Source organism: Seongchinamella unica (genome assembly GCF_004354085.1).
Lineage (GTDB): Bacteria > Pseudomonadota > Gammaproteobacteria > Pseudomonadales > Halieaceae > Halioglobus > Halioglobus unicus.
Window position 1 is genome coordinate 162,678 of the sequence record NZ_SMSE01000001.1, and the last position, 115,343, is coordinate 278,020.

At 60.4% G+C, this 115,343-nt stretch carries 105 protein-coding genes (2 of these 105 cut by a window edge); 44 read left to right on the forward strand and 61 right to left on the reverse strand.

Going from position 1 to position 115,343, the window contains the following annotated elements; translation table 11 throughout:
* The 3 genes in view from E2F43_RS00740 to E2F43_RS00750 are tightly spaced (each overlapping or abutting the next) and all read left to right on the forward strand, a layout consistent with a single transcriptional unit that may run on beyond the window.
* Positions 1-135, forward strand: the 3' portion of a protein-coding gene (locus E2F43_RS00740; RefSeq protein WP_133208969.1) for an ABC transporter ATP-binding protein. The gene continues 636 nt to the left of window position 1, outside the view; only the last 135 of its 771 coding nucleotides appear in the window; its start codon lies off the left edge, out of view; it ends in the stop codon at positions 133-135.
* Positions 132-1,097 (forward strand): MlaD family protein, encoded by a 966-nt coding sequence (locus E2F43_RS00745; protein WP_133208970.1) that lies wholly within the window; start codon positions 132-134, stop codon positions 1,095-1,097. Before E2F43_RS00740 ends, E2F43_RS00745 begins: the two co-directional genes overlap by 4 nt.
* Complete coding sequence (locus tag E2F43_RS00750; RefSeq protein WP_133208971.1) at positions 1,094-1,714, forward strand: PqiC family protein; 621 nt, start codon at positions 1,094-1,096, stop codon at positions 1,712-1,714. Before E2F43_RS00745 ends, E2F43_RS00750 begins: the two co-directional genes overlap by 4 nt.
* Positions 1,715-1,737: 23 nt before the next feature.
* Here E2F43_RS00750 and E2F43_RS00755 read toward each other — a convergent pair whose 3' ends face one another.
* Positions 1,738-2,502 carry an SDR family oxidoreductase gene (locus E2F43_RS00755; RefSeq protein WP_133208972.1) on the reverse strand — a complete coding sequence of 255 codons (765 nt, stop codon included), beginning with the start codon at positions 2,500-2,502 and terminating at the stop codon, positions 1,738-1,740.
* Positions 2,503-2,837: 335 nt separating this feature from the next.
* Here E2F43_RS00755 and E2F43_RS00760 point away from each other — a divergent pair, with 335 nt between their 5' ends.
* On the forward strand, positions 2,838-5,351 hold the full coding sequence (locus tag E2F43_RS00760) for a TonB-dependent receptor (protein ID WP_133208973.1): 2,514 nt from the start codon (positions 2,838-2,840) through the stop codon (positions 5,349-5,351).
* On the opposite strand, the gene E2F43_RS00765 is transcribed toward E2F43_RS00760, so the two are convergent.
* Positions 5,348-6,028 (reverse strand): SOS response-associated peptidase, encoded by a 681-nt coding sequence (locus E2F43_RS00765; RefSeq protein WP_133208974.1) that lies wholly within the window; start codon positions 6,026-6,028, stop codon positions 5,348-5,350. The two genes, E2F43_RS00760 and E2F43_RS00765, sit on opposite strands and share 4 nt — an antisense overlap.
* 139 nt (positions 6,029-6,167) lie before the next feature.
* Between E2F43_RS00765 and E2F43_RS00770 the strand changes: the two genes are divergently transcribed.
* Together E2F43_RS00770 and E2F43_RS00775 are read left to right on the forward strand one after the other, a co-directional pair.
* Complete coding sequence (locus tag E2F43_RS00770) at positions 6,168-6,602, forward strand: Zn-ribbon domain-containing OB-fold protein (RefSeq protein WP_133208975.1); 435 nt, start codon at positions 6,168-6,170, stop codon at positions 6,600-6,602.
* A gap of 30 nt (positions 6,603-6,632) precedes the next feature.
* Entirely contained in the window at positions 6,633-7,820 is a 1,188-nt protein-coding gene (locus E2F43_RS00775) for a lipid-transfer protein (protein ID WP_133208976.1), read from the forward strand.
* 22 nt (positions 7,821-7,842) lie between these two features.
* On the opposite strand, the gene E2F43_RS00780 is transcribed toward E2F43_RS00775, so the two are convergent.
* The 3 genes from E2F43_RS00780 to E2F43_RS00790 are packed head-to-tail and all read right to left on the reverse strand — an operon-like array spanning position 7,843 to position 10,249.
* Positions 7,843-8,259 carry a c-type cytochrome gene (locus E2F43_RS00780; protein ID WP_133208977.1) on the reverse strand — a complete coding sequence of 139 codons (417 nt, stop codon included), beginning with the start codon at positions 8,257-8,259 and terminating at the stop codon, positions 7,843-7,845.
* A complete protein-coding gene (locus E2F43_RS00785; protein ID WP_133208978.1) occupies positions 8,259-9,782 on the reverse strand; it encodes an FAD-dependent oxidoreductase in 1,524 nt (507 codons plus the stop codon). Before E2F43_RS00785 ends, E2F43_RS00780 begins: the two co-directional genes overlap by 1 nt.
* A gap of 11 nt (positions 9,783-9,793) precedes the next feature.
* Positions 9,794-10,249: a MaoC family dehydratase gene (locus E2F43_RS00790; RefSeq protein ID WP_133208979.1), complete on the reverse strand. Its 456-nt coding sequence runs from the start codon at positions 10,247-10,249 to the stop codon at positions 9,794-9,796.
* 162 nt (positions 10,250-10,411) lie between these two features.
* Between E2F43_RS00790 and E2F43_RS00795 the strand changes: the two genes are divergently transcribed.
* The 3 genes from E2F43_RS00795 to E2F43_RS00805 all read left to right on the forward strand — a co-directional run bounded on the left by E2F43_RS00795 (position 10,412) and on the right by E2F43_RS00805 (position 15,768).
* The gene (locus E2F43_RS00795; RefSeq protein WP_133208980.1) at positions 10,412-11,218 is read left to right on the forward strand and encodes a mechanosensitive ion channel family protein; all 807 of its coding nucleotides are present in this window, start codon (positions 10,412-10,414) and stop codon (positions 11,216-11,218) included.
* 147 nt (positions 11,219-11,365) lie between these two features.
* Entirely contained in the window at positions 11,366-12,628 is a 1,263-nt protein-coding gene (locus tag E2F43_RS00800; RefSeq protein ID WP_165954137.1) for an efflux RND transporter periplasmic adaptor subunit, read from the forward strand.
* Positions 12,625-15,768 carry an efflux RND transporter permease subunit gene (locus E2F43_RS00805; protein ID WP_133208982.1) on the forward strand — a complete coding sequence of 1,048 codons (3,144 nt, stop codon included), beginning with the start codon at positions 12,625-12,627 and terminating at the stop codon, positions 15,766-15,768. Before E2F43_RS00800 ends, E2F43_RS00805 begins: the two co-directional genes overlap by 4 nt.
* On the opposite strand, the gene sppA is transcribed toward E2F43_RS00805, so the two are convergent.
* The 4 genes from sppA to arsC are packed head-to-tail and all read right to left on the reverse strand — an operon-like array spanning position 15,765 to position 18,939.
* Positions 15,765-17,615, reverse strand: coding sequence for a signal peptide peptidase SppA (gene sppA / locus E2F43_RS00810; protein WP_133208983.1), 1,851 nt, complete (start codon positions 17,613-17,615; stop codon positions 15,765-15,767). The genes E2F43_RS00805 and sppA overlap by 4 nt on opposite strands.
* Before the next feature lie 6 nt (positions 17,616-17,621).
* Complete coding sequence (locus E2F43_RS00815) at positions 17,622-17,993, reverse strand: DUF2069 domain-containing protein (RefSeq protein ID WP_133208984.1); 372 nt, start codon at positions 17,991-17,993, stop codon at positions 17,622-17,624.
* Positions 17,990-18,589 carry an NAD(P)H:quinone oxidoreductase gene (gene wrbA / locus E2F43_RS00820; protein ID WP_133208985.1) on the reverse strand — a complete coding sequence of 200 codons (600 nt, stop codon included), beginning with the start codon at positions 18,587-18,589 and terminating at the stop codon, positions 17,990-17,992. Before wrbA ends, E2F43_RS00815 begins: the two co-directional genes overlap by 4 nt.
* Positions 18,589-18,939: an arsenate reductase (glutaredoxin) gene (arsC, locus tag E2F43_RS00825; RefSeq protein ID WP_133208986.1), complete on the reverse strand. Its 351-nt coding sequence runs from the start codon at positions 18,937-18,939 to the stop codon at positions 18,589-18,591. The genes wrbA and arsC overlap by 1 nt, the downstream gene beginning before the upstream one ends.
* An 84-nt stretch (positions 18,940-19,023) precedes the next feature.
* Here arsC and E2F43_RS00830 point away from each other — a divergent pair, with 84 nt between their 5' ends.
* The 3 genes from E2F43_RS00830 (at position 19,024) to cysK (ending at position 22,014) form a co-directional block, all read left to right on the forward strand.
* Positions 19,024-20,253, forward strand: coding sequence for a YihY family inner membrane protein (locus E2F43_RS00830; RefSeq protein WP_133208987.1), 1,230 nt, complete (start codon positions 19,024-19,026; stop codon positions 20,251-20,253).
* Positions 20,250-20,759 (forward strand): TlpA family protein disulfide reductase, encoded by a 510-nt coding sequence (locus E2F43_RS00835; protein ID WP_238946677.1) that lies wholly within the window; start codon positions 20,250-20,252, stop codon positions 20,757-20,759. Before E2F43_RS00830 ends, E2F43_RS00835 begins: the two co-directional genes overlap by 4 nt.
* A gap of 274 nt (positions 20,760-21,033) precedes the next feature.
* Entirely contained in the window at positions 21,034-22,014 is a 981-nt protein-coding gene (gene cysK / locus E2F43_RS00840; protein ID WP_133208989.1) for a cysteine synthase A, read from the forward strand.
* Positions 22,015-22,026: 12 nt separating this feature from the next.
* Here cysK and E2F43_RS00845 read toward each other — a convergent pair whose 3' ends face one another.
* The 5 genes from E2F43_RS00845 to E2F43_RS00865 all read right to left on the reverse strand — a co-directional run bounded on the left by E2F43_RS00845 (position 22,027) and on the right by E2F43_RS00865 (position 29,055).
* Complete coding sequence (locus tag E2F43_RS00845) at positions 22,027-22,605, reverse strand: GNAT family N-acetyltransferase (protein ID WP_133210994.1); 579 nt, start codon at positions 22,603-22,605, stop codon at positions 22,027-22,029.
* Positions 22,606-22,610: 5 nt separating this feature from the next.
* Entirely contained in the window at positions 22,611-23,588 is a 978-nt protein-coding gene (locus tag E2F43_RS00850) for a quinone oxidoreductase family protein (protein ID WP_133208990.1), read from the reverse strand.
* The gene (locus E2F43_RS00855; protein WP_133208991.1) at positions 23,585-24,925 is read right to left on the reverse strand and encodes an NTP/NDP exchange transporter; all 1,341 of its coding nucleotides are present in this window, start codon (positions 24,923-24,925) and stop codon (positions 23,585-23,587) included. The genes E2F43_RS00850 and E2F43_RS00855 overlap by 4 nt, the downstream gene beginning before the upstream one ends.
* Positions 24,926-24,949: 24 nt before the next feature.
* Positions 24,950-26,836, reverse strand: coding sequence for a metallophosphoesterase (locus E2F43_RS00860; protein ID WP_133208992.1), 1,887 nt, complete (start codon positions 26,834-26,836; stop codon positions 24,950-24,952).
* 77 nt (positions 26,837-26,913) lie between these two features.
* Entirely contained in the window at positions 26,914-29,055 is a 2,142-nt protein-coding gene (locus tag E2F43_RS00865; protein ID WP_133208993.1) for a cation:dicarboxylate symporter family transporter, read from the reverse strand.
* 70 nt (positions 29,056-29,125) lie between these two features.
* On the opposite strand from E2F43_RS00865, the gene E2F43_RS00870 reads away from it, so the two are divergent.
* The 3 genes from E2F43_RS00870 to prlC are packed head-to-tail and all read left to right on the forward strand — an operon-like array spanning position 29,126 to position 33,072.
* Entirely contained in the window at positions 29,126-30,448 is a 1,323-nt protein-coding gene (locus E2F43_RS00870; protein ID WP_133208994.1) for a DEAD/DEAH box helicase, read from the forward strand.
* The gene (gene thpR / locus E2F43_RS00875) at positions 30,448-30,987 is read left to right on the forward strand and encodes an RNA 2',3'-cyclic phosphodiesterase (protein ID WP_133208995.1); all 540 of its coding nucleotides are present in this window, start codon (positions 30,448-30,450) and stop codon (positions 30,985-30,987) included. The genes E2F43_RS00870 and thpR overlap by 1 nt, the downstream gene beginning before the upstream one ends.
* Before the next feature lie 51 nt (positions 30,988-31,038).
* A complete protein-coding gene (prlC, locus tag E2F43_RS00880; RefSeq protein ID WP_133208996.1) occupies positions 31,039-33,072 on the forward strand; it encodes an oligopeptidase A in 2,034 nt (677 codons plus the stop codon).
* Between the two features lie 137 nt (positions 33,073-33,209).
* Here the strand turns inward: prlC and E2F43_RS00885 are convergent, their stop codons facing one another.
* On the reverse strand, positions 33,210-33,692 hold the full coding sequence (locus E2F43_RS00885) for a 6-pyruvoyl trahydropterin synthase family protein (RefSeq protein ID WP_133208997.1): 483 nt from the start codon (positions 33,690-33,692) through the stop codon (positions 33,210-33,212).
* 127 nt (positions 33,693-33,819) lie between these two features.
* Here E2F43_RS00885 and E2F43_RS00890 point away from each other — a divergent pair, with 127 nt between their 5' ends.
* The gene (locus tag E2F43_RS00890; RefSeq protein WP_133208998.1) at positions 33,820-34,521 is read left to right on the forward strand and encodes an SDR family oxidoreductase; all 702 of its coding nucleotides are present in this window, start codon (positions 33,820-33,822) and stop codon (positions 34,519-34,521) included.
* Positions 34,522-35,310, forward strand: coding sequence for a queuosine precursor transporter (locus tag E2F43_RS00895; RefSeq protein WP_133208999.1), 789 nt, complete (start codon positions 34,522-34,524; stop codon positions 35,308-35,310).
* On the opposite strand, the gene E2F43_RS00900 is transcribed toward E2F43_RS00895, so the two are convergent.
* Complete coding sequence (locus tag E2F43_RS00900; RefSeq protein WP_133209000.1) at positions 35,307-36,362, reverse strand: Glu/Leu/Phe/Val family dehydrogenase; 1,056 nt, start codon at positions 36,360-36,362, stop codon at positions 35,307-35,309. The two genes, E2F43_RS00895 and E2F43_RS00900, sit on opposite strands and share 4 nt — an antisense overlap.
* 28 nt (positions 36,363-36,390) lie before the next feature.
* The gene (locus E2F43_RS00905) at positions 36,391-39,891 is read right to left on the reverse strand and encodes an indolepyruvate ferredoxin oxidoreductase family protein (RefSeq protein WP_133209001.1); all 3,501 of its coding nucleotides are present in this window, start codon (positions 39,889-39,891) and stop codon (positions 36,391-36,393) included.
* Positions 39,892-40,028: 137 nt separating this feature from the next.
* Here E2F43_RS00905 and E2F43_RS00910 point away from each other — a divergent pair, with 137 nt between their 5' ends.
* The 4 genes from E2F43_RS00910 (at position 40,029) to E2F43_RS00925 (ending at position 43,361) form a co-directional block, all read left to right on the forward strand.
* Complete coding sequence (locus E2F43_RS00910) at positions 40,029-40,505, forward strand: Lrp/AsnC family transcriptional regulator (protein WP_238946678.1); 477 nt, start codon at positions 40,029-40,031, stop codon at positions 40,503-40,505.
* Positions 40,502-41,653, forward strand: coding sequence for a methionine aminotransferase (locus tag E2F43_RS00915; protein WP_420820733.1), 1,152 nt, complete (start codon positions 40,502-40,504; stop codon positions 41,651-41,653). The genes E2F43_RS00910 and E2F43_RS00915 overlap by 4 nt, the downstream gene beginning before the upstream one ends.
* The gene (locus E2F43_RS00920) at positions 41,641-42,414 is read left to right on the forward strand and encodes an amidohydrolase (protein ID WP_133209002.1); all 774 of its coding nucleotides are present in this window, start codon (positions 41,641-41,643) and stop codon (positions 42,412-42,414) included. The genes E2F43_RS00915 and E2F43_RS00920 overlap by 13 nt, the downstream gene beginning before the upstream one ends.
* 80 nt (positions 42,415-42,494) lie before the next feature.
* Positions 42,495-43,361, forward strand: a complete 867-nt coding sequence (locus E2F43_RS00925; RefSeq protein WP_133209003.1) for a DUF3014 domain-containing protein — start codon at positions 42,495-42,497, stop codon at positions 43,359-43,361.
* A 34-nt stretch (positions 43,362-43,395) separates the two neighbouring features.
* Here E2F43_RS00925 and E2F43_RS00930 read toward each other — a convergent pair whose 3' ends face one another.
* The 6 genes from E2F43_RS00930 to E2F43_RS00955 form a co-directional block, all read right to left on the reverse strand.
* On the reverse strand, positions 43,396-44,586 hold the full coding sequence (locus tag E2F43_RS00930) for a serine hydrolase domain-containing protein (protein ID WP_133209004.1): 1,191 nt from the start codon (positions 44,584-44,586) through the stop codon (positions 43,396-43,398).
* A gap of 155 nt (positions 44,587-44,741) precedes the next feature.
* Positions 44,742-46,166, reverse strand: a complete 1,425-nt coding sequence (locus E2F43_RS00935) for an aldehyde dehydrogenase family protein (protein WP_133209005.1) — start codon at positions 46,164-46,166, stop codon at positions 44,742-44,744.
* 163 nt (positions 46,167-46,329) lie between these two features.
* Entirely contained in the window at positions 46,330-47,457 is a 1,128-nt protein-coding gene (locus tag E2F43_RS00940; RefSeq protein ID WP_238946679.1) for an acyl-CoA dehydrogenase family protein, read from the reverse strand.
* Between the two features lie 13 nt (positions 47,458-47,470).
* Complete coding sequence (locus E2F43_RS00945; protein WP_133209007.1) at positions 47,471-48,685, reverse strand: acyl-CoA dehydrogenase family protein; 1,215 nt, start codon at positions 48,683-48,685, stop codon at positions 47,471-47,473.
* A 215-nt stretch (positions 48,686-48,900) separates the two neighbouring features.
* Entirely contained in the window at positions 48,901-50,502 is a 1,602-nt protein-coding gene (locus E2F43_RS00950; RefSeq protein WP_133209008.1) for an AMP-binding protein, read from the reverse strand.
* A gap of 7 nt (positions 50,503-50,509) precedes the next feature.
* Complete coding sequence (locus E2F43_RS00955) at positions 50,510-51,523, reverse strand: LLM class F420-dependent oxidoreductase (RefSeq protein WP_133209009.1); 1,014 nt, start codon at positions 51,521-51,523, stop codon at positions 50,510-50,512.
* A 99-nt stretch (positions 51,524-51,622) separates the two neighbouring features.
* On the opposite strand from E2F43_RS00955, the gene E2F43_RS00960 reads away from it, so the two are divergent.
* A complete protein-coding gene (locus tag E2F43_RS00960) occupies positions 51,623-53,185 on the forward strand; it encodes an acetyl-CoA acetyltransferase (protein WP_133209010.1) in 1,563 nt (520 codons plus the stop codon).
* A gap of 21 nt (positions 53,186-53,206) precedes the next feature.
* Here the strand turns inward: E2F43_RS00960 and E2F43_RS00965 are convergent, their stop codons facing one another.
* Positions 53,207-53,716 carry a nuclear transport factor 2 family protein gene (locus E2F43_RS00965; RefSeq protein WP_133209011.1) on the reverse strand — a complete coding sequence of 170 codons (510 nt, stop codon included), beginning with the start codon at positions 53,714-53,716 and terminating at the stop codon, positions 53,207-53,209.
* A 266-nt stretch (positions 53,717-53,982) separates the two neighbouring features.
* On the opposite strand from E2F43_RS00965, the gene E2F43_RS00970 reads away from it, so the two are divergent.
* Complete coding sequence (locus E2F43_RS00970) at positions 53,983-54,486, forward strand: pyridoxamine 5'-phosphate oxidase family protein (RefSeq protein ID WP_133209012.1); 504 nt, start codon at positions 53,983-53,985, stop codon at positions 54,484-54,486.
* A gap of 111 nt (positions 54,487-54,597) precedes the next feature.
* Here E2F43_RS00970 and E2F43_RS00975 read toward each other — a convergent pair whose 3' ends face one another.
* From E2F43_RS00975 to E2F43_RS01010, 8 genes are all read right to left on the reverse strand, one after another.
* Positions 54,598-56,877, reverse strand: coding sequence for a TonB-dependent receptor (locus E2F43_RS00975; RefSeq protein ID WP_133209013.1), 2,280 nt, complete (start codon positions 56,875-56,877; stop codon positions 54,598-54,600).
* Positions 56,878-57,124: 247 nt separating this feature from the next.
* Positions 57,125-57,628 carry a pyridoxamine 5'-phosphate oxidase family protein gene (locus tag E2F43_RS00980; RefSeq protein ID WP_238946680.1) on the reverse strand — a complete coding sequence of 168 codons (504 nt, stop codon included), beginning with the start codon at positions 57,626-57,628 and terminating at the stop codon, positions 57,125-57,127.
* Positions 57,629-57,670: 42 nt separating this feature from the next.
* The gene (locus E2F43_RS00985) at positions 57,671-58,426 is read right to left on the reverse strand and encodes an SDR family NAD(P)-dependent oxidoreductase (protein ID WP_133209014.1); all 756 of its coding nucleotides are present in this window, start codon (positions 58,424-58,426) and stop codon (positions 57,671-57,673) included.
* A gap of 43 nt (positions 58,427-58,469) precedes the next feature.
* A complete protein-coding gene (locus E2F43_RS00990; RefSeq protein ID WP_133209015.1) occupies positions 58,470-59,246 on the reverse strand; it encodes an SDR family NAD(P)-dependent oxidoreductase in 777 nt (258 codons plus the stop codon).
* Positions 59,247-59,254: 8 nt separating this feature from the next.
* The gene (locus tag E2F43_RS00995) at positions 59,255-60,640 is read right to left on the reverse strand and encodes an aromatic ring-hydroxylating dioxygenase subunit alpha (protein WP_133209016.1); all 1,386 of its coding nucleotides are present in this window, start codon (positions 60,638-60,640) and stop codon (positions 59,255-59,257) included.
* Positions 60,641-60,650: 10 nt separating this feature from the next.
* Positions 60,651-61,793, reverse strand: coding sequence for a thiolase family protein (locus tag E2F43_RS01000; protein ID WP_133209017.1), 1,143 nt, complete (start codon positions 61,791-61,793; stop codon positions 60,651-60,653).
* Between the two features lie 21 nt (positions 61,794-61,814).
* Positions 61,815-62,237, reverse strand: a complete 423-nt coding sequence (locus tag E2F43_RS01005) for a Zn-ribbon domain-containing OB-fold protein (protein ID WP_133209018.1) — start codon at positions 62,235-62,237, stop codon at positions 61,815-61,817.
* 19 nt (positions 62,238-62,256) lie between these two features.
* Positions 62,257-63,663 carry a carotenoid oxygenase family protein gene (locus E2F43_RS01010; RefSeq protein WP_133209019.1) on the reverse strand — a complete coding sequence of 469 codons (1,407 nt, stop codon included), beginning with the start codon at positions 63,661-63,663 and terminating at the stop codon, positions 62,257-62,259.
* Between the two features lie 152 nt (positions 63,664-63,815).
* On the opposite strand from E2F43_RS01010, the gene E2F43_RS01015 reads away from it, so the two are divergent.
* Positions 63,816-64,244, forward strand: coding sequence for a nuclear transport factor 2 family protein (locus E2F43_RS01015; protein WP_133209020.1), 429 nt, complete (start codon positions 63,816-63,818; stop codon positions 64,242-64,244).
* A gap of 5 nt (positions 64,245-64,249) precedes the next feature.
* Here E2F43_RS01015 and E2F43_RS01020 read toward each other — a convergent pair whose 3' ends face one another.
* Complete coding sequence (locus E2F43_RS01020; protein ID WP_133209021.1) at positions 64,250-65,266, reverse strand: NADP-dependent oxidoreductase; 1,017 nt, start codon at positions 65,264-65,266, stop codon at positions 64,250-64,252.
* A gap of 151 nt (positions 65,267-65,417) precedes the next feature.
* Between E2F43_RS01020 and E2F43_RS01025 the strand changes: the two genes are divergently transcribed.
* From E2F43_RS01025 to E2F43_RS01035, 3 genes are all read left to right on the forward strand, one after another.
* Complete coding sequence (locus E2F43_RS01025; protein ID WP_133209022.1) at positions 65,418-65,762, forward strand: putative quinol monooxygenase; 345 nt, start codon at positions 65,418-65,420, stop codon at positions 65,760-65,762.
* Positions 65,763-65,777: 15 nt separating this feature from the next.
* Complete coding sequence (locus E2F43_RS01030) at positions 65,778-67,943, forward strand: molybdopterin-containing oxidoreductase family protein (RefSeq protein ID WP_133209023.1); 2,166 nt, start codon at positions 65,778-65,780, stop codon at positions 67,941-67,943.
* Positions 67,944-68,065: 122 nt separating this feature from the next.
* The gene (locus tag E2F43_RS01035) at positions 68,066-68,740 is read left to right on the forward strand and encodes a TetR/AcrR family transcriptional regulator (RefSeq protein ID WP_133209024.1); all 675 of its coding nucleotides are present in this window, start codon (positions 68,066-68,068) and stop codon (positions 68,738-68,740) included.
* 4 nt (positions 68,741-68,744) lie between these two features.
* Here the strand turns inward: E2F43_RS01035 and E2F43_RS01040 are convergent, their stop codons facing one another.
* Positions 68,745-69,866: an acyl-CoA dehydrogenase family protein gene (locus tag E2F43_RS01040; protein WP_133209025.1), complete on the reverse strand. Its 1,122-nt coding sequence runs from the start codon at positions 69,864-69,866 to the stop codon at positions 68,745-68,747.
* Between the two features lie 125 nt (positions 69,867-69,991).
* On the opposite strand from E2F43_RS01040, the gene E2F43_RS01045 reads away from it, so the two are divergent.
* The 4 genes from E2F43_RS01045 to E2F43_RS01060 are packed head-to-tail and all read left to right on the forward strand — an operon-like array spanning position 69,992 to position 72,142.
* Positions 69,992-70,648, forward strand: a complete 657-nt coding sequence (locus tag E2F43_RS01045; RefSeq protein WP_133209026.1) for a nitroreductase family protein — start codon at positions 69,992-69,994, stop codon at positions 70,646-70,648.
* Between the two features lie 44 nt (positions 70,649-70,692).
* Positions 70,693-71,244: a hypothetical protein gene (locus E2F43_RS01050; protein ID WP_133209027.1), complete on the forward strand. Its 552-nt coding sequence runs from the start codon at positions 70,693-70,695 to the stop codon at positions 71,242-71,244.
* On the forward strand, positions 71,241-71,678 hold the full coding sequence (locus tag E2F43_RS01055; protein ID WP_133209028.1) for a MaoC family dehydratase: 438 nt from the start codon (positions 71,241-71,243) through the stop codon (positions 71,676-71,678). Before E2F43_RS01050 ends, E2F43_RS01055 begins: the two co-directional genes overlap by 4 nt.
* 20 nt (positions 71,679-71,698) lie before the next feature.
* Entirely contained in the window at positions 71,699-72,142 is a 444-nt protein-coding gene (locus E2F43_RS01060) for a GFA family protein (protein WP_133209029.1), read from the forward strand.
* A gap of 86 nt (positions 72,143-72,228) precedes the next feature.
* Here E2F43_RS01060 and E2F43_RS01065 read toward each other — a convergent pair whose 3' ends face one another.
* Positions 72,229-73,659, reverse strand: a complete 1,431-nt coding sequence (locus E2F43_RS01065) for a carotenoid oxygenase family protein (protein WP_133209030.1) — start codon at positions 73,657-73,659, stop codon at positions 72,229-72,231.
* A gap of 140 nt (positions 73,660-73,799) precedes the next feature.
* On the opposite strand from E2F43_RS01065, the gene E2F43_RS01070 reads away from it, so the two are divergent.
* The 4 genes from E2F43_RS01070 (at position 73,800) to E2F43_RS01085 (ending at position 78,176) form a co-directional block, all read left to right on the forward strand.
* Positions 73,800-76,211 (forward strand): TonB-dependent receptor, encoded by a 2,412-nt coding sequence (locus tag E2F43_RS01070; RefSeq protein ID WP_133209031.1) that lies wholly within the window; start codon positions 73,800-73,802, stop codon positions 76,209-76,211.
* A 64-nt stretch (positions 76,212-76,275) separates the two neighbouring features.
* On the forward strand, positions 76,276-77,082 hold the full coding sequence (locus E2F43_RS01075; RefSeq protein WP_133209032.1) for a hypothetical protein: 807 nt from the start codon (positions 76,276-76,278) through the stop codon (positions 77,080-77,082).
* Positions 77,082-77,291, forward strand: coding sequence for a hypothetical protein (locus E2F43_RS01080; RefSeq protein ID WP_133209033.1), 210 nt, complete (start codon positions 77,082-77,084; stop codon positions 77,289-77,291). The genes E2F43_RS01075 and E2F43_RS01080 overlap by 1 nt, the downstream gene beginning before the upstream one ends.
* A 12-nt stretch (positions 77,292-77,303) precedes the next feature.
* Complete coding sequence (locus tag E2F43_RS01085; protein WP_133209034.1) at positions 77,304-78,176, forward strand: SDR family oxidoreductase; 873 nt, start codon at positions 77,304-77,306, stop codon at positions 78,174-78,176.
* Between the two features lie 78 nt (positions 78,177-78,254).
* Here the strand turns inward: E2F43_RS01085 and E2F43_RS01090 are convergent, their stop codons facing one another.
* The 3 genes from E2F43_RS01090 to E2F43_RS01100 are packed head-to-tail and all read right to left on the reverse strand — an operon-like array spanning position 78,255 to position 81,842.
* Complete coding sequence (locus E2F43_RS01090; RefSeq protein WP_133209035.1) at positions 78,255-79,289, reverse strand: zinc-binding dehydrogenase; 1,035 nt, start codon at positions 79,287-79,289, stop codon at positions 78,255-78,257.
* Positions 79,286-80,560: a cytochrome P450 gene (locus E2F43_RS01095; RefSeq protein WP_238946681.1), complete on the reverse strand. Its 1,275-nt coding sequence runs from the start codon at positions 80,558-80,560 to the stop codon at positions 79,286-79,288. The genes E2F43_RS01090 and E2F43_RS01095 overlap by 4 nt, the downstream gene beginning before the upstream one ends.
* A 4-nt stretch (positions 80,561-80,564) precedes the next feature.
* The gene (locus tag E2F43_RS01100) at positions 80,565-81,842 is read right to left on the reverse strand and encodes a cytochrome P450 (RefSeq protein ID WP_238946682.1); all 1,278 of its coding nucleotides are present in this window, start codon (positions 81,840-81,842) and stop codon (positions 80,565-80,567) included.
* Between the two features lie 248 nt (positions 81,843-82,090).
* Here E2F43_RS01100 and E2F43_RS01105 point away from each other — a divergent pair, with 248 nt between their 5' ends.
* Genes E2F43_RS01105 through E2F43_RS01115 form a run of 3 tightly spaced genes read left to right on the forward strand, consistent with a single transcriptional unit; the run spans position 82,091 to position 85,246 of the window.
* Positions 82,091-82,852, forward strand: a complete 762-nt coding sequence (locus E2F43_RS01105) for an SDR family NAD(P)-dependent oxidoreductase (protein ID WP_133209037.1) — start codon at positions 82,091-82,093, stop codon at positions 82,850-82,852.
* Positions 82,853-82,874: 22 nt separating this feature from the next.
* A complete protein-coding gene (locus E2F43_RS01110; protein ID WP_133209038.1) occupies positions 82,875-84,062 on the forward strand; it encodes an acyl-CoA dehydrogenase family protein in 1,188 nt (395 codons plus the stop codon).
* 29 nt (positions 84,063-84,091) lie between these two features.
* On the forward strand, positions 84,092-85,246 hold the full coding sequence (locus E2F43_RS01115; protein WP_133209039.1) for an aromatic ring-hydroxylating oxygenase subunit alpha: 1,155 nt from the start codon (positions 84,092-84,094) through the stop codon (positions 85,244-85,246).
* Between the two features lie 69 nt (positions 85,247-85,315).
* Here the strand turns inward: E2F43_RS01115 and E2F43_RS01120 are convergent, their stop codons facing one another.
* Both E2F43_RS01120 and E2F43_RS01125 read right to left on the reverse strand, forming a co-directional pair.
* Entirely contained in the window at positions 85,316-85,636 is a 321-nt protein-coding gene (locus E2F43_RS01120; RefSeq protein ID WP_133209040.1) for a Rieske (2Fe-2S) protein, read from the reverse strand.
* Entirely contained in the window at positions 85,629-87,023 is a 1,395-nt protein-coding gene (locus tag E2F43_RS01125) for an aromatic ring-hydroxylating oxygenase subunit alpha (RefSeq protein WP_133209041.1), read from the reverse strand. Before E2F43_RS01125 ends, E2F43_RS01120 begins: the two co-directional genes overlap by 8 nt.
* Before the next feature lie 131 nt (positions 87,024-87,154).
* Here E2F43_RS01125 and E2F43_RS01130 point away from each other — a divergent pair, with 131 nt between their 5' ends.
* Both E2F43_RS01130 and E2F43_RS01135 read left to right on the forward strand, forming a co-directional pair.
* Positions 87,155-87,691 carry a nuclear transport factor 2 family protein gene (locus E2F43_RS01130; protein WP_133209042.1) on the forward strand — a complete coding sequence of 179 codons (537 nt, stop codon included), beginning with the start codon at positions 87,155-87,157 and terminating at the stop codon, positions 87,689-87,691.
* A complete protein-coding gene (locus E2F43_RS01135; protein WP_133209043.1) occupies positions 87,688-88,200 on the forward strand; it encodes a nuclear transport factor 2 family protein in 513 nt (170 codons plus the stop codon). Before E2F43_RS01130 ends, E2F43_RS01135 begins: the two co-directional genes overlap by 4 nt.
* Positions 88,201-88,207: 7 nt before the next feature.
* Here the strand turns inward: E2F43_RS01135 and E2F43_RS01140 are convergent, their stop codons facing one another.
* On the reverse strand, positions 88,208-89,035 hold the full coding sequence (locus E2F43_RS01140; RefSeq protein WP_238946683.1) for an SDR family oxidoreductase: 828 nt from the start codon (positions 89,033-89,035) through the stop codon (positions 88,208-88,210).
* Positions 89,036-89,133: 98 nt separating this feature from the next.
* Between E2F43_RS01140 and E2F43_RS01145 the strand changes: the two genes are divergently transcribed.
* Positions 89,134-90,597 (forward strand): NAD-dependent succinate-semialdehyde dehydrogenase, encoded by a 1,464-nt coding sequence (locus E2F43_RS01145; protein WP_133209044.1) that lies wholly within the window; start codon positions 89,134-89,136, stop codon positions 90,595-90,597.
* Between the two features lie 212 nt (positions 90,598-90,809).
* On the opposite strand, the gene E2F43_RS01150 is transcribed toward E2F43_RS01145, so the two are convergent.
* Positions 90,810-92,405 (reverse strand): isocitrate lyase, encoded by a 1,596-nt coding sequence (locus E2F43_RS01150; RefSeq protein WP_133209045.1) that lies wholly within the window; start codon positions 92,403-92,405, stop codon positions 90,810-90,812.
* Between the two features lie 388 nt (positions 92,406-92,793).
* On the opposite strand from E2F43_RS01150, the gene E2F43_RS01155 reads away from it, so the two are divergent.
* Positions 92,794-95,160 carry a TonB-dependent receptor gene (locus E2F43_RS01155; protein ID WP_133209046.1) on the forward strand — a complete coding sequence of 789 codons (2,367 nt, stop codon included), beginning with the start codon at positions 92,794-92,796 and terminating at the stop codon, positions 95,158-95,160.
* Positions 95,161-95,218: 58 nt separating this feature from the next.
* On the opposite strand, the gene E2F43_RS01160 is transcribed toward E2F43_RS01155, so the two are convergent.
* Both E2F43_RS01160 and E2F43_RS01165 read right to left on the reverse strand, forming a co-directional pair.
* Complete coding sequence (locus tag E2F43_RS01160; RefSeq protein ID WP_133209047.1) at positions 95,219-96,361, reverse strand: acyl-CoA dehydrogenase family protein; 1,143 nt, start codon at positions 96,359-96,361, stop codon at positions 95,219-95,221.
* A 57-nt stretch (positions 96,362-96,418) separates the two neighbouring features.
* Entirely contained in the window at positions 96,419-98,113 is a 1,695-nt protein-coding gene (locus E2F43_RS01165; RefSeq protein WP_133209048.1) for a class I adenylate-forming enzyme family protein, read from the reverse strand.
* 163 nt (positions 98,114-98,276) lie between these two features.
* Here E2F43_RS01165 and E2F43_RS01170 point away from each other — a divergent pair, with 163 nt between their 5' ends.
* Together E2F43_RS01170 and E2F43_RS01175 are read left to right on the forward strand one after the other, a co-directional pair.
* Complete coding sequence (locus E2F43_RS01170) at positions 98,277-99,347, forward strand: helix-turn-helix domain-containing protein (protein ID WP_133209049.1); 1,071 nt, start codon at positions 98,277-98,279, stop codon at positions 99,345-99,347.
* A 99-nt stretch (positions 99,348-99,446) separates the two neighbouring features.
* Positions 99,447-101,432, forward strand: a complete 1,986-nt coding sequence (locus E2F43_RS01175) for an SDR family oxidoreductase (protein WP_133209050.1) — start codon at positions 99,447-99,449, stop codon at positions 101,430-101,432.
* Here E2F43_RS01175 and E2F43_RS01180 read toward each other — a convergent pair.
* From E2F43_RS01180 to ndk, 17 genes are all read right to left on the reverse strand, one after another.
* Positions 101,429-102,673, reverse strand: coding sequence for an Nramp family divalent metal transporter (locus E2F43_RS01180; protein ID WP_238946684.1), 1,245 nt, complete (start codon positions 102,671-102,673; stop codon positions 101,429-101,431). The two genes, E2F43_RS01175 and E2F43_RS01180, sit on opposite strands and share 4 nt — an antisense overlap.
* The gene (locus E2F43_RS01185) at positions 102,663-103,724 is read right to left on the reverse strand and encodes a hypothetical protein (RefSeq protein WP_133209051.1); all 1,062 of its coding nucleotides are present in this window, start codon (positions 103,722-103,724) and stop codon (positions 102,663-102,665) included. Before E2F43_RS01185 ends, E2F43_RS01180 begins: the two co-directional genes overlap by 11 nt.
* Positions 103,721-104,578 carry an ABC transporter ATP-binding protein gene (locus E2F43_RS01190; RefSeq protein ID WP_133209052.1) on the reverse strand — a complete coding sequence of 286 codons (858 nt, stop codon included), beginning with the start codon at positions 104,576-104,578 and terminating at the stop codon, positions 103,721-103,723. Before E2F43_RS01190 ends, E2F43_RS01185 begins: the two co-directional genes overlap by 4 nt.
* On the reverse strand, positions 104,578-104,949 hold the full coding sequence (locus tag E2F43_RS01195) for a GntR family transcriptional regulator (RefSeq protein ID WP_133209053.1): 372 nt from the start codon (positions 104,947-104,949) through the stop codon (positions 104,578-104,580). Before E2F43_RS01195 ends, E2F43_RS01190 begins: the two co-directional genes overlap by 1 nt.
* 15 nt (positions 104,950-104,964) lie before the next feature.
* Complete coding sequence (locus tag E2F43_RS01200) at positions 104,965-105,777, reverse strand: GIN domain-containing protein (protein ID WP_133209054.1); 813 nt, start codon at positions 105,775-105,777, stop codon at positions 104,965-104,967.
* A gap of 1 nt (position 105,778) precedes the next feature.
* On the reverse strand, positions 105,779-106,093 hold the full coding sequence (locus E2F43_RS01205) for a hypothetical protein (RefSeq protein WP_133209055.1): 315 nt from the start codon (positions 106,091-106,093) through the stop codon (positions 105,779-105,781).
* 11 nt (positions 106,094-106,104) lie between these two features.
* Positions 106,105-106,302 (reverse strand): hypothetical protein, encoded by a 198-nt coding sequence (locus tag E2F43_RS01210; RefSeq protein WP_133209056.1) that lies wholly within the window; start codon positions 106,300-106,302, stop codon positions 106,105-106,107.
* Between the two features lie 115 nt (positions 106,303-106,417).
* Positions 106,418-106,810, reverse strand: coding sequence for a group III truncated hemoglobin (locus E2F43_RS01215; protein ID WP_133209057.1), 393 nt, complete (start codon positions 106,808-106,810; stop codon positions 106,418-106,420).
* 23 nt (positions 106,811-106,833) lie between these two features.
* The gene (gene der / locus E2F43_RS01220; RefSeq protein WP_133209058.1) at positions 106,834-108,243 is read right to left on the reverse strand and encodes a ribosome biogenesis GTPase Der; all 1,410 of its coding nucleotides are present in this window, start codon (positions 108,241-108,243) and stop codon (positions 106,834-106,836) included.
* The gene (gene bamB, locus E2F43_RS01225; RefSeq protein ID WP_133209059.1) at positions 108,243-109,409 is read right to left on the reverse strand and encodes an outer membrane protein assembly factor BamB; all 1,167 of its coding nucleotides are present in this window, start codon (positions 109,407-109,409) and stop codon (positions 108,243-108,245) included. The genes der and bamB overlap by 1 nt, the downstream gene beginning before the upstream one ends.
* A 3-nt stretch (positions 109,410-109,412) precedes the next feature.
* The gene (locus tag E2F43_RS01230; protein WP_133209060.1) at positions 109,413-110,138 is read right to left on the reverse strand and encodes a YfgM family protein; all 726 of its coding nucleotides are present in this window, start codon (positions 110,136-110,138) and stop codon (positions 109,413-109,415) included.
* Between the two features lie 22 nt (positions 110,139-110,160).
* Entirely contained in the window at positions 110,161-111,447 is a 1,287-nt protein-coding gene (gene hisS, locus E2F43_RS01235) for a histidine--tRNA ligase (protein WP_133209061.1), read from the reverse strand.
* Positions 111,448-111,517: 70 nt separating this feature from the next.
* The gene (gene ispG, locus E2F43_RS01240) at positions 111,518-112,648 is read right to left on the reverse strand and encodes a flavodoxin-dependent (E)-4-hydroxy-3-methylbut-2-enyl-diphosphate synthase (protein WP_133209062.1); all 1,131 of its coding nucleotides are present in this window, start codon (positions 112,646-112,648) and stop codon (positions 111,518-111,520) included.
* Positions 112,645-113,121, reverse strand: coding sequence for a helix-turn-helix domain-containing protein (locus tag E2F43_RS01245; RefSeq protein WP_165954140.1), 477 nt, complete (start codon positions 113,119-113,121; stop codon positions 112,645-112,647). Before E2F43_RS01245 ends, ispG begins: the two co-directional genes overlap by 4 nt.
* Position 113,122: 1 nt before the next feature.
* Complete coding sequence (gene pilW, locus E2F43_RS01250; protein ID WP_133209064.1) at positions 113,123-113,887, reverse strand: type IV pilus biogenesis/stability protein PilW; 765 nt, start codon at positions 113,885-113,887, stop codon at positions 113,123-113,125.
* An 8-nt stretch (positions 113,888-113,895) separates the two neighbouring features.
* Positions 113,896-115,068, reverse strand: coding sequence for a dual-specificity RNA methyltransferase RlmN (rlmN, locus tag E2F43_RS01255; protein ID WP_133209065.1), 1,173 nt, complete (start codon positions 115,066-115,068; stop codon positions 113,896-113,898).
* Between the two features lie 9 nt (positions 115,069-115,077).
* A protein-coding gene (gene ndk / locus E2F43_RS01260; RefSeq protein WP_133209066.1) for a nucleoside-diphosphate kinase crosses the window boundary here: on the reverse strand, positions 115,078-115,343 show its 3' portion. It continues 160 nt past the right edge of the window; only the last 266 of its 426 coding nucleotides appear in the window; the start codon falls outside the window, past its right edge; the stop codon is at positions 115,078-115,080.

The window sequence follows — 115,343 nt, forward strand, 5'->3', positions numbered from 1 at the left end:
GTGTATCTGGATGCGAGCAGCAAGACCATGATTGCCTACGGCGACCCAAAACAACTCAGAGACCACAGTGACCAGCCAGTTGTGAGACAATTCCTGGCGCGCGAGTCAGGCTCGCTGCAGGAGGAGCAAGTATGAGTGAAAAACCCCAAACGGTCGCCATTGGCGCGTTTGTCTTCGGTGGTCTGCTGATCGCCATCAGCGCCGTTATCTTTGCCCTCGGCACCGGCTTTGGCAAGGAACGCTCCACCGTGGTGATGGTGTTCGAAGGTTCGGTAAAGGGCCTGGCGATCGGCGCTCCGGTAGCCCTGCGCGGCGTGCAAATCGGACAGGTCACCGATATCGAGCTGATCCTGGACTCGGACACAGCAGAGCTCATCATGCTGGTGGAGGCGGAACTGCGCGGTGAAAATATCCGCCGCACCGGCACCAATACCGAGGGCCTGACCGAGGAGCTGATCTCCCGTGGTCTGCGCGCACAGCTCAACACCCAGAGCATGCTCACCGGGCTGCTCTACGTGCAGCTGGACTTCCACCCTGACAGCGAACTCATCCTGGCGACTATCGAGTCTCCGCACCTGCAGATCCCAGCCATTCCCACGGACCTGGAACGTTTTGCCCGCAAGCTGGAATCCATCGATTTCGCCAAGGTAGCCGCCGACCTGGAAGAAATCGCAGCGGGAGTCAACAGCTTCATCACCGCTGAGGCCTTCCAGGCACTACCCGGCCAACTGCAGGACACCCTGGCTTCGGTGAGCGGCCTGACTGAGCAATTACAGGGGCAACTCGCCAGCACCGGACCAAAGCTGGACGCGGTGCTAGATGGCGCCGCAGTCACCGTGGACACCGCCAATGTCGAGCTGCCGCGACTGGCGGAACTGGTGGCAGGCAACCTGGAAGTCCTTGAACGGGCCATCGCCTCTTTTGAATCCGGGATGCGCAGTATCGACGAATTGGTGGACTACGATTCGGCCACCGTCCACGAGCTCAACCGCGCTCTGCGCGATCTGTCACAGGCGGGCCGGGCGTTGCAACAGCTGGGCCAGGCCCTTGAAGAACAACCGGAGTCGCTGATTCGCGGCAGGAGTGATGACCAGTGATAACTAGCGGACCGATCAAACTGTGGCTCGCACTGGGCCTGTTGCTGACGCTTGTTGCCTGTGGCAGCACGCCTCCGGCCCGGCACTACAAACTCAGCGCCCAGGGATCACTACCGGCGGCTTCCACCGGGCCCGCGCTGGGTGTGGGGCCGGTGAGTATTCCCCAGTACCTGGACCGGGACGGTATCATCCGCAGTGATGGCGCCAACGGCCTGCGGATTGCCAGCACTGAACGCTGGGCGGAACCCCTGGACCAGGGCATCACCCGGGTGCTGAGCCTCAACCTGGCGGGGTTGATGGAGACGCAGAACATCCAGCCATTTCCCTGGCACCCCAGACGCCAGCCGGACTTCGGGGTTAAAATACGCGTGCTGGCCATGGATGCCGACTCGACCCAGGCAACCCTGCTCACCGAGTGGCTGCTTTACCGGGTAAGCGACGGACAGGCCCTGCAGCAACGGCTGGAGGCCTACAGCAGGACGTTCAGGGTGGCAGATCCTGACGCCGGTGAAATTGCCGCCGCCTACAGCGAATTGCTCTATCAGCTGAGCGGAGACATCGCCGACGCACTGTCGCCACTTGCAACCGCGGTCAACAGGCCGGACAGCGCCGAATAATTGCCGCCCCGGCAGGCGCCCGGTTAGAAATCGTCGCTGCGTAACATGGCGTCAGAGCCGCCATCGACAAACACTACCGAACCGCAGACAAAGTTTGCGTCCTCGCTGAGCAGAAAGCGCATGACATTGGCAATCTGCTCCGGCTGGGCAGTCCCTCCCCAGGGCACACTCTTGCCGAAGGCCTGCATGGCCGGCCCCAATTCATCATCGGACATTACCTGCTCCGACAGTGGTGTCCGGGTGATTCCGGGAGCAACCGCATTCATCCGCACCCCCGCCCGGGCATAGGAGACAATATTGCGTCGCATCCAGGTGGTGACGGCGCGCTTGGAACCCGCGTAGGCAGTGTGACCGTCACGGATTTCAATGTGGGCACAGGCGGCCAGTTCGTCACCCGCGAGGCAGGCATCCACAAACGGGTCATCACGGGGAATCATGGGAGCGGAGTTGGAAGCGACGATCAGCACGCTGCCGCGCTTCATCGCAACCAGGTCTTTCAGCCCCTCTACCGTCGCCACCACCGCGAAATAGTTGACCTGTGCGATCAGCGACAGCGGCCTGGCAACCGGCGGCAGGCCGGCGCAGGGAATGAAGCCGTCCAGTCCGTCGGGGGCGCGTTCGCGAATCCCGGCAATGGCGGCCTCCCGTCCCTCTGCGGTGGAGAGGTCGGCGATCACGTCCCCGGCTTTGATGTCGACAGAAACAAGCTCATGGCCCGCCGCAAGTAACTGGCTCTTTAATGCAGCGCCAATACCGGTGGCTGCACCCGTGATGGCATAAATACCCATGTCAACATTCCCGCTCAATCAATGAACCGGCATTCTCTACCATCGGCACGGGTGTGCCCATGACCCCCGTAAATGCTTTTCAGCCTGGTTTAAGATTTCGTATGAAAAATGGCGGGAAAGTACAAAAACCAATCAACGACAGCATAAAATGGCACAGCCGTCCCGCTTCTGGGTTAAAATGCCCCGTGTCCATTAACCAATAAGAAACAAGAAATCAGTAGAAATAACAACAGCCTGACAGGTTCCAGAGCCGACCACTGGCGAGCCCTCAATCGCCGTGGACTGATCAGGACCGGAAAACGGCGCATCACACTAACAAATGCGAGACCTGAAAAATGACCAACCAACCCCCTTTCCGCCGGGCGGCCCCCGCGTTGCCTTCGCCACTTTTCCGAGCCGTGAAATCTGCCACACTGATACTGGGCGCCTCCACATTCGCCGTCACCGCGCTGGCCCAGGAAGAAGCCAGTCAGGGTCGTTACAACCTGCAGCTGGAGGAGATCATCGTCACCGCCCAGAAGCGGGAAGAAAGTTTTATGACCGTACCCGGAGCGGTGAACGCTTTCACCGCCCAGGACATGGTTAACACCGGCGCCGCCACCATCCAGGACATCGACGCCTTCATGCCCGGTGTGGAGATCGGCGACGCGGTAGGCGGTTCCACCCAGCTGGGTATTACCGTGCGCGGTGTCAGCAGCCCCAACATCAGCTCTGGCCAGGACCCTTCGGTCGCGACCTTTTACGACGGCTCCTATATGCCGAGGGCCGTGACCTCGATTCCCTTTACCGACATTGCCCGGACGGAGGTTCTGAAAGGCCCCCAGGGCACCCTGTTCGGCCGCAACTCCACTGCCGGGGTCATCAATATCGTACCGAACAGACCCCATGAGGAGTTCGAGGGGTTTGCCAAGGCGCGCCTGGGTACCAATGATCTGGTACGCGTCGAAGGCATGGTCAACACGCCGCTGACCGAAAAACTGTTCCTGCGGGCTAATGTTTTCAGCAATCAGCGCAGTGGTAACACCGAGACCGCGACCAACGGCGGCGATTTTCGTGACGAGGGTTACTGGGCGGCTCGCGGCGTCTTGCTGTGGCAACTCAGTGAAGACACCGATATTCAGCTCGCGGCGGACTACGAAGATCGCGACGAAATGCCCCGCCCGGCGATCGGCGTGAGCAAATATGCTTATCAGGGCAGCAATGACCCCTTCCGCAGCAAGGACAAGCACGATATCGCCGGCGCGGGTAAAAGTTACAACGCCGAGCGTAACAATGAGGAAGAGACACGCGAGATGTACGGCGTGTCGCTACAGATTAACCACGCGATCAATGACGCCTGGGACATGTTCGGCATCGTCAGCTATCGCGACTGGGACACCACCAACCTGCAGGAAGAGGACGGCACGCCCGCAGCCCGTCGCTACCTGGACACCAACAATATTGAAGATTCGGACATTTTCTACTCGGAAGTCCGCTTCAATTATGTCGATGACAGAATCAACCTGATCACCGGGGCCAACTACAGTCAGGAGGAGGTGTTCCAGCGTACCGACATCGGCCTGCTTACCGATTCCTACATGCAATTCCTCAGCGCTGAATTACTGCCGGGCGCCCAGGAACTGGGTTTGATACCCCCGGATGTGGAGCTGGGCCCTGACGATCATATCTGGGATTACTTCGGCCAGGAGCCGGATGCCACCTACCTGTTCTTCTCGGGCTTCGCCTCCGAGCAGACCGGGGTACCGACTGCGGTGTTACCCCCCAGCTTCTCCGGACGGTACTTCACCGAGACCATGGATAACACCGGTGACTTCGTCAACTGGGGTATCTTCGTCGACCTGTCCTACCAGCTGACCGATACCATTCGTCTCGCCGGCGGCCTCCGTTACAGCTACGACGAGAAGGACTATTCCTGGCAAACCCACGATAACAGCTTTGACGACTGGCCCTTCCTGCCCTTCCGGGTCAACTACATTCCGGCCCAGACTGGCGCCCCCCAGGACGCCTGGTACAACAAGTTCAGCACCAAGGACGACTGGAACAAAACCACCGGCCGATTCGTCGCTGACTGGCAGTTTACGGATTATGCAATGACCTACATCTCTGTCGCCACCGGCTACAAATCGGGCGGTTTTGACGGCCAGAGCTTTAACGCCTTCGTCACCGGTGCCTTTGATCCGGAAGAGATGACCAGCTATGAAATCGGCATCAAGGGTGATTTCTTCGATGACAGCCTGCGCGCGGAAGTGGCTTTGTTCCATCACGAACTGGATGGTCGCCAGCGCTCCACCGACATCAAGGAAGGCCCGGACGACCCAACCGCAGCACCCGGGGTGGTGAGCAGCGATGACGAGGCCGACGGCATCGAATTGGTGCTGACCTGGAACGTGACCGAGTCCCTGCGCCTCTCCGGATTGACCACCTACCGTGAGACCGAGAGCGTCTCAGAAGAGTATTACAATGCGGCGGGTGAACTCTCCGGGGGAGAAAAAACCACCGGGGAAACCAATACCGAATACACCCTGAAGCTGGACTGGACACCGCAGATCGCCTACGGCTATATGCTCCTGCATATGAACTACCAGTTCCGCGAAGATCCCGGTCCCAACGACAATACCGCGTTGTTCACCACCGGGCCCTGGTACTTCCAGGACAGGAAATACCTGAACGCGCGCCTGGCCTGGTCCAATGAGGAGGACAGCATTGAGGTTGCCCTTTGGGGTAACAACCTGCTGGATGAAGAGTACGCCGGCAACCCGGGCGGTTTGGCCGCGGACGCCCTGGGCGCCTACCACACCTCTCCGGAAGACACCCTGACCTGGGGTGTGGACCTGCGCTATTCGTTCTAGGTCGGGGCAAGCACAAGCACTTCCGCGATTTCCCGCAGCAGGTCCCCGGACTTGTTGCGGGCGTTATTCACCTCTCTCGACAAGGGTGCCAGCCGCCACTCCTGCTTCAGTTCACTGCGAAACAGGGGATCATCGGCCGCTATCGGCCGCGCATTGTCCAGCCAGCGCGCCTGCTCGCCGGCGTCCAGCACCACCGGCATACGCTGGTGCCAGGGCGCAAACGCCGGCGCTGCCGCGGTGGTTACCAGGGTACAGCTGAGCAGCTCGGAGCCATCCCCATTCCACACATCCCAGAGTGCGGCCGCGGCAAAAGCGCCACAGGCGTTACTGATCAACCAGGGTTGCTTCACCCCGCCCTCACTGCGCCACTCGATAAAGCTGCTCATGGGCACAATGCCACGCTGGCGCTTGAACGGGGTCTTGAAGGCCCGACTTGTGCCCAGGGTCTCGCTGCGGGCGTTGAACATGCTGTACTTCTGGTCCACCGCCGGTGCCCAGGCAGGGGTCAGCCACCAGCGGGCGGCGTCCAGTTGATTTCCCGATTCCAGCGTCCGCACCAGGCCTACCGCCTCGGTGGGGGCGATGTTGGCCCGGCTCGGCAGGCTGAGGTCTATGCCCAGATCCTGCAGCAGCCTCTGCAATCCGGGGCTGTCGATAACATTGAACCGTCCGCACATGGACCAACTCTGCCCAATTAAGCGCCCGCCGGCAAGGCAGGTCTGTATTGATATACCCGGCAGCCACTTGTCTGCCGCGCCCTTGCCTGCGTTACGGCCGGCGGTTTACCCTGAGCCGCGCTTTCCCCGGGAGACACCAATGAGCAACAAACCACTGGCACCTGCCATTGACGGCTGGCACACCATGGCGGTCAAACCTCACCTGATCGGCACCCGGTGCCAGGCCTGCGGCACTTATTTCTTCCCCAGGAACCACGACTACTGCCGCAACCCGGCCTGCGACAGCACCGACTTCGACGAAGTGGAGCTCAGCCGTACCGGACACATCTGGAGCTACACCAACGCCTGCTACAAACCGCCGGAACCCTATGTCGCCGCCGATCCATTCGAGCCCTACGCCATTGCCGCGGTGCAACTGGAGCAGGAACAAATGGTGGTGCTGGGGCAGGTGATCGAAGGCGTGTCCTGCGAGGATCTCAAGGTGGGGATGCCGGTAGAACTGGTGCTGGAACAGCTGCACGAGACCGACGATGACATCAAGATGACCTGGAAATGGAAGCCCGTCGCTCGATAACGGCACGGCACACGCGGAGCAGTACAGACTATGTCCAATGAAATCGCAATTCTCGGCGCCGGCATGCACCCCTGGGGGAAATGGGGCCATAACTTCGTCCAGTACGGTGTCGCCGCCGCCAGGGAAGCTCTCAAGGACGCCGGCGTCCCCTGGCAGGACATCAGTTTTGTCTCCGGCGGCGCCACCGTGCGCTGCGGCTACCCGGGCTACGTGGCCGGCGCAACGTTTGCCCAGGCCCTGGGCTGGCAGGGTGCCGAGGTCAATACCTCCTATGCCGCCTGTGCTTCCGGTTCCCAGGCCCTGGCTGCGGCCCGCAACAAGATTCTCGCCGGAGAATGTGACGTCGCGCTGGTGGTGGGTGCCGACACCACCCCCAAGGGATTCCTGGCTCCCGCTGGTGGCTATCGTCCGGAAGACCCGGACTGGGTGCGCTTCTACCTCGGCATTACCAACCCGACCTACTTTGCCTTGTACGCCCGCCGGCGCATGGACCTGTACGGCGATACGCTCGAGGACTTTGCCGCGGTCAAGGTCAAGAACTCCGCCATCGGCAGCAAGAACCCCCGGGCCCGCTATCGCAAATGCTTCACCGCCGAGGACGTGGCGGCTTCCGCCATGGTCGCTGACCCACTGCGGCTGATGGACATTTGTGCCACCTCTGACGGCGGCGCCGCACTGATCGTATCCAGCCTCGATTACGCAAAAAAACTGGGTAAAGGCGATGCCCCCCGGGTAGCGGCGATTTCAACCACCACCCCCACGTTCGCCAGCAGTGTGGTTGAAATGCCTGACATCGCCACCGACTCCGCCGCCGCCGCGGGGGTGGAGGCACACGCTTTCCGCTCCACCCTGCCCCTCAAGGCCTATGAGGAAGCGGGTCTGGGGCCGGAAGATGTCGACCTGGCAGAGGTCTATGACCTGTCCACCGCCTTGGAACTGGACTGGATAGAAGACCTGCAACTGGCACCGAGGGGCGAGGCGGCGACACTGCTGCGCGCCGGTGATACCGCGATCGGCGGCAGGATACCGGTGAACGTCTCCGGTGGCCTGGCCTGTTTCGGTGAAGCGGTGCCCGCCCAGGCGCTGGCCCAGGTCTGCGAGTTGACCTGGCAGTTACGTGGCGAGGCGGGAGACCGCCAGGTCGCGGGCGCAAAGGTGGGCATTACCGCCAACCAGGGCCTGTTCGGTCACGGCAGCTCCGTCATCGTCAAGCGCTAGGGCCACGCCCCGGCCATCGGCATCAGTCGAGCTGGTCAGCCTGCCGCAGGGTGGCCTGTTTCAGGTAGGCGATCAGGTCGGCCCGGTCCTGCGGGTCAGGCACCCCACGGCTCATCATCACTGAATCCGGGAACATGGCCATGGGATCTTCCAGCCAGGTGAACATCAGCTGGGGCGTCCACACAAATTCCGCCTCCCGAAACCGCTTGGAGTAGTAGTCGAAACCGGGCTGTTTGCCCGCCACTTTGCCAAAAATACCGCTCAGGTTGGGTCCGTTATTATGCCCCATGAAAGCGTCTGGATAGTGACACGTACGACAGGGGCCGAACACCAGCCGCCCCCGATCCGCATCTGCCAGTGCCAGCCGGCTCTGCAATTCGTCGGCGGCCAGGGATGGCGAGCAGACCATCGCCAACAGTGTTATCACCAGGGGACGCATCAGGCGGCTCTCGCCGCGGCAATGCCGGCACGGCGCCCGAAGAACGTGGCATCACCCACAGACAGGCCGCTGGCCAGGTAGGGGGCCGTGGGTATCCCCGCGGTATTGCGCCCCGCGGCGAAGAGCCCCGGGATGGGGTCTCCAAAACTGTTGATCACCGCACCGTCGATGCTGGTGGCAAGGCCACCAAAGGTGTGGGCGGGAAAGAATGCCCGGTCGACGGAAATGTCCCAGGCCTTGTAGGGAGGCCCCTGCAATGGCCTGACATAGCCCCTGGCCTTGTTGAACAGCGGATCCAGACCTTTACCCGCGTAACGATTGTAGTACGCCACGCTGTTTTGCAGGGCACCGGCCGGTAACTTCAGTTGGCCGGCAATGCCACCGATGCTGCTGCTTTGGGCCACCAGCGGGAAATTGTCCTGGGGGTGGGAGTAGCTGCTGGACTGGTCGGTGATCAGGTAGGCACGCCCCTGCTGCTGATAGGCAATACTGTGACCGATCACCGCGTGATAGGCATCTTCGGCAACAAAGCGCTGTCCGGCTGCGTTTACCAGGATACCGGCGATTGCCTCCTCCGGGGGATAAATGGGCGCGATGGCAAAGCCCTCGTGCATGCGCACAGCCGCCGCGCCGACGCCGATGCCCATGTTAATGCCCTGGCCGAGATCACCGGCGCCCCCCCAGGGCACCGAACAGCGGGCAAGTTGCGGCGCATATTGCTCCAGCATCGCGGTGTTGTGGATAAACCCGCCACAGGCCAGCACCAGACCCCGTCGTGCTCGCAGGTACTTGCGCTGCCCGTCCTGCGTGACCACGGCGCCAGCCACCCGGCCATCTGCCTCGACGATCAGGCGATCCACTTCCACGCCGGTTTGCGGCTCTACCCCGAGCTTGCGCAACTGGCCGAGCAGAACCTGCATCATGCTGCGGCCGCCATTCATACCGGGAACACCCGGCACGTGACCCCGCGGCGCGGGGGCGGCATGCTCCCGGGCCGGCCAGGCCAGCTCACTCCCCGAGTAGTAAAGTGACTCATCGCCCAGGGGCAGTCCCTTGGCGGTGGTCATCTTCTCGGAATAGCGCACACCCTGGGCGACAAGCCAGTCGAAGTGTTCCGGGCTCTGCTCACAATACAGCTGGATTTTTTCCCTGGGCGCTGGCGCCGAACCGGTCCGCAGCAGGTAGTTGAACATGGCCTCCGGCGAATCTTCCACCTTGAGTGCCCGCTGCAGGGAAGTACCCCCGCCGGCATAGACCACGCCACCGGACAGGCTTGAGCTGCCACCGGGAACTGCCAACGATTCCAGCAGACGCACGCTGGCGCCAGCCCGGCGTGCTTCTATAGCGGCGCAGGTCCCTGCGGCCCCGGATCCAGCGACCAGCACATCCACCTGTTCATCCCAGCCGGGCACACTGCTGCGGGGTAATGCCATCGCCGGACCCGCCACCATTGCCGCAGTGCCGGCGGCGGCCGCGGTCAGCAACTGGCGGCGATTGAGGGATTGGTACCGGGAGTCATCCATCGTCGTTGCTGTCAGGGAAAAAAGCGGCTGATCGTATCGATAATACAGGCGGGGCGCTCACTCCCCTCGATCTCGATGGTCATGCGCACAACCACCTGCACGCCGCCTTTCACTTCCTCGGCGCTGATCACCTCGCCACCGCCGCGCACCCGCGAGCCCACAGGAACCGCGGCAGGAAACCGCACCTTCTCGCAGCCGTAATTGACGCCCATGGACGTATTCCTGACCTCCATAATCTGCGGCAGGAACAGGTTGGCGAGGGAAAGTGTCAGGTAACCGTGGGCAATGGTTTTACCGAAAGGACCTGCTGCGGCCTTTTCCGGGTCAACGTGAATCCACTGGTGATCGCCGGTGGCATCGGCAAACAGGTTGATCCGCTGCTGGTCGATTTCCAGCCAATCGCTGAACCCCAGGTGCTTGCCAACGGCCTGCAACAAATCCGTCGGCTGCTCAAATATTGTACTCATAGCATCTCTCCCGTTGCTGTCGCCGCGACTATATCACCGGCGCCTACCGCCCACGGTTCAACTGTTCCCACCGCCTGCCGCAAAATCACCGTCTTGAATTGTGCTCAGGCTGGGCTATATATTCATGAGACCACAACCTTTTCAATAAATCAGGAAAAATCTATGGATACCAGTAAACTTCTGGACACTGTCGTTGTGCCCTGGGGCATTAAAATTGCGCTTGCCCTGGTCATCTTCTACATCGGCCGTCTTGTCGTCGCGGCCCTGGTAAGAGTTGCGAGAAAGTTCATGTCCTCCCGCGGCATGGATGAAATCCTCATCAATTTCCTCTGTTCCATCCTGCGCTGGGTGCTGCTGCTGTTTGTGGTGATCGCCGCACTGAGCCAGCTGGGCATAGACACCACATCCCTGGTTGCCCTGCTCGGTGCCGCCGGTCTGGCCATAGGCCTGTCGCTGCAGGGCTCCCTGGCCAACTTCGCTTCCGGGGTCATGTTGATTGTCTTCCGTCCCTTCACCAAGGGTAATTTCGTGGAAGTGGCCGGCACCTCGGGTTCGGTGGACAAGATCAGCATTTTTACCACCACCCTGACCACACCGGACAACAAGGAAGTCATCGTCCCCAACGGTGCGGTGATCGGCAACAACATCATCAACTACTCCGCCAGGGATACCCGTCGGGTTGATATGGTGTTCGGCATCAGCTACGACGATGACATCAAGAAAGCCAAGGAAATACTGGAGCAGATCGTGACCAGCGATGAGCGGGTCCTCAAGGATCCGGCTCCGGTGGTGGCGCTTGGGGCGCTGGCAGACTCCAGCATGAATTTCCTGGTCAGGCCCTGGGTGAATTCGGCGGATTACTGGGCCGTAATGTGGGATACCACCGAAGCGGTCAAGCTCAAGTTCGACGAGGCGGGAATCAGCATCCCCTACCCGCAAATGGACGTCCACGTCGACAAGGGCGAGTAAGCTTCCCCCACGGGGGCTTGCTGCCCCCGTTCTGCTTTCTGATCCACTGCCGCCGGCAAGCCGTAAACCCGTGATATTACAAGTTTTTCACAGTGCGCCAGAGTCCCCTGTGATATAACGGCCGTCTACGCTACAACGGAATGTCCCGTGACCCCGATCAAGAAACAGATACTGCTGTCAACCCTGCTCATCGGCCTGGCGGCCGCTGTGACGACACTGCTTTACCTGAACCGGCCACCCGCCCAGATTGCCGAGCCGGTTTACAAACCCCTGTCCGTGGATGTTGCCGTCGCGACCAAAGAGACTGTGCGGGTCGAGGTGCAGGCACAGGGGACGGTCAACGCGCTGCGTGAAACCAGCATCATGTCCGAGGTGTCGGGCCGCATCATTGCAACGGCGGATAACTTCCTCGTCGGGGGTTTTGTCGCCGAGGGCGACGTGCTGCTGCGAATCGATCCCCGCGACTACCAGACCGAGCTATTGCGCGCCCAGGCCTCCGTCGAGTCCGCGGAGAGCAACCTGGCCCAGGAGCGCGGCCGTGCCGAGGTCGCCCAGCGGGAATGGGAAAGGCTGCCCAGCGGCAGCCAGCGCAGCGCAGAAGCCAGGGATCTGTACCTGCGCAAACCCCAGTTGGAGCTGGCCGAGGCACAGCTGTTGGCGGCCATGGCCGATCTCAACACCGCCAGGGATCGGCTCGAACGCACTATCATCAAGGCTCCCTACAACGCGGTTATCCGCGCCAAGCACAGCGAACTGGGGCAGTTCGTGACTGCCGGGGCAAAGCTGGCCGAGGTGTTTGCTGTCGACCAGGCCGAGGTACGCCTGCCTATTCCGCAGAGCAAGCTCGAATACCTGGAGCTGCCGGATATCGATGGGGCCACAGGAGAGCAGCCCATTGACCTCTACACCGACATCGCCGGCGAGGTAAAACACTGGCCGGCAACACTGCACCGCACCGAGGGCGTATTCGACGAGCGCTCCCGTGTGCTCTACGCCGTGGCGCGAATAGATGATCCCTACGCACTCAAGCACCCGCAACAGGAACCGCTGCGCCTGGGAACTTTCGTCAATGCCAATATTCTGGGACGCGAATACGAGGAAATCGTGGTTCTGCCGCGGCACATCCTTCGTGCGGGCAACAGCCTCTGGGTGGTTGACGAAAACAATATTCTACGCAACCGGCAGGTGAACATTCTGCGCACCGGCGATGACGAAATTTTCGTCACCGCAGGACTGGACGAGGGGGAGCGCGTTTGCCTGACCTCAGTGGACACCTCCCTCAACGGCGCGGAAGTCCGGATAAACACAAGCACCCCCAGCGACCAGCTGCGCAGGGAGCCGGCCACCGAGTTGCCCGCAGAACCGGCGCTGGACAGTAACGCCAACGCCACGGCGGCGGTCTCCCCATGAACGAGCCAGGCCAGCGTCACACGGGCATCATCGCCTGGTTCGCCCGCAACCCGGTTGCCGCCAACCTGCTGATGCTGATCATCATCGCAGTAGGCACCGGCAGCGCGTTCACCATCCAGCGGGCCATGTTCCCGGCCCTGGACATCGAACTGATTTTCGTCAGCGTGGCCTACCCGGGTGCCGCCCCGGAAGAGGTGGAACAGGGTGTGGTCATGAAAGTTGAGGAGGCCATCAACGACCTCGACGGCATCAAGCGGGTTGAATCCGATTCCTGGGAGTCCCTGGGTCGAATAATGATCGAGCCGGAAGATGGCGTGTCGGTGGACCAGCTGTTCAACGACATCCAGAACCGGATAGACGGCATTTCAACCTTCCCGGAAGAGGCGGAAGAGCCTGTTATCTTCCTGCCGGAGGTTCTGTTCCCCGCGTTGACGATACAGATATCCGGCCCCCTGGACGAGCACAGCATGAAGGGCCTCGCGGATGAAATGCGCCGGGAGTTACTGACCCAGCCAAACGTCTCTGCCGCCGATGTCGTGGGCGCCCGCGAGTATGAAATCGCGATAGAGATTTCCGAGCAGTTGCTGCGCGAATATCACCTGACCCTGCAGGATGTCGCCAACACCATTGCCGCATCCTCTCTGGACCTGCCCTCTGGCTCGGTACAAACCCGCAATGGCGACATCATGTTGCGCACCCTGGGGCAGGCCTATGTGCAACAGGACTTCGAGAAAATCGTCCTGAAAACCTGGCCTGACGGTACGCGGCTACTGCTGGGGGACATTGCCAACGTCGAAGATGGCTTTGAGGATGCCAAAGGCTTCGCCCTCTTCAATGGGCATTACTCATTGGGAATCAACGTTTTCGCGATGGGCAAGCAGGACATTATTGAAACCGCTGACTCCGCCAAGGCCTACGTCGAGGACAAGCGGCAACGCCTGCCGCAGGGAGTTTCCCTGGATATCTGGTCAGACGCGACCTACTACCTGAAAGAACGCCTCGGCATGATGCTCAAAAACCTGGCCATCGGTGCGTTGCTGGTATTCATCACCCTGGCCCTGTTTCTGGAAATCAAACTCGCTTTCTGGGTCATGCTGGGCATACCAATTTCTTTCCTCGGCGCCATGGCCGTTATCAATACGCCCTATATCGATTCCAGCCTCAATATGATCAGCATCTTCGGCTTTATATTGGTGCTGGGAATCGTGGTGGACGACGCGATCATCATGGGTGAAAGTGCCTACGCCGAAACCGAACGCTACGGCCATAGCCTGGACAATGTGATCCGCGGGGTCTATCGGGTTTCCACGCCCGCCACATTCGGCGTACTGACCACGATTGTCGCTTTCGCTCCCACCCTGTTCGTGCAGGGCATTTTCGCGCCCTTCACTGCCGCCTGCGGCTGGGTGGTTATGCTCTGCCTGCTGTTTTCCCTGATCGAGTCGAAGTGGATACTGCCGGCGCACCTCGCCCACAGCAAACCGACCCGCAACGCGCTGCTGCTCAAGGTTGACCACCTGCAGGAGGGTATCAACGAACGCCTGCGCAGGCTGGTGGACGGCCCCTATCGCCGGCTGGTGTCGCGCTGTGTGGCCAATCGCTATGTCACCCTGGCTGTATTCCTGTCGCTGCTCATCATGGCCGCCGGACTGATTGCCGGCGGCGTGGTGAGGACAGTATTGTCGCCCCATACCACGGGAGAGTTTTTCACCGCCGAGTTGCGCATGTCCGACGGTACCCCCGAGGACCGCACCATTGAAGCCGTTAGCCAGATCATTGAAGCCCTGCATCAGGTCGACGCCGACTATCGCCAGCAGAAAAACAGCAAGAACGGCCTGGTTGCGCACGTGGCAGCCTACGGCTTCGATCGTATCAATGGCCGTATCGATATTGAACTGACCAAGCAGGATACGCGATCGCTGTCCAATGACGAGGTTCTGGCCCGTTGGCGGGAGGAAGTCGGCATTATCCACGGCGCGGAAGTTCTCAGTTTCCAGGCAGCTGACGGGCCCAACTTTGGCCCCAATGTGGCCTTCGACCTGAAGCACAACAATTTTGACACCCTGCGCATGGCCGCGGAAGAACTGGAAGAAAAACTGCGCCACTTTGAAGGCCTCAGCGATATCCGCAACGGCGCCAGCGACACTCGCGAGGAGTTCCATATCGACCTGCTGCCGGAAGGGGAAGCGCTGGGGCTGTCACGCTACGACCTTGGCAGCCAGGTGCGCCACGCGTTCTTCGGCGCCGAGGCCCAGAGGATCCAGCGCGGCATAGACGAGATAAAGGTCATGGTCCGCTACCCGAAAGCAGACCGGGAAAACGTGGCCAGCCTGAACAATATGTACATCCGCACGCCTCAGGGAGACGAGGTGCCCTTTGAGACGGTGGCCCGGCTGAATGTGGAACAGGGGCTGATGAAGTCGACCCGGATCGACTTCCAGCGTGCGGCAGAGGTCACCGCGGAGGCCGATGTCGCTATGGTGGAACCGTCCAAGGTGGTCGAGGAGGTGAAGGCAAACATCATGCCGGCGCTGATGACCAAGTACCCGGGGCTAAGCTGGGACATCTCCGGTATGGCGGAAGAGGAAACCAAGCTGGCGGTCAGTATGGGTATTGGCTTCGCGCTTGCGCTGTTTGGCATTTACGCCTTGCTGGCAGTGCCCACCCACTCCTACCTGCAGCCGCTGATTATCATGGGGGTCATTCCATTCGGCGTTATCGGCGGAATCATCGGCCACTGGTTGATGGGATACGACATGAGCATGATGTCGGTCATGGGGCTGATCGCCCTCAGTGGCGTGGTAGTGAACGACAGTCTTATCCTGGTGGACTATGTCAACAAGACGACCGCCGATGGCACCCTGGACAAGAACCAGGCCATCCTCGATGCCGGTTGCCGCCGCTTCCGGGCCATCATGCTGACCTCGATGACGACGTTCCTCGGTCTTGCGCCCATGCTGCTGGAACAGAGCGCACAGGCGCAATTCATGATTCCCATGGCCATTTCCCTGGCCTTCGGGATTGTCTTCGCCACAATCATCACGCTGCTGCTGGTTCCGAGTCTCTATATGATTCTCGATGACCTGGCCCGACTGACAAGGCGCACCCCGCACACCGGCGTAAACCCCGCGGTGGGCTAGAACGAGGCCCCGGCGCAGGTCAGGCAGCGCATGAAGATATGACGCGGGTCCTGCAGACCGGACAACAGGTCCGCGGCGTCCAGCAGTGGCCCGGCCAGCCCTGCCAGGACTGCCACCGTGTCCGCCTGCGGCACGATTCCCAGGCTCCCCATGCGCTCGGCGAATTGCTGCAAAATCAGTTCACCGGGGCTGAGGGGCTGCTCTGCATACTCAATGTCATAGTGATCAAGCCCGGCCCTGCCGGCGGCAGCCTCGATCGCGCTGTCCAGGCCACCCAACTGGTCCACCAGGCCGATTTCCAGGGCGTCAGTCGCACTCCAGACCCGACCCTCGGCCGCCGCTGCCACTACATCCAGCGCCAGATTCCGCCCGTCGGCGACAACCTGAAGAAATAACTGGTAAGCGTGCATCACACCGGCATCCAGCGAGGCGGCCAGTTGCGGATTGAGCGGGCGATCCAGCCGCAGCGAGCCCGCCATGGAGGTGGTGCCAACGCCGTCAGTGTAGATCCCGCCCCGTTGCAGCAGGTTTTCCAGTGTCGGGAAAGCGGCAAACACGCCGATGGAGCCGGTAATGGTATTGGCAGTGGCAAAAATCTCGTCCGCCGCGGCGGCAATGTAATAGCCACCAGACGCTGCTACCGCGCCCATGGAGACAACGACCGGCGTGCCATCGGCCCGGACCTCCAGGATTTGCTGGCGGATAATCTCCGAGGCGAACATGCTGCCCCCCGGTGTGTTGATACGCAACACGATCGCCTCCACACCGGGTTTGGCGGCAGTGGTTCTGAGCAATCGACTCAGACTGTCAGCACCTATGGTGCCCGGTGGCTGCTCTCCCGGCAGCATATTGCCCTGGGCGGTAATGACTGCCACCCGGGGCTGGTTGTCGAGCGGCAACTGCAGCGGCCGCTTGCGGGACAGATACCGTTCAAACGGAATCGCTTCATAGACACCGTCTTCGTTGCGCGCCCCAACCATGTCGGCCAGGTAATCGTTGGCCTGGCTACGCGTCATCAACTGGTCCACCAGTCCGGCCTCAAGAGCAACTTTGGCCGAGTCACCATCACCCGACGTCATTGCTGCGGCAAAGCCGTTGACGTAGGCATTCACCGCCCCACTGTCGAGTTGCCTGTTCCGCTCGACGGTGTCTGTGTAGTTCCCCCACAGATCGTCCAGCCACTCAAGGGCCACGTCTTTCTCACCCCGGGACATGTCTTTGCGGATTAGCGGCTCGACCGCGGACTTGTGCTGTCCGGCCCGGAATACATGCATACTGACCGACAGCTTGTCGAGCGCCTCGGCGTAATAGTTGTGATAAACGCTGAAGCCCTCCAGCGCAACCCCCCCCATGGGATGGGAAATCAGTTCATCCGCATAACTGGCCAGCAGGTACTGGTCCTGGGTGAAAAAATCACCCACCGCAACAATCGGCTTGCCGCTGGCGCGGAACGACTCCAGGGCTGCGACGATCTCCTGGCTGCGGCTGATACCCGCGTACATTAGATAATCCAGTTCCATCACCAGGGAATTGATACTGTCGTCCTCCCCGGCAATCTCGATGGCTTCGATCACATCGCGCAGCAGCACTTCATGTTCTGCCGGCGACGCTTCTCCCAATAACGCCTGCAGCGGATCCACCGGACTCTTCTGGTCGACGATTGATCCCATGGGATTGAGCAGCAGCGCCGCTTTCTCCGGCAGGGGCTCCGGCGAGCCGCCGAAATAAACGAAATAAATCACCGCCAGCATCAACAGGAACAGGAGATTGGCCAGAGCCATTCTGATGCGGGTGATGGTGTTCCAGATACCACTGAGAATACGACGTAACAGGGAAGGTTTACTCATCTACAATCAATCTCCGTGACCGCCGGCAGCCGCTGCCGCCTGACGCAATTCCCGCGCCCGCCAGCGCACATACATCATGCCACTGCAGAACAACAGCACCACCGCGACCATACCAATGATGGCGAGCACGTTGGCAGGGTTTTCAAACAGGCTCACTACCAGGCGCATGAAATAGAGCAGGCAGACAAAACACAGCCAGATAAAGCTGCGCAGATTGTCCTGCAACATGCCCGGCAGAAAGACCAACAGCGGCAATAGCACCGCCAGCCATATAATCCATGGCGCCTGCCCCAGCCAGACCTCGGCCACCTGTTGCAGCAGCAGCACGCCGTAACTGAGCCAGCACACCACGCGGGTTCTCGCCGCCAGGGAGTTCATGATTTATCACCAAGCGCAAGCCGTGCCATCCGCTTGCCCAGTGCCAGGCACAGGGAGGCCTCGTTATTATCTATGGGCCGGTTGTTGTCGGGGCCTGCCCAGTGGGAGGCGCCGTAAGGGGTGCCGCCCGATTGTGCGCTGGCCAGTCCGGATTCGCTGTAGGGCAGCCCGGCCACCAGCATCCCGTGGTGCAACAGTGGCAACATCATGCTCAGCAGGGTCGTCTCCTGGCCACCGTGCAGACTGGAGGTGGACGTGAACACCGCTGCAGGCTTGTCGATCAGGGCGCCGCTGAGCCAGAGACTGGAGGTCTGGTCGATAAAGTATTTCAGTGGTGCTGCCATATTGCCAAAACGCGTCGGGCTACCCAGCACCAGGCCAGCACAGTCTCGCAGGTCGTCGAGGTCACAGTACAGCGGCCCCTGCGCCGGAATGTCATCCTCGGTCTGCTCACTGTTGGCCGAAATGGCGGGGACGGTTCGCAGCCGGGCTTCAATACCACCGTGCTGTTGCACCCCCCGGGCCACCAACTGTGCCATCTGGGCGGTGGCCCCGCTGCGGGAGTAATACAGCACCAAGACATAGGGCGTGGACATCAGTCAATCAATCCCAACACGTTTTCAGGTGGCCGGCCAAGAACCGCGCGCTCGCCACAGACCACAACAGGCCGTTCGATCAGTTTCGGATGTGCTGCCATCGCGGCAATCAGTTCATCTTCAGTGGAGCTTTTATCCAGCCCGGCGGTTTTGTAAGCCTCCTCGCCGCGGCGTACCAGTTGCTCGGCACTCATACCCAGTTTGTCCAGCAGCGAGCTAATTTCAGCCGCGTCGGGACTGGTCTCCAGGTACAGGACTATGGTTGGCTGTATCCCCCGCTCTTGCAGCAACGCCAGGGTGGCGCGCGACTTTGAACAGCGCGGATTGTGATAAATGGTGAACTCGCTCATGAGCAACTCCGGTACAGATTATTAACGGGCGAGTATAGCAAAGGGACTTAGCCCCGGTGCGAACATTCATGCCATAATGCCGCCATGGAGGACACAAAAACACTGCTCAAAGGGGTCTGGCGCCGGATAACTTATCTGTTCTCCCGTTTTTCGGCTGATCGTTGTTCCGCCAATGCGGCCGCCCTCACCTACATGAGCCTGTTTGCCATGGTGCCGCTGCTGACCGTGCTGTACACCATGGCCTCGGCAATACCCACTTTTCAGGGCCTGGAAGACCAGGTCCAGAGTTTTTTGTTCCAGCACCTGATGCCTGAAACCAGCTCTGAGGTGGAAAGTTACATCAATGACTTTTCCCGGCAGGCGAAAAACCTGACCGGCCCCGGTATTGTGTTCCTGGTGGTGACCGCGGTGCTCATGCTGCGCAACATCGAGAAAGCCTTCAACATGATCTGGCGAGCGCGGGAAAACCGCAGCCCGGTGTCGAGCTTCCTGCTGTATTGGGCGGTCCTGAGCCTTGCCCCGGTGGCACTGGGCCTCGCCCTGGGAATCAGCACCTACCTGTCCTCATTCGCCAATACGCTGGATGGCTACGATCTTTTTGGCGTCAACACCCTGCTGCTCAAACTGGCACCGCTGCTGCTGTCCACCGCTGCCTTCACTTTACTGTATATCGCAGTCCCCAATTGCCGGGTACCGTTCAAGCATTCCCTTATCGGTGGCTTTGTCGCCGCGGTGGCGTTCCACACCGCACGGGCCGCTTTTACCGACCTGGTCGTCGGCTCCAGCTACACGTTTATCTACGGCGCTTTCGCCGCTGTTCCCCTGTTCCTGCTGTGGATATACCTGTCCTGGAACATCGTATTGATGGGGGGCATCCTGGTCCACAGTCTTTCCGGCTACCAGGACGAGGAGCAGGCCAGCCGACCCGCCGTACTCAAGGCCCTGGATGTACTCTATGTCTTCTGGGAACGACAGCAGAAGGGCAAAGTCGTCAGGGAGATCGAGATACTCAATAACCGCCATCCCGCCATCCGTGGACTGGACAGCGAAACCTGGCGCTACCTGCGCGACATCTTCATGGAGAAAAACATCATCGTCCAGAATGACCGGGGCCACTATCTGCTCAGCCGCGATCTGCACAGCATTACTTTCTGGCAACTGAAGGAGTGGGTCAACAGCGAACAGCCCCTGGTGTCCTCGGATATCAACGCCCACCTGGAATGGCAGGAAACCGCCTACAGCCTGCTGCGCAAACAGCGCCAGGAACAGCGGGAGTTGCTGCAAATGAATCTGGTGGAGCTGTACCAGGGATGAAACATATTATCGCGGCCCTCACGGCGCTACTACTGACCGCCTGCACTGACCCGGGGCAGACTCTGCCCGACAACCTGTTGCCATCCCTGGACAAGAACAGCTACAAGGGCCAGTGGGTAGTGGTCAACTACTGGGCCAAGTGGTGCAAGCCCTGCATCAAGGAAATTCCGGAGCTCAATGCGCTGGACCGCAAATACGATCAGGTGGCGGTACTGGGTGTCAATTTCGATGCGGCCCGGGGCGATGAATTGCAGGCGCAGATCAGTCAGCTCGGGATTGAGTTTCCGATTATTCTCGAGGAACCCTCCTCGGTCCTGGGGACGCAGATGCCCAGGGTATTACCCACCACCCTCATCCTGGATCCCGACGGCAACCTGGTGGCGACACTGGTCGGCCCCCAGGACCTGGAATCCCTGGCACTGGCCACCGGCCAGGTGGGCATGCCCGCTGCGGGCACCACGTCAGAGGATATCCTGCCGGCGGAGGCAGGCGAACGCAGTCGGTAAATCACAGGCAAAAAAAACCGGCCCCATCGGGGGCCGGAACACACTAGCATCTCTCACAGAGGGATATGAAACCTGGATGAATCCAGACGGTTAGAGTGCGGGAGTCTCATGCCACACGGGCCTTTGCGCTCTAACCGATAAATATGACCGGGCAGTTTCGCGGAAGTTCCGGCCGATCAAATATTTTTTTTACACTAGACAGAATATGGACATAATCCCCATCATTTACTAGGCTTTTCCCTGCTTTCCCGGCGCCCCAACAAGGACAACTCTCATGAGCAAGATATTCGATGACAATGCTGAAACCATCGGTGGCACGCCCTTGGTCAAAATCAACCGCATCTGCAGCGGAAATGTCTACGCCAAACTGGAGAACCGCAATCCTGCCATGTCGGTCAAATGCCGGATTGGCTCCAGCATGGTGATGGCGGCGGAGAAGGATGGCAGCCTCAAACCGGGGATGACCATCGTCGAACCCACCAGCGGCAATACCGGTATTGCCCTGGCCTTTGTCGCCGCCGCCAGGGGCTATGGCTGTATTCTCACCATGCCAAATACCTTCAGCCTGGAGCGGCGGATGCTGATGAAGGCCCTGGGAGCCGAGATTCGCCTCACTGATGGCGCCAAGGGCATTGCCGCGGCGATTCAGGCCGCCGAAGACATTATTGCCTCTGATCCGGATAAGTACTGGGGCCCTCACCAGTTTGAGAATCCGGCCAACCCGGCAATCCACGAGGCCACCACTGGCCCGGAAATCTGGGAGGATACCGATGGCGCCATCGATATTCTGGTTTCCGGGGTGGGCACCGGCGGCACGCTGACCGGTATCTCCCGCTACATCAAAAACACCAAGGGCAAAGCGATTACCACAGTCGCAGTGGAACCGGATACCACCACCATGATTACCGCCACTCTCGCGGGCGAAGAGCCAACCCACTCGCCCCATAAGATCCAGGGCATTGGCGCCGGTTTCGTGCCCAAGAACCTGGACCTGGACATGGTGGACGCCGTGGAGCAGGTGACCAGTGAAGAGGCCATGACCTATGCCCACCGCCTGATGCAGGAAGAGGGTATTCTCGCGGGGGTATCCTGTGGCGCCGCCATGGCGGTAGCCGACCGGCTGTCACAAAGGGAGGAGAACAAGGACAAGGTCATTGTCGCCATCCTGCCGGACTCCGGCGAACGCTATCTCAGCTCCCCCCTGTTTGAGGGGCGTTTCTCGGACAACGAAACGGTTCAGGCCACCGTCAGCTGACGGCTCCGGGAATCAGCGGCTGGCCGCACCCTGCAGCCGCTGTTTTACTGCCGGCCACTCTTCGTCAGTCACACTGAAGTACACTGAATCCCGATGATAGCCGCGCTGCACGATCATGTGCTTGCGCAACACGCCCTCCCGCACCGCCCCTATCCGCTCCAGGGCCCGCTGGCTGCGCTCATTGCGCAAATCGGTCTTGAATTCCACCCGGATACAGCCCAGTTTCTCGAACGCGTGCATCATCAGCAACAGCTTGGCTTCGGTGTTGACGGCCGTGCGCTGGAAATCCTGACCCAGCCAGGTCCAGCCAATTTCCAGCGAACGATGCTCCGGCCTGATGTTGAGATAACTGGTACTGCCCGCCACCCTGCCCTTGGCCTTCTCGACGATGGCAAAGGGAACCCTTCCCTCCTGCGCTGTGGCCTCGTCAATCCAGTGGCGGACATCGGCAGCGTCGACAAAACAGGCCCGGGGCATATAAACCCAGTCGGGTTCGTGCCGGCCACGGCCGTAAAGTCCCTGGGCATGATCCTGGCTGAGGGGTTCCAGGCGCACCTGCTCGCCCTCCAGCAATACCGGCCTGACCTCCATCTCGATCACGGTATCAAAACCGTCGAGCCCGTGGTTTTGCGACTTTCGAGGTCCCGATGAGCCTGCTGTACCTCCGCCAGCGGATAGCGCTGGTTGATTTCTACCCGAATATCCCCGGACAGGATACGGGAAAAAAGGTCCTCACTGGACTGGCGCAGCTCTTCCTCAGTGGCGGTGTAGCTCAGCATCGTCGGCCGGGTAATGTAGAGGGATCCGTTGACCGCCAACCGCTGCAGGTCCAGTGGTGCAGGGGCTCCGGAGGCATTGCCAAAGCTGACCATCAGTCCCCGCAGACGCAGGCAGCTCAGTGACAGGTCGAAGGTGTCGGCGCCGACGCCGTCGTAGACCACCGGCAACTTTTCACCGCCGGTGATTTCCAGCAGCCGCTGCAGTACATCTTCCTCCCGATAGTTGATGACGTGGGCATAACCGTGCTCCCTGGCGAGAACCGCTTTTTGCTCGGAACCCACTGTACCGATCGCGATCGCTCCAATGCTTTGAGCCCACTGCCCGAACAACAGGCCAACCCCCCCCGCTGCTGCGTGAAACAGGCAGGTTTCACCCGACTGCAGAGGATAGGTGCGCTGGATGAGGTACTCCGCGGTCTGCCCCTTGAGCAGGCAGGCAGCGGCCTGGTCGTAGTCCATACCCTCGGGAATCGGCACCAGCCGGCTGGCCGGGAGATTAAGTCCTTCCGCATAGGCACCAAAACCCGCTGAGCAGTAGGCGACCCGGTCACCCACCTTCAGGCTCACGCCTTCGCCTACGGCTTCAACCTCTCCGGCACCTTCCAGCCCGATACCGGTTGGCAGGGGCAGGGGGTAAAGGCCGCTGCGATGATAGGTGTCGATGTAGTTGAGCCCTATCGCGTGATTGCGCACGGTGACCATTCCCGGGCCGGGAGGTTCCAGGACAACGTCTTGCAGCATCATCACTTCCGGTCCACCGGTTTCGGCGATCCTGATGGCCTTCACTGTTCTCATTGCGTGTTCTCCTTCTGTTCTGCGGACGCCAGCAAACGTGATCGTTCACGGACGATAAGTATTGCCAGGGTCAGTGTACCGGCGGCCAGCAGCGCCGCCAGCGGAATAAAATCGTTCGACACCCACTCCAGCAGGCGCAGCCCGACAAATATCAGGCCCGCCTGAAGCAGGTCACCCAGGCGCTGGCCAAAGGGGTCTATTACCGCCCGCGCCTCGTACTTCTCCTGCCGACTGAGCGGGAGGTAAAGCATTTGTCTGGCGGTGTTCTGCAGCGAATAGTCCAGGCTGTTCTCCGCCACCTTGAAATAGCGGAACCAGCCGATAACCGGCAGCAGGGCCAGGGAAGCGTAGCCGAGAAAAATAACCAGCGGCGTCAGCAGGAATGCAATACTGAAGCCCGCCAGGCGAATCAGGCGCGAGACCAGGAAAAACTGGATCAATACACCAAGCAGGTTTACCACGAAGTAAAAACCACCGTAGAAGCGACCTACATAGGTCCCCTTGTCCACCGCGATAGTGCCGGCGGCAGTCCCCTCTGCGTACATGGTCTCAAGAATCGCCGACAGCAGATACTCCCCTGTAGTATTGACCAGGTTGAGCATAATCACAAAGCCCGCCATCAACAGCAGGTAGCGGCGACTGAGCACCAGCTGGAAACCGGCAAAAATCGAGGGTTGTGTCGGCGACTCTGCGGCCTGGCTATCACCTCGGGATCCCTGCGGGACCGATTTGTTTGCCACCCCGGCTGGCAGGCTGGCGAGCGCGAGGGTCACCGCCCCGGCGATCATCAGGCCATAGGCGTCCAGGTAATTGACCAGCTCGCGCGAGGCGGCCGAGCCTACCCAGGCGCCCAGTGACGCGCCCAGGGCAACAATCACGAACAGGCGCTCGCCCGCCTCCCTGCTGTAAAGCTCGGAGGCATAGGCCCAGAACTGGGCGATGATGAGCACACTGTAGGCACCCAGCCAGACAAAATAGGGAACCGAGACGGCCATCCCTGACTTTCCCGCGGCGGCAAACCCGACCAGCGTTGTGACACACACGGCGGTCACGATCTGCATATAGCGGAAGCTGTCGAATCCCCGGGAAAATTTACCGTACAGGGGAATAAAGAACAGCAGCAATAGTGCCTGCAGTGCCACTGCGTAGCTGCGGATCTCGGCCGTCCCCTCGGTCAGAATGAGCATTTCCCGCGCGGGCTTGAGCAGGTAGGCGGTGAACAGGATGAGAAACAGGCTGGCAAACATGGCCAGGACCCCGGCGGTTTCCCCGGGGCGCAGTTCCACGCCGAGAAACAGGGTGCGTTTGAACCACGCACCGGCGTTTGATTCAGTCAACGGTTCTGGCCTCGTTTGCCGGGATTACTTCCCGGTGCCTCTGGCCTCTTTGAGGATGAGGTCCCTGCGCGCAAGTATCGCCTCGATCTGTCTTGGGTGCAGATAGGGAGCCAGCTCGGCCTCCAGGTCTTTCTCGCTCAGGCTCTGCAATCGCTTGCGCAACAGGTCGGACACATCCAGGTCGACCTTGCGGTACTGACTGGGCCGCCTCTCGGTACTGCGGAAGGCGAGGCTATGATCGATAAACTTCATCATGAAATCATCCTTGGTCCACAGGATATTGGTGAGGTTGCGGTCCTCATTGTATATCAGGATGTCGAACACGAAGCGCAGCCGGTACTGTTCCCATTGCTTGCAGTGGCCCTGGAACGGCAGGTCGGCTTCCAGCCGGTCGCGTTCGTTGATGGAGTTTTCCACCCAGTCAGATAAAGCGCCCTCGACACCCTCGACCCGGGCAATAACCGCGGCGGGCACCATTTGCAGGCCCAGCAGGCGATCCAGCTTGTAGGCGGCCACGTCGTACTGGTAGCGATCACTTTCGTTGTAGCGCCGGGTGACGTACTTGGGTTTGTCCTGCAGCTGCGGATGGGTGTCCTCGTACTTGAAGGCGGCATCGTTGATCACCCCGTCCCGCTCCTGGGTCACCCGTTTGGGGTTGGTGATTCCGGTGCCGATATCCTCCACCCGGGTTACCGGCGCAGTGCGCATGAAATCTTCCAGCTCCGCATCACTCATGCCGGAGAGTTTTTGCGAAAGACTGGTCACTTCCGGGGTCGGCAAGGCCCGCTGGTCCTGGCCAAGGTAGTGCACGTAGTCGGGGCCGTCATTGGAAATCAAGGCCGATGCCCGCCCTTTGTACACGGCACGCAACATGCCTGTATCCAGCCGAATGGCCAGACCGTCCATACGAGAATGCACCTCGCCACGGGTCTGGGTGTGTCCCATTACCAGTTGCTTGCCACCCACGCGTTTGAGAAAGCGCTCGGTATTAAAGGATTCGGATAAGGGGTGACACCACGCGGTACCGCGGTACCAGTTGGGGCTGTCGGGACTGAATACGAAGGCCTCCTGGGCCTCAAATACCTGCTGCACCTGGGGAAACCAGTCCGCTTTGGTCCCGGGGTTGGCCGCCACGTATTCCTCTACCCGCGCATTGAGAAAGGCCAGGCGGTCGTAATAATTCACATGCCAGGGCATGACGCCCGCCTCGCGCAGGGTATCCATACTGGAGAGGAACGTGCGCAGTTCTTCGGTGAGTTGCAGATTGAGCTGTTTGATGGACTTGTCAGTGGCGGCAGCGGCGATACCGCCGTGCATATAGACCTTGTCATTGACCTTGATCACAAAGGGTTGGCGGATCAACCAGCTACCGAGTTCGCCCTTAAGGGAAAAAGCTGCGCGCAGGGCGAAAAATCCCTTCGGAAATTGCTCGTCAAACGTGGCCCGAACCGTGGCTTCCTCGCCACCCGGATTGAAGCGACGGTACTCTGCGTAGGCCGCATCCCTTTGCGCCTGGGTCTCATCCCCGGCGAAGGCGGCAAATTCAGCGGCGGAGACGTAGCGCAGGTCACCGGTCATCACCATCACCTCGTGGTTGCCGAGGGTCATGTGGACCGCGCCACCGGCCTGCTCCGCCTGGGCGTCGAGCTTCATCAGCAACTGCACCACCTTGCGGGAGCCGGGGCCACGATCTACCAGATCGCCCAACGACACCAGATGGGTATCACCGCCGCTCCAGTTCAGCTGCTCGTCCACCACACCCACTTCCTTGAGCAGGGCCACCCAGTCGTCGTAGGCGCCGTGGACGTCGGCGAAAGCCACCACCCGCGCCGAGGTGCTGACCTCATAGGCAAAGGCAGTCGGGGGAAGGCAGAACAGTAGGGTTAACAGTAAGCTGATCAGCAGGCGCATGGGTAGTTTCCGGGAACGACTCTCTCTGGCAAGAGTGTAGATGCAAAAAACCGCTTCCGCACCCCGGATGGGGGAATTCAATCCACCCAACCGAGCACATCGCGGATGACTGACCAGCGCGGAGTCTTGTCCGCTGTCGCTCCGCCGCGCATCCAGTAGTGATACAGGCGTTCGATGGTACCCTCGCTGCGCTTGAGCTGTATCCAGTTGCTGACAAATTCGACCATCTCCAGATCCCCCTTGGGTACCGGGTAAGCGGCGGGCATTCCCACCCGTTTTGCAGTGGTCACCACGCCGTAATGCGGGTAGCGATAGGCATAGGCTGCACCTTCTTCTTCAGTCAGCAACAGTGCATGGGCGCCCTGGTCTCTGCCAGTAAAAAAGTCCTCGGCGGCCTCCAGGTAAACAAAGCGCACATCGGGCAATAGTCGTCGCAGGCGGGCTTCGTAATAGCTACTACTGACCAGCGCAATGGTCAATCCATCCCATGCTTTCAGCGTCTGGATGTCGCTGAACACTTCCCGCTGGTGGTCCCGGGTGACAAATGCCATGGCCAGGTCCAGGTAGGGTCGGGAGAAGCTGGCGTCAGCGTAACGATCGGGCAGGCTGGCGACGCAGGACATGGCAATGTCAATCTGGCCGGACGCCAGCATGCGCCTGAGACCGTCGAACTCAAAGGGTACGAATTCCAGCTTGACCTCGAGATCCTGGGCCAGCATGTGGGCCATTTCCACATCGAAGCCGACCAGGTCACCTTTGGGGGTAATGTAGCTACAGGGCAGATTGTTGGGACGGTATCCCACCTGCAGTGCGCCGGTAGAGAGAATGTGGTCCAGCCGGGTGCCCGCCAGTTGGGTGACGCTCGCTTCCGGCACGTCGGTCACAATGCGCGCCGGTACCCGCTGGACCAACAGCTCGATATTCGACAGGACCTCATCACGAGGTGGCGGCGGCGGCACAAAGGCACGAAAGTACATTTGCAGGACCAGGACCATCGCGAACAGGGCAGCCGCGGACACCAGCAGGTATCGCCCCAGGTCCATCCAGCGCAGACGCAGGCGACCTGCCACGGCAAGCGGCCCGATAACCGCCAGCACCACGATATGGAGCGCGGCGAGCATGGCCCCGAAGCGACCCACCACAATGCCCGTAACCAGGAACAGCTGGAACATATCAGAGGGAATCTGCAGAGAATTCAGCATATAGGGTACGGCCACGTTAATACTGCCGAACAGGCTGAACAAACCGCCGAAAGCCAGCGCCAGCCGGTCGAGAAAAGCGACCTGGGTGTCAGTAAACCAGGCGGCAAACAGCACGAACAGCAGTACCAGCAACTTGCCCAGAGAGGGAAAGTTGAAAGACACGGGCACAATAATGTCCACCGCAGATTCGGTATCCCGCCCCGCCGCATGGTGCCTTGCCAGTAGCTGTTTCGCGTTTTCAGCGATCTGAGGCAGCACCACAAACTGGTTGCCGGTGGCAAATGCAGTTACCAGGGCATCGCGAAAGGAACTCAGCACCTCGCGGTAGGGAATACCGCTGAGGGTGGCGACCAGACCGGGAAATATCCAGAAGGTAACCAGTAATGCGAGGCTGATATAGGTGACAAGGTATACCTGCACCCGACTCAGCTCCTCGATCGTCATGGTGCCCGCGGCAGCCGCGGCAATGGCAAAAATGCCATAGGGAGTGAGCTTCACCATGGCGGTATTTATCCGCGCCATGGCCTCGGCAAGACCATCAAAAACCGGCAATATTCTGCTTTTGTCCTCCAGCTGGATGAGTGCTACACCCACCAGGATGGAAAACAACACCACCGCCGGCACCAGGTTATTGGACAGGGAGTAAAAAATGTTGGCCGGCAGGTAAAGTTCCAGCAGATCCGGCTGGTCCGCCTCGACTCGGGAGGGGGCGGAGAAAAACGATGCGGTTTCGATATCCGGGAATGCCATCGCGGCAACAAAAATGAGGCTGAGCGCCAGCCCCCAGATCACCAGCAGCACGGCAGTCCCGCGCAGCGCCAGCTGCCTGGCCTGCTGCATCTGCATGCGGCCAAAACCGGCAATCAGGGAGACGATAATGTAAGGCAGTACGGTGATTTGCAGCAGCTTGACAAAGATGTCACCGACCAGTTTGAGATCAGCCACCAGTTCACCAAAGAAAAGCCCGGTGACCACCCCGACCAGAAGGCCGACCAATATTCTCCCCGACAAGCTCATGGACAGGCTGTTGTTCCCTCGGTAATTAGCCTAGGATGATAGCAGAAGACATTGGGAGTGAGACCAACACGTGCTGGAGCAAATTGAACTGGACCGGGGCCTGCGCCTGGGGCTGGATGAACTGGGGTTCGACACCCCCACCGACGTCCAGCTACAGGTGATACCTGCCGCACTGGAGGGACATGACCTGCGGGTCAGCGCCGAAACCGGCAGCGGCAAGACCCTGGCCTACCTGCTGCCGGGAGCCCAGCGAATTCTCGCTCAGCCCATCGACCCCCAGGCCGGGGCGTTGATGGTGATACTGGTTCCTACCCGCGAGCTCGCACGACAGGTGTTGAAAAACTGTCGCGACCTGATCCAGAAAACGCCCCTGTCGGCCCAGGCCATCACAGGTGGCGCCGACTTCAAATACCAGAAGGCGCTACTGCGCAAAAACCCCGAAATCATTATCGCCACACCGGGACGCCTGCTGGAGCACTGTGAGAAAGGCAGCGCCGATCTTTCTGCGCTGAGAACCCTGGTACTGGACGAGGCGGATCGTATGCTGGATCTGGGCTTTCGTGACGAGGTGCTCAAGGTCGCCGGTTTCTGCGGTGAGCAACGCCAGGTAATCCTGCTTTCGGCAACCCTCAAGCACAAGGGACTGGGCGGCGTCGCCCGGGAAATAATGGACAACCCGCGCTCCATCGCGGTCGGCGAAGTGCGGCAGCCCCACAGCAGCATACACCACCAGCGCATACTGGCTGATTCCCAGGAACACAAGGACAAACTACTGGTTGCCCTGATGGAGCAGGGAGGATTTACCCGGGCCCTGGTCTTCGCCAACAAGCGCATCAATGCCCAGCGCCTGGCGGGACTGCTAAAACACCACGGCCTGCGCTGCGGATGCCTGCATGGCGAATTGACGACCGAGGAGCGCAAGCATGTACTGGCACAACTGCGCGACAGCAAGATTGATATCCTCTGCGCATCGGACGTGGCTGCCCGCGGGCTGGACGTTAAGGATATCGACCTGGTGGTCAACTACGATGTCCCCCACAAGGGAGACGACTATCTGCACCGCACCGGTCGCACCGGCCGGGCCGGGGCCAGCGGGCTGGCAATCTCGCTGGTCAGCGCCAGCGAGTGGAACCTGATGGTCAGTATCCAGCGCTACCTGAACCTGGAATTCGAGCAACGCGCCCTGCCAGGCCTCAAGGCGCGCTACAGCGGGCCCAAGAAAACCAAGGGGTCCGGCAAGGCCGCCGGCAGCAAGAAAAAGCGCAGCAAATCACCCGCCGATAAAGCAAAATCGCGGGCCCGCAACCAGAAGAGCAAGGGAAAACGCGGCGCCAGCAAGTCGGTTTCCAGTGACGGTTTCGCACCCCTGATGAAGAAAAAGCCGAAAACCTGATGCGGCTGTTTTTCGCCCTGGAGCTACCGGGAAATCTGGCACTGAAAATTGCCGACTGGCGCCAGCGCCAGCTCCCTGTGCTGGGCAGGCCGGTGCCGCCAGCCAACTTCCACATCACCCTGGCGTTCCTGGGAGAAATGCGCGAACCGCAGCTGGAGCAACTCTGCGCCCAGACGGACGAATTACTGGAACGGCGCACGTTTACCAGCGCCGAAATCCACCTCGACCAGGTCGGCTACTGGCCCAGACCCGGTATTTACTGGCTGGGCCCACAGCGGTGGCCGGAAACACTCGACGAGCTTGCCGGAGCGCTGTCCACCCGCGGCAATGCGGTGGGCGCGAGACGCAAGCGCGGTGATTTTCGCCCCCACCTCACCCTGTTCCGGGGATGCGAGGAAGCGCCGCCGGCTCCCACCGCTGGCTGCAGTTTCGGCCTGCCCTACCGGGGGTTCTCATTGATGGAGTCACGGAATGGTCGCCAGGGAGTCAGCTACAATAGCATTGCCCGCTGGAATTTTTCCTCGCTCAATGGATGTTAGCCCCGTCACGGTGAGTTAAAATCCACGCCGAATCTGAAGCGGACTCCCAACATGACCAACTCCCTGTTCAACAATGCCGAGCTACCCAGTTTTTCCACCCTCGAGATCGCGGACATTGAACCCGCCATCAGCCAGCTGATCGAACGAAACAAGGCCGCTATCGAGGCGCTGCTGGCGGCCAATGACCGCTACACCGCCGACAACCTGCTCAAGCCCATCGAAGAGCTGGACGATGAACTGTCGCGGGTATTTTCCCCGGTGTCCCATCTCAACAGTGTGCGCAACAGCGATGAATTGCGCGAAGCCTATAACGCCTGCCTGCCATTGCTGTCTGCCTATGGCACCTGGATGGGACAGCACCAGGCCCTCTACCAGGGCTACCTGCAGATTGCCGAAAGCGAGGAATTTTCCGACCTGGAGCCAGGCCGGCAGAAAGCGGTGGAAAACGCCCTGCGTGACTTCCGCCTGGCCGGAGTAGCACTGGCCGACGAACAGAAACAGCGCTACGGCGAGTTGAAAAAGCGGCTGTCTGAACTGGGCAGCAAGTTTGGCGAGAACGTGCTGGACGCAACCAACGCCTGGTCGAAACAGGTCAGCGAGGAACAACTTGCAGGTTTGCCCGAGTCCGCCCTTGCCAGTGCCAGGCAGGCGGCGCAACAGGCAGGCAAGGAAGGCTACTTGATCACCCTTGAATTCCCCTCCTATTACCCGGTGCTGACCTATTGCGACAACGCTGAACTGCGCGAGGAAGTGTATCTCGCCAACTCGACCCGGGCTTCCGAGCAGGGGCCACACGCCGGGCAATGGGACAACTCGGCGGTCATGTCCGAAATCCTCGACCTGCGCCTGGAACTGGCCCGCCTGCTCGGGTTTACAAACTACGCAGAACTGTCGCTGGCGACCAAAATGGCTGAGACACCGGCCCAGGTCCTGGAGTTTCTCGAGCAGCTGGCGGCCAGGTCCTACGACCAGGCGCGGAAGGAGTGGGACGCGCTCAGCACATTCGCCCGGGAAAACTACGGCGTGCAGGAGCTGCAGGCCTGGGATGGCCCCTATTACAGTGAAAAACTCAGGCAGCAGCGGTACCAGATATCCCAGGAAGACATCCGTCCCTACCTGCCGGCGGACAGGGTACTCCCGGGCCTGTTTGAAGTAGTCAACCGCCTGTACGGCGTCAACGTTGAAGAAGTCACCGATTTCGACAGCTACCACCGGGACGTCAAGCTGTTCAATGTGCTCAGGGACGGCGCAGTGATCGCCCGCTTTTACCTGGATCTCTACGCGCGCCCCAAAAAACAGGGTGGCGCCTGGATGGACGACTGTCGGGTTCGGCGCCAACGGGACGATGCCCTGCAGCTGCCGGTCGCCTACCTTAACTGTAATTTCACCCCGCCAGTGGGTGACAAGCCGGCACTGCTCACCCACGATGAACTCACCACCCTGTTCCACGAATTTGGTCACGGACTGCACCACATGCTGACCCAGCAGACCGTTGCCGCCATCTCCGGCATCAACGGCGTGGCCTGGGACGCTGTAGAGCTGCCCAGCCAGTTTCTGGAAAACTGGTGTTGGGAGCCCGAGGCACTGGCGTTTATCTCCGGTCACTACGAGACCGGCAAGCCCCTGCCCGGTGAGATGCTGGACAACATGCTGGCCGCCCGTAATTTCAACTCCGCCATGCAAATGGTCAGGCAACTGGAGTTCGCGCTGTTCGATTTCCAGCTGCACCTTAACTGGGACGGCGGCGATGCCCGCGATGTACAGAAGATACTGAATGAGGTGCGCGAGAAAGTCTGCGTCGTGCCGACTCCCGCTTACAACCGTTTCCAGCACGGTTTCAGTCATATATTCGCCGGCGGTTACGCCGCCGGCTACTACAGCTACAAGTGGGCGGAAGTGCTCTCGGCGGACGCCTACTCGCGCTTTGAGGAGGAAGGTATATTCAATGCGGAAACCGGCGCCGATTTCCAGCGGGAAGTGCTTGCTGTCGGTGGTGCCCGCGAGGCCATGGAGGCCTTTGTGGCCTTCCGCGGGCGCGAGCCGGATATCGCGCCGCTACTGCGTCACTCGGGTATTGCAGCCTGAGAACTGCCCCCTGGGGCACTGCGTCACACGGCGGCAGGATGGCTGCGGGCGGTCTTTGCTAGCGCCCGTTGCCGGCCAGTGCCCGGCCTGCGCTTCGTTGTTAATCCCGGGCTGAACCGGCTCCGGCAGATATACCGCTAGCTGCTGCGCCACAATGAACCTGCTTTTTGCCCGGGTCCGGAAGCGACAAACAGCTCGATTTCAGTCAGGCCTTCCCCGGCGGAGAGGGCCACAAGCTTCTGCAACAGGTAGCGGGAAAACTCCTCTACCGTGGCATTGCGTATCGGCAGTAGCAGGGTATCGGCACGCAGGAACAGCATTTCCTCGCCATTGAAATGCACCCGGTAGAAATTACCGTCCTCCTCGATACGCTGGTAGGGCGATTCCGCCGCCAGCAGCATGTATTCATCCAACTCCTCGCAGAGCCCGGCCAGGCGGTTTTTGTACACGTTGTAATCGGCGGAAAATCCATTATCGCCCAGGGGCGCGATAAAACGGGCAGACACGGAGTAGTTATGGCCGTGCAGGCGCTCACGTTCGGTGGCCGAAAAAATGGTGTAGTGCGCTGCGGAGAATTTGTGGCTCTCCTTGTCGATGTGTAGCGAGGTGTAATCCGCCATTGCTGCCTCATGCGTATGGTTTGCCAACCATTGTCATGCCAGTGAATGCCAAGCGCAACCGTGCAGCAAGGCTTGACGCTTCGGGGCAAATCATTAACTCTGGACAACTTTGTAAAGGTGAGCATCTATGAAAGCGGCAATCATAACCGGCGCCAGTGTCGGCATTGGGCGGGAAGCTGCAGCCCTGTTTCTGGCAGACAATTACCGGGTCTTCAACCTGTCCCGTCGGGAGTGCCCCCTGCCGGGCATTGACAACCTGGCCTGCGACCTTTCGTCCCCTGACTCTGTCAATCGGGCCGTGGCCACGCTGCAGCAGTCACTCCAGGGCGCTGATCACATCGCCCTGGTGCACAATGCCAGCCAGATGCTCAAGGACAGCTGCGACGCCTGCGACAGCGACAGCCTGCGGCTGGTGATGGAAACCAACGTCGTAGCCATCAACAGTCTCAACCAGGGAATCCTGCCGATAATGCAGCAAGGCTCCAGCATCCTCTACGTGGGCTCCACCCTCTCTGAAAAAGCCGTGTCAGCGTCTTTCAGCTACGTGGTCAGCAAGCACGCCCAGCTGGGCATGATGCGGGCCACCTGCCAGGACCTGATGGGAAAAGGCATTCACACCGCGCTGGTCTGCCCGGGCTTCACCGACACCGAGATGCTGCGCACCCATATTGGTACCGATCCCGAGGTGGAGGGAATTATCGCTGGAATGAACAGTTTCAACCGACTGGTACAACCGATAGAAATTGCCGAACTCATCCACTGGGCTCACAACCACCCGGTCATCAATGGGGCTGTGCTTCACGCCAACCTCGGTCAACGGGAAAGCTGAATGTCGCTGGAGTTACCGAGGCTACAGGAACGACGGGAACGGGTATTCCTGGTGCTCGCAGGCACCTTCCTCTGCGCTATGACACTGCTGAACGTCATTGGCATCACCCGCTTTGTACAACTGGGCCCGATGGCGCTGGCGGTGGGCGTGCTGCCCTACCCCCTCACCTTTCTCTGCACCGACCTGATTTGCGAACTCTACGGCAAGGCCAGGGCCAACTTCCTGGTTTCGGTTGGCCTTGGACTCAACTTCATGATTCTGGGCGTGCTGCTACTGGGTAACAGCCTGCCTTCGGTCCCGACCGAGAGCATGCCGCCCTGGCAGATCCTGCAACTGGCGGCGCCGGTGGCGCTACCCAATGGCGAAATGGTGGAACAGTCGGTGGGCTTGTACCAGCTGATATACGCAACGACATCAGGGGCGGTATTCGCCTCCATGCTGGCCTACATCGCAGCACAGTATTGCGACGTGCAGCTGTTTCATTTCTGGAAGCGGGTCACCAGGGGCAAGTACCTCTGGGTGCGCAATAATTTCAGTACGCTGATGAGCCAGATGGTTGATTCCATCATGGTGATTACGGTGACCTTCGGCGCGGCTTTCATGCGCGACGAGATGAGCTTCAGGACCCTGTTGATCCTGGTGGGCAGCAACTACCTGTTCAAGGCCACCGTGGCGCTGCTGGACACGGGGCCCTTCTATCTGGGAGTGCACTACCTGCGGCGCTACCTGCAACTCGCACCCGGCGAAACTGCCACCCCACTGGGCGGTAGCAGCAGCACCAACGCCTAAGCGGCGAGTGACTGTCCGGCGCGGGCAATCATATTGCGTGCCAGTTCCTCGGCGATGTCGTTGCTGTGGCCGTGACTTTCTTCGGCTCGCCGCAGCACCTGTGACAGGGTCTGCTCAATACGCTGGATATGCGCCCGCTTCTCCGCATCCGGTGAACCAATGCGCTGGTGGTGCACATCGATGATACCGCCGGCATTGATCAGGAAATCCGGGCAGTAAAGAATGCCGCGCGCCTGCAGGCTATCGCCGTCTGCCTCAGTGGCCAGCTGGTTGTTGGCGGCTCCGGCAACAATACCGGCGCGCAGATCCGGGATGGTCGCGGCGTTGAGTATGGCGCCCATGGCGCAGGGTGCCAACACGTCCACCTCGGCACCGAGGATGGCGTCGGCAGCCACTGCCTGCACCCCATGGTCAAGCTCCGCCCGGCGCAGGTTGTCCTCGTTAACGTCGGCACCCAGTACGGTGGCGCCAGCCTGGGTGAGATATCCCGCCAGGTAATAACCCACATGGCCCAATCCCTGCACTGCGACCCGCAAGCCCTGCAAACTGTCTTCGCCGAGCCTGTGCCTGACCGCGGTGCGAATGGCAAGGAATACGCCCCATGCGGTGCTCGGCGAGGGATCGCCTCCGAATTCGTTATCATCCATGCCACTCACGTGCGGAGTTTGTTCGGCCATCAGGCGAATGTCCTCGACACCGGTTCCGGAGTCCTCAGCAGCAACGTAACGCCCGCCCTGGGAGTTCACGAAGTCGCCCATGGCTCGCATCAGCTGGGGTGTCTTGTCCCGGCGGGGGTCGCCGATAATGACCGACTTGCCGCCGCCAAAAGGCAGCCCGGCCAGCGCCGACTTGAAAGTCATACCCCGAGAGAGGCGCAACACGTCGTTGAGTGCCTCCTCTTCGCTGGCATAGGGGTACATTCTGCAGCCTCCCACTGCCGGACCCAGCACCGTGCTGTGTACGGCAATAATCGCGCGCAGACCGGTTGCCGCATCCTTGCCGAACGTCACCAGTTCGTGGCCATCGTAAGCCGGTGCATCAAATATTGACATCCACTTCTCCTCCAGGGGTTCTTATTGGTCAGGCCGCGTTCACAAAACGGACGGTTGATTCTTCAATCTCTTCACCTCGTAACCGGGCCAACAGGCTTGCCTGTTCCGCCCGCAATTGCTCGCGATTGCGATCCTTGATATGGCCGTAGCCACGCAACTTGTACACATTGGCCGCCAGTTCAGCGGCGGTGCTGTAATTCTCGTCGTCGAGACGGCGGGCGATTTCTTCCAGCAGTTCGCGGTAGTCAGCAATATCCTGCCGTTCCTGCTTGCGCTCGGCGGTATAACCAAAAATATCCAGGGCGGTGCCACGCAGGAACCGGGCCCGCGCCAACCAGCTGAATGCGGTTTGCATCCACGGACCGAACTCGCGCTTGATCAGTTCGCCGGTTTCCGGATCACGCTTGGAAAACAGCGGTGGCGCGAGGTTGAAGCGCAGCTTGTAGTCTCCTTCAAACCGGGCTTCCAGCTTGCGCTGGAAATCGCCGTTGGAATAAAGCCGCGCAACCTCGTACTCATCCTTGTACGCCATCAGTCGGTACAGTTGGCGAGCGGCGGCCCGGGTCACAGAATCGTCCTCGTCCGCCCGGGAATCGGCCTCGCGTACCTTGTCTATCTGCTGGCGATAGTCTTTTGCATAAGCACTGTTCTGGTAGTCGGTCAGGCGCCGCTCCCGGTCGGCGATCAGTTCGTCCAGGCTCAGGGGTGCGACGGCTTCCTGCTCCGGCTTCAGCAGTGACATCACTTTCTCCGGCTGGTGGGCACAGCGACGTCCCCAGAGGAAGGCCTGCTTGTTAAATTCTACCGCCACGCCATTGAGCTCGATGGCCTGCTCGAGTGCCTCTGCCGATACTGGCACCAGGCCCCGCTGCCAGGCAAAGCCCAGCAGAAACAGGTTGCTGGCAATGGAGTCACCCAGCAACTCCGTGGCGACTTTGGTCGAGTCGATGAAGTGGCAACTGTCCTCACCCACTTCGGCAATGACTTTGTCTTTCATCGCCTTGCTGGGGAACTTGGCATCGGGATTGAGGATGAACGCCGAAGTCGGCACCTCCGCCGCATTGACCACGGCATAGCTGCGTCCCTTGGCCACCTTGCCCATGGCTTCGTAGGTAGAGGCCACCACCAGGTCACAGCCGACCAGCAGATCCGCCTCACCGGCGGGAATACGCACTGCGTGGATGTCTTGCTGGTTTTCGCTCACCCGCACGTGGCTGACCACGGCGCCAAACTTCTGGGCGAGCCCGGTCTGGTTCAGGGTCGCGCAGCCCTTGCCTTCGATGTGGGCGGCCATGGCGACCAGCGCAGTGATCGTCAGCACGCCGGTGCCACCCACGCCGGTTACTACCGTATTCCACGGCCGCTCAAGCGAGGGCAACTCCGGTTGCGGCAGCGGGTCGAATTCCAGGTCGGCGGCACCGGTGGCGCCACTGGATTTTTTCAGCCTGCCGCCAATCACACTGACGAAACTGGGGCAGAAGCCACGGGCACAACTGTAATCCTTGTTACAGGCACTCTGGTCGATTTCACGCTTGCGGCCCAGTTCGGTTTCCTTGGGCAAAACCGAGAGACAGTTCGACTTGACACTGCAATCGCCGCAGCCCTCGCAAACCGCGTCATTGATAAACAGGCGCTTGGCGGGGTCTTCCAGGATACCCTTCTTGCGACGGCGGCGCTTCTCGGCGGCGCAGGTCTGCTGGTAGATGATGACCGAGGTACCCTTGAACTCACGCAGTTCTTTTTGCAGGCTGTTCATCTCATCGCGATGGTGCAGGCTGTAACCCGGCGTACCGGAAAATTGTCCGCGCCACTGCCCGGGATCATCGCTGACCAGGGCGATGCGGCGCACACCTTCACCCCGCAGTTGCATGATCAGGTCGTCCATCTCCAGGCTGCCGTCTACCGGCTGCCCACCGGTCATGGCCACCGCGTCGTTGTAGAGGATCTTGTAGGTGATATTGACCTTGGACGCTACCGCTGCCCGCACCGCGAGAATGCCGGAGTGGGAATAGGTACCGTCACCCAGGTTCTGGAACACGTGCGGGGTTTCGGTAAACGGCGCCTGTCCGACCCAGGTCACGCCTTCACCACCCATCTGGGTGAAAGTATGGGTCTCCCGGTCCGGCATCCAGGTGGCCATATAGTGACAACCGATACCGCCCAGGGCATGACTGCCCTCGGGCACCTTGGTGGAGGTATTGTGGGGGCAGCCGCTGCAGAAGTGCGGTACGCGTTCGATGGTATCGCGCGGGGTGGCGAGGGAGGCTTCTTTCTCCTCAATCCAGCGGATGCGCTGGTCCATGGTTTCCGACTGGTAAAAGCGGCGCAGGCGACTGTGAATCGCCAGGGCAATGGTTGCCGGCGACAGCTCGCCGAGATTGGTCAACAGGTCACGGCCGTGCTCGTCAAACTCACCTATCACGCGCGGGCGTGAGTCGGACGCATAATTGTACAACTGGCCGGTGAGCTGATCCTCGATCACCGAACGCTTTTCCTCTACCACCAGGATTTCTTCCAGGCCTTCGGCAAACTGTGCCGTAGCCCGGGGCTCCAGCGGCCAAGGCATGCCGACCTTGTAGACCCGCAGACCTATTTCCGCGGCAACGGCCGCGTCAATACCCATATCCTCAAGGGCCTGCATGACATCCAGGTAGGCCTTGCCCGAGGTCACGATCCCCAGGCGGGCATTGGGGGAATCCAGCACGATCCTGTTGATACCGTTGACCCGGGCAAACTCACGGGCGGCGTAAATCTTGTACTTGTTAAGGCGCCACTCCTGCTCCAGCGGTTTGTCCGGCCAGCGGCCGTGAACACCGCCGGGGGGCAGCTCAAAGTCCTCGGGAATGACGATGTCGATACGGTTGGGGTCGATGTCGGCAGAAATGGCCGAGTCCATGTTCTCGGTAATCGCTTTCAGGCCCACCCAGCAACCGCTGTAGCGGGATAATTCCCAGCCATAAACGCCCAGGTCCAGCACCTCCTGCACGTTGGCGGGCGCCAGCACCGGCACGGAGGCCCCCATGAACATGTGTTCGGACTGGTGTGGCAGGGTCGACGATTTGCAGGCGTGATCGTCACCGGCCACTGCCAGCACACCGCCGTAACGGGATGTACCAAACGCATTGGCATGCTTGATCACATCCATCGAGCGGTCTACGCCCGGCCCCTTGCCATACCACATGCCAAAGACGCCGTCGTATTTCGCGCCTTCAAACAGATTGGTTTGCTGGCTGCCCCACACCGCGGTGGCTGCCAGTTCCTCGTTGATACCGGCCTGGAAGTACACATTGTGCTTCTCCAGCCAGGGGCGGGCCTTCCACATGGACTGGTCGACCGTACCCAGGGGCGATCCACGATAGCCGGAGATGAATGCGGCGGTGTTGAGCCCTCGCTGCTGGTCGCGCTGATGCTGCAGCATGGGCAGACGGACCAGTGCTTCTATTCCGGTCATGTAGGCGCGGGTAGTATCCAGCGCGTACTTGTCGTCCAGGGACACCTTGCCAATCAAGGGAGCATTCTGAGGGTTCATCGTAATGACCGCTTAATTACGTAGTGATGTAGTGCCTTAATTTTGGCCAATATCGGCGGAAATTGTTATTTGATTTGATCGTGATTTTGGGCAAAATATGCATAAATTATTCAATAACATCGAACAGGAAGGCAATTTTGACCGAACCCCTCTCCAGACAGGATCTCGACATCCTCAAAATGCTCCAGCGGGACAGTACCACCAGCACCGCCGCCATTGCCGAGCGCATCAATATTTCCCAGTCCCCCTGCTGGCGGCGCATCAATCGACTGGAGCAGGACGGCCTGATCAAGCGCCGGGTGGCATTACTGGATCGCACCGCGCTGGGCATGGATGTGGTGGTATTTGCCACCATTAACCTGACCTCCACCGGCCGCCAGAACCTGATTGAATTCGAGCGTGATATCATTGAGCACCCGGAGGTCATCGAGTGCTACACCATGACCGGGATCTGGGACTACATGCTGAAAATCGTGACCCGGGACATTCGCCATTATGAGGAATTCGTGCGCAATACCCTCACCGCCAGCCCCTCAATCCGTGAACTCCACTCCCACATGGCAGTGACGGAAATCAAGAACACCACCGAGCTGCCCCTGGACACCCAGCTTTGAGCCCGACCATAGACAGCAAACTGCCTGGCATAGGCACCACGATCTTTACCCGCATGTCGGCCCTTGCCGCCGAGTGCGGGGCGATCAACCTGTCCCAGGGATATCCTGACTTCGAGGCGCCGGAGGAACTCCGCGAGGCACTGGCCAGGGCGGTCATGGACGGCCACAACCAGTACGCGCCGATGAGCGGGCTTCCAGCCCTGCGCGAACAGCTGGCGCTGCAGCTTCAACTGCATCGCGGTGTCGCCTGCGACCCGGAGACTGAAATCACCGTGGTGCCGGGCGCCACCGAAGGTATTTTCTGTTCGATCATGGCCTCCGTCCGGGCGGGGGACGAGGTCCTGGTCATGGACCCCAGTTACGACAGCTATATACCCGCCATCGAGATGGCGGGAGGCAAGGCCGTGCGCATTGCCCTGCGTGCTCACAGCTTCGCCGTCGACTGGGATGCGGTCGCGGCAACGCTGAATCCGCGCAGCCGAATGATCATCATCAACTCTCCCCACAATCCCACCGGGGCCGTCCTCAGCGAGGATGACATGCACACCCTGGAAAGACTGGCCATCGAATACGACCTGCTGGTCTGCAGCGATGAGGTTTACGAGCACCTGACCTACGATGACCTTCCCCACCGCAGCGTGCTTCAGTACCCGGGTCTCCGGGAACGGAGTTTCGCCCACTTTTCCTTCGGCAAAACCTTCAGTGTCACCGGCTGGAAAACCGGCTACTGTGTCGCCGCGCCGGCACTCAGCGCGGAACTGCGCAAGGTCCACCAGTTCGTGGCCTTTGTTGCGGTGACACCGGTACAGCAGGCGGTGGCGGACTTCCTGGCTGATTATCCGGAATATCCCGCCCGCCTCGCGGGCTTTTACCAACGCAAGCGGGACCTGTTCTGCGATGCCCTGGCCGGATCTAACTTCAGGTTGAGGCCCAGTGCCGGCACGTATTTCCAGCTGCTGGACTATAGTGACATCAGTACAGCGACAGACCAGCAACTGGCCGAGCAGTGGACCCGGGAGCTGGGGGTGGCGTCCATCCCGATATCGGTGTTTTATCCCTCACCCCCAGGGCTGCATTACCTGAGATTTTGTTTCGCCAAGAACGATGCCACCCTGGAACAGGCGGCGGAGATTTTATGCGGGATTTGAGAGTCACCCTGGTACAGCGGGAACTGCAGTGGGAGGTGCCGGCCGAAAACCGCAGGGCGATCACCCAACTGGCGGCTGGACTGGCCGGCAAAACCGACCTGCTGGTGCTGCCGGAAATGTTTACCACCGGCTTTTCCATGAACGCCCTGGCCAATGCGGAAGAACCAGGCGGCGCCACGGAGCAGTGGATGCAGGCGCTCGCGGCGGAACTGGATTGCGCGGTCACCGGAAGTATTGCCGTGCGGGTTGGTGATGATGTGTTTAATCGCATGCTGTTCGCGTCAGCGGCGCAGGTGCAGTTCTATGACAAGCGCCACCTGTTCCGCATGGCCGGAGAGCACAAGCGCTACCGCGGCGGCGAGAAGCGCGTCATTGTGAACTGGCGCGGCTGGCGCCTGCTTCTGCAGGTTTGCTACGACCTGCGCTTCCCGGTATTCAGCCGCAACCGGCAGGACTACGACCTGGCCCTGTACGTGGCCAACTGGCCCGGGGCCAGAACCATGCACTGGCGCCAGCTATTGATTGCCAGGGCGATCGAAAACCAGGCCTGTGTCGTCGGTGTCAACCGGGTCGGCCGCGATGCCAACGGACTGGACTACAATGGTGACAGTCTGGCAGTGAGCGCAGACGGCCAGTTGCTGGCTGACCTCGAGACAGGAAGCGAGGCCCGCACGGTGACCCTGTCGGGCTCGAGGTTGCAGGAATACCGGGAAAAGTTTCCGGCCTACATGGATGCCGACAACTTCACGGTGGACAACTGAGTGATTTCCCCGCAGGGTGAACTGGCTGCCACCAAAACAGTCATAGCAGTGAGGACAGCTGCACAACAAGAGGACTAGTCATGCAGGTTGATTCGGAAGATCGATACGTCGAGGAGCGCGGCTCAGCCGGGCTACCCAGGTTGCCTATTGCCCTCGCGGTACTGGCGCTCATTATCGGCATCGCCTGGTACTTCAGCGGCGGTAGCCCCGAGCAGGAGGAGCCACCTGCCGAGTTAGTCACACCGGTGCCTGCGGAATCCCCGCCGCTGCAACCAGAAGCGGCGCCGGCGCCAGACATCCCGGAACCGGTGACGGTTGTCACGGATCCCAACGATCCCAATGACCTGGTCATCGCTGAGCCGGAACTCAAACTGGAAGAAAGTGATCCGCTGGTGAGGGAGACACTGGCCCCGGCGCTCGCAGACAGCGTATTCGCCCAGGCCCTGCGCCAGGATGACCTGCTTGAGCGCGGCACCGCGTTTATCGATGCCGCCGGCAAGGGTTCGGTGCTGAACAAGGTATTGCCGATTCCCCGGCCCGAAGGAAACTTTGCAGTACGCCAGGAGGGCGGCAAAACGGTGATCGACCCGGCGACCTACGCGCGCTACGACGGCTACGCTGAGGCCATTGGCGCACTGGACCCGGACACCCTGGCCGCGGCCTTCCACCAGTTCCGGCCGCTGCTGGAACAGGCCTACGGCAACCTGGGTTACCAGCAACAGGATATGGACAACAGCCTGATTCGCGCCCTCGATCAGGTCATTGCCGCTCCCGTACTGGATGAGCCGCCGGCGCTGGAACAGCGCGTAACCACCTACACCTATGCCGATGAGGCGCTGGAAAACCTGTCACCCATTGCCAAGCAGTTGCTGCGTATGGGGCCAGAGAACCAGCGTATTATCCAGGATCAGGCCAGGGCGCTGCGGGCAGCACTGCTGACCGAGTAATCGCTGCTGGCGTGAACTTGCCGCAGCCCCTTCCCTAACTGGATTCCCGGTCTACCGCCGCCTGCACGGCGCGGTAGAACGCCTGGCGCTGCTCACTCTGGCCATCAACACCCCGCGCCCGCGGCCAGTTGCTGTTGGAGGCAATCACCAGGTCCCGTGAAGGATCGATGAATATTCCCTGGCCGAAAATTCCCTGGGCCGCGTAGCTGCCATCGTCATAGGTCCACCACTGGTAACCGTAGCCCCGGCCAGGAATGCCGATGTCCGCCTGCTTGCGGGTGGCTGCACCCAGCCAGCCCTCCGGTAGTACGTCGTCGCCAGCAATTTTCGCCCCGCCGAGCATAAACAGGCCGAAGCGGGCAAAATCGCGAGTAGCCGCCTGCAGGCAACAACCGCTGATCTCATGCCCGGTCGACCCGAGCAGCCAGGTAGCGTCCTGTTCCATACCATAGGGGCGCCAGATTTTTTCCGCGAGATAGTCCGCCAGCTGTTTGCCGGTGGCAGAGCTGACCAACACTCCGATCAGGTTGGTTTCCCCCGTCTTGTAGACCCACTTGTCACCGGCGGGCAGTTCCCGCGGCAGCGCCCGCATATAGCTGACCGTCACATCCAGACCCGGCTCTGCCTGGTGCTCGTTGAAACGCGCCACGTCGCTGTTCCTGTCTTCGTAGTCCTCGTCCCAGGCCACACCGGAGGTCATGGTCAGCAACTGGCGGATAGAGACCTCGTCGTAGGCCGAGCCGCGCAGGTCAGGAATGTACTCAGACACCCTGTCCTCAACGCTGTCGATATGCCCGTCCCTTATCGCGGCTCCCACCAGGGTTGAGGTAAATGACTTGGCCACCGAGAAGCTGGTCCAGCGACCCGCAGCATCGAAATCAAGACCGTATTTTTCCAGGCGCAGCTTGCCGCCCTGGACAATGACCAAACCTGCCGTGCGCTGCTCCAGCATGTATTGCTCAACATCCATCGCCAGCGCCAGCGGGGCCCCCGCTACCAGTGGCCTTACTTCGTTACCCGCTGCCACCACCCGGGCCCTGGCCAGCACCGGAAGCCGGTCCATCGTCCTGAATGCGGCGTCGCGCTGGGGCACCGACCAGAACAATACATTCCTGTCTGTGGGCAAATTGGCCAGCAGGCTGCGCACCTCCCTGTCGGTACTGAGATACACACCCACGAGCACCAGCGAAACTGCCAGTAAAAGCCCGATCAACCATTTCCTCATCTGCTGGTCCCCTTGCAAGGTTACTGAAGCGGCACCCTGAAAGCCTGCTAACCCCCCGGGTGCTTGCGGCTATGGCCGCAGGCTCACAAAAAAGCCGCGAGGCAGCGGGCTGCTGCACCCGCCGCGTCGCGGCTTCCCGATGCGATTCCAGGCCGTCAGGCAGCGCCGGACAGCGCCTTCACTTCAAGATAGTCGGTAAAGCCGTGGGCACCCCATTCGCGCCCGTTGCCGGACTGCTTGTAACCGCCGAAGGGTGTGTGCAGGTCGCCAGATGCGCCGTTAATGTTGATGTTGCCGGCCCGGATCTGGCTGGCCACGGCCATCACTTCCTCGTTGTTATTGCCCTGCACATAGCCCGCCAGGCCGTACGGTGTGTCGTTGGCGATGGCGATGGCTTCCTCAATGCTGTCGTAGGGCATCATGACCAGTACCGGGCCAAAGATTTCCTCGCGGGCGATGGCCATGTCGTTATTGACCTCGCTGAACACGGTCGGCTTGACGAAGTAACCCTTTTCGATGCCCTCAGGGCGACCCACGCCGCCGCAAACCAGCTTGGCGCCTTCATCGATACCTGCCTGGATCAGGCCCTGAATCTTGTTGAACTGCACCTCGCTCACCACTGGCCCCATGGTGGTCCCCTCCGCTTTGGGGTCACCGACCACCACTGACTCAGTGACCGCAGCGGCAATGGCCTCGGCCTGCTCCAGCATGGCCCGGGGCACCAGCATGCGTGAGGGAGCGTTACATGACTGGCCGGTGTTGTTGTACATGTGCATGACGCCACGGGTCACCGCGGCTTCGAGATCCACATCTTCGAGGATGATATTGGGTGACTTGCCACCCAGTTCCTGGGTCACACGCTTGATACTGGGTGCAGCGTTCTGGGCAACCAGGGAACCGGCCCGGGTGGAGCCGGTGAAGGAGACCATATCGATGTCCGGGTGGGAGGATATCGCCGTACCCACACCCGGGCCATCGCCGTTAACCATATTGAACACGCCCGCGGGAACACCGGCCTGGTCGATGATCTCGGTAAACAGGTATCCGGACAGGGGAGCTACCTCGGAGGGCTTGAGCACCACGGTGCAGCCCACGGCCAGCGCCGGGGCAACCTTGCAACTGATCTGGTTGACCGGCCAGTTCCAGGGCGTGATCAGGCCGCAGACCCCAATCGGCTCCTTGATGATGCGACTGTTACCGGCCATTTCCTCAAACTCGTAGCTTTGCAGGATTTCCAGGGCAGTGGCCAGGTGACCCAGGCCGCTGGCCGCCTGGGCTTCTACCGCCAGTTTGGTCGGCGCGCCCATCTCCTCGGAGATGGCATCGGCCATGTCATTGAAGCGGTTCTGGTAAGCCTCAACGATCGCCGCGAGAATGGCGATGCGCTCTTCCCGTGAACTGCGACCATAGCTGGCAAATGCCGCTCTTGCCGCCTTCGCGGCCTTGTCGACATCCGCGGCGGAGCCGATGGAAATAGTGGCACACACGTCCTCGGTAGCGGGGTTAATCACGTCCAGGGATTTCGGTGTCACCGGGTCTACCCACTCACCGTTGATGTAAAACTTGTCGTAAACTCTCATAGCACTCTCCAGTAGAAAACATGACTCCGGTCCTGCTATCGGCAGCGTCCTGCACCGATATCAGCAAACCCGGTATTGCGATCAGTGGGGCAATATAGCACCCGCTGCCGACTGCGGCCAACCGGCCCCACAGCGGGACCCTGCCTGCTCTGTGCCGGCACCGTCAGGAGTCCAGCAACAGCGAGGCCAGCCGCTTGCGGTGATGGTAGGCGTCACCGAACACCTGCTGCGACCACTGGGCGCGGCGAATATACAACTGCGCGTCGCACTCATAGGTAAAGCCCATACCGCCGTGAAACTGTACCGCCCTGTCGCCGGCAAACTTCAGCGCCTCACTCGCCTGGGCCTTGGCCATGCGACAGGCGGACTCGGCGTCCCGGTCCGGGGTTGCCTCATTCACCAGACTGGCGGCGTGATAGACGAAGGAACGCGCGTTTTCCATTGCCACCAGCACCTCCACCATGGGGTGCTTGAGCGCCTGGTAGGAGCCGATAGGGCGACCAAACTGGTGCCGTGTTTTCAGGTATTCGGCGGTAAGGTCCATACAGGCGGCGGCGCTGCCGGCGGCTTCCGCCGCGTACAGCAGGGCGCCGAGCAGCATGACTTCACGCAAGGTGCTGTCGGCATCCCCCGGCAGCAAGTTTTCCATGCCAACCGACACCCCAGAAAAGTCGACGCGGGCACAGCGCCGGGTTTCATCAATACAGGTTTGGCGGCTAACGGCCGCTGACGGCACCGCTGCAGTCGGCACGACCAGCAGGCGCGCTACTCCCTGGTACATCACCGAAACCAAAAAAAGTTCGGCGACCTCCGCATAGGCAACCTGGGTCTTCGCCCCGCTCAGCTGCAATCCGCTTTTTGCCGGCGTTGCGGTGACCCCAATAGCAGGGTCGCCCCAGTCTTCCGACTCCAGCAAGGCCAGGCTTGCAATCTGGCCGCCGACAATGTCCGGCAGGTAACGCTGGCTCAGGTCGGAACCCGCCGCCTGCTGCAACACCCTGGCGACCAGCGTGGTATCGATGAACGGCGTGGTCAACAGGTGCTTACCCATACATTCGACCAGCGGCACCGCACTGCTGATGCCCAGCCCGGAGCCACCGAAGTCCTCTGCTACCGCGACCCCCAGCCAACCCAGTGCTGCCATTTGCTGCCAGACCTGCGGGTCAAAGCCCTGCGCTGAGGGCAGCAATGCGCGCACCGCCGGCATGGTGGAGCGATCACGGCAAAACGCTCGCGCTGAATCCAGTAACATGCCCTGCTCGTCGCCGAACACCATCTGCATATTATTCATCGGCATCATGTCCTCAGCTCTTGGGCAGGCCCAGTACCTGCTCACCAATAATGTTTGCCTGTATCTGCGAGGTACCGCCACCGATGGTGGTGGCGAAATTATTAAAGTAGGCGCGCTGCCAGAACCCTCCGGCAACGGCCTGCTCGTCACCCACATACAGGCTGCCCAGCCCCCCCTGCAACTCGAGGCCGTACTGGCGCATACGCCGCTGATACTCACTGGCCCGCAGTTTGAAGGACAGGGGTAGCGACAGGGGGTAGTCCGTGTTGAGCCCGGGCAGGCCGGTGCGGCGATCGGCCAGGCCCAGCGCTTTCTCCTCCATGATCAGTTCCACCAGCCGATCGCGCACCACCGGATCTTCCAGCAAGGGCTGACCGTCGCGCCTGAGGTGGCGGATGTCGTCGATCAGGTCACTGACACTGATCCTGACCTGGGGCAGGCCACCGGCGGCGCCCGCTGCGGCACCCCGCTCGTACTGCAGGGTTTGCATGGCAACCCGCCAGCCGTTACCTTCGCCACCGATCAGGCAGCTGGCAGGGATACGGGCATCGGTGAAAAAAGTTTCGGTAAACCCATACTCGCCGGTGATCTTCTGGATAGGCCGGGTCTCGATACCCCGCGCCTCCATCGGCGACAGGAAAAACGACAGGCCGTCGTATTTACGCTCGGCAGAGGGATCGGTGCGCGCCAGCAGGATCATGTAGCGGGCGTAGTTACCCATGGTTGTCCAGATCTTGCTGCCGTTGATCACGTAGTCGTCACCGTCCCGTACGGCGCGGGTCTGGGCGTTGCCGAGGTCCGACCCGTGATCGGGTTCGGAGAAGCCCTGGCACCAGATGTCCTCGGCGCTTAGAATTCCCTTGATGTAAAGGGCCTTCTGTTGGTCCGTGCCGATATCCAGGATAAGCGGTCCGGCCCAGCCGAGGCCGATAACGTTAAAGGTGATAGGGGTGCGCTGCCGCCGCAACTCACGATCGACCTCGTGCTGGAAAGCGGCATGCATGCCACGACCGCCGTATTCCGACGGCCAGTGCACGCCAAGATAGCCGGCGCTCCACAGCTTGTGCTGCCATTCCCGGAGAAATTCCAGTTGCTGGTCACTGCCCACTTCCATAAAGGTCTGCGGTAACAGAAACCCGGGATCCGCCGGTTTGTGCTGTTCCAACCAGGCCGCAACCTCGGCGCGAAACTCGGCCAGCTCCGAGGGACTTGGATCAGTTCCGTTCATACTTTCACCCTTGTCTGTGTGTGCGCGAATGCGCAAGCGCCACGACCCGCCATTAATTCACTTGTCCAGGGTCTGGTGAACGCGGCGAAGGCGAACGTCGTGAGGGCTCGCCAGCACCGCGTCCCCGATTCTACCCCATGCATACCCTGCTGGATTCCCGGCATGTTGAACAGGCCCTGGTCAAGGGGCACGGCCGGAAACTGGACCAGCCTCGCCTAGCCTTCCGCCAGGAAGCGGGATTCCGCGTAGGCCATCACCCGGGGGTAATCGGGCTTGCCATTGGCAGCACGGCAGAGCACGTCAATCCCGTAGATCTTGCGCGGCACCTTGTAGTCCGCCAACCTCTCCCTGGCATGGGCCTGCAGTGCCTCGACATCCAGGCCCGCCTGTGGCGCCGTCTGGACAATAGCCGTCACCTGTTTGCCGAAACGGGGATGGGGTAGACCCACGACCACCACGTCATCGACCGCCGGGTGTTCCAGCAACACCCGCTCTACTTCCACCGTGTAGACTTTCTCGCCACCGCTATTCACCACTGTGCTGTCGCGGCCCAGTAGCTGCAACATGCCATCGCCCCGCACGGTGCAGCGGTCGCCCGTGCGCACCAGGCGCTGGCCGTCAAGGGTGATAAAGGTTTCCGCGGTTTTTTCCGGGGCATTGTAATAACCCTGTGGCAGGTGACCGCCGGCATAGACCATGCCGATCGTGTCAGATCCCGGTTCCACCTCCTGTAATTCATCGTCCAGCACCCGGGTGGTCCCCTGGGGCTGGAATACCCCGGATTCAGGCGTGCATACGGCGTACCCCGAGGTCTCGGATGAACCCAGCGAATCAATCACCACCAATTCCGGCTGGTGCTTCAGTAAACCGTCGCGACAGGCATTACTGAGCGAGGCGCCGGAGGACACCAACACTTTCAGCGATGCCAATAGCGCCTCCTCAGGTCGCCTGTCCAGCACCTCCAGCAGCGGCAGGGCAAAGGCGTCGCCCACCAGCACCAGCATGCCGATACCCTGCGCGGCAATGGCTTCGACCGTGCGCTGCGGGTCAAAGCGCTCTCCCGACAGGGTAACCACCGGCACCCCCTGGGCCAGCAGCATGATCGCCATCAGGAAGCCGGCGCCATGCATCAGCGGACTCAGGCACAGAAACGGGGCCGCCTGCGGCAGGCGGGCAACATTCGCCACGTGCTCGGCCAGCGAGGCGGGATGCTCGGCAATTGCCAGCGGAGCCATGGCCACCCCGGTGGACACATTCTGCTTGCGCCAGATGTCCTCATGGCGCCACAGCACACCCTTGGGCAGGCCGGTGGTTCCTCCGGTTGCTATCAACACCAGGTCATCGCCGCGGGTTGTGGGGGTAAAACCTGCGCCGGCATGACCATAGAGTGCGGCCAGCTCCACGTCTTCGCTCCCGCCGTCCACACAGACAAAATGTCGCGTCCCGGTCAGACGCGGCTTTATCCTTGCCACCCGGTCGGCAAACGGCGCATCATAGACCAGCACCTCGATGTCCAGGCCGTTGCACAGGTCCACCAGCTCTTCGTCCTGGTAGCGGTAGTTCACATTGACATGGCTGAGGCCGGCAAGACCGGCACCGACAAAGGTCTCCAGGTAGGCGTTGGAATTACGCAGGTAATGACCCACGTGGGCACCGGCTTCCAGACCGAGATCGCCCAGGTAGCTGGCAATACCCAGGGAGCGCCGGCGCAACTCCCGGTAATCGATACTGGCGCCATCGTGCACCAGGGCCGGACGTGTCGCCGTGGGCCCCTCCCCCAGTCGATAAACCGCCTCGGCAAAATTCCAGCAGTCCACGCGATAACTACCAGAGCTCGGCAATGGCTCGCAGGCTGGCCACGTCATGGGCGGTCACCAGCAGCGTGGTTACCCGTGAATCCTGCCAGGCCTGCAGCCGATCGCGAATACGGTCCGCCGGCCCCACCAGCGACATGGCATCGGCCAGTTCATCGGGAATCACCCGGGCGGCCTCGTCCCGCTTGTCTTCCATGAACAGTTGCTGGATCTTTTCCGCCTCTGCCTCGTAGCCCATTCTAATAAACAGGTTTTTGTGGAAATTGGTGGTCTTGGCGCCCATGCCGCCGATATAAAAACTGAGGAAATACTTGAATGCCAGGAGTCCCGCCTCGATGTCATCAGTGATGCTAACGCTCACCATCTGGGCAATATCGAAGTCTGCCGGGGCCTCTCTTAGCGACTCCGCATAGACGCTCTCGTCATAGGGGTTATAAAACAGTGGCAGCCATCCGTCGGCAATTTCTGCCGCCAGGGCGATGTTCTTCGGACCCTCGGCCCCGAGATAAATCGGGATACGATTGCGCAGCGGGTGCACGATGGGCTTCAACGGTTTGCCCAGCCCGGCCGCATCATCACCGCTGTAGGGCAGCGGGTAATGGGGGCCATCATTGGTGACCGGCGCCTCGCGCGCAAACACCTGGCGAATGATGTCAATATACTCCCGGGTTCGGGCCAGGGGCTTGGGAAATGGCCTGCCGTACCAGCCTTCCACGACCTGGGGGCCGGATACCCCGAGTCCCAACATGAAGCGGCCATTGGACAACAGGTCCAGGGTCAGGGCATGCATGGCACAGGAGGTGGGCGTGCGCCCCGAGAGCTGAACCACCGCGGTGCCGAGCTTTATCTTTTCGGTCTGGGCGCCTATCCAGGCCAGCGGGGTGAAGGCATCATTGCCCCAGGCCTCGGCGGACCAGACGGAGTCAAAGCCGAGCCGCTCTGCCTCCTGGGCAATTGCCACAAAATTGGGATGCGGGGCAGCGCCCCAGTAACCCTGGGCAAGGCCCAGTTTGAGATCAGCCATGGTAAATTCCTAAAAATACAGGATGTACTGCTTTTTTCAATTATGACATTCTAGGCCAGCTTTGCAATCGACATCAAACAACAAACACGGAGACAAAACTTGAGCAGTGATTCAAACCTGCAGCTGGCGGACAACACCCCCATTCTGGTGGGCACAGGACAATACACGGAACAGCTCCCGGCAAACGGCGAACCTGCACTTGCACTCACGCCCCCGGTGGAGCTCGCCGCCAGGGCCGCCGCAGACGCCGTTACCAGCACCGGCGGACACTTCTCTGCGGCTGACATCGAGACCATTGCCACTATTCGGCTGTTTTCTGACTCGGCACCGGTCTGGTCCTGCCCGTTTGGCCGCAGCGACAACCCGCCGGAATCCATCGCGCGGCGAATCGGCGCCTCTCCCCGTGAGCGTATCTATAGTGACGCCGGGGGCACACAACCACTGCAATTGCTGGCCGAGTTCTCTGGGGCAATCGCCAGGGGCGAATTGCAGTGCGCCCTGCTGACCGGCATGGAGGCCATGGCCAGCCAGCGCTATGCCCAGCGCAATGGCCTGGAGCCCGACTGGAGTGAACATTTCGACCCTCCCCTGGACAGCCGTGACGCCGTGACGCAGATGGTCTCGCCTGCGGAATTAAACAGTGGCTTGTACCTGCCCGCCCATTGGTATGCACTGATCGAGAACCTGAGGGCCCACCAGCGGGGGAACAGCGTTGCCGTGCATAAGGTGCAAATGGCCGAGCTGCTGGCACCGTTCAACGACGTGGCCCGGAGCAACCCCTACGCTTACTTCCAGAACCGCTACAGCGCGGCAGACCTCGCCAGCGAAGCCAATGGGAACTACCCGATCTGCGTGCCCTACAACAAGCTCCTGGTGGCCCGGGACGCCGTCAACCAGGCCGCTGCCGTTGTCCTGACCAGCGCCGGCAAAGCACGGGAACTGGGCATACCGGCTGACAACTGGATTCTGCAGTTAGGCTATGCCGACGGGGAGGACCAGTACCTGCCCCAGCGACAAAATCCGGGCACCTCGGTGGCGATGGAAAAGGTGCTCAGGGCCTGCTTCGAGCGCGCGGGCCTGGGGCAGGCCGACATGGACCTCATCGACATCTACAGCTGCTTTCCCTGCGCGATCGAGGCCGCCCGGGATGCACTGGGCATGGCCGCGACCGACCCCCGGCCATTGACCGTCACCGGCGGACTGCCATTCTTTGGCGGCCCGGGCAACGAGTACAGCCTGCACGCACTGGCGGAGATGGTCATGCGCCTGCGGGCAACGACAAGCCATGCACTGGTCACCGCCAATGGCGGTATGCTGTCCAAACATGCCGCCCTCGTACTGGCGAGCAACAGCCCTGCGCTTCGTCGCAGACCCCTGGATTACGCCACGCTGGAACCAACCGTTATCGGCCGGGAGGATATCGAAGCGGTACCGCTGTGCACGGCACCTGCAAGGGGCACCGTGCTGAGCTACACCCAGATTTTCGAGCGCCAGCGCGATGATGTCGCTATCATCCTGGGGGAAACCGCCAGGGGTGAGCGCTTCCTGGCCCACAGTACCGAGCCAGACACCCTGCAGCAGGTTCTTGCACAGTCACCCGTGGGGCGAGACGTCCAGGTTGAGCAGGTGCAGGGCCGGCATCGATTCCGCTTCGGGTACTGAGCCGGGGTCCTGCGGACCCGCTCAGCCGGCAGCGGGAGTGGCCGCAGCTCTCTCAACGGCTTCGGCAAACAGCGCGATGTTGCCCCTGCAGTACTGGGTATCGAGCTTTGAGCTGACGATTTTCCAGCCGGCGTCCGCCCCGGCGAACACATTGGTGTATTCACCAACCACGATCGCCACCTCGGCGTCGGTGGCGACTTTGTTTCCCGGGTCGGTAAAAATAATATGCTCCGCCACCAGGTAAGCCCGGCACTCCACCCCCTGTTCGGTCCGGCAGAAGCGGAAGTTGCTGAGGCTGTGACGGGTGAGATCGAAGCCGTCAATCACACTCTGCAAGGCGAGCAACCAGTCCTCGGCATTGCGCATCGCACCTTCGCCACCGGTGTCGGCACCGGTGTCACCGTAATCAATGTATATTTCATCGGCGAAACAAGCGCGCACCAGCGGCCAGTTCTTGCTGTCTATACCCTCGGCATAGGCGTTATAGACATCGACGATTTCACTGCGGGTTACCGGGTCGACCTGTGACATAGCGCGCTCCTGTCAGTCCCGCCGGGGTACGGCGCCTTCTTGCGCCAGTCGCCGGCAACTCGCCAGCCCCCGGCCAGACGCTCCAGCGGTGAGGATGGCGATCTTTCCCTGCACTCTGTTGATCGTGTTATTCAGTCCTCTAAGGCAAAACTGCCCCGCCGCTTGCAAACGATCAACAGGGTGATACCATCGAAAAACAGTCAGGATGTACGGTTTATAGTATTGGGATTAAACCGCATCCGCAACAGATGCCGGAGCGAAACATAATGAAGGATAAGATAAAAAATTACGACGACGTCACCCTGTACGGGCTGAGCCCGGAGAAAATGGAGAAGCTGCTGCTGGCGCAGAACGAACTGACCTTTATCTGGACCAACCGCGAAGGTCACGGCATGGGCGTGACCATGAGCTACATCTGGCGCAAGGGCCGCATCTGGTGCACGGCAACGGAACAAAGGGCGCGAATGAAAGCGCTGGCCCGCGACCCGCGCTGCTCAGTGGTCATATCCAGTGCCGGAGTCGACGACGACTTGAGCCAGTCCATCACTTTCAAGGGCCATGCCATACTCCACAAGGACCAGGAAACCAGGGACTGGTTCTACCCCGATTTCGCCCGCCACGCCAACAGCCCGGCACCGACCCCGGAGGCCTTCGTTGCCTTCCTCGATACCGAGGCCCGGGTGATTATCGAGGTCGTGCCCGAAAAGACCATCAGCTTTGACGGCGGGGTAATGCGCGACACCACCCGTGAAGCATTAGCAGCTTCCTAGCCGTGCTACCGCTGCCCGGGGCGCCTGGCCGAGACTCAATCGCCGAAGGCGCAGAACGAAAAAGCCCCGCCTGCAAAGGCGGGGCTGTGGCATGACCGCAAGGGCTGAACGCTAGAAGTTGACCGTCAGCTCAACACCGTAGTTTTCCGGCGGGCTGTACTGGCCAAAGGTACTGATACCGATGGGAATCACCCGGGCGTAGCGCTCGTCACCCATGTTGCGACCGTAGACACTCAGCAGGTAGTGCTCGCCAAACCTCAGGTCAACACTGGCATTGTGGAAACCGCCAGCATCCACCAGACCACGCGGATCATTGTTCAGAATCGTGTGATACTCGTCCCGCCAGCGGTAGTTGTAGTGCATGCCCACTTCCACCTCGCCCAGGGTCAGGTAGTAGTTCAGGCCCGCGGCAAAGGTGTATTCAGGCGCATTGCGCAGCTCCAGTCCTGAGTTGTCCACCGGGTTGCCTTCCTGGTCGGAGACCATAAAATCGGAGAACTCCGCATTCAGGTAGCCGGCATTGAAAAACCCGGAGAGTCCCGCAGTGAACTGGGCATTGAATTCCGCCTCCAGGCCCCATATTTCCACATCAGCGGCGTTATTGACAATGGTAGTGACATTGCCGTCGCCCAGATCGGTAATCACCTCTTCCTGTTTGTCTGTGTAATCGCTGTAGAACGCTGTGGCGTTGAATCGCAGGCGGTTTTGCAGCCACTCACTCTTCATGCCCAACTCGTAGGTATCCACATACTCAGGGTCAAAGGAGTTGATGTCATTGACGTTCTGGGTACGGGCAAAAAAGCCACCGCTTTTGAAACCACTGGCAAAGGAGCCAAATAGCATCATGTCGTCGCTGACGTCATAGGTCAGGGCGATACGCGGGGAAAACTCACTCCAGTCATCCTTGTAGTTCTGCGGCGGGCCCATGGGCACCAGGGTGACAATGCTGTCGTCGGGCAAGTGCAGCAGGAAAGACGTCGTGTGCGCGGTCAGTTTCCGCTCCTCCTCGGTAAAGCGCCCGCCGAGGTTTAACTGCAATCTGTCGGTGAGCTGCCAGTCCACGGAGGCAAACACCGCATAGGAGGTGTTCTCGCCGGTACCATCAAGTTCGCTGGATATCGCTCCCGGCCAAAGCCCGCCCTCCGGGCCAAAGCCGATGCCCAGGTAGTACCACATATCGAAGGATTCCTGGAACTGGTCGTACTCGGAGTTCCAGTAATACACCCCGGCGGTGAGGTTGATATTGTCGGTGAGATTGCCGTTAATCCTCACCTCCTGGCTGAACTGCTCGTATTCCTGGGCGGCCTGCACGGTGAGAAACTCGACCTGGGTGGCGTCGTACTCGACCCGGAACTCTTCTTCCCGCTCGATGTAACCGGTGATTGCCGTCAGCATCCAGTCGCCCAGGGCCCAGTTCATGGTGAGGTTGTAGGAATCGTTGGTGACCTCCGAGGAGTTCGGCGCATTCTGGGGCGTATGATCCTCATCACTGTCGCTGTCGAGTGCCTCGCAACCGCTACCGAAGGGTGCACCACTGGCATCGGGCGGAATTCCCGCTACCGGTATGCCGCCCACGGAAATCAGGCAGCCAAGATCGGCAAAATCGTTGAAGTTGGACCAGGCGCCAACATCCGAGTCATCTTCAATGCGCTCGGCGTTAAAGGATATATCGAAGTTATCCGTCAGGTTGAAGGCCACCCGCGCGCCCACCTGAAGATAATCCTGGATGCCGAAATCCTCGTTGGATATCCTGGATTCCATATAGCCATCATGCTCGCTCTTGCTGGCATAAAACTTGAGGCCACCGTTGTCGGTGAGCGGCGTATTCACCACCGCACGCAGCTCCCGCAGGTCCCAGCTGCCCGCGCCCAACTGCGCCTTGACGCCCCACTCCCGGGTAGGGGCGCTGCGCACAATATTGAGCGCACCGGCAGTCGTGTTCTTCCCGAACAAGGTACCCTGGGGGCCGCGCAGCACTTCAATGCGCTCCATATCAAAATTGTGCAGCAGGCCACCCGCCACCACGCCCTGGTAAACGCCGTCGAGGATGACCCCCGCAGGAGGCTCGACGCTCTTGTCCGTTTCCTGGAAGCTGATGCCCCGAATAGAAATCGAGGCGCCATTGTTACCGGCCACCATGTCGATATTTACATTGGGCACGTAATTCTGCACGTCCTGCAGTGATTTCACCGTCGAGCGATTAAGCTCCGCAGCCAGGGCGGTCACCGTCACCGGAATATCCTGCATGGACTCCTCCCGCTTCCGGGCGGTAACAATCACCTCTTCCAGCGCAATTCGTTCCTCCTGAGCCACCGCTTGTAGCGGCGAAGCGGACCAGGCGGTTGCCAGGCTGCAGGCCAGCGCGGTTTTTACCAAATTACGTTTCTTCATATGTTCCTCGCTTTTATTATGTGAACCGCTCGCAAGTAGCGGCGGGAGTACTGCAAAGAAATCACTGCCGCCGACGTCTGGAAAAACGTCCGCCGCCGACAGGGCCGATGTCCGTTACCGAATCGTCCGAACCCGTCCTGCTACCTACAGGTCGTATTGTTTTTATAAAACATGTCATACTGTTTTTTTAGTGTAGGTACTTTTTGCTACTGATGTAAAGCCGCAAACCGGGATTAGTGTGTGCTGCTCAGCCCTCGCTTCCAGGCACCGTGCCGTCATAGGAGGCCTGGGAAATGGCGTCGCCGTCAAACTTGATGGCTTTCTCGGGAATCAGCTCAATGATGACCCGCAGTGGGGTATCAAGGTGCTGGATGGCAGCCTCCGGCGTGGGCGCGGGATAAGGGGAAATGATCTCCGCCATCGCCGGATAAAACCAGTCCTTGGTGGCCTGGTCATCGTGCAGCTTCACCCGCCCTTTGTAGGTCACCGTCTTGCCCGGGCCCATATCGGTACCCATGCTGGAGATCACTACCGAAGCCCTGGGGTCGCGCTTGAGAGCCTTGATACGGGCCCGCTGGCTGGTGGCCGTCAGCCAGATGGAACCGTCCCTGGCGATGTAGTTCATAATGACACCCAGGCCGTGTCCGTCCTTGTTGGTCCAGATAAAGTTGCACTCAATCTGCTTGGACAGCAGTTCCTGCTCCCGCTCAGGGGTCAGTTGGTATAGCGTTACGTCCTCGTAGCCCTGCATGATTTGCCTCCCTTGTAAGTTCAATCGATATCAGAATTGCGGTCAGAATCGCGGCAAATGGCCATTCTGCTGGCCGCCGGCCAGGTCCAGCACCTGTGCATTGATGAAACTCGAGCGCTGCCCATCGGCAAGGAACAGCGCCGCTTCCGCCATATCATCCAGGTTACCCATGCGGCCCACCGGGGTGGCGTCGATGTAGGCCTCTATGACCGGGTCCATGCCAAACAACATACTGGTCATGTCGGTCTCGATCAGTCCGGCTGCGATAGAGTTGAAACGAATCCCCCGCGGGCCGTATTCCTGGGCTGCCACCTTGATCGCGTAGTCAATGCCGGCCCGGGCGCCCGAGTAAACGGCCAGCCCGGGGCCCGGAATCCGCGCAGTCAACGAGGAGATGGTGATTACCGAGCCCCCCTCCTCCATGGCGTTTGCGGCGTGCTTGAAAAACAGCAGCGCACCGACAAAGCTGACCTGCAGGCTGGGAAGGATTTTATCGGCGCTGAGTTCAGCGATAGCGTCTGCAGCGTGAATACCGGCAGAGAAGACAGCAATATCAACCTGCCCGTATTTCTCGCGGGCGGCAGCAAACAGGGCCTCCTGCTGCGCCTCGTCGGTAACATCGCAGGCCACGGCCAGGCCGCCGATTTCCCCGGCCAGTGCCGCCAACGGCTCCTTGCGCCGGGCGGAAACCACAACATTCGCTCCTTCCTGCGCCAGGCGGCGCGCAATGGCGGTACCGAAGTTCGACTCGCCGGAAGCGCCGACCACCACCGCTGTTTTTCCCGTTAACGTTCCCATGATTCCGCTCCTGTCCTTATTGTGGGTAACTGCTGTTCAGGCGTTAAAGATCCGCCAGCACATGGCCACCATCGATGACGATTTCCGCCCCGGTCATATGTGAACTGGCATCGGATGCCAGCAATAACAGGGTGCCGTTCATTTCATCCAGCTCGCCGACGCGGCGCTGGGGTATGCGCTCTACCAGGGTTTGCGCCGCATCTGTTTTGAGCCATTCGCGGATCATTTCCGTGGCAAAGTAACCCGGGCAAATCGCGTTGACCCTGATATTGTGTACCGCCAGTTCCAGCGCCGCCGTTTTGGTGAACTGCGTGACCCCGGCCTTGGCGGCGGCGTAGTTGGTCAGCATGTGCTGTGAGCGAATGGCGAGAATGGAGGCGATGTTGACGATCGAGCCGCCGCTTTGCGCCGCCACCATGCGCCGGGCGCACTCACGGGTGACAAAGGCCACGCCATTAAGGTTCGTATCAACTACCGCGTTCCAGTCCTCATCGCTTAAATCGAGCAACAGTTTGGGGATGGTGATGCCGGCGTTATTGATGACAATCGTGACGACACCGAAACGGGCTTCCACGTTGTCGAGTGCCGCTGCAATACTGGCCGAGTCGGTGACATCCATGGCAACCGCCATCGCTGTGCCTCCGGCGGCAACAATCTCATCACGGGCGTCCTCGACAACCTCAAGACGCCGCGACGCCAACACCACCTTTGCTCCCGCCCGGGCCAGCACCTCGGCAAAATGGCGCCCGAAGCCGCTGGAGGCGCCGGTCACCAGCGCCACCCGGCCAGAGATATCAAAACTGGCAAGTAATTCGTTCATCATCGGCCTCAGGCGTTCAGGTACTTGTCCAGGGTCTGGTGAAAGTGCCGTATGCGAATTTCCTGGTAATTGGCCAGTACCACTTCCCCTGACTTCAGATTGCGCAGACCCTTCTGCACCATTTTCAGATTACTGAGATCCTGGTCGAATACCCGGCCAAGACCGCCCTCCAGCCCGGCTGCCTCGGAGAACAACTGGTCCTTATCGAGTTTCTGTACCGGGCAGTCCGCCGGCCGCTCCGTGCCCTCGGGGAAGCGCATCAGGAAGATGATCTCCATGGTGCACATGCCGGGGTCATCGCCGTAGGGCTTCATGCGGTAGGTGAGATTGGGATGAAAACCGGCCCAGGGCGCAAAGTTGGGGAACAGTGAGTATAGAATCGAGTCCATGATTTCACTGCGGGTGCAGAAACTTGCCAGGTCCACGCCGTACTCACTGGAGTAATGTTCAAAGTAGTACTCGGCAAGCCACTCCCGGGCGCTCATGCCCTCCGGCACCTCGACCCGTTCGCCATCGGTGGTCCAGGCGCCGTGCTCCAGCCAGTCGTTGACCGTGGTATTGGGGTCAACATCCTCAAGGTGCGGACTCACCACGCCCATGGGAGAAATGGTGCGACTGACGTTGTCACCCCAACAATCGTACTGGGAATTCGAATCGCCGAGGTAGGGCATGATCTGCGGGTGAGTCTGCACCGTGTGGTAGGACTCGATAAAGGCCTCCCACGCAACTTTCCAGTTGCACTCGATCACCTTCTCCACGTGCAGCGCCTTGAAGGTGTTCTCCGGTTTCCAGCGGGTAAAATGCGCCGGCAAAATACCCATGTATTCCTGCAGTGACGGCGCCTCCAGGTCCATATTGATGAACACCCATCCTCCCCAGGTAGCCACCTGCACCTGGGGCAGGGAAAATTCCTCGGCCCTGATATGGGGAAAATCCCACTGACAGGGCGCGCCGAGAAAGTCGCCGTCAAGACTCCAGCGGAAGCCATGGTACGGGCACTTGAATTCGCGGGCCGAGCCGTAATCCTTGCGCAACTGGCGACCGCGATGCAGACAGGCATTGTGGTAGCCCTTGATTTCTCCCGACTCGGTGCGGGTGATTACAATTGAATAGCTGGCGATGTCGTAGACGAAATAATCGCCGGGGTTGGCAATCTCAGTTTCCCTGCAGGTGACCTGCCAGGTCTTGCTCCACATCTTCTCGACTTCGCGTTCGTGAAACTCACGGCTGAGGTAGCGATCAGTGGACAGGTTGTCCGAACCCAGGAAAGTATTGGTATTCTCGCGCAGGGCGTCCGGGACCGGATTCACCTCCTTGTCCAGCATCTCCTGGTAGGATTCGCCGCCGGAGCGCGCCACGATCTGACCGTCATCCAATTGAATTGTTCTACTCACGACTCTTCTCCTAGCGCTGCAAAATAGTGACGGCGCTGATACCGGGCGCACCGTATACATGGGTGTAACCCAGCCTGGGATTGCCGGGCATCTGGTGCTGACCGGCCTGGCCGCGCAGCTGCAGTACGTTTTCATAAACCTGGCGCAGCCCGGATGCACCGATGGGCTCACCATTGGCGAGACAGCCACCGTCGGTGTTCACCGGCATACGGCCGCCTATGTGGGTCGCGCCCGACTGCAGCAGGTGTTCCTGTTCTCCGTGTTCGCAGAATCCATTTTCGGCCATGTGCATGACTTCGGCGCCGGACTCGGTGTCCTGCAACTGCAGCACATCCATATCGCCGGGACCGACACCCGCCATTTCAAAGGCGGCGTTGGCGGCATCGACTGTTGGCCCGTCCACCTGTTCCAGTGCCTGGCTGGGAGCGAACACTTCAAAGGACCCAAAACGACGGGACTTCAGTACCGCAGACTTCAGGTAGACCGGTGTGTCGGTGTACTGGCGCGCCCTGTCGGCACGACACAGCACCAGGGCAACGCCGCCCTCCGCGGGCGAGCAGAACATGAACTTGGTCAGCGGGTCGTTGATCATCATCGACCCGGCGATTTCAGTTTCGCTGATCGGCTGGCGGCGCCAGGCATTGGGATTCAGCGAGCCATTGAGAAAGGCCTTGGCCGCGACCTTGGCCAGCGTGTTGGCGGAGATACCGTGGTCGTGCATGTACTTCTGGATTTTCATGGCAAAAAACTGGGTGGTCATCATCATTCCGACCTCGCCATACCAGTCACCCAGCCCCAGTGCCTTTGGGTCGGCGTTGAAGGCGCCGCGGTCATGTTTGTCGAAACCGGCCACCAGGCCGATATCGTGCTCCCCGGACTTGATGGCATGCCAGGCCGCGATCAGCGAGCTGCCCCCGGTGGCGCAGCCATTGGCCACGTTGATAAACGGAATGCCGGTCAGCCCCAGTTCGTTGCCAAGGGCATCGGCATTACCCGAGCTGGCACTGCCGCCAAAAGCAAATTGCATATCCTGCCATTGCACGCCCGCATCCTTGAGCGCCTCGCGGGCGGCATAGGCCCCCTGCTGCAGGCCGCTGCGCGCGGGCGTGCGGCCGAAGGGGTGAATGCCGATGCCGACGATTGCTACATCCATAATGACTGCCCCTGGTTGCCGCTATACCGGCTTGAAGAAATAGCTGACAATTTCAGCGCCGTCCGGGTCGCGGCGATAGGCGTCGAACACAACGTCCATTGCCATACCTATGCGCAGTTTCTGCGGATCGTTTTCCGTCAGGCGCCCCTCTACCCGAACCCCGCCGGGCAGTTCCACATAGCCGACGCCGTAGGGCTGGAAAGTCTCTGGGGTTTCACCGCTGTTATAGGGCGGCTTGGGCATGAATTGCTGAATCGTCCAGGTCCACAGGGTGCCCCGGCGCGGCAACTCCTCGACATCCACCTCCTGGCCGCTGCAGGCCATGCAGGACTCGGCCACAGGAAATGCCGCCACACCGCACTGCCGGCAGCGACTGGCGAGCAGCGCCGGTTGCGGTGACGGCCAGGTGAACAGCCCCTCGGCAATCGGTCGTTTTTCGGTCACGCTGCGACTCCCCGCTGGCTCACAAGGTGAGCCCCTGCATCCAGTTGGCGTGGAAGCCATTGGGCACCCGACCGGGAATATGGATTTTGGCGACAGGACCCGCAGCCACATCGCCGGCGCTGAGGATACTGAGGAAAGGCCCCTCGCCGGGATTGTGCACAAAGCACATCAACCAGCCGTCCTCTTCGCGTTCGCTGTCCGGGTTGGGCACATGCACCGGTTCACCGGCATTGGCTGCTTCGCCGTACTCCCACAGCGCGGTCTCGCCGCTGTTAAAATCGAAACTCCCGGTACAGTTGTAACCGTGGGCATCGCCCCAATCCCGATTGGAGCAGGTGGCATAACCAAGTCGGTACACCTTGCCCATGCGGCGCTCGTCTACCCGTGAAAACTCGCAGAAGATGTCGGAAAACTGCTCATTGGTCACCTGTCGCGTTTTCGGGTCCAGGCTCATTCGGTACATCCGTCGTGGCTGTTTCTCCGTACCTGTGCCCTGGGCCTGGGCGAAGGGAATAGAGTTAATCCACACGTAATCGATAATTATTTTGCCGCCCGCTTCAAAGCCATTGCAGAAGTGCCAGCTGAAGAAGGACTCGGTTTCGAACACGATATTGTTGCCGCTGCCGTCGCGCGGTACCGCGATAATTTTGGTGCCGAGTTCCGGCTCCCAGACGAAGGGATCCTCACCTTTCATCGCCTTCTCCACACTGTGGTAGGTGGGAGCGTAAAAGATCACCACGTAATTCCCGGTGATCTGCAGGTCGTGGATGATGCCCTTGCGCGGGAACTCCACCTCCATGGTCTGCTTGTGGCGCCCCCTGGCATCAAACACCTGCACCCAGTAGTTAGGGCTGTCCCAGCGTTGGGTGCAGCTGATGAGATCGCCCGTGTCCGGGCAGACCTTGGGGTGGGCGGTCAGTGCATCACCGGGCTTGAGTGCACCGTCATAGTCAAACAGTCCGACGGTGGAAAGGTCATGGTTGAGCAGGTGCGGGAAGCCGCCCTCCCAGAGCGCGAGCAATTTGCCCCCGTGATAAATCACGTTGGTATTGGCGGTGTTGCGAATGGGATTGGGTTCACCCCCGGCATCGATCACCTCCTGTGGAACTTCCAGTAACTTGCCGACACTGCCGTAAATCGTTCGACCGAACTTGCGCTCTGTCTTCAGGTGGCTGGTTTGTACCCAACGATTCTTGTACTCAACATGACCGTCGCGAAAATACACCGCGTGTATCATGCCATCGCCATCCAGCGGATAGACGTAGTGATTGGGCTGAAACGCCACGTTGGCGCCATCACGCATGAACGCGCCGGTCAGTTTGGCCGGTATCTCTCCTTCAATGCGCAACTGACGCTCGTCGAAGTCACGCTCTTCCTCGACTGGCGCATAATTGCCCTGGAGATAGGGAAAGGCACTCAAATCCATGGTCTGATACCCGTGTTATTGGCTATTGTGGTATTGATGGATACAACCCTGCCGATATTAGCATCGGCGATTGCATAAAAACAGTCTCGTCTGTTTCTTTTTTTGATCGGCGTTGTAAGATAGGCCAGCACCCACCAAGGAGACCATCACGCATGAGTAGGATTGAAGAAGAACTGGCCCTGCAAAAACTCATGGCGCGCTATGTGGACGCGGCCAATCGACGGGACGGTGAAGCCTGGGCGACGACCTGGGCGGAGGACGGCTGCTGGAATCTGATGGGCATGGAGGTCACTGGCCGTGACAACATTCTGCAACTGTGGCAGCAGGTGGTCGCGGGATTCGAATTTGCCATCCTGATGCCCAGCTCACACCTGTTCCAGGTCGAGGGCGAACGGGCGAGCGGGCACTGGTACCTGCAGGAATTTACCCGCGACCTGCAGGGTGAGAAGTTTGCCGCCATGAGTCGCTACCTGGACGAATACGTAAAAGTAGACGGCCAGTGGCTGTTCCAGTCCCGGCGTTACGATTTTCTCTATCGCGGGCCGGCGGATCTCAGCGGCGACTTCACGGCGCTGCCCTGAGCGGGCTATTCCTCGGGAATGCGCAGCACCAGTTTGCCCTGGTTGCTGCCGTTGAACAGGCGCAGGAAGCCAGGCAACACGTTGTCCAGGCCGTCGATAATCTCCTCCCTCGACTGTAGCTTGCCGTCCATTACCCACTGGGCAAGTTGCGCAACACCCTCGGGAAAGCGCTCCAGAAAGTCCAGCACCACGAACCCCCGCAGGGTTACGCTCCGTGCCACCAGTTGCCACAGGTTCTTCAGGTGGGGGACCTCGTCCGCGTTATACGAAGCGATCCAGCCACACACCACCACCCGACCAAACCGATTCATCTGCCGCAGGGCGGCGTCGAGTATCTCACCGCCCACATTGTCAAAATACACGTCGACACCATCCGGACAGGCGGCGGCAATCGCCTGGCGGTAATCGCCGCAGGTTTTATAGTTGATCGCGGCGTCAAACCCCAGTTCGCCGGTAAGCCAGTTGCACTTGGCCTCGCTACCGGCCATGCCGACCACACGGCAGCCCTGCATTTTGGCGATTTGCCCCACCACCGAGCCCACGGCGCCGGCAGCGGCACTCACCAGCACGGTCTCGCCGGCTTTGGGCTGGCCGATTTCCAGCAGACCGAAATACGCGGTAAGCCCGGTGGGGCCAAGCACACCGAGAAACTGACTCAGGGGAATGCCCAGGGTCTCATCGAGCTTGTTCAAGGTGGCGCCCTGCACCTGGGTGTAGGCCTCCCAGCCGCCCATGGTCATCGCCACATCACCCACTGCGAAGTCTTTGTGCGCCGATGCCACTACCCGACCGATAACCGAAGCCCGGACCACATCCCCCAGCACAATCGGCTCGATGTAATTGGGCTCATCCGACATCCAGCCGCGTATCGCCGGGTCCAGGGAGATATACAGGTTGCGCAGGCGAACTTCGCCCGCGCCAAGGGCAGGCAGCGGCACCTCGCGAACCGGCACGTTCGCCGTGGTGGGTTCGCCTGCAGGACGCGACGCCAGGTAGTACTGACGGTTCAGGGTTTCAGTCATGGCTGCACGGCCTTATGCCTGGGGAGATTGCGGGCAACATAGCCGCTCACAAAAAAGCAGTCAACCCTGATTGTTTTCAATCATCGATTCTGCTACTTTCAATTTCCACCTGATCTATCACTCTGTAAGCAAGATCACAGGAAAATACGCCATGACCGTCATCATTGCAGGCACACTGGACATTCCCGGCGGCGAGCGCGACCAGGCACTGGCCGAAGCGGCGGACCTGATCGGCGAAACCCGCTCACAGGAAGGCTGCCAGCACTACGTCTGGTCGGCGGACCCAGTCTCGGCTACCCGGGTATACGTCTACGAATACTGGACCTCGGTCGAGTCGCTGGCGGCCCACCTGGCGGGGCCTTTTTACAGCCGGATGCTGGAACTGCTGGGCAAGTACCCGACCCAGAATGTGCAGATATCCAAGTTCCGTATCGACCTGGAAGAACCCGTGTATGACCCCCAGGGCCGCCCGCGGGCTGATTTTTTTACCGAGTAAACCCGGAGGCACCCCTTGGCGACTGAGCAAGTCAAAACCTACTGTCGATTCTGTCACGCCTACTGCCCGATGGTGGCCACGGTGGAAGACAATCGCCTGATCGCCATTGGCCCGGATACCGACAACGAAATCTACGGCGGCTATACCTGTGTCAAGGGAAGGCAGATGCTGGAGCAGATCTACCACCCACAGCGACTTGAGCGATCACAGAAACGGCTGCCCGACGGCAGCTTCACCGCCATCGACAGCCAGACCGCCATGGATGAAATTGCCGACCGGCTCCAGACCATCCTGGCGAAATACGGCCCCCGCAGCATTGCCAGCTACAACGGTACCTACTCATTCCAGAATTCCGCCGCCCACGGCATGGCCCGCGCTTTTCACGCGGCGATTGGCTCCCCCAATTACTTCACCAGCGTGACCATCGACCAGCCCGCCAAGGTCGCCATCGCCCCTGCGCGCATGGGCTGGTGGAATGCGGGCTCGCATATGTGGAGCGACTCCGACGTTGCCCTGGTCATCGGCAACAACACACTGATATCGCACTTCTCGGTGCCCGGGGGCGTGCCGTCTTTCAGCCCAGCCAACGCCCTTCGTGAGGGGCGCAAGCGCGGCCTCAAGCTGATTGTCATCGACCCGCGCAAGTCAGAGGTCGCCGCCAGGGCGGACCTGCACCTGCAGGTGCGGCCGGGGCAGGATGCCGCCCTGCTGGCGGCCATCATCCAGGTCATCATCCGCGAGGACCTGTACGACAGGGCGTTTTGCGCGCAGCACACCAGGGGCCTGGCAGAACTGGACGCCGCCACCCGGCGCTTCAGCCCGGAGGCGGCCGCGGCGGCCACTGATATTCCGGTTGCGCAGGTTTACCAGGCCGCGAGGCTGTTTGCAGCGGGCCCGCGTGGGTCTGCCGTCACCGGTACCGGCCCCGAAATGGGGCCGCACCCCAACCTGGTGCAGCATTTATCACTGGCACTGAATGCCATTTGCGGGCGCCACTACCGGGCGGGGGAACGCGTCCCCAATCCAGGTGTGCTGGCGCCACCGGCGCCCCGCCACGCCCAGGCAACCTCGCCGCAACCGCAGTGGCTGACTGAGGGTGTGGCCAGCCGGGTGGCGCCGGACATCCACGAAACCGTGGTGCTGTCGCCCTATGGTCCGGTCAGGGAGATGCCCACGGCGCTGGCCGCCGATGAAATGCTGACCCCCGGCGAGGGACAGATCAAGGCGCTGATCTGTGTCGGTGGTAATCCCCTGCTCGCCTGGCCGGATCAGGAGAAAACCCACCGGGCCCTGGCAGGCCTGGACTTACTGGTCTGCATCGACGTGAAAATGGCGGCGACCGCACAAATGGCAGACTATGTGCTCGCGCCCAAAATTTGCCTGGAGCGCGAAGACGTTACCCTGCTCACCGACATCTGGTACGACAAACCCTATAGCCAGTACACCCCGGCGGTGGTTCAGTCCCGGGGTGATGAAATCGAGGAATGGCAGATATTCTGGGAGCTGGCGAGGCGCATGGGATTGGAACTCGAACTCAACGGCGAGCCCGTCCACATGGGCCGTCTGCCGCAAAAGCTGGAGCTGTTGCAGAGCATCACCCGGGGGTCTCGGGTACCGATAGAGGAGATTGCCAGCAAACCCGGGGGCCATGTGCAGGACGTTGAGGACGTCATTGCCCTGCCGGCGGACCCGGAAACGGCGGGCCACCTGCAACTGTTTCCCGAGGGCCTGGAGGAAGAACTTGCAGCGGCATTCGACGATATGCACGTCGACGCTGACGGTGACTATCCCCAGTTGCTGGTCAGCCGTCGCATGAAGTACACCCATAATTCCACCGGACCGGAGTTTAGCCTGCTGCGTGCTAAAAACAGCCACAACCCGGCGTATATGCACTCCAGTGAACTGGAAAAACTGGGCATAGCCGATGGCGACCTGGTCGAAGTCCGCTCGCGACACGGGGCCATTCCGGCAATCGCCGCAGCCAGCGATGACATCAAGCCCGGCGTCGTATCCATGTCCCACAGCTGGGGCGGCAGCCCCGATCCGGCACAGCAGGTGGACAGCAAAGTGCGGGAGATGGGCAGCAACACCAACCGGTTGATCGACAATCGCCAGCACACGGAGCGCTATTCAGCCATGCCGCGGCTCAGTACCGTGCCGGTTCGCATTTCCAGGCCGTGATGAAACAGCCCCGGCGCCGGCAGCCAAATAGCTACAGCCGGAGCAGGGATTCAGTTACAATCCTGCCTTGAGTGGTCCTGTTTTAAACCGGCGATCCGGTTTACATTAAAAGTGGAGCGGCAATGGCCAGCGGCAACGACAAATCAAGGCAACAAGACCAGGACATCAGCTGGCAGGCACAGAAGAGCGCCATGACCCGCGACCGCATTCTCGATGCGGCCATCAATTGCTTTATCGAGCTGGGTTACACCAACGTCACTACCGCCAAGGTGGCGAGCGTTGCCGGCGTCTCCCGCGGGGCCATGCTGCACCACTTCCCCTCCAAGACCGAACTGATACAGGCCGCGGTGGAATACCTCCACGACAGACTGCTGGAGGACTACACCGAGCGGGTCAAGAGCATTTCACCCCGGCTGAAGGGCAGCAAATTCCGCCGCGCCGGCATCGATGCCTACTGGCAGCACCTCACCGGTGACCTGTTCACCGCCTACCATGAGCTGTGCGTTGCCGGCCGCACCGATGCCGAGCTGAAGGACATCCTGGAAACCTCCAGCGCCAAGTTCGACAAGCATGTGCAGGAGTCAAATGCGGAGTTGTTCAAGGAGTGGCAGGGCACGGGCGACCGTTTCCTGCTGGCCATGGATGTGACCAAGTTCATGATGGAAGGGATGGCCGTGGGGCAGCTGGTCACCAACCGCGAAGCACGGGTAAACCGCCTGCTGGACTACCTGGCCGACCGCCTGGAAGAGATTTTCGAGGAAGGCTCAACCGGCGCTATTGGCCGTCACTCCTCCTGACACCTCAGGCTGCCTGCAGCTGGATGTAGCGCTGCAGGTGGTAGTCCCCGTCGCCGTATAGCTTGGCCAGCAACAGCAAACGCTTGAACAGGTGACTGACAATAAGCTCATCGGTCATGCCTATGCCGCCGTGCAGTTGCACGGATTCATGAGCGATAAACCGCCCCGCCTCGCCCAGCTTCACCTTCAGCGCCGCGCAGGCGGCGGGCGCGCTCTCATTCCCTTCGTCCAGCAGAATCGCCGCGTTGTAGAGCAGCGAGCGGGTCTCTTCCAGCTTCAGGTACATGTCGGCCATGCGATGCTGCAGGGCCTGGAACTTACCGATGGGCTGGCCAAACTGTTCGCGGGTTTTGCAATACGCTACCGTAGTATCCAGCAGCACCTGCATCGCCCCCAGCGACTCCGCCCCCAGGGCGACAATTGCGCGGTTCAGCACCTGCTCAAGAACGGCGACTGACTGCCCCGGCTGCCCCAGTACATTGCCTGCCGGCACGGCCACGTTCTCCAGCAACAGCGCCGCGCCCCGGCTGCCATCGACGGCGGTAAAGGGCCGCCTGCCAAGGCCCGGCGAGTCAGCCGGGACCACCAACAGCCCCAGTTCGTCCGAATCCAGGCGCGCGGTAACGATAAAGTTGTCCGCCACATGGCCGTTGAAGACCGTGGTCTTGCTGCCGGATACCCGATAACCGTCCCCTTCTGTCACCGCCCGGGTGGTGACCGATTCCAGGTCGAAACCGCTGGCGGCTTCGGCCGGGGCAAACGCCCACTGGCTATCACCATGGAGCAAACCCGGCATCCATTGCTCCTGTTGCGCGTCGCTGCCGGCCTGGCTCAGGATGCCGCCACAGGTCACCACACAGTGCAGGTAGGGTTCCCGCACCAGGCCCTTGCCCAGGGCTTCACTGAACACCATCAGGTCGGTCACGCTGCCACCAAGACCACCGCTCGCTTCCGCAAAAGGCAACGCCAGCCAACCCAGTTCAGCAAAGGTTTGCCAGCACTGTGCGTCATAACCCGTTTGCGTCCTGCTCAGTCGCCGGTGGCGATCGACACCGCCGTGATCGGCAACGTATTTCTCCACGCTCTCGCGCAGCAGTAATTGTTCTTCAGAGAGGGAAAAGTTCACTCTTGGCTCCGGCAGTCAGCACAGGCCTAATGCTAACAATCGCCCTCCTATAAAACAATCAGTCACTACTGTTTTATTAAAGAATCGGGTACCCTGTGCACAGCCACCAACCGGGAGCAAGGCCCATGGTAAAGCTGAACCTGAGTGCAGACGAAGTGCTGACCACAACCCGCGCCGTGCGCAAGCGGCTGGACCTGGACCGACCAGTGGAAATGGAGGTACTGCGCGAATGCCTGGAAATCGCCCAGCAGGCGCCTTCCGGCTCCAACGCCCAGGGATGGCATTTTGTGCTGCTGACCGACAGTGAGAAAATCAAGACCATCGCCGGCTACTATCAACAGGCTTTCGCCGAGTACGAAACAGGGCCTGCCCAACCCACCTTACTGCACACTGAAGACCCGGAAATGGCCCGGGTGCAGCAGAGGGTACTCGGGTCCGCCCAATACCTGGCGGCCAATATGGGAAGAGTGCCGGCCATGCTTATTCCCTGCATGAGCGGCAGGCCTGACAACCCCGAACTGCCGCCGGGGATCATCGCCGGCATGTACGGCTCGGTAATCCCCGCCGTATGGAGCTTTATGCTGGCGGCGCGCGAACGCGGCCTCGGCACCTGCTGGACAACCCTGCACCTGAAACACGAACAGGAGGTGGCCGCGCTGCTGCAGATTCCTGCCGGCTACTCTCAGGTGGCGCTAATCCCCATTGCCTACACCCGGGGAACCCAGTTCCAGCCCGCACCGCGGCTGCCGCTGGACCCGGCCATTCACATCAATGGCTGGTAAGCGGACATCTGGACAATGACCGCAGAGCAAACACCCCCGGCCTGTTGCAATGGCTGCCAACGCCGCCCGGGGGAGAATGGCGCGCCGGCTGGGCGACGCTGGCGGCAGGCCGCTGTGCCATTCTCGCCGGAAGGGCGGTAGTCATGGCTCGCCACCCGGTGCCCGCCGCAGCCGATATCGAGGCGCTCGCCGGACACCGATTTCCCGGCGGCACGTATCGCATTGCCCACTGGGAAAACGTTTTGCTCAGCGGTTGCACCGGTGCCGATTTGCTGCCCGACGGCATCGCCCACCCCAGCGCCCTGTTTCACCTGCCCATTGCCGGCAGTGGCACCAGCATTGCCGAGATGTTTGCGCTTGGTCAGGCGGAGTCAGACCTCTCTATCATGATTGAGAGCTACGACTGGGAATTCTTCCAGCCCCTGCGCGAGGAAACCGACTACCGGGTAGAGGGAAAGATTCATTCCGCCGAGCGCATCCAGGAACAGGACCGGGAATACGACCGTATCCAGTTTTGCTTTGCGGTGAGCCTGGCCTCCGGCGAACCCGTCGCCCGCTCGGTGGTCACCTGGCATTACACGAGGAATACGTTGTGACGGTAGCGGTCGGCGATCGCATTCCCGAGTGGGTCATGCCCGAGGTCAGCGCTGAACGTATGCGCACCATGGCAGCGCTGCTGCGCGACCCCAATCCACTGCACTGGGACAGGGACGCAGTGGCGGCCCTACCCCTGGGCCTGGGCCGGCGAACCATCAATCAGGGGCCGCTGGGGCTGGGCTACATGGTCAACATGCTGCATGCCTGGGCTGGCCCTGGCTGTATTCGCAAAATGGTCACCCGCTTTCCACAGGTGGTGCTGGACGGCGAAACGGTAATCGCCAGGGGCGAGGTCACCGCTGTCGACAACACTGGCGACCTCCAGCTGATCGAGTGCAGCATCTGGCTGGAGCACGCCGAGAGAGGCATTCTGCTCGAAGGGGAAGCGACCGTCGTGCGCCCCGGCTCCCACCAGCCGCAGGCAGAACCATAACCAGAAACACGGAGAGAAACATGAGCTATTCCTGCCAGTGTCCCTGCGGCACTACCCGCTACCAGATTCACGGCGAACCGATTCTCAGGTTTTACTGCCACTGCACTATCTGCCAGCAGCAGTACCAGGCGCCCTACGTGGATGTATCCCTGTTCAAGCTCAGTGATGTGGACTGGCCTGAAGGCCAGGAGATCACCTACAGCCGGTTCAAACGCTTTGGCGCGGTCGACCGCGGGCGCTGCCCGGCATGCGACAAGCCCATTCTTTCCAAAATGGGTAAAGGCGACAAGGCGTTCGCATTCCTGGCGGCGAGAAACTGTGTCAACGCCGGGGACTTACCACCAGCCGACATGCATGTGTTCTATGGCACGCGCACCGCCGACGTGGAGGACGACCTGCCCAAGTACAATAACGTGTTCAGCAGCCGCTATGCGTTTATCAAACGCATGATGGCCGGGTCCTGACCCCATAGCCAGCGCCCTGTTACTGCCAAGGGCGCCTGCGGAACAGAGCGCGACGCCACCGGCCTTGCCGCCGCTCGCGGCTATAATTATTGCGCCGGACGCCAGGTGCCGTGAAAGCCCGGCGGCACCCGGTGGGACAGGTTCGCCCGGGCTATCGGCCCGGCGGTGATATCAAGGGCGTTGAAGATCAGCAGGCTGCTCAGTCGGGTATCGAAATCGATGGTCACCGCCAGCAAGTAACCGTCGCCCTCGGAGGCGTCGTCGCTGCGCGGGACGAACAAAGCCTCAGACACCATGCTCCTGCCACAGGAATAGGTCAGTGCTTCATTGCTCTGGTGATCCCAATAACCAATGGTGTTGTAGAGGTTCTGGTTAACCTCCATGTCACTCTTCAACTGCCCGTCGGTGGTGGTATACCAGCCGTGACGATAGGGCCGGCCGGCATAGCGCAAATCGATTTGGGGGAATTCCAGCTCGAAGTCATCCAGCGGCGTGGACTCAACCCGGGCGTCCGGGTTGCTCAAATCAATGGTCCAGCGGCACAACTGACTGCTCACCTCGCCGGTAGTTTCACCCTCCAGGGTCGGGAACAGGGGCGCCCGGGTGAACTGCGCGGCGTCCACGGTAATTACCCCGTCCTGATCAAAGGCGTTCATAAAGTGGAAAACAAAGCAGTTGTCCATTTCCAGCCAGCGAATACCCTCGGCACTGTCGGCATTGCGCGGCAGCACGCCAACGTGAACCCCTTTGCTGGGTTCCCAGGCGAAGGGAGGCCCGCCCTCCATGGCCCGTTCCAGGCTGCCGGTAATGGGGAATATCGGGATGACGATATAATTCTCGGTGATCACGAAATCGTGAACCATCGCCGAGTAAGGGGTGGGAATATGAATACTCTGGGTCAGTACACCATCCGCATTGACCTTGTGCACCATGACATCTTCTGAAAACGGCCCGGTGGCCATATAGGCGAAGAACACCATTTCACCGGTGGCAGGGTCAATTTTCGGGTGGGCAGTCATGGCCGTGTGCAGCTTGCCGCGGAATGTCCAACTGCCAATGGAATCAAGCGTCAGCGGATCGATCTCGTAGGGCCTGTGCCCCTCCTCCATGACCAGCATCCTGCCGCCGTGCCATACCGCCGCGGTATTGGCCAGGCCCTCCTTGTCGGCAAGCGTGAACTCGGCGTAATCCGGGTCACAGTCGAAGGGGTTCATGGCATTGATAACCGCCCTGCCCTCCATGTCCTCGATATTGAACTTGGCGGTGCGGACCCAGCGGTTGATGTAGTCCACCCTGCCCTCGGCGATATGGAAGGCGTGCACCATGCCGTCACCTGCAAACAGGTGGTAGTCGCCCCTCGGCCTGAAACGCTGGTTGGGTCCTGCACGGTAAAGTGTGCCATGAAGGTCCTTGGGGACTTCCCCCTCAATGACGAGGTCCTGTGCCTCGCACTCCATCTGGATGGGCCCCCAGGGAAAGTTGAGGAAGGGGTTGTCTGCGGGCATTGCCTGGGCCATGAGGATCTCGCTGTGTTCTTATGACAGGTACGCCAACATACCCGCGCCATTAAAATCAGTCAATTCTGTTTGTTTTTAAAAAAGGCATTTGCTAAGGTCTTTGCCATTAATAACCATAATTTAAACCCTGGTACTGCTTTATGAATAAAGCCATCCCCGCACTGGTGAGCGCAGCGCTCGTCACCCCGCTGAGCAGTTCGCCCGTCAAGGCCCAGGAACACCTGGCCCTGGAGGAAATCCTGGTCACCGCCAGCCGTCGGGTGGAGAGCCTGCAGGAAGTGGCCATGTCCGTGTCCGCTTTCTCCACTGACTTTCTTCAGAATACCGGGGTCAACGGCCTGGCAGCCCTGGAAGAATACACCCCCAACCTCAAGATCACGCCCGGAGGCACCGATTCCAACGCCACTTCCATCCGTATCCGCGGTATCGGCTCCATGGGTACCAATGCAGGCATAGACCCCAGCGTGGGCGTGTTCATCGACGGCATCTACCAGGGTCGCGCCGGGATGAGCATTGGCGACCTTGTCGATATCGAGCGGGTGGAAGTCCTGCGCGGCCCCCAGGGGACCCTGTACGGCAAGAACACCGCCGCGGGCGCCATCAGCGTGATCAGCAAACAGCCCGGCGGTGAGTTTGAAGCTTTTGCTGAAGTCACTTACGACAGCAACGATAAAGGCGAACTGCGCGGCATGCTCAACCTGCCGCTGGGCGACAGTCCTCACGCGTTGCGGATGTCGGCGTTTGCAGCGAACGGTGACCACCTCTACAAAAACACCTTCACCGGCAGGGGCACCAACGACGTCAACAAGTACGGCGGCCGCGCCAGGGTGCTGTTCGACCTCGAGGGTGACAGCAGCACCGAGGGTTTCGGTCAGTTTATCCTGACCCTGGATTACACCAAAGAAGACACGGACTGCTGTGCTTTGGCCACGATCGGCTACGAGGGCCTGTCCACGCTCAACTCACCCACCACGGCAATCCCGACGGCGCAGCTGCAACAGGAGCTGGGCATGAATGCCGCCGGACGTTACATCCTCCAGTACAAGACCCTGGAGGACGGGGCCGGATTTTCACCTCCGGCCGCTGATTCCTTCGATGACGACTACTGGTTTGACGCCCCGGTTTACAACAAGGTAGACATCGGCGGCGCAGCACTGGAATGGAACCGCGACCTCGCCAACGACAGCACGATTACCTTCATCAACGCCTGGCGCTTTTACCAGTCGGACAGCGCCTATGATGGTGATTTTACCGCCTATGACGCGGTGATAGGCACCACCGATATCGACCTGGACCAGTTCTCGTCCGAACTGCGCATCACCTCCGGAGGCGGTGAGACGTTCGATTACCAGGGTGGGCTCTACGCCTATGTGTCGGACATGGATTCGGTGGGCACTTTCGAACAGGGCGAGCTGCTGGTTGACAGCATCTTTGTCATTCCCAACACCGACCTGACCATGGGGGTGTTCTTCCCCGATGGCACCCTCAACACCGACACCAACAACTACAAGACCACCAGCTACGCCGCCTTTGGCCAGGTGGTGTGGAACATGACCGAGGCATTGAGCGCCACCCTCGGCCTGCGCTATACCTACGAACGTAAGGAACGGTCCGGATCGCAAATCACCGACCCCGAATCCTTCCTGGATATTCCCCCGGTGGCGGGTCCCGATACACATTACGATAACAGCCGTTCCGATTCCGCGGTTTCGCCATCCCTCAATGTCCGTTATTTCTTCAACCCGGATGTCATGGGCTATGCGTCAGTCAGCCGCGGCTTTAAATCAGGCGGCTTCGACCAGCGGCGCCTGGTGCAGGGAGAAGCCGGGGAGTTCGACGAGGAAATCGCCACCAGTTATGAACTGGGCTGGAAAACAACGTTCGCCAATCGCCGCCTGCGGTTCAACGGCACCCTGTTCCTGGTTAACTACGACGACTTCCAGTCGCAGAGTTTTGACGGCGCGTCCGTGCGTGTGACCAACGCAGGTGATCTGCAAAGCTACGGCAGTGAGCTGGAACTGATCTTCCTGCCGGTGTCTAATATGACGCTGGGCAGCGCCATCGGCTACAACAAGGCGGAATACGACTCTTTTGACAATGGCCAGTGCACCGTGACCCAGGCCTTCCAGCAGTACTATGTCATCGAGGGTGCCCAGTCTGGCTCTCCAAGCACCAGCGCCGTCTGCACCCAGGACCTTGCCGGACACCGACTTGACAATGCGCCGGAGTGGAACATCAGTTCATTCCTGCAATATTACCGCGACGTGGGCAGCACGCTTGCGGCAACGGCTCGCCTGGAGCACAGCTATATCGACGAGTTTTACCTGGACCAGGACCTGGACGAACACCTGAAAAACGACGCCGTGAACCTGGTCAACCTGCGGCTGTCGCTGAGCAACCTGTCCCGGGACTGGGAGGTGTCGGTCTGGGGCCGCAACCTGCTGGACGAGGAATATTATTCCTGGGGCCTGGATACGCCCACCATCGGCGGCTACACCGGTGCGGTTGCACCCGGCGCCTATTACGGCGTCACCCTGCGCTACTTCCACTAGCACGAAGCGGGCGAGCTATACTTTTCCACTGAAGGCAGCGAACCGCGCAGCCCGGAGAGACCCAATGAGCGACGAGCAGATTATCAGCAGCGACAGGGGTACCGGTCGCGTTGCCCCGGTTAAACGCAGTGGCTGGTACTACAACTGGGGGCCCCAGGCGTGGATAGATATGTGGATGTCCAACGCCATGCTGATGAAAAAAGCCATGCCCATCATCAGCCACACCTTCGTCCCCATACTGCGCCTGTCCGGCGACAAGGAACAGGTAGACCGGGACTATGCAGCGATAAAGGCGCGGCGGGAAATCGTCAGGCGCTTTGAGTCACCGCGGGAAAAGTGGCGCAAGCGCTACGGCAATTTTGTCCGCGAGGCCGAGTGGGCACTGCTGGAATTGCGCAAGCACTACAGCCAGAAGCAGTACGAAGAAATCGTCATCGGCACTTCTGTGGCCCTGTCCTACGAGACCTCCGCTGACTTCCTGAAGATGATGAATTCAATGTCCGAGAAAAATAAGGGCAAAAAGACCCGCAAGACTTCCGACGGTCGCCCACAAAAGCCCGGCCGCTGGAGCACTTTCCTGTTTGAAACGTTCAATCCGGCGCACTGGCTGACCGGGCCGGCAACAATTACCGCGTTCGATCCCTCCAACGGGCTTACGGTTATGGAGATCCCCGACTGCGCCTGGCATCGCTGCGGCCCCCAGCAAGATCTCCCGAACCCGAACGCGCTGCCGGAAGAAGGCTGCCTGAATATCTGCAAGGGCCCTTTCGAAGCACTATTCAACGGCGAAGGTGGCGGGCTCAAGATGGAGTTTGACCCCCATCTACCCGAGACATCCTGCACGGTAAGAATGAGCTGGGCCACCGATTAATGCTGTCATTGCGAGACCTGTTCTCACCCCGGCGGCGATTATTGCAACAGGAGCGGCGCATCCGGCAACTGGAACAAAGCTTACAACAGCTCGAGGCACAGAATGCCAGCATGCGTGAAGGCATGCGACGCTGTGTCAGCTGCGACTACCGCCTGGAATTCAAAGACCGCCAGGGCGCAACAGGCATCGACATTATCAAAGCTAACTAACAAGGAGTATCTATGTCCGTCATTCTAGTCACCGGCGCCAGCACCGGTATCGGCCAGACCACGTCCCTGCACCTGGCCAGCAAGGGACACCAGGTCTTTGCCGGCGTGCGCAGCCCGGACACCGCCCACGAACTGAAGGAACGAATCGACGCCCAGGGCAACCCGGTAGAATTGATCCAGCTCGATGTCACCGACCAGGGCTCCGTAGACAGTGCCGTACAACAGATCATGGCGCAGGCCGGCCGTATCGACGTACTGGTCAATAACGCCGGTGTGGGCGGCGGCCGCGCAGTGGAGGAAACCCCGTTGGAGGAAGTCCGGGGCGTATTCGAGACCAACTACTTCGGGGTTACCCGGATGCTGCTGGCGGTTACCCCGATTATGCGCAAACAGCGGGCCGGCCGGATCATCAACATGAGTTCACTGGCGGGACGGATGGTGTTTGGCTGCCACGGCCACTACTCGGCAGCGAAGTGGGCGCTGGAAGGCCTGAGCGAGGCCCTGGCCTTTGAAATGGCCGAGTTCAATGTACGGGTGGCTCTGATAGAACCGGGTTCCGTGCCGACCCCCGCATGGGAGAAGGGCTCCCCGCCCCCGGAAGACACCAGTTACGGTAACAGCCTCGCCCGGCTCGCCGCCTGGGCAACCTATACCATGAAAAACCCCGCCTCCACCCAGGATGTGGCCGATGCGGTGACTCATGCCATCGAATCAGAGGCGCCGCATTTCCGCTACCTGGTCGGCCAGGATGCTATCGAAGATGTGGCTGGCCGACACAGCGTAACCGACGATGAGTGGATCGAAATGAATCGCCTTCAGGGCCAGGACTTTGCCCGCCGCTGGAAACAGGTGGTGGGCGTTGATTACTTCGGCGCTGACGACTAGGTGCTGAAGCAGGGGCGGCTTCTGGCCGCCCTCCTCTCCCAGCACTGTGGTATCAACGCTTGCTCACACGTGCAGCGCCTAGCAGAACCGGGTCAGCACCTTGCACTGGTGGCTGGGGGTTCGCAGGGCCTCGAAAGCATCCGGCAGGTCATCGAGGCTGACGATATCGGTAATCATCGGCGAGACCTCAATACGTCCCTCCGCCAGCATCGCCAGACAGGTTTCGAAATCATCCTTGGTATAAGCAATGGCAAACTGGATTTGCAACTCCTTCACCAGACCGAAAAACGGCATGATGGCGTCGGGCTTTTCACACACTCCCACCGGAATGATTTTGCCTCTTTGCGGTGCAACTTCAATGCATTGCTGCAACAGTCCCGGCGCACCCACGCACTCAAAAATAACGTCGGGCGGCCCGCCGGTTTCAGCGATGTACTGCTCGAGGAGTTGCTCAGCGCCCGCCGCCGGGTCGGGCTGAATCACGCTGGTTGCGCCCATCTTTTTCGCCAGCGCGGAGCGACTGCTGGCGAGTTCGCTGACCACTACATCCCGGGCGCCAAAAAAACGCGCCCAGAGGGCAACCGTTAGGCCAATAGGTCCCGCGCCAATCACCAGCACACGACTTCCGGCCTTCACCTCCGCTATCCGCACAGCGTGAATCCCCACCGCCAGCGGCTCTACCAGGGACGCGGTTTGCAGTTCCAGGTTATCGGGTAAACGCAGGGTCTCCCTGGCGCCGGTAGCCACGTACTCGGCAAAGCCGCCGGGGGCGTCTACCCCTGAAGTTTTCTTGTTCTGGCACTCGAAGAAGTGACCCTGGGCGCAGGGCAAACACTTGCCGCAGGCGATAAACGGCAGCGCGCACACCCGGTCACCGACTGCCCAGTCACCTTCAGCCTCCTTGCCCACTTCGACAATTTCACCCACGTATTCGTGACCCAGCACCTGGCCGCAGCAGGCGGTGGTCAGGCCCTCGCGGGTGGCGTGCAGGTCGGTGCCACACACGCCGCAGTAAGCGACCTTGACCACCAGGTTGTCGGCCGCTGGGGCTGGGTCGGCAATGGACTCCACCGCCAGTGGCTTGCCTACTTCCTTGAATACAGCTGCCTTCATGATGCCTCGTTCTCCAGTGTCCGGGTTGCCCGCCGCGGGCGCTTGTCAAAGGTGATGTGTAGCGACTTAAGGCCACGCAGCACCATGTTGGGCCAGTGGCTCAGGTCATTTTTGCCCTCGGCAAGCTGAATGTTGTCCAGTCGCTCCAGCAGTTTACCCAGGCCCACGATCATTTCCTTGCGCGCCAGCATGGCGCCGGGACAGAAATGCGTTCCCTGGCCAAAGGCGATGTGATCATCGGCATTGTGCCGACAGATATCAAAGCGTTCCGCATCGTCAAACACCCGCTCGTCGCGGTTGGCCGCCGCGTAGCGCAACATGACCATGGCACCCGCGGGGATCAGGGTGCCATTAAATTCCACGTCGCGGGTCACCGCTCGCCACAAACCGGCGCTGGGCGTTTCCATGCGCAGAATCTCTTCCACCGCGTTTGCCATATGCAAAGGGCCTTCCCGCAACAGACACATCTGCTGCGGGTTCCGGATCAGCGACAGCATTCCGCCGGCCAGTGAACTGGTGGTGGTCTCGTTGCCGGCCACCAGGAATTGCTGGACGATGCTGATAAGCTCGGCATCGCTCAAACTCCGGCCATCATCGATCTCGGCGGTGGCGAGGTCTGAAATCATGTCATCCCTGGGTTCCCGGCGACGGGCGTCAATCACCCCCAGTATGTACTGCTGGAATTCCCGCACCGCCAACGCAATGTCTTTTGCCTGCTCCGGGGAGACCATGCCACCGAGGCGCGCCGCCAGCGAGTCAGACCACACTTTGAATCGCGGCAGCAACTCCCTGTCGATCCCCAGCTGATCGGCGATCACCATCAGCGGCAGTGGCGAGGCAAAGGCGGCAATGAACTCGCACTCGCCATCATCAATAAAACCATCGATTAACTCGTCGACGATTTGCTCAATATAGTCGTGCATCTGCTGCACCCGCCTGGCGGAAAACACCTTGTTCACCAGGCTGCGATATACCCGGTGCCGGGGCGGGTCCAGGGTCAGCAGGGTATCGGCCGGTTCGACGGTGCCCTCATAGAGCGCCCTCACCTCCTCGGTCTCGCCGGCGCCGGACAGCAGGTGGGCGAAATTACTGGAAAAAGTTTCCGTATCCTTGAGCATGGCACGGATATCCGCATGCCGGGTCACCAGGTAGATGTTGCTACCCGGTAGCAGGTACACCGGCGCCTCTTCCCTGGCCAGCCGGTAGAAGTCAAAGGGGCACTCCAGGACTTCCTCGGAAAAGAAGTTGTAGTCCTGCAACGACCGGGACAAGCGATCAGGCCTCCATCGCAGCGGGTGCAGCCTGCGCCGCCCGAGGCTCGAAGGTAATATGCAGTTCCTTCAGGCCGCGCAATACCATGTTAGGCCAATGCGTCAGGTCGTTTTTGCCCTCCGCCAGACGGATATTGGTCATCCGCGCCAGAATGCGTTCGTAGGCGACCTGCATTTCCTTGCGCCCGAGAAAGGCCCCCGGGCAGAAGTGCGTGCCATAGCCGAAGGCGATATGGTCATCGGCGTTGTGCCGGCAAACATCCATGACTTCCGGATTGTCGAACACCTGTTCATCGCGATTGGCCGCCGCATAGCGCAGCATCAGCAGGGAACCTTTGGGAATAGCCACTCCGCGCAGTTCAACGTCGCGGGTCACCACCCGCCACAAACCGGCGGAGGGTGATTCAAGGCGCAGGATTTCCTCAACGGCATTGGCAATCATGGCCGGGTCGTCCAACAGCGCCTGCAACTGGTCAGACAGCTGGATCAGCGACAAAAGGCCGCCGGTGGTGGCCGAGGTCGTGGTCTCGTTGCCGGCCACCAGCAATTGCTCGATCATGCTGAGCAGTTCCTCCACGGTCATCAGGCGCTCCCCTTCCGGGGGTTTGATCAGGTTGTTGGCGAGGTCGGAGATCATATCGTCCTGCGGGTTTTCCCGGCGGTCGGCGATGATGCCTGCCATATAGTTCTGGTATTCGACAATCAGCCGGGCATTCTCTACTTCTTCCTCCGCCGAGGCCATGCCGCCCAGGCGGGAAGCAAAGGCATCAGACCAGGCCTTGATACGCCGCAGGTCCTTGCGCGGCACGCCCAGCTGGTCTGCAATCACATACACCGGCAGCGGGGTGGCAAAGTCACGCACGAACTCACACTCGCCGCTGTCAATAAACTCGTCGATCAACTCATCCACCACCTGCTCGATGTAATCACGCATGCCCTCTACCCGCTTGGCGGAAAACACCTTGTTGATCAGCGAGCGATACACCTTGTGCTGGGGCGGGTCCAGGGTTAGCAGCGTGGGCGGCTGGGCGTATCCGGACGCATAAATTTCGGCGGCCTCTGGCGAGGGCTCTGGCCCCTTCAGCAGCTCCTGGAAATCGTTGGAGAACGTCGCCGTATCGCGGTTGATCTGGCGGATATCTTCCCAGCGAGAGACCATGTATATCTCGGTGCCCGGCAGGTGATAAACCGGTGCCTCGCGGCGAATGACCTCATAAAACTCGAACGGTGACTCGATAACCTCAGGTGAAAAGAAGTCGAAATCGGCGGGGCATTTGGCCATGGTTTTCTCCAGTGCCACTGGGGTGGCTATGAGTCTTATTCGCGGTGTCTGCTCCGGCCAGAACACCGGCAAGACTGGCTCACATTAGCGAATAGAAAATAAACAGTCAAATCTGATTGTTTTTTTCAGGGTTGTTTGCTACTTTGCCAATGGACGCAAATTTAACCCTCAGAACGGCGTTCGCAGCGGCACACCCACCGCGCAATTCCGTCTGGCTTACCCACTATCCCCCGCTTCAGGAGACAGACATGGATCTCGGACTCGCTGGCAAGAATGCCGTAATCACTGGTTCAACCCGCGGCATCGGCCGCGCCATCGCCAACCTGCTGGCTGACGAAGGCGTCAACCTGGCTATTTGTGCGCGCAACCAGGCAGAAGTAGACGGCGCCGTTGCCGACCTGAGTGCCAGGGGCGTCAAGGTCACCGGCGCCGTGGTAGACGTGGCTGACAAGGCGGCCTACCAGGAATGGATTACCAGCGCCGGTGAAGCACTGGGGGGTATCGATATTTTCGTGCCCAACGTCAGCGCCGGCGGCGGTAACATGGGTGAGGAAGGCTGGGAGGCCAATTTCAACATCGACCTGCTGGGCACCACCCGCGGCATAGAGGCGGCCATGCCCTTCCTGGAGAAGTCTTCCGCAGCCTCTATCGTCATCATCTCCTCCACCGCGGGCGTGGAAACCTTCATGGGGCCACAACCCTATAACGCTATCAAGGGGGCGCTGGTCATTCATGCCAAGCAACTGAGCCAGGCACTGGCACCTGCGGGTATCCGCGTAAACTGCGTATCCCCGGGCCCCATTTACATCGAAGGCGGCGCCTGGGAATTTATCAAGGACAATATGACCGAACTGTACGATGCCACGCTGGCAGATATCCCCTCCGGCCGCTTTGGCAGCGCCGAGGAAGTGGCCAACGCCGTGGCGTTCATCGCCAGCCCGGCGGCCAGCCTGATCACCGGCGTCAACCTGGTGGCGGACGGCGGGTTCACCAAGCGCGTCCAGCTGTAAACCACCGCCGGGGCTGTCATCGATGGATCTCAAGTTTTCAGATCAGGAACTGGCGTTCCAGCAGGAAGTCCGGCAATTCCTTGCCGATAACCTCAGCGAGGAAATCGTCGAGACCACGGCGCGCAATGCCAGTGTGTTCGTCGAAAAGGAGTTGGCGCTGCAATGGCAGTCTATCCTCGTACAGAAAGGCTGGGCAGTGCCCCAGTGGCCCACCGAGCACGGCGGCACCGAATGGACACCGGCACAGAAATACATCTTCAGCCGGGAGTGCTATCTGGCCGGGGCGCCCATGCTGATTCCCCTGGGTCTGCTGATGCTGGCGCCGGTCATCATGGCTTTCGGTTCCGAGCAGCAGAAGCGCGAGATTCTGCCGAAGATTCTCTCCGGCGAGCAGTACTGGTGCCAGGGTTACAGCGAACCCGGTGCGGGATCAGACCTGGCCAGCCTGAAACTGAAAGCAGAAGCGGATGGCGATGACTATATCGTCAACGGCTCCAAGATCTGGACAACCCACGCCCACATGGCGGACCATATTTTCTGCCTGGTGCGCACCGACAACAGCGGCAGGCCGCAACAGGGCATCAGCTTCCTGCTTATCGACATGGACAGTCCCGGCGTGACCGTTGAGCCCATCATTACCATGGCCGGTGACCACGAGGTCAACCAGGTATTCTTCGACAACGTGCGCGTGCCCCAGAGCAATCGCATCGGCGAGGAGAACAAGGGCTGGACCTACGCCAAGTACCTGCTGGAATTTGAGCGCGGCGGCGGCTTCTCCGGTCCGCTGGTGCAACATGAACTGGCTCGCTTGCAGGCGCTCTACGGCGAGACCCGCGAAGCGGTGCATAATTTCGATAGCACCGGTGACCTGCAGCGCAAGATCGCCCGCATCGAGATTGACCTCAAGGCGCTGGAGATTACCGAACTGCGGATTCTGTCGGCGGTCAGCGGCGGTGGCAACCCCGGACCGGAGTCCTCGCTGCTCAAGCTCAACACCACCCGACTGGAGCAGGAAATCAACCAGCTGTCGCTGGACATACTCGGTTACCGCGGCCTTGAGCTGGACCCGGTGGCAGGCGGCAGCCCCTATCGCCCCGACCCCATATCTGCCGTACTGCCGCGCTACCTCAATAATCGCGCGGCCTCCATCTTTGGCGGTTCGCAGGAAGTACAGCGCAATATCATTGCCAAAATGGTCCTCGGCCTTTAGCGCCGTTCGCCACAGGGAGACCGCTTCCCATGCATAGGGACAGGCAGATCGCCGAAGTAAAAGCCCTGCTCGCGCTCATCGCCCGCAAGTCTACCGCGCTCGCCAGGGAGGTCATGGCGATCGACGTGCAGGAGTACACAGACCCCGCACTGTTCGAACGCGAGAAGCGCCAGCTGTTTCGCAACTACCCGCAGTTTGTCGGGCCCAGCTGCCTGCTGCCGGAGGCCGGCGATTACTTCGCATTTGACGACACCGGCGTACCTATCCTCCTGGTACGGCAACCCGAGGGTACATTAAACGCGTTCCTCAATATCTGCTCGCACCGCGGGGCACCCCTGAACGAATGCCAGCACGGCAAGGCCAAAAAAGGCCGGCTGTTCAGCTGTCCCTATCATGGCTGGAGCTACGACCTGGAGGGCTGCCTGATTGGCGTACCCTTCGGCAGCGAGGGGTTCCCCGGACTGGAGCGGGACAAACTGGGCCTGCGCCCGCTTAAGGTAGCGGAGAAAAACGGGCTGATCTTCGTTATGCCCAATCCGGAACTGAATTTCGATATCGATGAGGTGCTCGGGGGTATCGATGAACATCTGGCCGGTTTCGGCCTGCAGGATCACCACTACCTGGGCGTCAAACAGGTGTACACCGATTTCAGCTGGAAGCTGAACATGGACACCTTCCACGAGTTTTATCACTTTGAGCACCTGCATGCCGAGTCCATTGCGCAGATGGCCTACAGCAACCTGGGAACCTATCACCAGTACGGACGCAATCACGCTATGGGTTCCGCCACCCTGTCGATTACCGAGCTGGAATCGCTTCCCGAGGACCAGTGGCAACCCCGGGCCTACACCTCCCATGTTCACTATATTTTTCCGAACACCGTGATCTTCGTGGTGGAGGACCATTTCCAGACCTGGCGGGTATACCCGCTGGCTGCGGACCGCTCGGTGGTGTACCACAGCATGTTCCTGCCGCAGGCGCCGGCCAGCGAGGAACAGCGCGACGAGTACGAGGCCTATTTCCAGATGATTAACGATGTGGCGGTGACCGAGGACTACACCCTGGTCGACAAAATCAGGCGCGGCCTGGACGCAGACATAAAGCGCCAGGTATTGCTGGGACGCAATGAACCGGGCGTGCAAAACATGCATCGACAAATTCATGATGTGCTCGGCATGAAATAACGCCGCATTTTAGCCCGAGAGCCGACGTCCCACGGGGCTGGTCCAGCGATGGCGGCTGCGCTACCGGCACTAATCCGTCACTGCGATAGCGATGGCATCCCCAGTGACTTTAACCCGGTAACTGGCCAGTCCTCGGACCGCCGGTCGACTGAGGGCGCTGCCGTCGCGAACGTCGAAAGCCGCTCCGTGTAACGGACACAGTACCCTGTTGCCCTTGAGCTTGCCCTCACACAGGCGGGCGGCACCGTGGGTACACAGGTTATCCAGCGCGAATACGCCGTCGGCGGTGTGGCATAACAATATTTCCCTGTCCGCCACAGCAACAGCGGCGCAGCGCCCCTGCGGCAGGTTGGCGAGACTGGCCACCTGGACGAATTCGTCGTTACTCATTACCCGCCTCCTCGAGAAATTCATCCAGGGTCATGTGCACCCGGCGTATACGTGATTCCTGGTAGTTACCCAGGGTGATACCGGGCTTGCGGGCGGTTTTAAAGCCCTGCTGCTGTAATGCCAGGTTACCCGTGTCCTCGTCGTAAACCGGCCCCAACCAGCCCAGACCCTCGGCCTCGGTGTAGGACTGTTCCACGCTCAGGCAGACTGGTTCCGGTGGCTGCGGATGTTGCGCGCCTTCCGCCAGGGGTTCAAGAATCAGGAAATCGAACAGGCTGCTGTCGACGTCTTCCCCGTTGGGACGGAAGCGGTATACCATGGACACCGTAATTCCAGGGAAGAAAAACATATTCGGAAACAGGTGGTATTCGATGGAGTCCAGCATGAGCGTGTCGCTGGTTGCCGAAAAATCGATCCCCAGTGCCTCGCCCAGTTTATGGCGCAGGTCTTGTGCCGCCACCTCTCGCGCCGTCTTACCGGCGGGGACCTCATCATGTTCCAGCCCGAACACTGACAACATCTGCAGGATTTCATTTTCGCTGAGTGGCGGCGCACGCCACTTATCCCCCGGATAGTCCGCCAGTGATTCCGCGCTGTAATTGCCGATGTTGTGGATAAAGCGACTGACGTACTTGCCAAAAATGTCGTACTGGGCATTGGCACCATTGGGACCATCGTGGGTTTCAAAGTTGTGGTAGGCCTCCATAAAGGCCTCCTGGGCGGCCTTCCAGTTGGCCGGTAAAGTTTTCTGCACATGCAGGCGGACACGTCTGCGCTCCAGCGGAAAGTGACTGAAATGCGCCGGCAGCACCTCCAGGTAGTCGGCCAGCGGCCCGGCGTGGGTGTCCAGGTTGATAAATACGAAGCCGCCCCAGGTCTCGCACTGCACCGGCTGCAAGCTGTGGGTCTCCTCGCTGACGTGGGGAAAGTCCCAGCGCGCGGGCAGCGCCTGCAAACAGCCGTCGAGACTGAAAGACCAGCCGTGGAACGGGCAGGTAAATGCATTGCTAAAGCCCGTCCCCTCGCCACCCAGAATACGCGTGGCCCGGTGAGGACAGCTGTTGATAAACGCGCGGATACCGTCCGCCGAACTGCGCACCACGATGACCGAGTAGGGGCCGATCTGGTAGACATAATTGTCGCCCACATCGGGAATGTGCTCTTCCCGGCACACCCACTGCCAGCAGCGATTCCACAAACGATCGAACTCCTTGCGGGCGAAATCCGCCGAGATGTAACGACTGCAGTCGATATCGTCGTCACCCAGGAACTGGTAACTCTGGTCCAGCAGTGGCGCAGGGACCTCCCGGGAATCGGTGGCCAGCGTCTCTGCGACAGTCGCTCCACCGGCGCGGGCCGCACCTGGTGCTGGGTTATTCTGGTTCATGCTGTAGGGGTCTCCTGCTCGCCTGTGGCTGGACGGAACGGCATCACATCAATACAATCAGGATCGACTGTTTTTAATTATGGACGCCGGGTGCAGGACAATGCAAGTCCGCCCGCCGCAGGTAGCCGCCAATGACTGACCCTTCCGTACCCTGCCCATCGCCCGCAGAAGTAGACGATCGCCTGGCGATCATCGATGTGCTGCTCCGGCATTGTCGCGGCCTGGACCGCAATGACGCCCCGCTGCTCAAGCGTTGCTACTGGCCCGAGGCCGAGGTGGACTACGGCAGTTTCAAGGGCCCTGCCCACAGCTTCGCCGAGCTCATTGGTCCCGCACTGGCGGAGGCCTACGAACTGACCCGCCACTGCATCGGCAACACCCTCGTTGAACTGCAGGGCGATACGGCGCTGGTCGAGAGCTACGTGCGGGCAGGCCACCTGTTTACCGGGGGGCAGGCAGAAATGTGCTTCGAGGGACGCTACCTGGATCGTCTGCAAAAGCGCGCTGGTCGCTGGGGCATCATCCACCGCCAGGTGGTGATGGACTGGAGCCGAACCCGGAAGCTGGAAGACGCCCGTGACAGCGAGGCCTTTGCCGACCTGGCCAGGGGCCGCGATGATGACCGGGACCCGCTCCACGCCTTTCTGGCGGGAGGAAATACAGCATGAATGCAGCGATTGAGGCCCTGCTGGCCAAACAGGACATCTACGAACTGAGCTGTCGCTATATGCGTGGCCTGGACCGGCATGACCCGCTGCTGATGCGCGATCAGTTCTGGGCAGACGGCTGGTGCGAGTACGGCTTTTTCGACAGTTCACCGGCAGACTTCATTGATTTCTGCATGCAGGCGCTGCAGGCGCACGTGGCCAACCAGCACCTGATCGGAAACGTACTGATCGAGCTCGACGGTGAGCAGGCCTATGGCGAGGTGTACTTCCAGGCCTACCACAAAGTACCGGCGGAAACCGGCTTTGAGGATGTGATTATCGCCGGGCGCTATCGCGACCGCTACGAACGCCGGAACGGGATGTGGAAGCTCGCGTACCGCAGCGAAATTGTCGACTGGAGTCGCACTCAACCCAGCAACGACAGCTACTTTGACCTGGCACCCCAGTGTCTTCGCGGCGGCCGTCAGGACGACCCAGTATACCGCCGTGACGACCGCCGCAAGCCCTGAACCGGCCTCAGTCGGCGGCCGCGTCTTCCCGTTGCCCGGCATGCAACAGCAACTGGGCATCCTGGCTGAAAAACGGCGGAGGGTTCCAGCCGGCGGTGGTCAGGCCGGCATCGACGGTCAGCGTATGCCCGGTCACATAGCGCGACTCGGGACCAAGCAGGTACAGAATGGCCGCGGCAATATCCTCTGGCATGCAGGCAATGCCCAGTGGCGACTGTTCGGCAAGCACCGCCGCAGTGGTATCGGCATCAACACCGGCGAGGTGGTTCACCAGCGGCGTAACCGTGCCGCCGGGGGCGACCGCATTGACCCGGATCTTGCGCGCCATCAACTCGGAAGCCGCGGAGCGGGTAAGTCCGATCACCGCATGCTTGGCCATGGTGTACACGTGCGGGCCCTGGCCACCCAGAAGGCCGGCGGTACTGGAAATGGTGACGATGGCCGACCCTTCGCCCATGACCCGCGCCGCATGTTTGACGCACAGCAGGGCGCCCTTGCAGTGAATGTCCATGGTGCGCTGGTAGGCCTCAACGCTGGTGTCGGTGATGGAACCCACCGCACCGACTACCCCCGCGCAGTGCACCATTCCACTGAGGCAACCAAAGCGCTTCACCGCCGTGGCGACGGCCAATTCAATATCCACCTCGCGGGTCACATCGGTCTGGCAGAAAACTGCCCTGTCACCCAATTCGGTCGCCAGCGCCTCGCCCAGCTCTCGCTGCAGGTCAGCGATCACCACGCCGGCGCCCTCTTTCACCAGTGCACGCACCGTGGCCTCGCCGATTCCGCTGGCACCCCCGGTAACCACCACCGCTGCGTTTTCAAATCGATTCACTCAATACCCCCTGTCAGAAACTGCTGGCCTGACGTTCCAGCCAGCGCGATAATCCCTGGCTCATTTAAACAACCTGTGCAATGTTAAGGAATCAGAAAATGTCTCTTTCGCTATCGGATCCCAGCCTGCTGAAAAGCCAGGCGTACATCAATGGCCAGTGGGTAGACGCAGACAATGGCGCTACCTTTGCGGTCACCAATCCCGCCAACGGGGAACTGATTGTCGAGGTCGCCAAAGCGGGCGCCGCCGAGACCGCACGCGCGGTGGCTGCTGCGGACGAGGCCATGCGCAGCTGGAAAAGGCAGCCCGCCAAGGCCCGCGCCCAGGTGCTGAGAAAATGGTTTGACCTGATGATGGCCAACCAGGAAGACCTGGCCCAGATCATGACCGCCGAACAGGGCAAGGTGCTTGCCGAGTCACGGGGCGAAGTCGCCTATGGCGCGGCCTTTATCGAGTGGTTTGGCGAAGAAGCCAAGCGCATCGACGGCGATGTGATCCCGGGACCTTCCGCCGACAAACGCATCGTCTGTATCAAACAGCCGGTCGGCGTGGTGGCAGCCATCACCCCGTGGAACTTCCCCAATGCGATGATCGCCAGAAAGGCCGCCCCGGCATTGGCCGCCGGCTGCAGCATTGTGATCAAACCCGCCTCTGAGACGCCGCTGTCGGCCCTGGCCATGGCGGAGCTGGCGGAACGCGCCGGTGTGCCCGCAGGCGTCATCAATGTCGTGGCCGGAAGCTCCAGCGACATTGGCGGCGAGCTCACGTCCAACCCGACCGTGCGCAAACTCACCTTCACCGGCTCCACGCCGGTGGGCAAAATGCTCACCGCCGCCTGCGCTGACACCATGAAGAAAACCTCCATGGAACTGGGTGGCAATGCGCCGTTCATCGTGTTCGATGACGCCGACATTGACGCGGCAATCCAGGGCGCAATGATTTCCAAGTACCGCAACGCTGGCCAGACCTGCGTCTGCTCCAATCGCCTGTTCGTCCAGGACGGTGTCTACGATGAATTCGTGGAAAAACTGGTGAAGGCCACCGCCGACCTGACCGTCGGCAACGGCACCGACGACGGCGTGGTCATCGGGCCACTGGTGAACAGCAAGGCGGTTGCCGATGTGGACAAGCTGGTGCAGGATTCCATCAGCCAGGGCGCCAAACTGGCGGTGGGTGGCGGCGCCCATGAGTTGGGTGGCTGCTTCTACCAGCCTACGGTGCTCACCGAAGTCACCTCCGACATGGCCGTATTCCGCAACGAGATTTTCGGCCCCGTCTCACCGGTGGTGCGTTTCTCCACCGAGGAAGAAGTGATCGCCATGGCCAATGACACCGAGTTCGGCCTGGCTTCCTACTTCTACACCCGCGACATTGGCCGGGTCTGGCGGGTTGCGGAGGAACTCGATTACGGCATCGTCGGCATCAACGAGGGCATTATTTCCAACGAGATGGCACCCTTCGGCGGGGTCAAGGAATCCGGCTCCGGGCGCGAGGGATCAAAGTACGGTATTGATGACTACGTCGAGATCAAGTACATGCTGATGGGTGGACTGGACAGCTAGCCCAGTCATCCAGACGGAGGGGCAAGTGGAGACGGTGCCATTGTCTTCCAGCAACAGAATTTTCACCGCAGGTCTCCGCTTGTTGGCCATGTTCCGGCCAGCCTGCACTGACCAACCGCAGGTGAAATCCGTGCGAACTTAGCGGCAATCTCCGGGCACAAAAAAAGGGCGGGTTAACAACCCGCCCTTCTTCTTTTTTGCCAGCGTGACGTTTAGCCGAACTGGTTCATGGTGTTGTCTTCACCGGCAGCCTTCAGGGCAGCGTCACCAGCAAAGTATTCCTTGTGGTCGTCACCCATGTCGGAGCCAGCCATGTTCTGGTGCTTGACGCAGGCGATACCCTGGCGAATCTCCTTGCGCTGCACACCGGCAACGTAGCCCAGCATACCCTGCTCGCCAAAGTACTCCTTGGCCAGGTTGTCGGTAGACAGGGCCGCGGTGTGGTAGGTCGGCAGGGTGATCAGGTGGTGGAAGATACCCGCTTCACGCGCTGCATCCGCCTGGAAGGTGCGAATGCGGTTGTCCGCTTCAACAGCCAGCTCAGACTCGTCGTAATCCACGCTCATCAGGTTGTCGCGATCGTAGGCAGACACATCCTTGCCCTCTTCAGACCAGGCATCGAATACCTGCTGGCGGAAGTTCAAAGTCCAGTTAAAGGACGGGCTGTTGTTGTACACCAGCTTGGCATTGGGCACCACTTCACGGATGCGGTTTACCATGCCGCCGATCTGGCCAACGTGGGGCTTCTCGGTTTCGATCCACAGCAGGTCAGCGCCGTGCTGCAGGGACGTGATGCAGTCCAGTACGCAGCGGTCCTCACCGGTATCCTTGCGGAACTGGAACAGGTTCGAAGGCAGGCGCTTGGGACGCAGCAGCTTGCCGTCGCGGTTGAGGACAACGTCGCCGTTGTTCATGTCTTCCAGGGCAACCTCCTCACAGTCGAGGAAGCTGTTGTACTGGTCGCCAAGGTCGCCGGGTTCGTTGGTCACGGCAATCTGCTTGGTCAGGCCAGCACCCAGGGAGTCGGTACGGGCAACGATGACACCGTCGTCCACACCCAGTTCAAGGAAGGCGTAACGTACAGCGCGGATCTTGGCCAGGAAGTCCTCGTGGGGAACGGTTACCTTACCGTCCTGGTGGCCACACTGCTTCTCGTCAGAGACCTGGTTTTCCAGCTGGATGGCGCAGGCACCGGCCTCAATCATCTTCTTGGCCAGCAGGTAGGTCGCTTCGGCGTTACCGAAGCCGGCGTCGATGTCGGCGATGATGGGCACGACGTGAGTCTGGTGGTTATCGATCTGGTTCTGGATATCCTTTTCCTTCACCTCGTCGCCAGCTTTGCGGGCAGCGTCGAGTTCGCGGAACAGGCCGCCCAGCTCGCGAGCGTCAGCCTGGCGCAGGAAGGTGTACAGCTCTTCGATCAGACCGGGAACGGAGGTCTTCTCGTGCATGGACTGGTCGGGCAGCGGACCAAACTCGGAACGCAGGGCTGCAATCATCCAGCCGGACAGGTACAGGTAGCGCTTGTTGGTGTCGCCAAAGTGCTTCTTGATGGCGATCAGCTTCTGCTGGCCGATAAAGCCGTGCCAGCAGCCAAGGGACTGGGTGTACTGGGAGCTGTCGGCATCGTACTCGGCCATGTCCTTGCGCATGATGGCGGCGGTGTAGCGAGCGATATCCAGGCCGGTCTTGAACTGGTTCTGGAGGCGCATACGCGCTGCGGATTCGGGGTTGATCTCGTCCCAGGGAGCACCGGCATCGGCACGCAGTTGGGCGATTTCACTGATATGGTCTTGATAGGTAGACATGTTGTTACCTCTACAGGTTGAGAACTATGGACAGCCGGGAGACTCGGGGTCAGCCAGTCAGTGCAGGCATATTAGACCCGGCCCCAACATAATTGAAATAAATACACAGGATTTTTGCTATTCATCTGGGAAATGCCAGTCAGGACGCCCTCACCCCGATGAGCCGGCCTTTTGCCCCCCGTACCCATCATCACGGGAGACCCCGGTTGCCAGGCCCTGCGACCCGGACACGAGGCCAAATGTTGTGAATGCTACTACTTGTATTACTCCCCGCACTTATGCACTCTATTGGCGTTGACTGGTTGACTGCTGCCCCGCAGCATCCACCGGTTTCGCATGAAGTAGTATTGAATATAAAAATAGTAATTACTAAGCATGGGAACAGACTATGAATAACGGCAACTTTCCGCCCCAAAACCCCTTTCGCCTGCTTACCCTGACCGCCTCGGTGATAACCGTCATGGGTTTAGCCCTGCCGGCAACCCAGGTTGCGGCCCAGGAAAGCGGCGCCCGCGGCAGCTCTGCGCTGCTCGAGGAAGTGATCGTCACCGCCCGCAAGCGGGAAGAAGGCTCCCAGGATGTACCGATGTCCATCAGCGCCTATAACTCCAACCAGATCGAGGCACTGAAAGTCCGCGACCTCACCAACCTCGCGGTGGGCATGCCCAATGTGGCCCTCGATGACGTGGGCACCACCCGCGGTACCGCCAACTTCTCCATTCGCGGCCTCGGCATCAACAGTTCCATCCCCTCCATTGACCCCACCGTCGGCGTGTTCGTCAACGGCATCTACCTGGGCGTCAACAACGGCATCATTTTTGACGTGTTCGACCTGGAGAGCATCGAGGTGCTGCGCGGTCCGCAGGGCATCCTGTTCGGCCGCAACGTCACCGGCGGCGCCATCCTGATGAATACCCGCAAGCCCGGCGACGCGCTTGATGCCACCGTCAGGGCGGCCATAGACACCGGCGGCGATGGCGGCGAAAACACCTACCTGATGGGGGCCATTGGCGGCCCCGTCACCGACACCCTGGGCCTGCGCCTGACCGCCTACTGGAACGATGACGACGGCTGGCACGAAAACCAGTTCGACGGCAGCGATGTACAGGAGGTCGAGCAGCAGATGATTCGCGGCACCCTGGTCTGGGAACCCACCGACAGCGCCGAACTGGTGCTGCGCTATGAAAACACCGACATCGACGGCGACGGCCCGGTGTCCCAAAACCATACCAATGGTCTCGGCTTGCCCGGTACCCCCTTTAACGCTGACCGTGACAGTTTCGACGCGAGCTATGACGAAGTTGGCGAACAGAGTATCGAAACCGACTTCTTTACCGCTGAACTGAACCTGGACGTCGGTTTCGGCGAAGGCACCATCACCGCGCTGTACGGCTGGCGGGACAACGAATCGCGCAGCGTTTCCGATATCGACGCACAACCAATCCCCCTGTTCCACGCCCCGGCGGACCTGGTGGCCGAGCAGAACAGCTTCGAACTGCGCTACAACGGTCAGTTCGGCAACGCCAATGTCACCACGGGCATTTACTGGTTTGACAACGATATCGAGTACCACGAACGGCGTAACCTGCTGGGGGCCCTGACCCCGGTGGTCAGTGGCGGAGCGCTGAGCAGCACCATCCCCTACCAGATACAGGACGGTGGCGGCCTCTACGATGTCGAGACCACCGCCTTCTTCGCCGCGGTGGACTACGACCTGACCGACCGCCTGACCCTGACGGCCGGAGCGCGCTGGTCCTCCGAGGAGAAGAGTGCTGAAATCGCCACCCTGGCACTGAACACCAACGTGCTGCAGATCCCGGAGACGATTGTCAGCGGCCAGCCGACCTACCTGAACCCGGTCTATGGCACTGACACCCGCTGTAACATCGTCGACCGCGGCAACTGCTTGCTGGACTTCAAGGACGACGACAAGTGGGACACCTTTGCCCCCAAACTGGGCCTGGGCTATGCCCTGAGCGATGAGGCGCAACTCTACGCCCACTGGAGCCGTGGTTTCCGGTCCGGCGGTTACAACCTGCGCAACACCAGCCCCACCGCCGAGCCCGGCCCCTTCGATGAAGAGCAGGTGGACAACTACGAGATCGGCTACAAGTCGCAGCAGGGCTGGGGCAAGCTGAACGCGGCCCTGTTCTACAGTGACATCGCCGACATGCAGCGTGAGGTGAACCTGGCGGACGCGACCTCCGGGGTAGTACAGATCATCGACAACACCGCCGATGCGACCATCTGGGGTCTTGAGGTAGATGGCACCTTCCGTCTCGGCGACAACCTGTTAATGCTCGCCTCCGTCGGCTACATGGATGCCAGCTACGACAAGGTCAGGTTTGACCTCAATGGTGATGGCGTGGTGGACGGCAAGGACAAGGACCTGGACCTGCCCCGCGCGCCGGAGTGGACCTACAGCCTGGGCTTTAACTACGACCTCGAACTGGGCAGCTGGGGCTTCGCCACGGCGCGTATCAACTACGCCTACCGCGACGAGACAGCTTTCACTGACAACAACCTGGGCTTCGTTCAGGAGCAGGACATCCTCGATGCCGGCCTGGACTTCTACTCCAACAGTGGCAGCTGGGTATTCTCGCTGTACGGCCGCAACCTGCTCGATGAGGTCAAACATGGTGGCGACACCCAGTTGCCCTCAGCGCTGGGCCCCATCCCCCTCGGCGGCACCTTCTCGCCACTGGCCAAGGGCCGGGTCTACGGTGCGGAGATTACCTACAACTTCATGCGCTGATTTCTCACGCGCAGCATCCAAGCCGGCGTCGCGAAAGCTCGCCGGCTTTTTTGTGCCTCTATCCCAGCCGGTCCCTGGCGATAATCAGCTTCATCACTTCGCTGGTTCCACCGTAGATTCGCTGCACGCGGGCATCCGCGTACGCCCTGGCGATGGGGTACTCCCACATGAAGCCATAACCACCGTGAAGCTGCAGACACTGGTCCAGCACTTTGCCCTGCAACTCGGTTGCCAACAGCTTTGCCTTGGAGGCAGTGACCGGGTCCAGACCACCCTGGATATGCAGTTCCAGGCAGCGATCAAGGAAGACCCGCAAGGCAGTCACCTCGGCATCCATCTCTGCCAGCTTGAACTGGGTGTTCTGGAAATCTGCAATACGCTGGTTGAATGCCTTGCGTTCCTTGACGTACTCCGTGGTGTACTCCAGCGCCGCTTCCATACTGGCACCAGCGACCAGGGCAATCTGCAATCTTTCCTGGGGTAGCTCCTGCATCAGGTAGATAAAACCCTTGCCCTCCTCACCCAGCAGGTTGGCCCTGGGCACACGCACCTCATTGAAGAACAGTTCCGAGGTGTCCTGGGCTTTCATACCCAGCTTCTCCAGGTTACTGCCCTTCTCAAAGCCTTCCATATCCGCCTCCACCAGCAGCAGGCTGATACCCGCGGCACCGGCACCGGCATTGGTTTTGGCAACCACGACCACCACATCGGCATGCTGGCCATTGGTGATGAAGGTCTTGGAGCCATTGAGGATGAAATCGTCGCCATCGGCCACCGCCGTTGTCTTGATACCCTGCAGATCAGAACCGGCTCCCGGTTCCGTCATCGCAATGGCGGTCACGATATCGCCGGAAATACAGCCGGGCAACAGGCGCTGCTTTTGTTCTTCATTACCGAAATTCATCAGGTAGGGCACGGCGATATCACTGTGCAGCGGCCAGCCAATACCGGTTGCACCGGATTTGCCCAGCTCTTCATTGAGAATGGCGTTATAGCGGTAGTCGGCGCCAACCCCGCCGTACTCTTCCGGGGCGGTGGGCACCAGGAAACCCTGGTCGCCGGCCTTACGCCAAAGCTCCCGATCCACCTGGCCGTCCTTTTCCCATTGGGCATGGAAGGGAACGACCTCGGTGTGCAGGAATTTACTGACACTGTCCCGGAACATCTCATGTTCGGGTTCGTAGACGGTTCTCGGAATCATCACTGGCACCTCCTCTCAGGGAAATGCCAGCTTGGCACAACTGCCAGAGAAATTACACTAGTCGGCCTGAGGGTGGTCTGCCAGCAGTGCCGCCTTGATCTCCCGCTTGAGCAGCTTGTTGGTGGCATTGCGTGGCAATGCCTGTTCCGAGATAACAACCCGGCTGGGCACCTTGTAGGACGCCAGTCGGGATCTGGCAAATTCAATCAAATCCTGCTCGCTCAGTGAGGCACCCTCGTGCGGGTGAACGACCGCCGCCACTTTCTCGCCCAGTCGTTCGTCCGGCAAGCCGACTACGGCGACTTCCTTCACCGCCTCGTGCTCCAGCAATTCATTCTCGATTTCGATGGGGTAGATATTCTCACCGCCGCGAATAATCATGTCCTTGGCGCGATCCGCCAGGAACAGGAATCCCTCTTCATCCAGGTAACCAATATCGCCGGTTTTAAGCCAGCCATCGCGAAATTCAGAGGCGTTGGCCTCAGGCCGGTTCCAGTATTCGACGATATTGGTGACGCAGCGGACCCAGATTTCTCCGGTCCCACCCCGGGGCAACTCATCCCCTTCCTCGTCACAAATCCGGATGTCGACAATGGGATGCGGGAAGCCGGCGGTGCCGGACTTTTCATGGAACGCCCTGCCGGTGAGTGAGGCCCCCTGGGCGTTGGTCTCTGTCATGCCGTAACCGGTTCCGCTGAAGTTTTCCGGCATTTTCTCCCGCAATAGACTCCCTACCCGGGGAGGGGTCGCGGCGCCACCGACTCCCACGGTAAACAGGCTGCTGGTATCAGTGGCGGAAAAAGCTTCCGCCTCCAGCAAATCCAGCACCATCGCAGGGGCTGCCGCCAGCGAGGTAACGCGCTCGGATTCGATATATTCCAGTGCGCGTTCCACGTCCCACTTGTACATCATCACGATACGGCGGCCCCCGCGCAGGTTGGCCAGGAACTGGGCGTGGCAACCACTCACGTGAAATAGCGGGACCGCCAGCAGGGACGTCGGCTCAAAACCACGTTCCAGCATGGCGGTAATGAGTTCGCCATTGGTCATCGCCGCAGCGATGGCGGCGCACTCCATGTTAACGATGGCCTGACAGATCGCGCGGTGGGTCGACACCGCGCCTTTGGGTTTGCCGCTGGTACCTGAGGTGTACATGATCATGGCCAGGTCATCGCCCTGGATCTCGACCGGCTCCGGCTTTACTCCCTCGTAGCCTGCGACGAACGCCTCCAGCCCCCTGGGATCCTCGGGGTCGGCAGGCCTCGCTATCAGGGTTTGAATGCCCTTATCATCCATCAGCTGGCTGATGCCATCGTGTCGCTGCTGGTCGCATATCACCCACCGGGCGCCCGCGTCTTCTATAGTGTAGGCAATATCCGCCGGCTGGCCCCAACTGTTCACCGGCACAATCACCGCACCAATAGCGGTAATGGCAATAAAGGCTGCCATCCATTCCGGGTAGTTACGCATCGCCAGCGCCACCCGGTCTCCGGGCCGGACGCCATTGGCCTGCAGGGCGGCGGCAAGGGCATCGGCTTCATCCAGCAGCTGGTTGTAGCTGCGCCGTTCGCCCTCATAGATAAGGAACTCCCTGTCACCGTGGTTGCGGGCTACCGCCAGCGCTTCCGGCAAATTTTCCGGGGCGTTCTTGTAATAGCGCAAACCGGCCTCATCAGTGGCGATCTCATAGGGTGCACCCTCGCCCGTCAGTTGGGCCATGGCGGCATCAAATTCCTGTTTCAGTTGCGACATGGGAATTACCGTTTCCAAGATTTGGTTGAGAGTCTAACCTACCGGCCAGTCACGGGCATCAGCCGGACTTTGCAAATTCGGCTGACGCAATTTTGCACCATCCACGCACACTTGCCCATCAGGGGCAGACCAGTAGAATGGCCACAGTTCAGGAGTTTAGCCCATGCCCAACAGCATTCCCCTCCACTACGCGCAATCGCTGCTGCGCCTGGCGCCACTGACACCGGGAGAACTGCGGGACGAATTGACGTCGCTGAAATTGCCACTGGTACTGCTGGAAGACAAGGCGGTCCCGGACGCCCGGATCTCGGTCGATGATTACGGCAAACTGTTCATTCACCTGGTTTACAAGCTCCAGGACACGTTGCCGGGAAATACGGCGGACCCGGAAGATACCCGAAATTTCAGTGCTTATCGCATGATGTTCCAGGCCATGCTGCACGCCAGGCACCTGGGCCAGGCATTGCAGCGCGCTTCCATTTACTTCAAGCGACTGCAGTCCCACGGCGAGTCATTCGAGCTGGTCGAGGACGGCGATACCGTTTACTGTAGATTCATCTTCGCCAGGGATACCGACCGGGCACTCACCTCCCCCGAAAACTTCTCGATGGAACACCTGCACTGGCTGCCGGGAATGACTGGCCAGATTCTGTCCATGGCCATGTGGCACCGGGTTTGCGGTTGGTTCATCGGTAGCTTTATCGATTTGCAGGACGTGGAAATGGTGGACGCGGACAGCGGCGGCAAGGATTATTCCGAGATATTCGGCATCCCGGTCAAGTTTGCCGGCAGCCAGGACGCTTTCTCGTTTCACCGCCGCTTCCTGGACTTTCCCATTGTCCAGAACGAGGACTCCCTGGATACCATGCTGGCCACCTACCCGGCGGAATTATTCAAGATCAGCCCGGAGGAACACAGCCTGGCGATCCGTATCCGCAACCTGATCGGCAACGATTTCCAGCGCCCGCTGCCAAGTTTACAGGAGGTCGCCCACAGGCTTCACATGACGACCCCGACCCTGCACCGGAGACTGCGGGAGGAAGGTACCTCGTTCCAGCAGATCAAGGATAACTGTCGCCGGGACGCCGCCATCGGCTATCTTGCCGCGGGTAATCACACCACTGCCGAACTGTCCGAACTTATGGGTTTCTCCGACAGCAGCACCTTCCACCGCGCGTTCAAGAAATGGACCGGCCTCACTCCCCAGGATTACCGTGCCCGCCACTGCGGCTGAAAATTCCTGCCCCTGCCCTTTGCAAAAAAACGCAATTGTCAGATTCCCACAGCAGACTAGACTTCATCCTGTCGAACATCCACAGGCAGGAGCAACACAATGGCATATTTCATTACTGGCGGTACGGGTTTTCTGGGTCGTTTCTTTATCGACAAACTCAAGGAACGCGAAGGCGATATTTATGTACTGACCCGCGCCGGGTCCCGGGAAAAATTTGACGCACTACAGGAGCGTCTGGGGGACCAGGGCGATCGGCTGATTCCGGTCGAGGGTGATCTGCGCGAAAGTCACCTGGGACTGGATGAGGCCACCATTGCCGACCTCAAGGGCCAGGTAAAACACTTCTGCCATTTTGCCGCTATTTACGACCTGTCAGCGTCAGCTGAAGAACAGACCCGCACCAATATAGAGGGCACCCGCAACGCCGTGGAGCTGGCCGGAGCGCTTGAGGCGGGTTGTTTCCACCATGTCAGCTCAATCGCCGCCGGCGGTATGTACAATGGCACTTTCCGTGAAGACATGTTCGAGGAAGCGGAGAACCTGGACCATCCCTACTTCTCGACCAAGCACGATTCCGAGGGTGTCGTGCGCAAGGAGTGCCAGGTACCCTGGCGGGTCTATCGCCCGGCCATGGTTGTTGGCCATTCCAAAACCGGCGAGATCGACAAGATCGACGGGGCTTACTATTTCTTCAAGAGCCTGCAGAAGCTGCGCAACGTCCTGCCCCCATGGTTCCCGCTGATTGGGATCGAGGGAGGAAAATTCAACGTGGTGCCGGTTGACTATGTGGTCGATGCCATGGATCACATCGCCCACCTGGATGACCTGGATGGCCGCTGCTTTCACCTCACCGACAGCGAACACCACAGCATGGGCAATATGCTGAACATCTTCGCCGATGCCGGCCACGCGCCGCGTTTCAGCATGCGCCTGGACACACGGATGTTCTCATTCATACCCCGTTTTGTCCGTGACACCATCGCCGGCCTGCCACCCATCAAACGTATCATCAATACCGTGCTCGCCGATATGGGACTGCCGGAATCAGTCACCATGTTTACCAACTACCCCACCCGCTACGACAACCGGGATACAGAACGGGCGCTGAAGGGTAGCGGCATCAAATGCCCAGAACTGCGCGACTACGCTCCGGTCATCTGGGACTACTGGGAGCGTAATCTCGATCCCGACCTGTTCGTCGACCGCTCACTGGAAGGCAACGTCGGCGGTAAAATCGTCCTGATCACCGGCGCCTCCTCCGGCATTGGCAAAACTTCCGCCATCCGTCTGGCAGAGGCCGGGGCCCATGTGCTGCTGGTGGCAAGAACCGCGGAAAAGCTGGAGGAGACAGCGGCCGAGATCGCAAAACTCGGCGGTATGGCTTCAATCTACCAGGCTGATGTTTCAGTGCTGGACGACTGCGACCGCCTGGCAGAGGAAGTACTGGCCGCGCACGGGTACGTGGACATTCTGATCAACAATGCCGGCCGCTCCATCCGCCGCTCGCTGGAATTGTCCTACGACCGCTTTCACGACTTTGAGCGCACCATGCAGGTCAACTATTTCGGCGCCGTGCGCCTGACCATGGCACTGCTGCCGTCCATGACGGCGCGCAAGCAGGGTCACGTGATCAACATGTCATCCATCGCCGCATTAACACCCAGCCCGCGCTTTTCTGCCTATGTGGCGTCCAAGAGCGCGCTGGATGCCTGGACACGAGCCGCCGCGGTGGAATTCTCCGACCTCAACGTGCGCTTTACCACCATCAACATGCCGCTGGTGCGCACTCCCATGATTGAAGCCACGACGGTTTACAATTCAATGCCGGTGCTCACTCCGGAGGAGGCCACTGACATGGTTGTGGATGCGGTTATCAACAAGCCCAAGCGCATCGCCACCAATATGGGTATCTTCCTCCAGGTCCAGAACGCGCTTGCCCCGAGAGTGTCGGAAATCGTGATGAACATTGTTTTCCGTATGTTCAACGACTCCGCCGCCGCCCGCGGTGACAAGCAGCCGGAGAAGGTGGAAGTGTCCAATGAACAGGTCGCCATCGCCGCACTGATGAAGGGCGTACACTTCTAGGCGAGGCCAAACACCTGTATCAGTTTCAGTCCCCCCAGGCCGATGGTGACCAGCACCACGGCCAGGCCGAGCAGATTGGTGATGACGCCGTTGCGGTAGTCGCCCAACTGCCGGGACTGGTTCATAACCAACAGCAGGAACAGTGCACACACTGGCAGTAACAGGCCGTTGGCGGCCTGGGCAAACAGAATGGCAGCCAACGGTTTGGTGCCGATCACGGCAAAGAAAGTCCCACAGAGCAGCACCCCCAGCCAGACCAGCCGGAACCGCGGGGACGACAGACCCCGGTCCCAGCCCAAAGCACCGCAGACGGCGTAGGCGGCGGCCAGTGGCGCCGCCACCGCGCTGCTCAGGCCGGCGGCAAACAGGCCCGCTGCAAAGAAATAGCGCGCTGCCGGCCCCAGCAGGGGTTCCAGCTGCTGGGCGATATTGACCGCTGAGACCGCTACGCCCGAGCCGAAAAATGCCGCTGCGCTGGTACTCATAATCGCCAGGGTGATAAGCCCGCCAAGCCCGATGGACAGGCCCGTGTCCAGGCGCGCCGCTTTCAGCGATTCCCCCAGGGGCAAGTTCTGCGGCCACTTCTCCTGAACGGTACTGGAGTGCAGGAACAGATTGTAGGGCACCACCGTGGTACCGATGAGGGCGATTGCCGTCAGCAGCGAGCCCGGGGGCAGACTGGGCTGGAACAGACCGGCCATCAGAGTACCCATCGGCGGACGCACCATGAGAAAGGTCAGCAGGAATACCAGGCTCATCAGCAGCACCAGAGCCACCAGCACGTGCTCGATCAGTGTGTAGCGCCCGCTGGCCAACAGTGCCCCCGCAGACAGGCCCACGGCCAGTGCCCACACCCACCCCGGGAGGCCGCTGATACCCTGCAGCCCCAGCGCCGCCCCGGTGATATTGCCAGCTTCATAGGCCGCGTTGCCCAGCCCCACTGCCGCGACCACCAGGAACACCGCCAGGGTGCCATACCAGCGCCCGGCAAGGGTTTCCCGCAGTGCCTCGGACAGGCCCTTGCGAGTAACCAGCCCCAGGCGCGCCGACATTTCCTGCAGAACCGCAGTGGCCACCACCGAGAACAGCAGCGCCCAGAGCAGCGCATAGCCAAAGCCGGCCCCGACGACCGTTGCGGTTGTGACCGTGCCCGGCCCGATAAAAGCGGCGGCAACCAGAAGCCCCGGACCGAACGGCCCGGGGCGCTTTTGAAATGACCTGGCATCGACCTCAGTGATCAAATCGGTAGCGCCGCAAATACACCGAGCCTACAACGGCTATCCCGGCAAACACCAGCCCGAGCAGCAGGCTGGGCATGTTGAGCTGCTCCCAGTAAAGTCCCTCAAAGTAAAACCCGACCACACTGTGTCCGCCAATGTAATGGGGAATATGCGCCACGACCGCCGATGAGACATAATCGGAGCCAAGTACAATGGCTTCCGCCAGAGCCAGACCGATGACGGGGGCAATGGCCGTCAGGAACGGCGAGCGCCGGGCGAAAGCGGAGGCCAGCATCAGCCAGCCGTAGACCGGGGCCACCCAGAGCGCGGTCATTACCCAACCACCCACCTGTTGCAGCAGCAAATCGCCAAATCGAATATTTTCCAGGATGGTTGCATAGGGATCCATATCCAGGCGCCATACCAGCAGCATCGCCAACAATACAAAGGATATCTGCAGCAACAGGGATACCCCGATGTAGATCGCCGGCGCTACGACCAACGCCACAGCCAGGCGAGTCAACACCTCCTCCCACTCGGACACCGGCATGGATTTCCAGAACAGGATGCTGCGATCCTTGCGGTCGGTGTACAGGCAACCCAGCAGGTAGTTGACGGTGACCAGCACCAGGACCACCAGCATGAACCCGTGAATCACGCTCAGCACAGGATTGAGGCTGCCCACCTCGGTGGGTTCATATTCGGGCTTGTCGCGTTTGCTCGGCTCAAAGCGCCACTCCCGGGAGAAATTCCACTCCTCTTCTGCGGGTGCGTCTTCCGGTGGCGTCACTTCCACCTGTAGCCGCTGCCCGGACGCGCCCGGTTCGGCGTCATCGCCGGGGTCATCGAGATCAATGACGATAACCGGGGACACACCGAATTCTTCCTCGGCAATGACCTCCAGGAAGGTATCACTCATTACGGTAATCCGGTTGGCCACCAACACGCTGACCAGCATCAACAGGGTCAGTGCTGCGGCGATGGCGATCGGGGTCCATACCAGGGAGCGTTTGTACTCCTGCAGCTCTTTCTGCAACAGGGTAAAACGCCTGCGGGTGGCTGAGGCTGTCATGACTTGTCTCCTCCCATCATCGCCACGAACAGGTCGGCTACCGATGGCGTGCGCAGTTCACCCAGCGGCGCCAGGGACTCCCGCTCGATACCTTCATAGATCAGCGCCTTGCCGCCGAGAATACTGTGGGAGCCCAGATGGGGAATGCTCTGCGCCTTGACGGCTGCCTCCCCAACCGCATTGAGCTGCACGAACTGTTCCTCGATTTCGGCCATGGAGCGAGACAGGACCAGCTTGCCCCTGTTCAGGAACATCACGTCGGTAAGGATATGCTGGACCTCATCCACCTGGTGGGTGGAAATAATGATGGTTCGCTCCTGGTCGAAATAGTCAGAGATCAGTTGCTCGAAAAATCGCTTCCGGAACAGGATATCCAGGCCCAGAGTTGGCTCGTCGAGGATAAGCAGGCGGGCGTCGATGGCCATCACCAGGGCCAGGTGTACCTGGACCATCATCCCCTTGGACAGATCCCGGATACGCCGCTTGAGCCGCACATCGGTATCCTTCAGGTAATCTTCCGCCAGCGATCGATCGAAGCGCGGGTGCACGCCGCTGGCGTAGTCCAGCAACTGGCTTACGGTCATCCAGCGCGGCAGTACCGCGGTGTCGGCAATAAAGCAGACCTCTTCCATTAGCCGCGCACGCTGCGACCGCGGCCGGTTACCCAGCACATCCAGTTCACCCTGGTATTCGGTGAGGCCGAGCAAGGCCCGCAGCAGTGTCGTCTTGCCGGCGCCGTTGGGCCCGATCAAGCCCAGTACGGATCCCGCGGGTACTGCGAAATCCACATGATCGACGGCTTTCAGGTCGCCAAAACTTCGCGTCAGCCCCCTCGCCTCGACAATATTGCCCATCAGTCATTCCCCCCTGTCTCGAGCAACAATTTCACCACTTCGTCCACATCCAGGCCGAGGACCCGGGCGCGCTCCAGAAACGCCGGTACTTCCTCGTCGATAAACTGTTCTTTCTCGTTGCTGGTGAGCGCTTTACAGGCCCCGGCGGTGACGAACATACCCAGCCCCCGGCGCTTCTCCAGCACACCGGTATCAACCAGTTCCTGGTAAGCCTTGCCAACGGTAAGGTGATTGATCTGGTAGTCTGCCGCCACCTGGCGCACCGAGGGAACCGCCTCTCCCTCGGGAAAACTGCCGTCCATGATCCGCTGGGCCACCAGGTCGCGGAGCTGGCGGTAGATAGGCTGGTTGTCGTTCCACTCGACGGTCACTGGCGGCTCTCCCGGTTAGCGCTGGCGATTGAGATCGCCCGAGCCCAGCACATTACTGTCGAGGTGCGGCTCACCGGCATAATAAACATCACCGCTGCCGAGGATATTGACTTCCAGCGAATCGACCTCACCTACCCGGGCGTCACCGGAACCGATGATATTGACCTCGGCAACATCCGCCGCCAGCGGCGCCAGGTTTACTTCGCCGCCGCCAATGATATTGATTTCAATCGCCGAGGCCTTTACGCCGGCAGTCTCGATGCCGATGTCGCCGGAGCCGCTGATTGTGGCCTCAACAACGTCCACCAGCAGGTCACCGATGCTGATATCACCCAGGCCCGAGACCATCAGCTCGAGGAGTGGCACCCTGAGCTCTGCAATTTTGATATCGCCTGATCCGGCAACGCTGATCCGGGCGGCGCCTGCGCTCAACTCAAACACCCGGACATCGCCTGAGCCCTCAATGCTGATGAGCATTTCACGCACTTCCATGGGCCTGACGAACACATCGCCGCTGCCGCTGAGTCGAATTTCGCTGAGTTCGGGCACGGTGAGCATGTATTTCACCGACGAAAAACTTTCCCCCTGGTGCTCCCTCGAATGGCCGAGGACCAGGGTGGTGTCACGGGTATAGAAAGGACGTTTCTCCAGGTCCCCGCTATCACCACGCACCAGCAGCTCCGTTTGGTCGCCCTGACTGACCTGCACCTCCACACCGCCCTGCACCCGCAGCTTGTCGACATCCAGGTCAGTCACCCTGAGGGTTTCCGCCTGAAGACCGGTACTCACCAGCAAACAAAGGGCGGTAACACTTGCTCTGCCAATCATTTCAACGTCCCTCCCAGGTGACCTCGGAATGTTCCGGATTTTTTCCACGGCGCATCAACAGCTCTGACAATAACGCGGCCGGCAGGAAAAACATAATCGTCAATACGCCAATGCCCAGCATGGCGGCCAAGCCTCGCACCGACAGTCCACTGCCGGAGCCGGGCGACTGGATCGCAGGCGTCTGCGTTACCCGCTGGTCCAGGCAATCCCCGGCCTGGATCAGCGCCGCACTGGCTGGTCTGGCAGGATCGCCGTCGACCCTCACCAACACGCTGGCGATGACCACCAGACCGACCAAGATCATTCCACGCAACATGGCGACTACCCCTACATTCTGCGGCTGTTGCCGCGGGGAGAGATGGCGGACAGCAACTCCACCAGAGCCGCGGCCGGCAGGAAGCACAGGAACGCCAGGGCGCCAACGCCCACGGCGCTGAGTGCTAAGCAGATCAGGAACAGACCTGCCTGCACGATCATCCGCTCGTCACTGTTGGCAAATACTTGTTTTCTCAGCTTTACAGACATTGTGCAAACCCTCATTGATACGGTGTTATACATAACTATAACACTATATTTTGGAGGCGCAAGTGCAAATCTGCAGAAATATGCCTTTCATTTAAAAATCAGCAAGTTAGGGCCGCTAAACGGTCCCTTCCGGGAGGTTTTGTTCCATATTCGCCGCTATAGCAGTGGCAATCCGCCTGGCTTTTTCGGCGTACGGACCGCTGTAATGCTCATCCAGGGTTGCCCTGAACAACGACAGCCAGCGTTCGAAGTCAGCCTGGGTCAGCGGGCGGCGGGCGTGAAGTGCCCGGTGGATATTCATGGTATGGCGACGATAACCCTGCTGCCCCAGCAGTAGTTTGCACCAGTAGTTCTTGATATGCGGCAGGTGCTCGTCCAGGTCGATGGCCGCCACATCGAGAAAAACAGGGGCCAGTTGCTCGTCGGCAAGTACCCGCTGGTAGAATTGATCGACAAATTGCTCCACATTCTGGCGGCAATCAAGGTCTGGCAGTGCTGGACCAGTCATACGTCGATTCTAGCGGAACTGCGCTATTTCTTCTTTTTCTTGTTCTTCTTCACGTGGGCCATCATCCGGCGCTTGCGTTGCACCTGGCGCTGGGTGAGTTTGTTGCGCTTTTCCGAGTAAGGGTTCTCTGAGGTGCGGAATTCGATGCGAACCGGTGTACCCACCAGGTCCAGTTCACGGCGGTAAATTTTCTCCAGGTAGCGCGCATAACTGGTGGGAACCTTGCCGGTCTGGTTGCCGTGAATCACGATCAGGGGCGGGTTCTGACCGCCAGCGTGGGCGTAGCGCAGCTTGATGCGACGGCCATTGATCATGGGTGGCTGGTGGTCAAACACGGCACCCTCGAGAATTCGAGTCAGCGCGTTGGTGGAGAGCTTGCGCGTTGCGGACTCATAGGCGGCGTCGATTGACTTGTAGAGGTGACCCACACCGGTGCCGTGCAAGGCCGAGATGAAGTGCGTGTCGGCATAGTCGGCAAATGCCAGCCTGCGACCCAACTCACTTTTTATCCAGTCACGCTGATCGGGTTCGATGCCGTCCCACTTGTTGACAGCAAGCACCAGCCCCCTGCCCTTTTCGATACAGTGACCCAGCAGGTGCATATCCTGGTCGACGATGCCCTCGTGGGCATCCATGACCAGTATCACCACGTGGGCGTCGTCAATCGCTTTCAGGGTTTTGACGATGGAGAACTTCTCCACGGTCTGCTTCACATTCTTGCGCCGCCGAACGCCGGCAGTATCGATCAGCGTGTAGTCCTTGTCGTCCCGCTGGAAGTCAATATAGATACTGTCGCGCGTGGTGCCTGGCTGGTCGTAAACCACGACCCGGTCTTCACCCAGCAGGCGGTTGACCAGGGTGGACTTACCGACATTGGGCCGGCCGACCACCGCTACCCGGGTGCTGCTGGGGAATTCGTCTGCTTCCCCTGCCTCCGGGGGCTTCGGGAACTTCGCCATCACCTCGGAAATCATGCTGCGCACGCCGCGCCCGTGGCTGGCGGCGATGGCGAACATGGATTCCACACCCAGGGCGTAAAAGTCCGCCACCGCCACGTCGGCATCAATGCCATCGGTTTTATTGACCACGAGATGGAAGGACTTGTTGCGCTGCCGCAGGTGGCGCGCGAGCGCTTCATCAGCGGCGTTGAGCCCCTCGCGGGCGTCCACCAGGAACAGCACCGCATCCGCCTCTTCTATGGCCATCAGCGATTGCTCAGCCATCTCCGAATCGATGCCATGCTCATCCCCGCTGATACCACCGGTATCGATCACCACATAGGGGTGGTCGTCCAGTCTCGCCTCACCGTACTTGCGGTCCCGGGTCAGTCCCGGGAAGTTGGCAACCAGCGCATCACGACTGCGTGTCAGCTGGTTAAAGAGGGTCGACTTGCCGACATTGGGGCGCCCGACCAGGGCGATAACGGGAATCATCAGCTTCTCGCAGTGATCTCGTACGCGATCAGGTTACCGTTGTTGGTGAACACATAGAGCAGATTGCCGTCTGCGATCATGTCCGCGCGAGCGCCGCCACCGCCAGCTTTAGCCCGGCCGACCAGTTCACCGTCAACCTGCGATACCAGGTGCAGGTAGCCTTCCAGGTCGACCACGGCGACATAACTGCTCACCGGTGTCGGCCGGGACAGTTCGCGATAGCCCAGCGCATCCTGCTCCCAGCGCAGGCCCTGGCCATTGCGCAGGTAGGCACTGATCGTGCCATCCTCATCGGTCACGTAGACGTTGCCGAAGCCCTGGGACACGCCGGAAAAAGAGGAAACATCCTTCTGCCATATTTTGCGGCCTGCAGTTGCGTCGATGGCCACGACCCGACCCTGGTAGCTGGCGGCATAGAGCTCGTTACCTATCAGCGCCATGCGACCATCCACGTCCACAATGCGCTCGATCTCCGAACGCCCCTGGGATATGGCCACGCGCACCTCCCACAGGACACCACCGGTCTGGGCATCAAACGCGACAACCCTGCCATTGGCAAAACCGGCATAGGCGGTATTGCCATTGAGGATAGGGGTGCTGGTGCCGCGGATGGTCAACACCGGCACGTCACTGTCGTAAGTCCAGAGTTTCTCCCCGGTCTCGGCATCGAGACCCTGCAGTTTGCCGTCATAGGTCTGGGCAATGACCACGTTGCCATTACCCTGGGGTGGCGCCAGCACTTCTCCCTGCAGCCGTGTCGACCAGAGCAATTCACCGCTGTCCGCCGAAACTTTCAACACGAAACCATCGGAACTGCCCAGGAACAGGGCGTCACCGTAGTGACCTACGCCACCGGACAGCCCGGTATCCAGGTCCGTTTTCCACAGTGTCTTGCCCCTGTTCCGATCTATGGCCTTGACCTCACCCTCGGCAGACGCAGCGTACAGGGTGTTGCCATCCATCACCGGCTGGAGCTTGTAAAGGCCCTTGCCCTGGCCATTACCAACGCCCACGGACCACAGCTTCCTGATCTTTACCTTTTCTTCGATATCCACCAGTTTTACCGGTGCCGTGGGATCCTCGTCGTCAGACTCGAACCAACCCTGTACCGTGCTGCAGGCACCCAGGGTCAGTACCAGTGGTAGTACCAGCAAAAGCCGTCGCATATCTCAGTTCTCCGTGTTTTCTTCGGCAGCGGTCGCGGCACTGGCGGCCCCGACCTCGGGCTCGTCCGTCGCAGGCAGCTCACGAGGCGCCTGCTGGCTCAGGCTTTGCAGTTTTTGCCTCAGCATGGCCATATTAAGCTGACCCTGGCCGCGGGAGGCCAGCATCATCGCCGAGCTGTAGGCTTCTCGTGCTTCTTCGTTGCGCGCTTCCATTAGCAGGATATCACCGCGGGCTACCTGGTAGGCCGAGGCGTAAGCGCCGGGGTCCGCGCTAGCCAGGATGTTCAGCGCCTGGGCGGTATCGCCGGTTGCGGCCAGTACCCGGGCCAATCGCAGCTGCGCCAGCTGCATGGTATCGCTGCCTTTATCGGCACGGCCCAGCACCCAGCGCAACTCAGCTTCCGCGCGCGCGAGATCGCCCTCGTTGACCGCAAGCCGGGCCAGGTGCAGGGCGGCAAACTGGGCGTAGGTGCTGCGGCTGTATTCCTGTTTGATAGTCTCCGCCAGATCGGCCGCGCCATCGTTGTCTTCGCCAGCCAGGCTCTGCAACATGGCCTGATAACGACTGGAGGCTCCCTCCGATTCATTCTGCTGGTACTTTTGCCAGCCCTGCCAACCAAAGCCCAGCCCAAGCGCCACAATAACGGCAACAATGGTGGAGCGGCCATTTTCCTCCCACCACTTTTTCAGTGCCTCGACCTGCTCTTCTTCTGTGCGGTACTGTTCCACGTTTTCCTGTTCCTCTAAGTTTTCAGTCTGCCAGCAGCGCCCGCAGGGTTTGTTCCAGTTCGGCGCGCGGCACAGACTGTTGTCCTACCCGCTCCTTGTCGTCTTCTCGCAGGGCTTTCAGGCTCACTGTGCCCGCAGCGACTTCGTCCTCACCCCAGATCAGTGCCAGCCGGGCACCACTCCTGTCCGCTTTCTTCATCTGGCTCTTGAAGCTGCCGCCGCCGTTGTGCTGCACGATTCTGAGGGCAGGAAAGGCATCGCGCAACCGCTCGCTGGCCGCTACCGCCTCACTCTGGGCCTCATTACCGAAACTGACCACGTAGACGTCCGCGTCCGCAGTGGCCTGTGGCAGCGTTTCGCACTCCTGCAGCAACAGCACCAGGCGCTCTATTCCCATGGCAAAGCCCACGCCGGGCACGGGCTTGCCACCCAACTGCTCGACCAGGCCATCATAGCGACCGCCGCCGCAGACGGTTCCCTGGGCGCCCAGACGATCGGTCACCCACTCGAAGACGGTTTTATTGTAGTAGTCCAGTCCGCGCACCAGCCGTGGATTGAGGCTGTACTCCACCCCGGCCGCATCCAGCAGGGCGCAGAGTCGGTTGAAGTCGTCACGCGATTGGTCATCGAGATAGTCCGTCAGCGACGGAGCCTCGTCCAGCAATGCCTGGGTATCGGGGTTTTTGCTGTCCAGTATTCGCAGCGGATTGCTGTCCAGGCGCCGCTGGCTATCCTCATCCAGGGCATCGAAGTGATCGCGCAAATAGCTGACCAGGGCCACGCGGAAATCACTTCGCGACTGGGCGCTGCCAATGGAGTTAAGCTGCAACTGGACATCGTCGGCGACACCCAGCAGCCGCCACAGGCGCGCTGTCAACAGGATCACTTCCGCATCCATGTCGGGGCTGGCCACGCCGAAAGCTTCCAGGCCCACCTGGTGGAACTGGCGCTGGCGCCCTTTCTGGGGGCGTTCGTAACGAAACATCGGCCCGGCATACCACAGCCGCTGGGGGGTGTTGAGCATACCGTGCTGAATCGCGGCGCGAACGCAGCCTGCCGTCCCTTCGGGACGCAGGGTCAGGCTGTCGTCATTGCGGTCGGCAAAGGTGTACATTTCCTTCTCGACAATGTCAGTGGCCTCGCCGACGCCGCGCCGAAACAGCTCTGTTTGCTCGACAATGGGCAGGCGGATCTCACTGTAACCATAGCCTGCCATCAGCTGGCGAATCGCCCCTTCAACGTACTGCCATGAAGGTGTTTCATCCGGCAGGATGTCATTCATCCCGCGGATGGCTCGGATATTACTCACAACTACTCCAGTTAGGTCTGTCTGATTCGGCCCAGCCAGGCTCGGCCCGGCCAGGCCCGGCCAGATGCGCTCAGGCCGAGGTTTTGAGGATCAGCTTGTCTGCGTCCTCTGCCCGCTGTTTTTCCAGCTGCGCGGCCTTGTCGCGAATCACCGTTTCCAGGTGATCAATAAATTCTTCATTACTGATTTTGTGGTCCGGCTCGCCGTCCACGTAAATCAGGTTGTTGGGTGTGGCGCCGGTCAGGCCCACATCGGCCTCCCGCGCTTCCCCGGGACCATTGACGATGCAGCCAATCACAGCCACGTCCATCGCGGTACGCACGTCTTCCAGGCGCTGCTCGAGGATGTTCATGGTACCCACCACGTCAAAATTCTGTCGCGAGCAGCTGGGGCAGGCAATAAAGTTAATGCCGTTGCTGCGCAGCTTCAGGCTTTTGAGAATATCGAAACCGACTTTCACTTCCTCGACCGGATCTGCCGCCAGGGATATACGGATAGTGTCACCAATGCCTTCCATCAACAGCATGCCCAGACCCACCGCCGATTTAACCGTGCCGCCGCGCAGGCCGCCGGCCTCGGTAATACCCAGGTGCAATGGCTGATCGATCTCTTTCGCCAGCAGCCGGTAGGCCTCTACCGCCATAAATACTTCAGAGGCTTTCACGCTGACCTTGAAGTCGGGATAGTCGTGCTTGTCGAGAATATCCACATGGCGCATCGCGGACTCGACCAGCGCCGCCGGAGTGGGCTCACCGTACTTGCGCTGGAGGTCCTTGCCCAGTGAGCCGGCATTGACACCGATGCGGATCGGGATCCCCTTGTCACGGGCGCTGCTGATGACTTCCCGCACCTTGTCATCGCGGCCGATATTACCGGGGTTGATGCGCAGGCAGTCAACACCATACTCCGCGACCTTGAGGGCAATTTTGTGGTCGAAATGTATATCTGCCACCAACGGAACCGACACCTGCGCCCGAATGTGCCTGAACGCTTCTGCTGCATCCATGCTGGGCACCGACACCCGGACGATATCAGCCCCGGCATCAGCAATGGACTGTACCTGGGCGACAGTGGCCGCCACGTCGCAGGTCTCGGTATTGGTCATACTCTGCACACTGATCGGTGCATCACCGCCCACTGCGACATCACCAACGAAGATCTGCCGTGACTTGCGGCGCTTGATCGGGGACTCGGTATTCATTGCTCACCTGCCGGTATTTCGGCACCGGCGACCACAAATTCACTGGGTACGAATGACACGGTCTCGGCGCCAGCCTGGTCCCGACCGAGCCACCACCAGAGCATAAAAAACAATAACAACAGTGTCGCCAGCCCTACGACGACACTCACGCCGGTGCTCTGAAGCTGAAGCGAGCGGGTCTCCACCCGCTTCTTTTCCTGCTCCCAGTTCTGCCGCTGTTCATCAAATGCAGCCAGCAGTTCGTTCTCGTCCAGCTTCATCAGCTGGCCGTAGGCTCGCACATAGCCCCTGGCAAAGGCGGGACTGCGCAGCGACTGGTAATCATCCCGCTCCAGAATGCCCACATAGCCGGGCATCAGGTTGAGCTGGTCTTCCACTTCCCGTTCCGACAGGCCCGACTCCAGTCGGGCCTTGCGCAGGCGCGTACCCGGAGTGACAAATGCGTCGAGCTGTAAAACGACATCGCTGGTCACGTCACTTGGTCCGTTTATAGGCGTCGTATTCGACTGAATTCGGGTATAGATTGGCCAGGGCCAGGGCATAACTGCCCTCGGCATCGCGATCGTCGTTTTCGCGGGCCAGGCGGATGCCCAGCCACAAACCGCGCGCAGATTGCTGGCGGACCACGGTGCGATAGGTATCGTAATAGGACTGCGCTGTTCGGAAGTCGTCGGCCTCAAACCGCAGTTGGGCCAACTCCAGCAGTGCAATCGAGTTGGTACGGTCCATGGTCAGCGCACGGCGAAACGCCTCCTCGGCACCCAGGGTATCGAACAACTGCAGGCGACACAGCCCCAGGTTTACAAAGGCTCTGGGGCGGGCCTTGTACAGGGAATCTTTCACCACGTATTCCAACTGCGCTGCCGCCTCGTCGTAGCGCTGCTGGGAATACAGAAACGTGGCGTAATTGTTGCGCGCCCTGGAAAAGTTCTTGTCCAGCCTGATCGCAGTCCGATAGCTCTGCTCGGCCAGCTCGAACTCCCCGGTACTCTGGTATACCAGCGCAAAGGCCTCGTGAACCTCTGCGTTGTCCGGATCCAGATCGTAGGCAAGCTTGAGGTTGCGCTTGGCATTTTCCCAGTTACCTTCACCGATGTATTTTCGAGCCAGCTCCACCCGCCGCTCCAGCGCTTTCTCCGGATCGGCCTTTTCGGTGAAAACACTGTCAGTGGTGGTGACGCAGGCGCTGGCCAGCAGTGTTACCGCCAGCGTCGCCAAAATTCGAAATCCTTTCCCCATGCCTGTTCCTACCTCTGCCCCGGTTGCACATCGTTGTTCTGTTGTTGCGCCGCCTCGCGATAGCGCTCACTACGACGGGTGCGGTCTACCACCTGGCCGACCAACTGGCCGCAGGCAGCGTCGATATCGTCACCGCGGGTGGTGCGCACAGTGACAATATATCCTGCATCCACCAGTACTTGCCAGAACCGGGACACAGCGTTACCGCTGGGGCGGCGATAGTCGGACTGGTCGAAAGTATTGAATGGAATGAGATTGATCTTGCAGGGAAAATCCCTGAGCAATAATGCCAGTTCCTCGGCGTGCTCGCGCTGGTCGTTGATGCCGGCAATCAGCGTGTACTCAATGGTGACCACCCGCTTCCTGTCTGCCTGTGCGTCAATGTAGTTGCGGGCGCTCTCCAGCAATACCGAGATGGGGTACTTGCGGTTGATGGGCACCAGCTCGTTGCGCAAGGCGTCGTTGGGGGCGTGCAGGGAAACCGCCAGCGAAGCCTCGCTGACCCTGGCCAGCCTGTCCAGGGCGGGCACCACGCCGGAGGTACTCAGGGTCACCCGGCGCTTGGAAATACCGTAGGCGTTGTCCTCCATCATCAGGTCCATGGCCGCCACCACGTTGTCGAAGTTGAGCAGGGGCTCACCCATGCCCATCATCACCACGTTGGTCACTACCCGACCCTTGCCAGACTGAAAGGCATCGTAGGAATCTATCGCCAGCCACACCTGGCCAATAATTTCAGCGGCAGTGAGGTCGCGCTGGAACCCCTGCTTGCCAGTGGAGCAAAAGCTGCAATCCAGGCTACAGCCCACCTGGGAAGACACGCAAAGTGTTGCCCGGTTGCCATCGGGAATAAGCACCGCTTCGACCAGGCCACCGCCTTCAACCCGGATAGCCCACTTGCGGGTTCCGTCACTGGAGTCGTGCTGGCTGACGATTTGCGGTGGACGAATTTCGGCGCAGTCCTTGAGCTTCTCCCTCAGGGCTTTGCCGAGATTCGTCATCTCATCAAAGTCCGTGACCCCGTGGTGATGTATCCACTTCAGAACCTGCCTGGCACGGAACTTCTTCTCCCCCAGTTCGAGGAAGTACTGTTCCATGGCGGCCAGGGGCAGGCCCAGCAGGTTCGCCTTTTGCGGTGACTGCTGGTCGGGCTCGACAGAAGTGGCGATGACGGAGGTCACGGGGGCGGCCTAGCGCTCGCAGATCTCGCTGGCTGCGAAGAAATAAGCGATTTCGCGGGCCGCAGATTCGGGGGAGTCAGAACCGTGAACGGCATTGGCGTCGATGCTGGAAGCGAAATCGGCGCGGATGGTACCTTCAGCGGCTTCCTGGGGGTTGGTGGCGCCCATCAGTTCACGGTTTTTGGCGATGGCGTCTTCACCCTCCAACACCTGCACAACCACCGGTCCGGAAGTCATGAACTCGACCAGGTCCTTGAAGAAAGGACGCTCACGGT

Excerpts from the sequence above, each read along its gene's own strand:
- E2F43_RS00745 (WP_133208970.1), top strand. The coding sequence starts at position 132 with ATGAGTGAAAAACCCCAAACGGTCGCCATTGGCGCGTTTGTCTTCGGT.
- E2F43_RS00755 (WP_133208972.1), bottom strand. The coding sequence starts at position 2,502 with ATGGGTATTTATGCCATCACGGGTGCAGCCACCGGTATTGGCGCTGCA.
- E2F43_RS00760 (WP_133208973.1), top strand. The coding sequence starts at position 2,838 with ATGACCAACCAACCCCCTTTCCGCCGGGCGGCCCCCGCGTTGCCTTCG.
- E2F43_RS00765 (WP_133208974.1), bottom strand. The coding sequence starts at position 6,028 with ATGTGCGGACGGTTCAATGTTATCGACAGCCCCGGATTGCAGAGGCTG.
- E2F43_RS00770 (WP_133208975.1), top strand. The coding sequence starts at position 6,168 with ATGAGCAACAAACCACTGGCACCTGCCATTGACGGCTGGCACACCATG.
- E2F43_RS00775 (WP_133208976.1), top strand. The coding sequence starts at position 6,633 with ATGTCCAATGAAATCGCAATTCTCGGCGCCGGCATGCACCCCTGGGGG.
- E2F43_RS00780 (WP_133208977.1), bottom strand. The coding sequence starts at position 8,259 with ATGCGTCCCCTGGTGATAACACTGTTGGCGATGGTCTGCTCGCCATCC.
- E2F43_RS00785 (WP_133208978.1), bottom strand. The coding sequence starts at position 9,782 with ATGGATGACTCCCGGTACCAATCCCTCAATCGCCGCCAGTTGCTGACC.
- E2F43_RS00790 (WP_133208979.1), bottom strand. The coding sequence starts at position 10,249 with ATGAGTACAATATTTGAGCAGCCGACGGATTTGTTGCAGGCCGTTGGC.
- E2F43_RS00795 (WP_133208980.1), top strand. The coding sequence starts at position 10,412 with ATGGATACCAGTAAACTTCTGGACACTGTCGTTGTGCCCTGGGGCATT.
- E2F43_RS00805 (WP_133208982.1), top strand. The coding sequence starts at position 12,625 with ATGAACGAGCCAGGCCAGCGTCACACGGGCATCATCGCCTGGTTCGCC.
- sppA (WP_133208983.1), bottom strand. The coding sequence starts at position 17,615 with ATGAGTAAACCTTCCCTGTTACGTCGTATTCTCAGTGGTATCTGGAAC.
- E2F43_RS00815 (WP_133208984.1), bottom strand. The coding sequence starts at position 17,993 with ATGAACTCCCTGGCGGCGAGAACCCGCGTGGTGTGCTGGCTCAGTTAC.
- wrbA (WP_133208985.1), bottom strand. The coding sequence starts at position 18,589 with ATGTCCACGCCCTATGTCTTGGTGCTGTATTACTCCCGCAGCGGGGCC.
- arsC (WP_133208986.1), bottom strand. The coding sequence starts at position 18,939 with ATGAGCGAGTTCACCATTTATCACAATCCGCGCTGTTCAAAGTCGCGC.
- E2F43_RS00830 (WP_133208987.1), top strand. The coding sequence starts at position 19,024 with ATGGAGGACACAAAAACACTGCTCAAAGGGGTCTGGCGCCGGATAACT.
- E2F43_RS00835 (WP_238946677.1), top strand. The coding sequence starts at position 20,250 with ATGAAACATATTATCGCGGCCCTCACGGCGCTACTACTGACCGCCTGC.
- cysK (WP_133208989.1), top strand. The coding sequence starts at position 21,034 with ATGAGCAAGATATTCGATGACAATGCTGAAACCATCGGTGGCACGCCC.
- E2F43_RS00845 (WP_133210994.1), bottom strand. The coding sequence starts at position 22,605 with ATGGAGGTCAGGCCGGTATTGCTGGAGGGCGAGCAGGTGCGCCTGGAA.
- E2F43_RS00850 (WP_133208990.1), bottom strand. The coding sequence starts at position 23,588 with ATGAGAACAGTGAAGGCCATCAGGATCGCCGAAACCGGTGGACCGGAA.
- E2F43_RS00860 (WP_133208992.1), bottom strand. The coding sequence starts at position 26,836 with ATGCGCCTGCTGATCAGCTTACTGTTAACCCTACTGTTCTGCCTTCCC.
- E2F43_RS00865 (WP_133208993.1), bottom strand. The coding sequence starts at position 29,055 with ATGAGCTTGTCGGGGAGAATATTGGTCGGCCTTCTGGTCGGGGTGGTC.
- thpR (WP_133208995.1), top strand. The coding sequence starts at position 30,448 with ATGCGGCTGTTTTTCGCCCTGGAGCTACCGGGAAATCTGGCACTGAAA.
- prlC (WP_133208996.1), top strand. The coding sequence starts at position 31,039 with ATGACCAACTCCCTGTTCAACAATGCCGAGCTACCCAGTTTTTCCACC.
- E2F43_RS00885 (WP_133208997.1), bottom strand. The coding sequence starts at position 33,692 with ATGGCGGATTACACCTCGCTACACATCGACAAGGAGAGCCACAAATTC.
- E2F43_RS00890 (WP_133208998.1), top strand. The coding sequence starts at position 33,820 with ATGAAAGCGGCAATCATAACCGGCGCCAGTGTCGGCATTGGGCGGGAA.
- E2F43_RS00895 (WP_133208999.1), top strand. The coding sequence starts at position 34,522 with ATGTCGCTGGAGTTACCGAGGCTACAGGAACGACGGGAACGGGTATTC.
- E2F43_RS00900 (WP_133209000.1), bottom strand. The coding sequence starts at position 36,362 with ATGTCAATATTTGATGCACCGGCTTACGATGGCCACGAACTGGTGACG.
- E2F43_RS00905 (WP_133209001.1), bottom strand. The coding sequence starts at position 39,891 with ATGAACCCTCAGAATGCTCCCTTGATTGGCAAGGTGTCCCTGGACGAC.
- E2F43_RS00920 (WP_133209002.1), top strand. The coding sequence starts at position 41,641 with ATGCGGGATTTGAGAGTCACCCTGGTACAGCGGGAACTGCAGTGGGAG.
- E2F43_RS00925 (WP_133209003.1), top strand. The coding sequence starts at position 42,495 with ATGCAGGTTGATTCGGAAGATCGATACGTCGAGGAGCGCGGCTCAGCC.
- E2F43_RS00930 (WP_133209004.1), bottom strand. The coding sequence starts at position 44,586 with ATGAGGAAATGGTTGATCGGGCTTTTACTGGCAGTTTCGCTGGTGCTC.
- E2F43_RS00935 (WP_133209005.1), bottom strand. The coding sequence starts at position 46,166 with ATGAGAGTTTACGACAAGTTTTACATCAACGGTGAGTGGGTAGACCCG.
- E2F43_RS00940 (WP_238946679.1), bottom strand. The coding sequence starts at position 47,457 with ATGAATAATATGCAGATGGTGTTCGGCGACGAGCAGGGCATGTTACTG.
- E2F43_RS00945 (WP_133209007.1), bottom strand. The coding sequence starts at position 48,685 with ATGAACGGAACTGATCCAAGTCCCTCGGAGCTGGCCGAGTTTCGCGCC.
- E2F43_RS00955 (WP_133209009.1), bottom strand. The coding sequence starts at position 51,523 with ATGGCTGATCTCAAACTGGGCCTTGCCCAGGGTTACTGGGGCGCTGCC.
- E2F43_RS00965 (WP_133209011.1), bottom strand. The coding sequence starts at position 53,716 with ATGTCACAGGTCGACCCGGTAACCCGCAGTGAAATCGTCGATGTCTAT.
- E2F43_RS00970 (WP_133209012.1), top strand. The coding sequence starts at position 53,983 with ATGAAGGATAAGATAAAAAATTACGACGACGTCACCCTGTACGGGCTG.
- E2F43_RS00975 (WP_133209013.1), bottom strand. The coding sequence starts at position 56,877 with ATGAAGAAACGTAATTTGGTAAAAACCGCGCTGGCCTGCAGCCTGGCA.
- E2F43_RS00980 (WP_238946680.1), bottom strand. The coding sequence starts at position 57,628 with ATGCAGGGCTACGAGGACGTAACGCTATACCAACTGACCCCTGAGCGG.
- E2F43_RS00985 (WP_133209014.1), bottom strand. The coding sequence starts at position 58,426 with ATGGGAACGTTAACGGGAAAAACAGCGGTGGTGGTCGGCGCTTCCGGC.
- E2F43_RS00990 (WP_133209015.1), bottom strand. The coding sequence starts at position 59,246 with ATGAACGAATTACTTGCCAGTTTTGATATCTCTGGCCGGGTGGCGCTG.
- E2F43_RS01000 (WP_133209017.1), bottom strand. The coding sequence starts at position 61,793 with ATGGATGTAGCAATCGTCGGCATCGGCATTCACCCCTTCGGCCGCACG.
- E2F43_RS01010 (WP_133209019.1), bottom strand. The coding sequence starts at position 63,663 with ATGGATTTGAGTGCCTTTCCCTATCTCCAGGGCAATTATGCGCCAGTC.
- E2F43_RS01015 (WP_133209020.1), top strand. The coding sequence starts at position 63,816 with ATGAGTAGGATTGAAGAAGAACTGGCCCTGCAAAAACTCATGGCGCGC.
- E2F43_RS01020 (WP_133209021.1), bottom strand. The coding sequence starts at position 65,266 with ATGACTGAAACCCTGAACCGTCAGTACTACCTGGCGTCGCGTCCTGCA.
- E2F43_RS01025 (WP_133209022.1), top strand. The coding sequence starts at position 65,418 with ATGACCGTCATCATTGCAGGCACACTGGACATTCCCGGCGGCGAGCGC.
- E2F43_RS01035 (WP_133209024.1), top strand. The coding sequence starts at position 68,066 with ATGGCCAGCGGCAACGACAAATCAAGGCAACAAGACCAGGACATCAGC.
- E2F43_RS01045 (WP_133209026.1), top strand. The coding sequence starts at position 69,992 with ATGGTAAAGCTGAACCTGAGTGCAGACGAAGTGCTGACCACAACCCGC.
- E2F43_RS01060 (WP_133209029.1), top strand. The coding sequence starts at position 71,699 with ATGAGCTATTCCTGCCAGTGTCCCTGCGGCACTACCCGCTACCAGATT.
- E2F43_RS01065 (WP_133209030.1), bottom strand. The coding sequence starts at position 73,659 with ATGGCCCAGGCAATGCCCGCAGACAACCCCTTCCTCAACTTTCCCTGG.
- E2F43_RS01070 (WP_133209031.1), top strand. The coding sequence starts at position 73,800 with ATGAATAAAGCCATCCCCGCACTGGTGAGCGCAGCGCTCGTCACCCCG.
- E2F43_RS01075 (WP_133209032.1), top strand. The coding sequence starts at position 76,276 with ATGAGCGACGAGCAGATTATCAGCAGCGACAGGGGTACCGGTCGCGTT.
- E2F43_RS01080 (WP_133209033.1), top strand. The coding sequence starts at position 77,082 with ATGCTGTCATTGCGAGACCTGTTCTCACCCCGGCGGCGATTATTGCAA.
- E2F43_RS01085 (WP_133209034.1), top strand. The coding sequence starts at position 77,304 with ATGTCCGTCATTCTAGTCACCGGCGCCAGCACCGGTATCGGCCAGACC.
- E2F43_RS01090 (WP_133209035.1), bottom strand. The coding sequence starts at position 79,289 with ATGAAGGCAGCTGTATTCAAGGAAGTAGGCAAGCCACTGGCGGTGGAG.
- E2F43_RS01100 (WP_238946682.1), bottom strand. The coding sequence starts at position 81,842 with ATGGCCAAATGCCCCGCCGATTTCGACTTCTTTTCACCTGAGGTTATC.
- E2F43_RS01105 (WP_133209037.1), top strand. The coding sequence starts at position 82,091 with ATGGATCTCGGACTCGCTGGCAAGAATGCCGTAATCACTGGTTCAACC.
- E2F43_RS01110 (WP_133209038.1), top strand. The coding sequence starts at position 82,875 with ATGGATCTCAAGTTTTCAGATCAGGAACTGGCGTTCCAGCAGGAAGTC.
- E2F43_RS01115 (WP_133209039.1), top strand. The coding sequence starts at position 84,092 with ATGCATAGGGACAGGCAGATCGCCGAAGTAAAAGCCCTGCTCGCGCTC.
- E2F43_RS01120 (WP_133209040.1), bottom strand. The coding sequence starts at position 85,636 with ATGAGTAACGACGAATTCGTCCAGGTGGCCAGTCTCGCCAACCTGCCG.
- E2F43_RS01125 (WP_133209041.1), bottom strand. The coding sequence starts at position 87,023 with ATGAACCAGAATAACCCAGCACCAGGTGCGGCCCGCGCCGGTGGAGCG.
- E2F43_RS01130 (WP_133209042.1), top strand. The coding sequence starts at position 87,155 with ATGACTGACCCTTCCGTACCCTGCCCATCGCCCGCAGAAGTAGACGAT.
- E2F43_RS01135 (WP_133209043.1), top strand. The coding sequence starts at position 87,688 with ATGAATGCAGCGATTGAGGCCCTGCTGGCCAAACAGGACATCTACGAA.
- E2F43_RS01145 (WP_133209044.1), top strand. The coding sequence starts at position 89,134 with ATGTCTCTTTCGCTATCGGATCCCAGCCTGCTGAAAAGCCAGGCGTAC.
- E2F43_RS01150 (WP_133209045.1), bottom strand. The coding sequence starts at position 92,405 with ATGTCTACCTATCAAGACCATATCAGTGAAATCGCCCAACTGCGTGCC.
- E2F43_RS01155 (WP_133209046.1), top strand. The coding sequence starts at position 92,794 with ATGAATAACGGCAACTTTCCGCCCCAAAACCCCTTTCGCCTGCTTACC.
- E2F43_RS01160 (WP_133209047.1), bottom strand. The coding sequence starts at position 96,361 with ATGATTCCGAGAACCGTCTACGAACCCGAACATGAGATGTTCCGGGAC.
- E2F43_RS01165 (WP_133209048.1), bottom strand. The coding sequence starts at position 98,113 with ATGTCGCAACTGAAACAGGAATTTGATGCCGCCATGGCCCAACTGACG.
- E2F43_RS01170 (WP_133209049.1), top strand. The coding sequence starts at position 98,277 with ATGCCCAACAGCATTCCCCTCCACTACGCGCAATCGCTGCTGCGCCTG.
- E2F43_RS01175 (WP_133209050.1), top strand. The coding sequence starts at position 99,447 with ATGGCATATTTCATTACTGGCGGTACGGGTTTTCTGGGTCGTTTCTTT.
- E2F43_RS01185 (WP_133209051.1), bottom strand. The coding sequence starts at position 103,724 with ATGACAGCCTCAGCCACCCGCAGGCGTTTTACCCTGTTGCAGAAAGAG.
- E2F43_RS01190 (WP_133209052.1), bottom strand. The coding sequence starts at position 104,578 with ATGGGCAATATTGTCGAGGCGAGGGGGCTGACGCGAAGTTTTGGCGAC.
- E2F43_RS01200 (WP_133209054.1), bottom strand. The coding sequence starts at position 105,777 with ATGATTGGCAGAGCAAGTGTTACCGCCCTTTGTTTGCTGGTGAGTACC.
- E2F43_RS01205 (WP_133209055.1), bottom strand. The coding sequence starts at position 106,093 with ATGTTGCGTGGAATGATCTTGGTCGGTCTGGTGGTCATCGCCAGCGTG.
- E2F43_RS01210 (WP_133209056.1), bottom strand. The coding sequence starts at position 106,302 with ATGTCTGTAAAGCTGAGAAAACAAGTATTTGCCAACAGTGACGAGCGG.
- E2F43_RS01215 (WP_133209057.1), bottom strand. The coding sequence starts at position 106,810 with ATGACTGGTCCAGCACTGCCAGACCTTGATTGCCGCCAGAATGTGGAG.
- der (WP_133209058.1), bottom strand. The coding sequence starts at position 108,243 with ATGATTCCCGTTATCGCCCTGGTCGGGCGCCCCAATGTCGGCAAGTCG.
- bamB (WP_133209059.1), bottom strand. The coding sequence starts at position 109,409 with ATGCGACGGCTTTTGCTGGTACTACCACTGGTACTGACCCTGGGTGCC.
- ispG (WP_133209062.1), bottom strand. The coding sequence starts at position 112,648 with ATGAATACCGAGTCCCCGATCAAGCGCCGCAAGTCACGGCAGATCTTC.
- pilW (WP_133209064.1), bottom strand. The coding sequence starts at position 113,887 with ATGGGGAAAGGATTTCGAATTTTGGCGACGCTGGCGGTAACACTGCTG.